General features: G+C 72.1%; 108 protein-coding genes and 1 pseudogene (1 of these 109 cut by a window edge). 49 read left to right on the top strand and 60 right to left on the bottom strand.

Annotated features, from left to right (window positions below; all coding sequences use genetic code 11):
- Positions 1-1367, bottom strand: a 1367-nt coding sequence (locus ACFQW6_RS12425; protein WP_378545340.1) for a BTAD domain-containing putative transcriptional regulator, incomplete at its 3' end; no start/stop codon positions are given.
- Between the two features lie 262 nt (positions 1368-1629).
- On the opposite strand from ACFQW6_RS12425, the gene ACFQW6_RS12430 reads away from it, so the two are divergent.
- The 5 genes from ACFQW6_RS12430 to ACFQW6_RS12450 all read left to right on the top strand — a co-directional run bounded on the left by ACFQW6_RS12430 (position 1630) and on the right by ACFQW6_RS12450 (position 5866).
- A complete protein-coding gene (locus tag ACFQW6_RS12430) occupies positions 1630-1824 on the top strand; it encodes a hypothetical protein (protein ID WP_378545343.1) in 195 nt (64 codons plus the stop codon).
- 89 nt (positions 1825-1913) lie between these two features.
- On the top strand, positions 1914-2129 hold the full coding sequence (locus tag ACFQW6_RS12435) for a hypothetical protein (RefSeq protein ID WP_378545347.1): 216 nt from the start codon (positions 1914-1916) through the stop codon (positions 2127-2129).
- Between the two features lie 90 nt (positions 2130-2219).
- On the top strand, positions 2220-4499 hold the full coding sequence (locus ACFQW6_RS12440; RefSeq protein ID WP_378545350.1) for a MinD/ParA family protein: 2280 nt from the start codon (positions 2220-2222) through the stop codon (positions 4497-4499).
- Positions 4496-5191, top strand: coding sequence for a hypothetical protein (locus ACFQW6_RS12445; protein ID WP_378545352.1), 696 nt, complete (start codon positions 4496-4498; stop codon positions 5189-5191). The genes ACFQW6_RS12440 and ACFQW6_RS12445 overlap by 4 nt, the downstream gene beginning before the upstream one ends.
- 195 nt (positions 5192-5386) lie before the next feature.
- The gene (locus tag ACFQW6_RS12450) at positions 5387-5866 is read left to right on the top strand and encodes a DUF4282 domain-containing protein (RefSeq protein ID WP_378545355.1); all 480 of its coding nucleotides are present in this window, start codon (positions 5387-5389) and stop codon (positions 5864-5866) included.
- A 125-nt stretch (positions 5867-5991) separates the two neighbouring features.
- Here ACFQW6_RS12450 and ACFQW6_RS12455 read toward each other — a convergent pair whose 3' ends face one another.
- The 4 genes from ACFQW6_RS12455 to ACFQW6_RS12470 all read right to left on the bottom strand — a co-directional run bounded on the left by ACFQW6_RS12455 (position 5992) and on the right by ACFQW6_RS12470 (position 11936).
- Positions 5992-7548, bottom strand: a complete 1557-nt coding sequence (locus ACFQW6_RS12455; RefSeq protein ID WP_378545357.1) for a hypothetical protein — start codon at positions 7546-7548, stop codon at positions 5992-5994.
- Positions 7532-8230, bottom strand: a complete 699-nt coding sequence (locus tag ACFQW6_RS12460; protein WP_378545360.1) for an ABC transporter ATP-binding protein — start codon at positions 8228-8230, stop codon at positions 7532-7534. Before ACFQW6_RS12460 ends, ACFQW6_RS12455 begins: the two co-directional genes overlap by 17 nt.
- Positions 8231-8321: 91 nt before the next feature.
- A complete protein-coding gene (locus tag ACFQW6_RS12465) occupies positions 8322-10544 on the bottom strand; it encodes a 3-hydroxyacyl-CoA dehydrogenase NAD-binding domain-containing protein (RefSeq protein WP_378545363.1) in 2223 nt (740 codons plus the stop codon).
- Positions 10545-10724: 180 nt separating this feature from the next.
- A complete protein-coding gene (locus tag ACFQW6_RS12470; RefSeq protein ID WP_378545366.1) occupies positions 10725-11936 on the bottom strand; it encodes an acetyl-CoA C-acetyltransferase in 1212 nt (403 codons plus the stop codon).
- A 106-nt stretch (positions 11937-12042) separates the two neighbouring features.
- Between ACFQW6_RS12470 and ACFQW6_RS12475 the strand changes: the two genes are divergently transcribed.
- Genes ACFQW6_RS12475 through ACFQW6_RS12485 form a run of 3 tightly spaced genes read left to right on the top strand, consistent with a single transcriptional unit; the run spans position 12043 to position 14902 of the window.
- A complete protein-coding gene (locus ACFQW6_RS12475; RefSeq protein WP_378545369.1) occupies positions 12043-12642 on the top strand; it encodes a helix-turn-helix domain-containing protein in 600 nt (199 codons plus the stop codon).
- Positions 12639-13970, top strand: coding sequence for a cation:proton antiporter (locus ACFQW6_RS12480; RefSeq protein WP_378545371.1), 1332 nt, complete (start codon positions 12639-12641; stop codon positions 13968-13970). The genes ACFQW6_RS12475 and ACFQW6_RS12480 overlap by 4 nt, the downstream gene beginning before the upstream one ends.
- Positions 13971-14005: 35 nt before the next feature.
- Positions 14006-14902 (top strand): NAD(P)H-binding protein, encoded by an 897-nt coding sequence (locus ACFQW6_RS12485; protein WP_378545373.1) that lies wholly within the window; start codon positions 14006-14008, stop codon positions 14900-14902.
- Here the strand turns inward: ACFQW6_RS12485 and ACFQW6_RS12490 are convergent.
- From ACFQW6_RS12490 to ACFQW6_RS12505, 4 genes are all read right to left on the bottom strand, one after another.
- Entirely contained in the window at positions 14891-15577 is a 687-nt protein-coding gene (locus tag ACFQW6_RS12490; protein ID WP_378545375.1) for a CPBP family intramembrane glutamic endopeptidase, read from the bottom strand. The two genes, ACFQW6_RS12485 and ACFQW6_RS12490, sit on opposite strands and share 12 nt — an antisense overlap.
- Before the next feature lie 24 nt (positions 15578-15601).
- Positions 15602-16675 carry an LLM class flavin-dependent oxidoreductase gene (locus ACFQW6_RS12495; protein WP_378545377.1) on the bottom strand — a complete coding sequence of 358 codons (1074 nt, stop codon included), beginning with the start codon at positions 16673-16675 and terminating at the stop codon, positions 15602-15604.
- 228 nt (positions 16676-16903) lie between these two features.
- Positions 16904-18418, bottom strand: a complete 1515-nt coding sequence (locus tag ACFQW6_RS12500; RefSeq protein ID WP_378545379.1) for a DEAD/DEAH box helicase — start codon at positions 18416-18418, stop codon at positions 16904-16906.
- Positions 18419-18655: 237 nt separating this feature from the next.
- On the bottom strand, positions 18656-19096 hold the full coding sequence (locus tag ACFQW6_RS12505; RefSeq protein WP_378545382.1) for an ArsI/CadI family heavy metal resistance metalloenzyme: 441 nt from the start codon (positions 19094-19096) through the stop codon (positions 18656-18658).
- Positions 19097-19188: 92 nt separating this feature from the next.
- Here ACFQW6_RS12505 and ACFQW6_RS12510 point away from each other — a divergent pair, with 92 nt between their 5' ends.
- From ACFQW6_RS12510 to ACFQW6_RS12520, 3 genes are read left to right on the top strand one after another with little or no spacing between them, the layout of a single operon-like run.
- Positions 19189-19530 carry a metalloregulator ArsR/SmtB family transcription factor gene (locus ACFQW6_RS12510; RefSeq protein WP_378545385.1) on the top strand — a complete coding sequence of 114 codons (342 nt, stop codon included), beginning with the start codon at positions 19189-19191 and terminating at the stop codon, positions 19528-19530.
- Complete coding sequence (gene arsB, locus ACFQW6_RS12515) at positions 19527-20606, top strand: ACR3 family arsenite efflux transporter (protein ID WP_378545388.1); 1080 nt, start codon at positions 19527-19529, stop codon at positions 20604-20606. The genes ACFQW6_RS12510 and arsB overlap by 4 nt, the downstream gene beginning before the upstream one ends.
- Positions 20603-21010: an arsenate reductase ArsC gene (locus tag ACFQW6_RS12520; RefSeq protein WP_378545391.1), complete on the top strand. Its 408-nt coding sequence runs from the start codon at positions 20603-20605 to the stop codon at positions 21008-21010. Before arsB ends, ACFQW6_RS12520 begins: the two co-directional genes overlap by 4 nt.
- A 3-nt stretch (positions 21011-21013) precedes the next feature.
- Here ACFQW6_RS12520 and ACFQW6_RS12525 read toward each other — a convergent pair whose 3' ends face one another.
- From ACFQW6_RS12525 to ACFQW6_RS12565, 9 genes are all read right to left on the bottom strand, one after another.
- Positions 21014-22048 (bottom strand): LacI family DNA-binding transcriptional regulator, encoded by a 1035-nt coding sequence (locus tag ACFQW6_RS12525; RefSeq protein WP_378545394.1) that lies wholly within the window; start codon positions 22046-22048, stop codon positions 21014-21016.
- Between the two features lie 10 nt (positions 22049-22058).
- The gene (locus tag ACFQW6_RS12530) at positions 22059-23531 is read right to left on the bottom strand and encodes a GH1 family beta-glucosidase (protein WP_378545397.1); all 1473 of its coding nucleotides are present in this window, start codon (positions 23529-23531) and stop codon (positions 22059-22061) included.
- Complete coding sequence (locus ACFQW6_RS12535) at positions 23528-24346, bottom strand: carbohydrate ABC transporter permease (protein ID WP_378545400.1); 819 nt, start codon at positions 24344-24346, stop codon at positions 23528-23530. The genes ACFQW6_RS12530 and ACFQW6_RS12535 overlap by 4 nt, the downstream gene beginning before the upstream one ends.
- Positions 24343-25362, bottom strand: a complete 1020-nt coding sequence (locus ACFQW6_RS12540) for a carbohydrate ABC transporter permease (RefSeq protein WP_378545403.1) — start codon at positions 25360-25362, stop codon at positions 24343-24345. The genes ACFQW6_RS12535 and ACFQW6_RS12540 overlap by 4 nt, the downstream gene beginning before the upstream one ends.
- Before the next feature lie 19 nt (positions 25363-25381).
- The gene (locus ACFQW6_RS12545; protein WP_378545406.1) at positions 25382-26662 is read right to left on the bottom strand and encodes an extracellular solute-binding protein; all 1281 of its coding nucleotides are present in this window, start codon (positions 26660-26662) and stop codon (positions 25382-25384) included.
- Positions 26663-26841: 179 nt separating this feature from the next.
- Positions 26842-28290 (bottom strand): flavin-containing monooxygenase, encoded by a 1449-nt coding sequence (locus ACFQW6_RS12550; protein ID WP_378545408.1) that lies wholly within the window; start codon positions 28288-28290, stop codon positions 26842-26844.
- A 55-nt stretch (positions 28291-28345) separates the two neighbouring features.
- A complete protein-coding gene (locus ACFQW6_RS12555) occupies positions 28346-29080 on the bottom strand; it encodes a glutamine amidotransferase (protein ID WP_378545411.1) in 735 nt (244 codons plus the stop codon).
- Positions 29077-30234 (bottom strand): CaiB/BaiF CoA transferase family protein, encoded by a 1158-nt coding sequence (locus ACFQW6_RS12560; protein WP_378545414.1) that lies wholly within the window; start codon positions 30232-30234, stop codon positions 29077-29079. Before ACFQW6_RS12560 ends, ACFQW6_RS12555 begins: the two co-directional genes overlap by 4 nt.
- A gap of 103 nt (positions 30235-30337) precedes the next feature.
- Positions 30338-31324 (bottom strand): hypothetical protein, encoded by a 987-nt coding sequence (locus ACFQW6_RS12565; RefSeq protein ID WP_378545416.1) that lies wholly within the window; start codon positions 31322-31324, stop codon positions 30338-30340.
- Between the two features lie 151 nt (positions 31325-31475).
- On the opposite strand from ACFQW6_RS12565, the gene ACFQW6_RS12570 reads away from it, so the two are divergent.
- The 6 genes from ACFQW6_RS12570 (at position 31476) to ACFQW6_RS12595 (ending at position 37780) form a co-directional block, all read left to right on the top strand.
- A complete protein-coding gene (locus ACFQW6_RS12570; RefSeq protein ID WP_378545418.1) occupies positions 31476-32012 on the top strand; it encodes a PadR family transcriptional regulator in 537 nt (178 codons plus the stop codon).
- A gap of 1 nt (position 32013) precedes the next feature.
- On the top strand, positions 32014-34026 hold the full coding sequence (locus ACFQW6_RS12575; protein ID WP_378545421.1) for an NADPH-dependent 2,4-dienoyl-CoA reductase: 2013 nt from the start codon (positions 32014-32016) through the stop codon (positions 34024-34026).
- Positions 34027-34117: 91 nt separating this feature from the next.
- Positions 34118-35815: a long-chain-fatty-acid--CoA ligase gene (locus ACFQW6_RS12580; protein ID WP_378545424.1), complete on the top strand. Its 1698-nt coding sequence runs from the start codon at positions 34118-34120 to the stop codon at positions 35813-35815.
- Positions 35816-35852: 37 nt separating this feature from the next.
- On the top strand, positions 35853-36617 hold the full coding sequence (gene ddaH / locus ACFQW6_RS12585) for a dimethylargininase (RefSeq protein ID WP_378545427.1): 765 nt from the start codon (positions 35853-35855) through the stop codon (positions 36615-36617).
- Between the two features lie 94 nt (positions 36618-36711).
- Positions 36712-37233, top strand: coding sequence for a nucleotidyltransferase domain-containing protein (locus ACFQW6_RS12590; RefSeq protein WP_378545430.1), 522 nt, complete (start codon positions 36712-36714; stop codon positions 37231-37233).
- A gap of 55 nt (positions 37234-37288) precedes the next feature.
- A complete protein-coding gene (locus ACFQW6_RS12595) occupies positions 37289-37780 on the top strand; it encodes a DUF1360 domain-containing protein (RefSeq protein ID WP_378545433.1) in 492 nt (163 codons plus the stop codon).
- Positions 37781-38004: 224 nt separating this feature from the next.
- Here the strand turns inward: ACFQW6_RS12595 and ACFQW6_RS12600 are convergent, their stop codons facing one another.
- From ACFQW6_RS12600 to ACFQW6_RS12610, 3 genes are read right to left on the bottom strand one after another with little or no spacing between them, the layout of a single operon-like run.
- Positions 38005-38490: an SRPBCC domain-containing protein gene (locus ACFQW6_RS12600; RefSeq protein WP_378545436.1), complete on the bottom strand. Its 486-nt coding sequence runs from the start codon at positions 38488-38490 to the stop codon at positions 38005-38007.
- Entirely contained in the window at positions 38487-38867 is a 381-nt protein-coding gene (locus ACFQW6_RS12605) for an ArsR/SmtB family transcription factor (RefSeq protein WP_378545439.1), read from the bottom strand. The genes ACFQW6_RS12600 and ACFQW6_RS12605 overlap by 4 nt, the downstream gene beginning before the upstream one ends.
- Positions 38864-39322, bottom strand: coding sequence for an SRPBCC domain-containing protein (locus tag ACFQW6_RS12610; protein WP_378545442.1), 459 nt, complete (start codon positions 39320-39322; stop codon positions 38864-38866). Before ACFQW6_RS12610 ends, ACFQW6_RS12605 begins: the two co-directional genes overlap by 4 nt.
- 124 nt (positions 39323-39446) lie before the next feature.
- Between ACFQW6_RS12610 and ACFQW6_RS12615 the strand changes: the two genes are divergently transcribed.
- A complete protein-coding gene (locus tag ACFQW6_RS12615; RefSeq protein WP_378545445.1) occupies positions 39447-40247 on the top strand; it encodes an alpha/beta fold hydrolase in 801 nt (266 codons plus the stop codon).
- Positions 40248-40249: 2 nt separating this feature from the next.
- Here ACFQW6_RS12615 and ACFQW6_RS12620 read toward each other — a convergent pair whose 3' ends face one another.
- The 7 genes and pseudogenes from ACFQW6_RS12620 to ACFQW6_RS12650 form a co-directional block, all read right to left on the bottom strand.
- The gene (locus ACFQW6_RS12620; RefSeq protein ID WP_378545448.1) at positions 40250-41179 is read right to left on the bottom strand and encodes an NADP-dependent oxidoreductase; all 930 of its coding nucleotides are present in this window, start codon (positions 41177-41179) and stop codon (positions 40250-40252) included.
- Between the two features lie 48 nt (positions 41180-41227).
- Positions 41228-42226, bottom strand: a complete 999-nt coding sequence (locus tag ACFQW6_RS12625) for a beta-ketoacyl-ACP synthase III (protein ID WP_378545451.1) — start codon at positions 42224-42226, stop codon at positions 41228-41230.
- A 31-nt stretch (positions 42227-42257) separates the two neighbouring features.
- The gene (locus tag ACFQW6_RS12630) at positions 42258-42392 is read right to left on the bottom strand and encodes a hypothetical protein (RefSeq protein ID WP_378545454.1); all 135 of its coding nucleotides are present in this window, start codon (positions 42390-42392) and stop codon (positions 42258-42260) included.
- Positions 42393-42486: 94 nt separating this feature from the next.
- Positions 42487-42621, bottom strand: coding sequence for a DUF1810 family protein (locus ACFQW6_RS12635; RefSeq protein WP_378547546.1), 135 nt, complete (start codon positions 42619-42621; stop codon positions 42487-42489).
- 7 nt (positions 42622-42628) lie between these two features.
- A pseudogene (locus tag ACFQW6_RS12640) lies at positions 42629-42853 on the bottom strand (DUF1810 family protein); the annotation flags it as partial.
- An 18-nt stretch (positions 42854-42871) separates the two neighbouring features.
- Positions 42872-43525 carry a hypothetical protein gene (locus tag ACFQW6_RS12645; RefSeq protein WP_378545457.1) on the bottom strand — a complete coding sequence of 218 codons (654 nt, stop codon included), beginning with the start codon at positions 43523-43525 and terminating at the stop codon, positions 42872-42874.
- Between the two features lie 127 nt (positions 43526-43652).
- Positions 43653-43790 (bottom strand): hypothetical protein, encoded by a 138-nt coding sequence (locus ACFQW6_RS12650; RefSeq protein WP_191193652.1) that lies wholly within the window; start codon positions 43788-43790, stop codon positions 43653-43655.
- Positions 43791-43907: 117 nt separating this feature from the next.
- On the opposite strand from ACFQW6_RS12650, the gene ACFQW6_RS12655 reads away from it, so the two are divergent.
- Genes ACFQW6_RS12655 through ACFQW6_RS12665 form a run of 3 tightly spaced genes read left to right on the top strand, consistent with a single transcriptional unit; the run spans position 43908 to position 46571 of the window.
- Positions 43908-44633, top strand: a complete 726-nt coding sequence (locus ACFQW6_RS12655; protein ID WP_378545460.1) for a hypothetical protein — start codon at positions 43908-43910, stop codon at positions 44631-44633.
- A gap of 35 nt (positions 44634-44668) precedes the next feature.
- Positions 44669-45394: a hypothetical protein gene (locus ACFQW6_RS12660; protein ID WP_378545463.1), complete on the top strand. Its 726-nt coding sequence runs from the start codon at positions 44669-44671 to the stop codon at positions 45392-45394.
- Between the two features lie 46 nt (positions 45395-45440).
- Complete coding sequence (locus ACFQW6_RS12665; protein ID WP_378547549.1) at positions 45441-46571, top strand: nucleotide sugar dehydrogenase; 1131 nt, start codon at positions 45441-45443, stop codon at positions 46569-46571.
- A gap of 222 nt (positions 46572-46793) precedes the next feature.
- On the opposite strand, the gene ACFQW6_RS12670 is transcribed toward ACFQW6_RS12665, so the two are convergent.
- From ACFQW6_RS12670 to ACFQW6_RS12695, 6 genes are all read right to left on the bottom strand, one after another.
- Entirely contained in the window at positions 46794-48365 is a 1572-nt protein-coding gene (locus ACFQW6_RS12670) for a glycosyltransferase (protein ID WP_378545466.1), read from the bottom strand.
- A gap of 3 nt (positions 48366-48368) precedes the next feature.
- Positions 48369-50159 (bottom strand): hypothetical protein, encoded by a 1791-nt coding sequence (locus ACFQW6_RS12675; RefSeq protein WP_378545468.1) that lies wholly within the window; start codon positions 50157-50159, stop codon positions 48369-48371.
- Complete coding sequence (locus ACFQW6_RS12680) at positions 50156-51121, bottom strand: hypothetical protein (RefSeq protein WP_378545471.1); 966 nt, start codon at positions 51119-51121, stop codon at positions 50156-50158. The genes ACFQW6_RS12675 and ACFQW6_RS12680 overlap by 4 nt, the downstream gene beginning before the upstream one ends.
- On the bottom strand, positions 51121-52194 hold the full coding sequence (locus tag ACFQW6_RS12685; RefSeq protein WP_378545474.1) for a sulfotransferase family protein: 1074 nt from the start codon (positions 52192-52194) through the stop codon (positions 51121-51123). The genes ACFQW6_RS12680 and ACFQW6_RS12685 overlap by 1 nt, the downstream gene beginning before the upstream one ends.
- A gap of 79 nt (positions 52195-52273) precedes the next feature.
- The gene (locus tag ACFQW6_RS12690) at positions 52274-52795 is read right to left on the bottom strand and encodes a hypothetical protein (RefSeq protein WP_378545476.1); all 522 of its coding nucleotides are present in this window, start codon (positions 52793-52795) and stop codon (positions 52274-52276) included.
- 93 nt (positions 52796-52888) lie between these two features.
- Entirely contained in the window at positions 52889-54253 is a 1365-nt protein-coding gene (locus ACFQW6_RS12695; RefSeq protein ID WP_378545479.1) for a GH1 family beta-glucosidase, read from the bottom strand.
- Between the two features lie 18 nt (positions 54254-54271).
- Here ACFQW6_RS12695 and ACFQW6_RS12700 point away from each other — a divergent pair, with 18 nt between their 5' ends.
- Positions 54272-54964, top strand: coding sequence for a pirin family protein (locus tag ACFQW6_RS12700; protein ID WP_378545482.1), 693 nt, complete (start codon positions 54272-54274; stop codon positions 54962-54964).
- 301 nt (positions 54965-55265) lie between these two features.
- Here ACFQW6_RS12700 and ACFQW6_RS12705 read toward each other — a convergent pair whose 3' ends face one another.
- Positions 55266-56849: an FAD-binding oxidoreductase gene (locus tag ACFQW6_RS12705; RefSeq protein ID WP_378545485.1), complete on the bottom strand. Its 1584-nt coding sequence runs from the start codon at positions 56847-56849 to the stop codon at positions 55266-55268.
- A 17-nt stretch (positions 56850-56866) separates the two neighbouring features.
- Between ACFQW6_RS12705 and ACFQW6_RS12710 the strand changes: the two genes are divergently transcribed.
- Together ACFQW6_RS12710 and ACFQW6_RS12715 are read left to right on the top strand one after the other, a co-directional pair.
- Complete coding sequence (locus ACFQW6_RS12710; RefSeq protein WP_378545488.1) at positions 56867-57469, top strand: TetR/AcrR family transcriptional regulator; 603 nt, start codon at positions 56867-56869, stop codon at positions 57467-57469.
- Positions 57469-59016, top strand: a complete 1548-nt coding sequence (locus ACFQW6_RS12715) for a glycerol-3-phosphate dehydrogenase/oxidase (protein WP_378545491.1) — start codon at positions 57469-57471, stop codon at positions 59014-59016. The genes ACFQW6_RS12710 and ACFQW6_RS12715 overlap by 1 nt, the downstream gene beginning before the upstream one ends.
- A 405-nt stretch (positions 59017-59421) precedes the next feature.
- Here the strand turns inward: ACFQW6_RS12715 and glmS are convergent, their stop codons facing one another.
- Positions 59422-61245, bottom strand: coding sequence for a glutamine--fructose-6-phosphate transaminase (isomerizing) (glmS, locus tag ACFQW6_RS12720; protein WP_378545494.1), 1824 nt, complete (start codon positions 61243-61245; stop codon positions 59422-59424).
- Positions 61246-61257: 12 nt separating this feature from the next.
- Positions 61258-61518 carry a hypothetical protein gene (locus tag ACFQW6_RS12725; RefSeq protein WP_378545497.1) on the bottom strand — a complete coding sequence of 87 codons (261 nt, stop codon included), beginning with the start codon at positions 61516-61518 and terminating at the stop codon, positions 61258-61260.
- 541 nt (positions 61519-62059) lie between these two features.
- Here ACFQW6_RS12725 and ACFQW6_RS12730 point away from each other — a divergent pair.
- Positions 62060-62629 carry a YceI family protein gene (locus tag ACFQW6_RS12730; RefSeq protein ID WP_378545500.1) on the top strand — a complete coding sequence of 190 codons (570 nt, stop codon included), beginning with the start codon at positions 62060-62062 and terminating at the stop codon, positions 62627-62629.
- A gap of 199 nt (positions 62630-62828) precedes the next feature.
- On the opposite strand, the gene ACFQW6_RS12735 is transcribed toward ACFQW6_RS12730, so the two are convergent.
- Positions 62829-64568, bottom strand: coding sequence for a DEAD/DEAH box helicase (locus ACFQW6_RS12735; RefSeq protein ID WP_378545503.1), 1740 nt, complete (start codon positions 64566-64568; stop codon positions 62829-62831).
- 93 nt (positions 64569-64661) lie between these two features.
- Between ACFQW6_RS12735 and ACFQW6_RS12740 the strand changes: the two genes are divergently transcribed.
- From ACFQW6_RS12740 to ACFQW6_RS12765, 6 genes are all read left to right on the top strand, one after another.
- Entirely contained in the window at positions 64662-65579 is a 918-nt protein-coding gene (locus ACFQW6_RS12740; RefSeq protein WP_378545506.1) for a GNAT family N-acetyltransferase, read from the top strand.
- Between the two features lie 179 nt (positions 65580-65758).
- Positions 65759-66610 (top strand): response regulator transcription factor, encoded by an 852-nt coding sequence (locus ACFQW6_RS12745; RefSeq protein ID WP_378545509.1) that lies wholly within the window; start codon positions 65759-65761, stop codon positions 66608-66610.
- A 193-nt stretch (positions 66611-66803) separates the two neighbouring features.
- A complete protein-coding gene (locus tag ACFQW6_RS12750; protein ID WP_378545512.1) occupies positions 66804-67556 on the top strand; it encodes a response regulator transcription factor in 753 nt (250 codons plus the stop codon).
- Between the two features lie 119 nt (positions 67557-67675).
- Complete coding sequence (locus ACFQW6_RS12755; RefSeq protein WP_378545515.1) at positions 67676-68326, top strand: DNA-binding response regulator; 651 nt, start codon at positions 67676-67678, stop codon at positions 68324-68326.
- A 154-nt stretch (positions 68327-68480) separates the two neighbouring features.
- Positions 68481-69977 carry an SDR family NAD(P)-dependent oxidoreductase gene (locus ACFQW6_RS12760; protein ID WP_378545518.1) on the top strand — a complete coding sequence of 499 codons (1497 nt, stop codon included), beginning with the start codon at positions 68481-68483 and terminating at the stop codon, positions 69975-69977.
- A 51-nt stretch (positions 69978-70028) separates the two neighbouring features.
- Positions 70029-70679, top strand: a complete 651-nt coding sequence (locus tag ACFQW6_RS12765) for a hypothetical protein (protein ID WP_378545521.1) — start codon at positions 70029-70031, stop codon at positions 70677-70679.
- Here ACFQW6_RS12765 and ACFQW6_RS12770 read toward each other — a convergent pair.
- From ACFQW6_RS12770 to ACFQW6_RS12815, 10 genes are all read right to left on the bottom strand, one after another.
- Entirely contained in the window at positions 70676-71890 is a 1215-nt protein-coding gene (locus ACFQW6_RS12770; RefSeq protein WP_378545524.1) for a VWA domain-containing protein, read from the bottom strand. The genes ACFQW6_RS12765 and ACFQW6_RS12770 overlap by 4 nt on opposite strands.
- Entirely contained in the window at positions 71874-74186 is a 2313-nt protein-coding gene (locus tag ACFQW6_RS12775) for a DUF5682 family protein (protein WP_378545527.1), read from the bottom strand. Before ACFQW6_RS12775 ends, ACFQW6_RS12770 begins: the two co-directional genes overlap by 17 nt.
- Positions 74187-74196: 10 nt before the next feature.
- On the bottom strand, positions 74197-75294 hold the full coding sequence (locus tag ACFQW6_RS12780; protein ID WP_378545530.1) for an AAA family ATPase: 1098 nt from the start codon (positions 75292-75294) through the stop codon (positions 74197-74199).
- A complete protein-coding gene (locus tag ACFQW6_RS12785) occupies positions 75291-76781 on the bottom strand; it encodes a DUF5691 domain-containing protein (protein ID WP_378545533.1) in 1491 nt (496 codons plus the stop codon). The genes ACFQW6_RS12780 and ACFQW6_RS12785 overlap by 4 nt, the downstream gene beginning before the upstream one ends.
- Positions 76778-78076, bottom strand: a complete 1299-nt coding sequence (locus tag ACFQW6_RS12790; RefSeq protein ID WP_378545536.1) for an SWIM zinc finger family protein — start codon at positions 78074-78076, stop codon at positions 76778-76780. Before ACFQW6_RS12790 ends, ACFQW6_RS12785 begins: the two co-directional genes overlap by 4 nt.
- Positions 78077-78272: 196 nt before the next feature.
- A complete protein-coding gene (locus ACFQW6_RS12795; RefSeq protein ID WP_378545539.1) occupies positions 78273-78695 on the bottom strand; it encodes a VOC family protein in 423 nt (140 codons plus the stop codon).
- 140 nt (positions 78696-78835) lie between these two features.
- On the bottom strand, positions 78836-79180 hold the full coding sequence (locus tag ACFQW6_RS12800) for a PRC-barrel domain-containing protein (RefSeq protein WP_378545542.1): 345 nt from the start codon (positions 79178-79180) through the stop codon (positions 78836-78838).
- Positions 79181-79324: 144 nt separating this feature from the next.
- Positions 79325-81394, bottom strand: coding sequence for a catalase (locus ACFQW6_RS12805; protein ID WP_378545545.1), 2070 nt, complete (start codon positions 81392-81394; stop codon positions 79325-79327).
- A gap of 135 nt (positions 81395-81529) precedes the next feature.
- On the bottom strand, positions 81530-82192 hold the full coding sequence (locus ACFQW6_RS12810; protein ID WP_378545548.1) for an FMN reductase: 663 nt from the start codon (positions 82190-82192) through the stop codon (positions 81530-81532).
- Between the two features lie 76 nt (positions 82193-82268).
- The gene (locus ACFQW6_RS12815; RefSeq protein ID WP_378545551.1) at positions 82269-83435 is read right to left on the bottom strand and encodes an LLM class flavin-dependent oxidoreductase; all 1167 of its coding nucleotides are present in this window, start codon (positions 83433-83435) and stop codon (positions 82269-82271) included.
- 165 nt (positions 83436-83600) lie between these two features.
- Between ACFQW6_RS12815 and ACFQW6_RS12820 the strand changes: the two genes are divergently transcribed.
- Together ACFQW6_RS12820 and ACFQW6_RS12825 are read left to right on the top strand one after the other, a co-directional pair.
- On the top strand, positions 83601-83987 hold the full coding sequence (locus tag ACFQW6_RS12820; RefSeq protein WP_378545554.1) for a tetratricopeptide repeat protein: 387 nt from the start codon (positions 83601-83603) through the stop codon (positions 83985-83987).
- Between the two features lie 134 nt (positions 83988-84121).
- Positions 84122-84940 carry a glycerophosphodiester phosphodiesterase family protein gene (locus ACFQW6_RS12825; protein WP_378545557.1) on the top strand — a complete coding sequence of 273 codons (819 nt, stop codon included), beginning with the start codon at positions 84122-84124 and terminating at the stop codon, positions 84938-84940.
- Between the two features lie 9 nt (positions 84941-84949).
- On the opposite strand, the gene ACFQW6_RS12830 is transcribed toward ACFQW6_RS12825, so the two are convergent.
- A complete protein-coding gene (locus ACFQW6_RS12830) occupies positions 84950-85576 on the bottom strand; it encodes a LuxR C-terminal-related transcriptional regulator (RefSeq protein WP_378545560.1) in 627 nt (208 codons plus the stop codon).
- Positions 85577-85764: 188 nt separating this feature from the next.
- Here ACFQW6_RS12830 and ACFQW6_RS12835 point away from each other — a divergent pair, with 188 nt between their 5' ends.
- The 7 genes from ACFQW6_RS12835 to ACFQW6_RS12865 all read left to right on the top strand — a co-directional run bounded on the left by ACFQW6_RS12835 (position 85765) and on the right by ACFQW6_RS12865 (position 92775).
- The gene (locus tag ACFQW6_RS12835) at positions 85765-86067 is read left to right on the top strand and encodes a metal-sensitive transcriptional regulator (protein ID WP_378545563.1); all 303 of its coding nucleotides are present in this window, start codon (positions 85765-85767) and stop codon (positions 86065-86067) included.
- A 42-nt stretch (positions 86068-86109) separates the two neighbouring features.
- Complete coding sequence (locus ACFQW6_RS12840; RefSeq protein WP_378545566.1) at positions 86110-86316, top strand: heavy-metal-associated domain-containing protein; 207 nt, start codon at positions 86110-86112, stop codon at positions 86314-86316.
- A gap of 31 nt (positions 86317-86347) precedes the next feature.
- Positions 86348-87301, top strand: coding sequence for a hypothetical protein (locus ACFQW6_RS12845; RefSeq protein WP_378545569.1), 954 nt, complete (start codon positions 86348-86350; stop codon positions 87299-87301).
- Complete coding sequence (locus tag ACFQW6_RS12850) at positions 87291-89576, top strand: heavy metal translocating P-type ATPase (protein ID WP_378545572.1); 2286 nt, start codon at positions 87291-87293, stop codon at positions 89574-89576. Before ACFQW6_RS12845 ends, ACFQW6_RS12850 begins: the two co-directional genes overlap by 11 nt.
- Positions 89577-89775: 199 nt before the next feature.
- Positions 89776-90768, top strand: a complete 993-nt coding sequence (locus tag ACFQW6_RS12855) for a tripartite tricarboxylate transporter substrate-binding protein (protein WP_378545575.1) — start codon at positions 89776-89778, stop codon at positions 90766-90768.
- A complete protein-coding gene (locus ACFQW6_RS12860; protein ID WP_378545578.1) occupies positions 90765-91274 on the top strand; it encodes a tripartite tricarboxylate transporter TctB family protein in 510 nt (169 codons plus the stop codon). The genes ACFQW6_RS12855 and ACFQW6_RS12860 overlap by 4 nt, the downstream gene beginning before the upstream one ends.
- A gap of 1 nt (position 91275) precedes the next feature.
- On the top strand, positions 91276-92775 hold the full coding sequence (locus ACFQW6_RS12865) for a tripartite tricarboxylate transporter permease (RefSeq protein WP_378545581.1): 1500 nt from the start codon (positions 91276-91278) through the stop codon (positions 92773-92775).
- Between the two features lie 69 nt (positions 92776-92844).
- Here the strand turns inward: ACFQW6_RS12865 and ACFQW6_RS12870 are convergent, their stop codons facing one another.
- The 3 genes from ACFQW6_RS12870 to ACFQW6_RS12880 are packed head-to-tail and all read right to left on the bottom strand — an operon-like array spanning position 92845 to position 96637.
- Complete coding sequence (locus ACFQW6_RS12870) at positions 92845-93540, bottom strand: response regulator (protein WP_378545584.1); 696 nt, start codon at positions 93538-93540, stop codon at positions 92845-92847.
- Positions 93537-95174 (bottom strand): ATP-binding protein, encoded by a 1638-nt coding sequence (locus ACFQW6_RS12875; protein ID WP_378545587.1) that lies wholly within the window; start codon positions 95172-95174, stop codon positions 93537-93539. The genes ACFQW6_RS12870 and ACFQW6_RS12875 overlap by 4 nt, the downstream gene beginning before the upstream one ends.
- 50 nt (positions 95175-95224) lie before the next feature.
- Entirely contained in the window at positions 95225-96637 is a 1413-nt protein-coding gene (locus tag ACFQW6_RS12880; protein WP_378545590.1) for an alpha/beta hydrolase family protein, read from the bottom strand.
- A 104-nt stretch (positions 96638-96741) separates the two neighbouring features.
- Between ACFQW6_RS12880 and ACFQW6_RS12885 the strand changes: the two genes are divergently transcribed.
- Positions 96742-97449 carry an EcsC family protein gene (locus ACFQW6_RS12885; protein WP_378545593.1) on the top strand — a complete coding sequence of 236 codons (708 nt, stop codon included), beginning with the start codon at positions 96742-96744 and terminating at the stop codon, positions 97447-97449.
- Here the strand turns inward: ACFQW6_RS12885 and ACFQW6_RS12890 are convergent.
- From ACFQW6_RS12890 to ACFQW6_RS12900, 3 genes are read right to left on the bottom strand one after another with little or no spacing between them, the layout of a single operon-like run.
- Positions 97370-98536: a glycosyltransferase 87 family protein gene (locus ACFQW6_RS12890; protein WP_378545596.1), complete on the bottom strand. Its 1167-nt coding sequence runs from the start codon at positions 98534-98536 to the stop codon at positions 97370-97372. The two genes, ACFQW6_RS12885 and ACFQW6_RS12890, sit on opposite strands and share 80 nt — an antisense overlap.
- Before the next feature lie 9 nt (positions 98537-98545).
- On the bottom strand, positions 98546-99343 hold the full coding sequence (locus tag ACFQW6_RS12895) for a polyphosphate polymerase domain-containing protein (RefSeq protein ID WP_378545599.1): 798 nt from the start codon (positions 99341-99343) through the stop codon (positions 98546-98548).
- Entirely contained in the window at positions 99340-99939 is a 600-nt protein-coding gene (locus tag ACFQW6_RS12900; RefSeq protein ID WP_378545602.1) for a DUF4956 domain-containing protein, read from the bottom strand. Before ACFQW6_RS12900 ends, ACFQW6_RS12895 begins: the two co-directional genes overlap by 4 nt.
- Before the next feature lie 164 nt (positions 99940-100103).
- Between ACFQW6_RS12900 and ACFQW6_RS12905 the strand changes: the two genes are divergently transcribed.
- The 3 genes from ACFQW6_RS12905 to ACFQW6_RS12915 all read left to right on the top strand — a co-directional run bounded on the left by ACFQW6_RS12905 (position 100104) and on the right by ACFQW6_RS12915 (position 102189).
- The gene (locus ACFQW6_RS12905) at positions 100104-100463 is read left to right on the top strand and encodes a hypothetical protein (protein ID WP_378545605.1); all 360 of its coding nucleotides are present in this window, start codon (positions 100104-100106) and stop codon (positions 100461-100463) included.
- Positions 100460-100864 (top strand): hypothetical protein, encoded by a 405-nt coding sequence (locus tag ACFQW6_RS12910; RefSeq protein WP_378545608.1) that lies wholly within the window; start codon positions 100460-100462, stop codon positions 100862-100864. Before ACFQW6_RS12905 ends, ACFQW6_RS12910 begins: the two co-directional genes overlap by 4 nt.
- Before the next feature lie 65 nt (positions 100865-100929).
- The gene (locus ACFQW6_RS12915) at positions 100930-102189 is read left to right on the top strand and encodes a sulfatase (protein ID WP_378545611.1); all 1260 of its coding nucleotides are present in this window, start codon (positions 100930-100932) and stop codon (positions 102187-102189) included.
- Positions 102190-102201: 12 nt separating this feature from the next.
- On the opposite strand, the gene serA is transcribed toward ACFQW6_RS12915, so the two are convergent.
- Together serA and ACFQW6_RS12925 are read right to left on the bottom strand one after the other, a co-directional pair.
- Positions 102202-103395 carry a phosphoglycerate dehydrogenase gene (gene serA, locus ACFQW6_RS12920; RefSeq protein WP_378545614.1) on the bottom strand — a complete coding sequence of 398 codons (1194 nt, stop codon included), beginning with the start codon at positions 103393-103395 and terminating at the stop codon, positions 102202-102204.
- 60 nt (positions 103396-103455) lie between these two features.
- Positions 103456-103923 (bottom strand): hypothetical protein, encoded by a 468-nt coding sequence (locus tag ACFQW6_RS12925; protein WP_378545617.1) that lies wholly within the window; start codon positions 103921-103923, stop codon positions 103456-103458.
- Between the two features lie 91 nt (positions 103924-104014).
- Here ACFQW6_RS12925 and ACFQW6_RS12930 point away from each other — a divergent pair, with 91 nt between their 5' ends.
- Complete coding sequence (locus tag ACFQW6_RS12930) at positions 104015-104329, top strand: hypothetical protein (RefSeq protein WP_378545620.1); 315 nt, start codon at positions 104015-104017, stop codon at positions 104327-104329.
- A 26-nt stretch (positions 104330-104355) separates the two neighbouring features.
- Here the strand turns inward: ACFQW6_RS12930 and ACFQW6_RS12935 are convergent, their stop codons facing one another.
- Both ACFQW6_RS12935 and ACFQW6_RS12940 read right to left on the bottom strand, forming a co-directional pair.
- On the bottom strand, positions 104356-104613 hold the full coding sequence (locus ACFQW6_RS12935) for a hypothetical protein (RefSeq protein WP_378545623.1): 258 nt from the start codon (positions 104611-104613) through the stop codon (positions 104356-104358).
- A 246-nt stretch (positions 104614-104859) separates the two neighbouring features.
- Entirely contained in the window at positions 104860-105225 is a 366-nt protein-coding gene (locus ACFQW6_RS12940) for a PH domain-containing protein (protein ID WP_378545626.1), read from the bottom strand.
- Between the two features lie 520 nt (positions 105226-105745).
- Here ACFQW6_RS12940 and ACFQW6_RS12945 point away from each other — a divergent pair.
- The 3 genes from ACFQW6_RS12945 (at position 105746) to ACFQW6_RS12955 (ending at position 109152) form a co-directional block, all read left to right on the top strand.
- Complete coding sequence (locus tag ACFQW6_RS12945) at positions 105746-106297, top strand: SigE family RNA polymerase sigma factor (protein WP_378545629.1); 552 nt, start codon at positions 105746-105748, stop codon at positions 106295-106297.
- Positions 106294-107493 carry a hypothetical protein gene (locus ACFQW6_RS12950; RefSeq protein ID WP_378545632.1) on the top strand — a complete coding sequence of 400 codons (1200 nt, stop codon included), beginning with the start codon at positions 106294-106296 and terminating at the stop codon, positions 107491-107493. Before ACFQW6_RS12945 ends, ACFQW6_RS12950 begins: the two co-directional genes overlap by 4 nt.
- Positions 107494-107721: 228 nt before the next feature.
- Complete coding sequence (locus tag ACFQW6_RS12955) at positions 107722-109152, top strand: trypsin-like peptidase domain-containing protein (RefSeq protein WP_378545635.1); 1431 nt, start codon at positions 107722-107724, stop codon at positions 109150-109152.
- 307 nt (positions 109153-109459) lie between these two features.
- Here the strand turns inward: ACFQW6_RS12955 and ACFQW6_RS12960 are convergent, their stop codons facing one another.
- Entirely contained in the window at positions 109460-110482 is a 1023-nt protein-coding gene (locus ACFQW6_RS12960; protein ID WP_378545638.1) for a M14 family zinc carboxypeptidase, read from the bottom strand.
- Positions 110483-111399: 917 nt separating this feature from the next.
- Between ACFQW6_RS12960 and ACFQW6_RS12965 the strand changes: the two genes are divergently transcribed.
- On the top strand, positions 111400-112104 hold the beginning of the coding sequence (locus tag ACFQW6_RS12965) for an ATP-binding protein (protein WP_378545641.1). Its footprint extends 2175 nt past the window's final position; the window shows 705 of its 2880 coding nt (coding positions 1-705); its start codon is at positions 111400-111402; the stop codon falls past the right edge of the window.

Raw genomic sequence — 112104 nt, forward strand, 5'->3', positions numbered from 1 at the left:
CTCGGCTCACCTGCCGCGGCGAGCGCGGGAGCCTCGACGTCGGCGACGCGGACCTGGCCGGCGACGGGCGCGGCCGTGGGCGAGGTCGCGGACCACTCGTAGGTGCCGCCGTCGAGCCCGGCGAGGACGAGCCGGTTGCCGTCGCGGCTGCGGACGACGACGCTGCGTACGACGCTGTTGCCGGACGGTCCGGCGACCTCGAACCGGACCCGGGCCGGGCGCTGGGTGGCGCGGACGACGAAGGCCGCCGCTCCGTCGACGGCGGCGACCGGACGCACCAGGACCTCGCGGGCGGCCGGAGCCCGGCCGTCCCCGCCCGACTCGGCGGGCGATCCGGTCGGCTGGTCAGCGGTACCACCCGCAGGAGCCGGGGCGGGCTGCTTGCGGTCAGGGCCAAGGTTGGCGATCGACAGCGACGCTGCCAGGACGAGTGCCGCCCCCACCGCGACCCGGGAGGCGGTCGCCCGCCAGGACGATCCGGCCGGCCCCGTGGGGGACAGGGAGATCGGTGGGGGCGGTGGTCCGGGGGGTGGGGCGCGCCGCGGGGCGGGCACGGCCACGGGAGGAGCGGGCCGCGCCACTGATCCCGGGACCGCGACCGGGACGGCGACGGGGGCGGGGACGCGGACGGTGGTCGGGACCCGCGCAGCGACCGTGACAGCGACCGGCGCGGCCTCGACGAGCCTCACCAGCGCGGGCGACGGCACCACCCCGAGCTCGGTGTGGACGACCTCGCGGTAGCGCTCGAGCTCGCGCACGGCTCCGGCCCGGTCGTCACGTCCGAGGAGCGCGCGGATGACCAGCGCGCTCGCCGACTCCCGCAGCGGCTCGCGGCGGGCCACGGCTCGCGCGGCGTCCTCCGCGAGCCCGGTGTCGCCCTGCTCGAGCGCCCGAACGGCGAGGCGCTCGAGTGCGTCGACCCGCTGGCGCCTGAGGTCGTCGCGGTGCTCCTCGACCCACGCGTCGTACCAGCCGGGGAGCAGCTCCTCCCCCTCCAGCGTGACGAGCAGCGACCGCTCGGCCACCGGCTCGGTCACGGCCGCCCGGAGGGCGTCGACGTCGACCACCACGTCGGCGGCGAGCCCGATGCTGGTGCGGTCGGCGGCGAGCAGCCCGTCGCAGCGCTGGTGGGTCTGTGCCACCGCCCGTCGGAGGCTGGCCAGCGCACGTGCGTCGGTGCTGTCCGGCCACAGCGTGCCGGCGACCTGCGCGCGGGCTCGCGTGCCGCTGAGCGCGAGCAGCGCGCACAGGCGCTGCTCGCGGCCGCCGAGCGCGACGATGTCGCCGTCCACGACGAGCTGCCACTCGCCGAGGAGGCTCAGGCCACGGCTAGTGGCGACTCTGGTGGCGCGACTGGTCTCCCGCATGGTCGATCACCGAGACATCCCTCCCCAGCACCGCGCCTCGCGTCTGAGGCGCGGTCATCCCGTGCGGGCAGCCTGACGCGCTTCCACCCCTACGGGCGAGCGGCCGACGCGGATCTCCCCACGATTGGGGTCGACGTCTGGACCGGTCACGGTCCAGGACCCGGCTGGTCCTCGGTGGTACGGCGCGGTCACGCAGGAGTCACGCGAGGTCGTGTCCGATGTCCCCGCCAGACCAACCGCACCCAGAGGGGAGGTGAACATCATGCGGGAACTGTCATTCGCCGAGCTCGACACCGAGCGCACGGAGCTTCTTCCGACCCGGGAGACGCTGACCTTCGGCAACACCAACTTCGCCAACCTCGTGGCGAACAACTCGTCCATGGCTCTCAACGCCGCGACCTTCTACTCCTCCGCGAACAGCGGAGCGTGGCAGGCGATCACGGTCTACCAGGGCTGACGACCGCGCGTGGCCTCCCTGCGGAGGGGGAGGCCACGCGAGGGTCATGGTCCTCCGTTCCCGACCAGCACGAGAGGAGGTGAACCGGCATGGTCCGACCCGAGCTCGCCATGGCCGACCTCGATGCCGAGACGGCCACGCCGCTGCCCCGACGGGAGACGTTGAGCTGCCAGTTCGCGTGCGTGAACGTCACCAACGTCGTGGGCGTCAACCTCGCCCTCGCCGTCAACGCGGCCACGATCGGTTCCCAGGCCAATGCACTGGCGTTGCAGTACCTCGCCTCGGTGCAGATGCACATGCCGTGAGACCCGGCGGCGGGTGCGTTGGCTCTGGCGCACCCGCCGCTGTCACCCGATCCACATCCGGAGCACAGAGCAGACAGAGCACCCAGAGCGATGAACCTGACGACCGCAGACCACCGGACGACCACGCCACCACCCGCCACCGGGCAGCGGTGGCGGCAGGCGCGCGGCCTGGAGTTCCTGGGCCCCGTCCAGGGATCCGGCCTCAAGGACCCGACCTTCCTGGTGCGGCGGGTGGACGACCAGGTGGTGCAGCTGTCCGAGCTGCTCCACCTGGTGGTGCGCGCCGTCGAGCCACCCCGCCCGGCCGAGCAGGTGGCCGACGACGTGAGCGCGGCGTACGGCCGGACGTTGAGCGTCGACGGCCTGGCCCACCTGGTCACCACCCGGCTCGAGCCGCTCGGGCTGGTGGTCCCCGACGAGTCGCCCGAACCGACGCGTTCGGTGCGGGCACGGCCGCTCCTGGTGCTGACCGCCAAGGGCACGCTGGTGCCGGCCCGGATCGTCGACAAGCTGGCCCGCGTCCTGGTCCCGGTCTTCTGGCCGCCGCTGGTGGCGCTCGTGCTCGCCGCGCTCGTCGTCGCGGACGTCGTCCTCGTGATGCGGGGCGACTTCTGGGCCGCCATCGGGGAGCTCTTCGCCACCCCGACGATCGCCCTGCTGATCTACGGCATGCTCACGGCCGCGGCCATCGTCCACGAGCTCGGGCACGCGGCCGCCTGCCGCTACGGCGGTGCGACCCCGGGCGAGATCGGCTTCGGGCTGTACCTCGTCTTCCCCGCCTTCTACACCGACGTGACCGACTCCTACCGCCTCGGCCGGGTCGGCCGGGTGCGCACCGACCTCGGCGGGCTGCACTTCAACGCACTCACGGTGCTGGTGCTCGCGGCGGCGTACGTCGCGACCGGCAGCGGCGTGCTCCTCCTGACCGCGCTGGTCCTGCAGTTCCAGATGCTCCAGCAGCTCATCCCGGTCGTCCGCTTCGACGGCTACTACGTGCTCTCCGACCTCGCCGGCGTGCCCGACCTGTTCGCCCGCGTCGGTCCGGTGCTGCGGAGCCTGCGTCCGGGGCACCCCACCGACCCGCGGGTGACCGAGCTGCGTCCGCGCTCCCGCCGCTTCGTGACCGGCTGGGTGGTCGTCGTCGTCCCGCTGCTGATCGGCGCGTTCGCCTGGGCGATCTGGTACCTGCCGGAGTTCCTCGAACGTGGCCGCGACGGAGTCCGGTTGCAGCAGCTGGTCTTCGACCTTGCCTGGGAGCGACGCGACTGGGCGGCGATGGCGCTGGCGGTCGTGTCGATCGCCCTGCTGCTGCTGCCGATCCTGGGCGTCGTGCTGGCGCTGTGGCGGGTCGCGGTGAGCCTGGTCCTGCTGGTGCGGAGCAGGCTCGCGGCGCGCCCGCAGGAGACGTACGAGCCGAGCGTCGCGCCCGACCCGCCCCGGGTCGTCTCCGCCGCCGACTTCACCGACGAGGTGATGTACGCCGCTCCGGCGCCGGTCCCGACGCAGGGCTGGCGCGGCGCGGTCTACCGCGGCAGCGGCCACGTGCTCAACCCCGGGCCGAGCCTCCCGGAGCAGCGCCGCCGCGAGCTCGAGTGCCGGCTGCGCACGCCGATCGACGGCTCCCGCCGGGTGGTGGTGATGAGCCGCAAGGGCGGCGTCGGGAAGACCACGATCACGCTCGCCCTGGGCAGCACCTTCGCGCTGCTGCGCGGCGACCGCGTGATCGCCGTGGACGCCAACCCCGACGCGGGCAACCTCGCCCACCGGGTGGCGCCGCCGCACGACCGCACCGTGACCGACGTGCTGCGCGACCTCGACCGGATCACGACGTACGCCGCGCTGCGGCGCTACACCTCGCAAGGCCTCCAGTCACGGCTCGAGGTGCTCGCCTCCGACGACGACCCCGGCATCGGGATGGCACTGGCGCGCGACGACTACCACCGGCTGATCGGGCTGCTCGACCGCTTCTACAACCTGATCCTGCTCGACACCGGCACCGGCATCCTCGACAGCGCCAACCAGGGCCTGCTGACCGAGGCCGACCAGGTCGTGCTGGTGGTGCGGGCCGGGCTGGACGGCGGGCGGGCCGGGGCGCTGACGCTGGACTGGATGGACCAGCACGGGTTCGACGACCTCGTCGCCCGGACGGTCGTGGTGGTCAACGCGGAGAGGCGCGGGAGCGAGCCGCCCGAGCCGATGAGACGGCACTTCGAGAAGAGGTGCGCCCGCGTCGTCACCGTCCCGTGGGACGACGCCCTCGAGCCCGGCGCGCTGACCGACATGTCCGCGCTGCACCGTCGTACGCGCGACGCGCTGGTCGACATCGCGGCCGCGGTCGCGGACAACTTCGTCGTCGAGGACCAGGCATGACCGCGCGCGCCGTGCTCGCCCACGCAGTCGTGGCGACGCTGCTGCTGGCCGGCGCCGCCGAGGCGACCGCGCGGGGGCCGGTCGACGAGCGCCGCCACCTCGACCTCGTCGCCAGCGCCCAGCCGAGCGACCAGCGCCGCGACGACCGCGACGTCGTCGTCGACGAGGTCGTGGTCCGCGAGGGCGACCTGAAGGCCGATGTGATGGCGACCACCGTGACCACCTGCCATGGCTGCCGCGGGGAGAGCGCGGTGCTGCAGGTGATCTACGTGCCCGGCCCCGCCGCGGCGCGCTTCGACAACGTCGCGTCGGCCTGGACCCAGGACTGCTGGGACTGCCGGGCGACGGCGCTCGCGGTGCAGGTCATCGTGATCGGGCCGGGCACCCGGGCGCGGCCGACCAACCGCGCGCTGTCCGTCGGCGCCTCGTGCGCCACCTGCGTCACCGCGACGGCGGCGTTCCAGGTCGTCGCGCAGGTCGACGCGGTGGGGCCACTTCCCGACCCGGCCCTCGCCGAGATCACGGGGTGGTTCGAGGCGCAGGCGGCCGCCCTCCGCGACGCGGTCGTGGCCCCGCCGGCACCACGTCGCGCGGAGCGGGCGGCGACCCGCTCGCTCGGCGACCTCCGCCGGGTCGTCGTACGCGCCCTCGACGGCCGCACCCGGTCCGCCCGGGTGTCCGTCACCCGCTGACCCGCTGCCCTCCCCCGCCCTGCCCTGCCTCAACCGGCCTCACCGGGGGACCAGGGGCAGCCGCGAGCGGGCGGTGAGCCCGACGACCGCCGCGGTCAGCAGCGGCAGGCGATCACGATCGTCACCCTTCCTGGCGTTTGACCGCCGCGCTTCGGGGCAGGAAGCCACCGCACCCCACCCAGCCCAGGAGGATCCATGTCGCAACCCGACCCGCAGAACCCGTACGGCGACCAGCCCACCGTCCCCTACGGCCAGACGCCCTCCTCGCCACCCAGCGGGTCCTACGGCGGGAGCTCCTACCCCGGCGGAGGCTCCTACGGCGGCGGCTCCTACGGCGGCGGGGGTGGGCCGTACGGCGGCGGCGGGCCGCCCGTGGGGCAGCCGAGCACGAAGGGGTTCTTCGGCGCCCTGTTCGACATGAGCTTCACGACGTTCGTGACGCCCATGATCATCAAGGTCGTCTACATCATCGGCCTGATCGCGATCGGGCTCGGCACGCTGTTCTTCGCCGTCAGCGGCTTCTTCGGCGACAACCCGGGCGTCGGCATCGTCACGCTGATCGTCAGTCCCCTCGGCGGGCTGCTCTACCTGTGCTTCTTCCGCATGATGTGCGAGTTCTACGTCGCGATCACGCGGATGAGCGAGGACATCAACCGGCGGCTCCCGCAGTCCTGAGGCCGCTCATCCGCGACTTGTAGGGGAAGTCCGTCACCTGGAGGCCGTTGCAACGGCCTCCAGGAGTCGGTTTCCCCGCTCGAGCGGGGAAACCGACCAGAGACAGACCAGACCCAGGCCAGACCTCACACGGCGGCGACGGTGAGCACGACCCGTGCGCGCTCGTCCCCGTCCAGCCAGCGACGGCGGGCGCGGAGGAGGCGACGGGTCGACCAGGCGAGGAAGGGCACGGCCGCCACGGCGGGCGCCCAGGCCCACGGCAGCGCGGCGAGGGCGGTGAAGAGCATCGCGGTCAGCGTGGTGATGAGCGAGAGGCGCCCGGCGTAGCCGGCCATCGCGGCGTGCGGCGCGGGCGTCGCGCGGGGCGAGGACAGGTCGGCGGAGTACGGCGACCGGACCGACCAGGTCATCACGATCGCCAGCACCTGCACGAGGACGACCAGCCAGCACGACGCGACGGCGACGCCGGTCACGAGCGGCGGCAGGCCGTTGCGCAGCAGCGCGAGCACGACGGTCACCCCCGACACGGCCGCCATGCACTCGGCGACCACGAGGGCGCGTACGTCGAACACGTCGGCCGAGGACACCGGAAGGGTCTCGCGCCAGATCATGCCCTTGCCGTCCAGGCACCAGGCGTTGACACCGAAGAGCAGCGCTGCGCCGCTCGCGGTCAGGCCGGGGAGCAGCAGCACGGTCCCCCACTCGAGTCCGGCGACGAGCGCGACGAGACCGGGGCCGATCCCGAGGACCATCAGCCCGCGGCGCATGCCGACCGATCGCCACACCGACCCGCGGTCGAGACGGCGCAGGAGGGCGCGGTCGGCGGAGCCCCAGCGCGGCTCGGGCACGGGGCGCGCCTCGTGCACACCCGACTGCACCCGCAGCTCCTCGCGCGGCGGCAGCCCGAGCGCCCAGGACGCGGGAACGCCCCCCACGGCGACGGCAAGAACGGCGACAGCGACCAGACCGAGGGCCGCAAGGGGCCAGCGGTCGTCCTGCATGGCCTCGGCGAGCCACGTCGTCGGCAGCGCCTCGACGACCGGTCGCAGTCGCCCGGTCAGGTGCAGGGCGACGACGACGAGCGCGAGCGCGATGCCCGCGACCCGAACGGTGAGCACGCCGTGCGGGGTCCGTCGTACGCCCTCGACCGTCCAGCCGACGACCTGGCCCAGCGCGGTCGCCGCGAGCACCCACGTCACGACCACCACCTGGGCGCCCAGACGTGCGGCACCGGGCGTGACGAGCGCGACGACGGCCAGCAGTCCCCAGACCTGGATGATCCAGGCGAGGTTGAGCGGGGCGAGGGCGAGGGCACCCAGGTGCTCCGTGCGCGGGCTGAGCGGGTGGATGGAGGCCTCGCTGCGCGAGAGCAGCTCGCGGCCTCCCCCCGAGCTCGTCGACGACACGACGGACAGCAGCAGCGTTCCCGCCATGGCCGCACCGATGTTGCCGCGCAGGGCGTCGACGAGGGTGTCGAGCACGTCGCCCAACGCCCCGCCGGCATCGACGTCGGCGGGACCGACGGCGAAGAGGACCGTCAGCAGCAGCACCCCGCCGGCCCCGAGGAACGCAGCACCGCGACGGCGTACGGTCCGGGCGCGGAACGCGACGAGGTGACCGGCGTCGCGCAGCGCGTCCCCCCAGCCGCCGCTCGCGCGTGCGGGCTCAGTCGAGGAGGGCACGGTAGGCCTCGCCGGTGAGGTCGCCGGCCTGCATGGCGGCGACGCGGTTGCCGCCACGCAGCACGACCGCCTCGCCGCAGGCCTCGAGCGCGAGGTCGCGCAGGTGGGTGGAGAGCAGGACGCAGGCGCCGCGGGCGCGGGCGTCGGCGACGACCTCCAGGGTCGCCTCGACGCCGAGCGGGTCGACGCCGTCGAAGGGCTCGTCGAGCAGCAGCACGTCCGGCTCGTGGAGGGCCGCGAGCACCACACTGAGGCGGCGGCTCATGCCGTGGCTGAAGCCACCGACCACCCGGTGTGCGACGTCGCCGAGCTCGAAGCGCTCGAGGAGGTCGCGTCCGCGCTCCTCCCAGTCGTCCATCCGCCGCAGGCGCGCGCTGAGCTGCAGGTGCTCCCACGGCGTGGCCCGCGGGACCAGGCCGCCGACGTCGGGGCAGTAGCCGACGGCGCGCTTGACGCCGAGGGCGTCGGTGGCGGCGTCGTGGCCGGCGACGGTGACCACACCGGAGGTGGGCGGCACCACCGCGGCGAGCACCTTCATGGTCGTCGACTTGCCGGCGCCGTTGCGCCCGAGGAGGGCCGTGGCGCGGCCGCTGTCGGCGGTCAGGTCGACGCCGGAGACGGCCTCGACGTCGCCGAAACGGACGTGCAGGTCGCGGACGACGACGACGGGGGTCTGGCTCACCGCACGATTCTCGCCGAGTCGGCGCATCCTCGCCCCGGAAACGCGTCGAGTCGGCGCATCCTGATCAGGCTGCGCCGACTCGACCTCCGGGTCAGGCGGGGAAGGTCTCGCCCTTCGCCGCGAGGTCGCGGAGGTACGCCGTCGGCCGGAAGCGCTCGCCGTACGCCTCGGCGAGCTCGTCGGCACGGTCGAGGAAGGCCTGCAGGCCCACCGGGCCGGCACCGTGGCCGGTCTCGTCGAGCGCCTGCCAGCCGGTCATGAACTGCGCCGCTCCACCGGTGAGCGCCGGGAAGCCGATGCCCATGATCGAGCCGATGTTGGCCGCGGCGGCCGAGGTGATCACACCCTCCTCGAAGCACTTCGCCGTCTCGAGCGCCTCGATGAACAGCATCCGGTCGCGCACGTCGCGGATCGGCGGCTGCTGCTCCGCGACCGGGAAGTGCTCGGCGAGCCCGGGCCACAGCGTCGTACGACGTCCGTCGCCGTCGTAGTCGTAGAAGCCCGCGCCCTTGAGCCGCGAGGGCCGGCCGAGGCCGATCATCGTCTCGACGACCGCGGTCGACGGGTCGGCGGCGACGTCCCTGCCTGCCGCCTTCCAGGCCGCCTCGTTGGCGACGCGGATCTTCTTCATCAGCTCCATGTTCAGCTCGTCGCTGATCTGCAGCGGCCCGACCGGGAAGCCGGCCGACGTCGCGGCGCGCTCCAGCGAGACCGGGTGGACGCCCTCGGCGAGCATCGCCAGGCCCTCGTTGATCTGGGTGCCGATGACGCGCGAGGTGTAGAAGCCGCGCGAGTCGTTGACGACGATCGGCGTCTTGCGGATCTGCTGCACGACGTCGTACGCCTTCGCCAGCGCGGCGTCGGAGGTCTCCTTGCCGCGGATGATCTCGACCAGCGGCATCTTGTCGACCGGGCTGAAGAAGTGCAGCCCGATGAAGTCCGCCGGGCGGTCGACACCCGTCGCGAGCTCGGTGATCGGCAGCGTCGAGGTGTTGGAGCACAGCAGCGCGTCGTCGTCGACGTACGGCGCCACCTCGGCGAAGACCTTCGCCTTGAGGGACGGGTCCTCGAAGACGGCCTCGATGACGAGGTCGCAGCCGGCCAGGTCGGCCGCGTCACCGGTGGGCGTGATGCGGCCGAGGAGCTCGTCAGCCTTGTCCTGCGTGATCTTCCCGCGCTCGACGCCCTTGGCGTTGAGCTTGGCGGTGTAGGCCTTGCCCTTCTCGGCCGCCTCGAGCGAGACGTCCTTGAGGACGACCTGCATGCCGGCGCGGGCGCAGGAGTAGGCGATGCCGGCGCCCATCATCCCGGCGCCGAGGACCGCCACCTTCGTCGCCTGCCAGCGCTCGATGCCCTGCGGACGCAGCGAGCCGGAGTTGATCGCCTGGAGGTCGAAGAAGAAGGCCTGGATCATGTTCTTGGCCTGCTGGCTGACGACCAGGTTGGTGAAGTAGCGGCTCTCGATGCGCGACGCGGTGTCGAAGTCCACCTGTGCGCCCTCGACCGCGGCGCTCATGATGGCGCGCGGCGCGGGGTAGACGGCGCCCTTGGTCTGCTTGCGGAGCAGGGCCGGGAAGGCCGGCAGGAACTGGGCGAGTGCGGGCGTCCTCGGGGTGCCGCCGGGCATCTTGTAGCCCGCGCGGTCCCAGGGGTTCTTCGCCGCGTCCTCGTCGTCGCGGTGCTCGACGATCCACGCCTTCGCGGCAGGGACGAGCTCCTCGCGGGTCGGCACGACGGCGTCGACGAGGCCCTTGGCCAGCGCGCCCTGCGGGTCGAACTGGGTGCCCGGCATGAGGACGTCCATCAGCGCGGACTGGAGCCCGAGCATGCGTACGACGCGGGTGACGCCGCCGCCGCCGGGGAGCAGGCCGAGCGTGGCCTCGGGCAGCCCGATCTTCACCGAGCGGTCGTCGACGGCGATCCGGCGGTTGGCCGCCAGCGCGATCTCGAGGCCGCCGCCCAGCGCGGCGCCGTTGATGGCGGCCACGACGGGACGGGGGAAGGTCTCGAGGCGGCGGAGGCTGGCCTTGACGGCCTCGCCCATCGCGAAGATCTCCTCGGCGTCGTCGGGCGTCGCCGTCATCATGCTCTTCAGGTCGCCGCCGGCGAAGAAGGTCTTCTTGGCGCTGGTCAGCACGACGCCGGAGACGTCGTCCTGCTCGTCGTGCAGCCGCTGGACGGCGGCCTCCATCGATGACTGGTAGAGCTCGTTCATCGTGTTGGCGCTGGCCGTCGGGTCGTCGAGCGTCAGGGTGACGATGCCGTCGCTGTCGCGGTCGTAGCGGACGGCGGTCTGGGTGCTGGTGTCGGTCATGTTCTCTCGCTGGTCGAGTAGGGCCGAGGAACGAGGTCCGTATCGAGACCTGGCACTCGGTAGGGGTTGCTTGTCAGTGGATCGGGTCTCGATACAGCGCCATCACGGCTTCGTCCCTCAGCCGTGGGCGCCACTCGACCACCGATGACGGTGTCGGAGCTGGTTTCGGCGCTGCGCGCCTCACACCATCTCCACCACGGTCGCGATCCCCATGCCGCCGCCGACGCAGAGCGTGGCGAGGCCGCGCTTCTGGTCCCGCCGGGCGAGCTCGTCGACGAGGGTGCCGAGGATCATCGCGCCGGTGGCGCCGAGCGGGTGGCCCATGGCGATGGCGCCGCCGTTGACGTTGGTGACGTCGTGGCTGATGCCCATGTCGCGCATGAAGCGCATCGCGACGGCGGCGAAGGCCTCGTTGATCTCCCACAGGTCGATGTCCTCGACCTCGAGGCCGGCGCGGGCGAGCGCCTTGCGCGCGGCGGGGGCGGGGCCGGTGAGCATGATCGTCGGGTCGGCGCCCGAGACGGCGGTCGAGATGATCCGCGCCCGCGGCGTCAGGCCCAGCGACGTACCGACCTCCTCGGTGCCGATCGCCATCACGGCCGCGCCGTCGACGATGCCCGACGAGTTGCCGGCGTGGTGGACGTGGTCGATCGCGGGGATCCAGTGGTACTTCTCGAGCGCCACGTCGTCGAAGCCCGCGTCGCGACCGATCTGGGCGAACGACGGCTTGAGCCCGGCGAGGCCCTCGACGGACGTGTCGGGACGGACGGTCTCGTCGCGGTCGAGGACGGTCACGCCGCTGAGGTCCTTGACCGGGATGACGGCGCCGTCGAAGTAGCCGTTGGCCCACGCCTTGGCGGCGCGGTGGTGCGACTCGGCGGCGTAGGCGTCGACGTCCTCCCGGTTCCAGCCCTCGATCGTCGCGATCAGGTCGGCGCCGATGCCCTGCGGCACGAAGCCGGTCTGGAGGGCGGTGGCCGGGTCCATCGCCCAGGCGCCGCCGTCGCTGCCCATCGGCACGCGGCTCATCGACTCGACGCCGCCGGCGATGACGAGGTCCTCGAACCCCGAGCGCACGCGCTGGGCGGCCTGGTTGACCGCCTCGAGGCCCGAGGCGCAGAAGCGGTTGAGCTGCACGCCGGCGACGGTCTCGGGGTAGCCGGCCTTGAGTGCAGCGGTCTTGGCGATGTCGCCGCCCTGGTCACCGATGGGGGTCACGACGCCGAGCACGACGTCGTCGACGCGGGCCGGGTCGAGCGTGGGGTTGCGGGTCTTGAGCTCGTCGAGGAGTCCGACGACCAGGTCCACCGGCTTCACCTCGTGCAGCGAGCCGACGGCCTTGCCGCGGCCGCGAGGTGTGCGGATGTGGTCGTAGACGAATGCTTCTGCCATGTGGCTGATTGTGACACCATTACTGTCACAGTCCAACAGGTGTGGCGCGCGTCACCCACCCGACGGGGTCTCCAGCGGGAGGGGCTGCTGAGGAGAGGATGGTCCGGTGGAGACCGAGCTGCATCCCGGGCACGACGACGAGCTGCTGACCCTGGACGAGCTGACCGAGCGCACCGGCGTCAGCGCACGCAACGTGCGGTTCTACGCCTCGCGCGGCCTGGTCCCCTCCCCCGTACGACGCGGCCGCTCCGGCTACTACGGGCCCGACCACGTCGCCCGCCTCGAGCTGGTCCGCGAGCTGCAGGGCCACGGCTTCACGCTGTCGGCGATCGAGAAGTACGTCGAGCAGATCCCCGACACCGCCACGCCGTCCGACATCGCCCGCCACCTCTCCCTGCTCGCGCCCGTCACCGGCGACCGCGACGTCGACGTGCCGGGCGGCCTGTCGGGCATGGGCATCTCCCCCGATGCCGCGCAGGCGGTCGCGGAGGTCTACGCCGAGCACGGCCGCCAGGTCGCCGAGGAGCTCTCCGAGATCGTGCGCACCAAGGTGTGGCCGCAGTTCCGCGAGGCGGGCTACACCGCCGAGCAGCTGCGCGAGTTCATCCACCGCCTCAAGCCGCTGACGATCGCCGGCCTCGTCACCGCCTACGAGCAGGCGATCGACGACAGCCAGGCGGCGTACGACGGCAGGCGCGCGCGATGACAGGGGGTGCGGTCTACTTCCTGCTCGGGGGGTCGCTCCTGCTCGCCATCGTGCTGCCCCACGCCACGCGCCGGATCGCCCTCTCCCCGCCGATGGTGCTGGTGGGCGTCGGCATGGCCTTCGGCCTGTTGCCGATGGTCGACGAGATGAGCCTCGATCCGCAGGACCACCGCGACCTCGTCACGCACGTCACCGAGTTCACGGTGCTGGTCTCGCTCATGGGCGTCGGCCTGGCCATCGACCGGGTGCTCGAGGCGAGGTCGTGGACGTCCTGGCGGACCTGGTCACCGGTGTGGCGGCTGCTGCTCATCACCATGCCGCTCACGATCGCCGGCACCATGCTGCTCGGGTGGTGGGTGGCCGGCCTGGCGCCGGCCGTCGCCCTGCTCCTCGGCGCCACGCTCGCGCCGACCGACCCCGTGCTGGCCTCGGACGTCCAGGTGGGCGAGCCGCTCACCGAGGACGTCGACCGGCCCGAGGGCGAGGACCCGACCGAGGCGCCCGACGAGGACGACGACATCCGCTTCGCGCTCACCGCGGAGGCCGGGATGAACGACGGGCTCGCCTTTCCGTTCGTGCACCTCGCCCTCCTGCTGCTGGCGGGTGGGTTCGGGCTCGCCGACGCGGTCGAGTGGGTGGGCTGGTACGTCGTCGGCAAGATCGTCATCGGCGTCGCGGTCGGCGTCGTCGTCGGCTGGCTCCTCGGCCGCCAGGCCTTCCACGCGCGGGCCGACACCCTGCGCCTGGCCGAGGTCGGTGAGCCCCTGCTCGCGCTGGCCGCACTGCTGGCGTCGTACGGCGCCGCGGAGCTGTTGGGCGGCTACGGCTTCCTCGCGGTCTTCGTGTGCGCGATCCGGCTGCGCGACTCCGAGCGCAACCACTCCTACCACCGGGCGATGCACGGTCTCGTCGAGCGCCTCGAGCGGCTGATGACGCTGCTGGTGCTGCTCGTCCTGGGCATGGCGATGACGCAGGGCCTGCTCGAGCACCTGGACTGGCGCGGCGTCGCCGTCGCCCTGGCGCTCGTGCTGGTGGTGCGCCCCGTCACCGGCTACCTCGCGCTGGCGCTACGGGCCCGCGACGGTGAGAAGGACGGCGGGCTCGACCGCGGCGAGATGGTCGCGGTCGCCTTCTTCGGCGTCCGTGGCGTCGGCTCGCTCTACTACCTGGCCTACGCGACGAGCCACGAGCACGTCCCCGACGAGCCGTGGCTCTGGTCGACGGTCGCCTTCACCGTCATCGTCTCGGTGCTCCTGCACGGGATCACCGCGACCCCGGCCATGGCGCGCATCGACGCGCGCCGGGGCCGCACCCCCGCGCAGGTCTGAGGCATCGATGCGGGCGCGGCTGGCAGAGTAGGGACATGTCGACCGTCCTCGTCACCGGCGCCACCGGCTTCATCGGCCGCCGCCTCGTCCCCGCCCTGCTCGACGCCGGGCACGACGTCCGGGCGATGACGCGGCGCCCGGAGTCGTACGACGGTCCGGGCGAGCCGGTCGGTGCGGACGTCTCCGACCCCGCGTCGCTCGAGGCCGCACTGGCCGGGGCCGACGTCGCGGTCTATCTCGTCCACTCCCTCGACGACCCGGACTTCGAGCGCAAGGACGCGCAGGCCGCGCGCAACTTCAGCGCCGCAGCAGCCGCTGCCGGGGTGAGGCAGATCGTCTACATGGGCGGTCTCGGCGACGACGACGAGGACCTCTCCGCCCACCTGCGCTCACGACGCGAGGTCGAGCACCTCCTCGGCCAGGACGGCGTACCGGTGACGGTGCTGCGCGCCGCGATCGTGGTCGGGCACGGCGGCATCTCGTGGGAGATCACGCGGCAGCTGGTGAAGAACCTCCCGGCGATGGTCGTGCCCAAGTGGGTCCACACCCGCACCCAGCCGATCGCGCTCGACGACGTCGTCCGCTACATCGTCGGCGTCGTCGACGAGGAGCAGGCGATGGGGCGGGTCTTCGAGATCGGCGGCACCGAGCAGCTGACCTACCTCGAGATGATGCGGGTGGCCGCCGAGTCGATGAACGGCCGCACCATCCCGATCGTCACGGTCCCGGTGCTGACGCCGCGCCTGTCGTCGTACTGGCTGGCGCTCGTCACGGACGTCGACGCCACGACCGGGCGCAACCTCATCGACTCGATGTCGCACGAGGTGGTCGTCAAGGACACCTCGATCCGCGACGTCGTGCCCGGAGAGCCGCTGTCCTACCGCGAGTCCGTACGTCGCGCACTGGCCGAGCGCGAGACCTCAGAAAAGTAGCGGCAGCAGGAACAGCATCGACAGCGACCACGTGATGTGGGTCAGGATCGGGGCGAGGATGCCACCGCTGGCCCGCCGCTCGAGGCCGCAGACCGTGCCGAGCAGGATCGCGGCGAAGGCGAGCATCACGTTGCCGGTCGCGAGCGTGGCCACGACGTAGGCGATCGTCGTCCAGAGCACCGGGTGGCGCGGGATCGCGGCGTACATCGCGCCGCGGAAGAACAGCTCCTCCGCGATGCCGTTGACGAAGGTGATCGCGGCGAGCAGGACCAGCGAGCCCTGGTCGGCGTACTCCAGCACGCTGCGCACGTAGTCCGCCAGCGGCTCGATCTCGCGTACGACGAGCGCGCCGAGGACGAAGACCCCGACCATCAGCAGGCCGAGCATGATCGGCGCCAGGATCGGCCGGATGAACACCTCGCCCTCGCCGGCGATGCGACCGAGGTGGAGGCGGCCGGACAGGAAGGCACCGGCCGCCCAGACGCCGGCCAGCACGACGGCCGCGACGTAGAAGAGGTTGCCGCCCGGCTCGAGCCGCAGCGACCAGCCGAGGACACCCGCGCCGACGAGGACGACGACCGCCGCGACCACCTGGCGTCGACGGAAGGCCGTGGGGGTGTCTCGTTGGTCGCGCGGGACGACGTCCCACAGCGATCGCTGGATCCAGGAGCGCATGCGAGTCAGCCTAGGAGGGCGCCTCTAGGAGCCCGCTCCCGCCCGCAGGAGCTCGCGGACCCGCGGGATGACTTCCTCGCCGTAGAGGCGCACGGACTCCATCCTCTGGTCGTGCGGGAGCGAGCCGACGGAGTACTTCAGCTGGAAGCGGCTCAGGCCCAGGGTGCGTGCCGCCCACGCGATCTTCTGCGCGACCGTCTCCGGGGATCCGACGAACAGCGCGCCCTCCCGCGAGGCCGCCTGCTCGAACTGGATGCGGGAGTACGGCGGCCAGCCGCGTTCGCGTCCGATGCGGGTGTAGAGCTCGGCCTGGTTCGGGTAGAGCTGCTCGCGGGCCTCCTCGTCGGTGGCCGCCACGTGGCCCGGGGAGTGCATGCCGATCGGGAGCTCGGGCAGCTCCAGCCGGCCGAGCGCCTCACGGTAGAGGTCGGCGAGCTGGACGAAGCCCGCCGGCGAGCCGCCGATGACGGCCAGCATCAGCGGCATGCCGTACTGCGCGGCACGCACCACCGACTGCGGGGTGCCTCCGACGCCGATCCAGGCGGGCAGGCGGCCCGCGGCCGTCGTCGGGTAGACCCGCTGGTCCACCAGCGGCGGGCGGACGGTGCCCTCCCACGACACGGGACCCTCGTCCTGGAGCGCGGCGAAGAGGTCGAGCTTCTCGGCGAACAGCCGGTCGTAGTCGGACAGCTCCAGCCCGAAGAGGCCGAACGACTCGACGAACGACCCGCGGCCCAGCTGCACCTCCGCGCGACCGCTGCTCACCGCGTCGAGGGTGGCGAAGCGCTGGTAGACCCGGATCGGGTCGTCGGAGGACAGCACGGTGACGCCGGTGCCGAGCCGGATCCGCTCGGTCTGCCCGGCGATCGCCGCGAGCACGACGTCGGGCGCCGAGATGGCGTAGTCGGGGCGGTGGTGCTCGCCCAGTCCGACGTAGTCCACGCCGACGCGGTCCGCGAGCACCGCCTCCGCAACCGTCTGCCGCAGCGTCTCGGCGTGGTTCGCCGGCGCGCCGTCGAGCGGTGCGTCGCCGAACGTGTCGAGGCCCAGCGTGGGGTGCTCACGCGTGCCGAGCACGGAGAAGTCGAAGTCAGGCATCGGTCCCGCCCTCCTGGTTGGTTGAAGGATGAACCAGCGTGGGCCGCGCGGCATTCCGTGACGGCGTCGCCCGACTCGCCGACGGTGCCGGTGGAGGCCGCGCAACGACGTACTGGCCCGTGAGTCTCCCAGAGACTCACGGGCCAGTACGGGTGCTTCAGGGCCGGGCGCGCGACACGCCCGGGATGCACGTTGAGTCTCTCGCAGACTCAGTGGCGAGTACGCCGGTCAGCGACCGCGGCTGAACGACGCGGCGCTGTGGCCGCCGCTGCGGGACTGGCCGCCCTGGCCGCCGCCCTGGCCGCCGCCCTGACCGCCGCGACGACGACGGTTGCCGCCGCCGCCCTGACCGCCGGAGCCGCCCTGCTGACCGCCACCCTGGCCGCCGCCGGAGCGACGACGCTGGCCGCCGCCGGTGGGCGACCCGCTGGGGGTCTCGCTGGTGTAGCTGGTCGGGTTGCCGCGGCGCGACTGCCCGTTGGTCTGGCCCTGGCTGCGAGCCCGCTTGCGCTGGGCGTTGGCGCCGGTCGAACGACCGCCGCCGCCCGAGGTGGGCACGTCGATGACGAGGCCGCCGGGGGTGCTGCGCTCACCCGGGGCGAGCTGGACGAGCATGGGGTGACCGGGGCCGTGGACCTTGGTGGTCGTCGGCTTGATCCCGGCCAGGCGGGTCAGGTCGCGCACGTCGCGCACCTGCTCGTCGGTCATCAGCGTGATGACCGTGCCTTCGGCGCCGGCGCGGGCCGTACGACCGGAGCGGTGGAGGTAGGCCTTGTGCTCGACCGGCGGGTCGGCGTGGACGACGAGCGAGACGTCGTCGACGTGGATGCCGCGCGCCGCGATGTCTGTCGCGACCAGGGTGGTGGCGCTGCCGGAGTGGAACGCCTCCATGTTCCGGGTGCGGGCGTTCTGCGACAGGTTGCCGTGCAGGTCGACCGTGGGCACGCCGCTCTTGTTGAGCTGGCGGGCCAGCGCCTTCGCGCCGTGCTTGGTGCGGGTGAAGACCACCGTGCGTCCGGGCGCGCTGGTCAGGTCGACCAGCACGGGCACCCGCTGCTCGCGGCTGAGGTGCAGCACGTGGTGGTGCATCGTGGCGACCGGCGACTGCGCCGAGTCGGCCTCGTGGGTCATCGGCTTGTCGAGGTAGCGCTTGACCAGCACGTCGATCGCCTTGTCGAGGGTGGCGGAGAACAGCATCCGCTGGCCCTGCCGGGGCGTCTTGTCCATGATCCGGCGCACGCCGGGCAGGAAGCCGAGGTCGGCCATGTGGTCGGCCTCGTCGAGGATGGTGACCTCGACGGCGGAGAGGTCCGCGTAGCCCTGGCCCATCAGGTCCTCGAGGCGACCGGGGCAGGCGATGACGATGTCGACGCCCTTCTTCAGCGCGGTGACCTGCGGGTTCTGGCCGACGCCGCCGAAGACGGTGCGCGTCGTCAGGCCGGCGGCCTTGGCAAGAGGAGCGAGGGAGGCCTCGATCTGGCCGACGAGCTCGCGCGTCGGGGCGAGGATCAGGGCGCGCGGCTTGCGCGGCATGGCCGGGAGCTTGCTCGCGTCGAGGCGGGCGACCAGCGGGAGGAGGAAGGCGTACGTCTTGCCGGAGCCGGTGCGGCCACGGCCGAGGACGTCGCGGCCGGCGAGGCTGTCGGGCAGCGTCGCGGCCTGGATAGGAGTGGGAGTGGTGATGCCCTGCTGCTCCAGGATCTGGGCAAGCGAAGCGGGCACGCCGAGTTCGGCGAAGGTCATGTGAGTTGCTTTCGGTAGGCGTCTCGCCACCGTGAGCCGCTGTATCTGCTGCGGCGTACGTGCCTCAAGTGCTGAGGAAGGGTGTCGCATTTCCAGCGACGACCTGCGCCCGGGGCAAGACCGGCCGGGCGACTGTGGGCACAACGCTAGCGGTACGGGAGGTGTTCCCGTGAATTGCGTGACGTGTGAGCCCCGACTCAGCCTGCCTCGGGCGCAGGTCGCGACACCTTCCTCGGGTCAGGCACAGCAGGGCTGGGCATCCCCGGTCAGCTGCTTGCGCGACTCCTCGACCACCACGTCGGCCGGGTCGGCCAGGTCGTCGGTGATCGCGTAGACCTCCCAGCGCTCGCCGTCCGGCGTGCCCTGCACCCAGAACTTGTCCTGCTTGGCGTAGCAGCAGGTGGTGTCGCGCTCCTCCGTCGTCGCGAGGCCCGCCGCGGCGAGGCGGGTCAGCTCGGTGTCGACGGTGTCGACGTCCTCCACCTCGACGCCGAGGTGGTTGACGCTGCCGCCGTGGCCGGGGTTCTCGATGAGGACCAGCTTGAGCGGCGGCTGCGCCACGGCGAAGTTGGCGTAGCCGGGGCGGACCTTGTGGGGCTCGGCGCCGAAGAGCGTGGAGTAGAAGGCGATCGACGTCTCGAGGTCGTCGACGTTGAGGGCGAGCTGCAGGCGGGACATGGTGGTGCTCCGTTCATATTGATGGTTGTCGATGTGTTGAGATTGCACTACACATCGATGTCTGTCAATATCGACCTGTGTCGAAGTCTGAGTTGACCCTCACTCCCGTCGAGACGGTCGCGTGCTGCTCGCCCCTGGTCCGGGCGCCGCTGTCAGCCGACCGCGCCGAGCGCGTGGCGCCGCTGATGAAGGCGCTCGCCGACCCGGTCCGGCTCCGGCTGGTCTCCATCGTGGCGGCGAGCGACGGAGGCGAGGCCTGCGTCTGCGACCTCAACGACGCCTTCGACCTGTCGCAGCCGACCATCAGCCACCACCTCAAGGTGCTGCACGAGGCCGGGCTGCTCGACCGCACCAAGCGCGGCGTCTGGGTCTACTACGCCGTCCGTCGCGAGGTGCTGGCGGACCTCGCCACCCTCATCGGCGGCAGCGCATGAGCGAAGGGGCCGCGGCAGGACTCTCCACCCTCGACCGCTTCCTGCCGCTGTGGATCGGTCTCGCCATGGCCGCCGGGCTCGTCCTCGGTCGAGCGGTCCCGGCTCTGGACGACGTGCTCTCCGCCGTGGAGGTCGACGGGATCTCGCTGCCGATCGCGGTCGGCCTCCTGGTGATGATGTACCCCGTCCTGGCCAAGGTGCGCTACGACCGCCTCGACACGGTCACCGCCGACCGCCGCATGCTCGTCGCGTCGCTCTCCCTCAACTGGGTGCTGGGACCCGCGCTGATGTTCGCGCTGGCCTGGCTGATGCTTCCCGACCTCCCCGCCTACCGCACCGGGCTGATCATCGTCGGCCTCGCCCGCTGCATCGCGATGGTCATCATCTGGAACGACCTCGCGTGCGGCGACCGCGAGGCCGCCGCCGTTCTGGTGGCCCTCAACTCGGTGTTCCAGGTGATCGCCTTCGCCGGCCTGGGCTGGTTCTACCTCGAGGCCCTGCCGGTCTGGCTCGGGCTGGAGGGCGCCGCGCTCGACGTGTCGGCCTGGCAGATCGCGAGGTCGGTGCTGGTGTTCCTCGGGGTGCCGCTGCTGCTCGGCTGGCTCTCGCGCACCTACGGCGAGCGCCTCCGCGGCCGCGAGTGGTACGAGTCGACCTTCCTCCCGCGCGTGAGCCCGTGGGCGCTGGTCGGCCTGCTCTTCACGATCGTCGTGCTCTTCGCCCTCCAGGGCGAGCAGGTCACCAGCCGACCGCTCGACGTCGCACGCATCGCCCTTCCGCTGCTGGTCTACTTCGCGGTCATGTGGGGCGGCGGCTTCCTGCTCGGCAACGCGCTCGGGATGACGTACGAGCGCACCACGACCCTCGCCTTCACCGCGGCGGGCAACAACTTCGAGCTGGCGATCGCGGTCGCCATCGCGACCTTCGGCGTGACTTCCGGACAGGCGCTCGCCGGCGTCGTCGGACCCCTGATCGAGGTGCCGGTGCTGGTGGCCCTCGTCTACGTCAGCCTCGCCCTGCGCAAGCGCTTCCCCGACCCAGCGCCCGCCCGGTCCATCCACGAGAGGGTTCGATGACCACCCCCACGCCAAGCGCCACCGTGCTCTTCGTCTGCGTCCACAACGCCGGCCGCTCGCAGATGGCCGCAGGCTGGTTGAGGCACCTCGCGGGCGACCGGGTCGAGGTGCTCTCGGCCGGCTCGGCGCCGGCCGGGACGGTCAACCCGGTCGCCGTGGCGGCCATGGCCGAGGTCGGCATCGACATCGCCGCCCAGCAGCCGAAGCTCCTCAGCGACACGGCCGTGCGGGCCTCCGACGTCGTCATCACGATGGGCTGCGGCGACGCCTGCCCGTTCCACCCGGGCAAGCGCTACGAGGACTGGCAGCTCGACGACCCGGCCGGGCAGGGCATCGAGGCGGTCCGGCCGATCCGTGACGAGATCCGGCGACGGGTGGAGGAGCTCCTCGAGTCCCTCGCCTGACCCTCAGGCGCTGGCCCGTCGGATGAGGGTCGGCGGGATGATCACCCGCATCGGGCGGCTGGAGCCGGGCTCGTCGACGCGCTCGAGCAGCAGCCGGGTCGCCCGCTCGGCCATCTCGTCGACCGGCTGCCGGACCGTGGTCAGGGCCGGGGAGGTGCGCTCGGCGACGCCGAGGTCGTCGAAGCCCACGACCGCGATGTCGTCGGGCACCCGGCGACCGAGCTCGGCGAGCACCTTCAGCGCGCCGGCGGCCATCAGGTCGGAGGCGACCACGAGGCCGTCGATGTCGGGGTGGCGCTCCATGAGCGCCCGGGCCGCGGCCTCGCCGCTGGCCTCGGTGAAGTCGCCGTGCTCGACCGCGTCGGCGGCCAGCCCGGCCGTTGACATCGCCTGCCGCCAGCCGGCGATCCGGTCCTCGGAGGCCGTCATGTCGGCGGGCCCGGCGATGGTGCCGATCCGCGTGCAGCCGCGGGCGACGAGTGCCTCGGTCGCCTCGCGCTCGCCCGCCACGTTGTCGACGTCGACGTACGCCACCCGGTCACCGCCGGTCCAGGGACGCCCGCCGAAGACGCAGGGCAGACCGATGTCGGCGAGGTGCTCGGCGAGCCGGTCGTCGCGGTGGTGGGAGACGACCAGGGCGCCGTCGACGTGGCGGTTGGTGAGGTAGCGCAGCGTCCGCGCCGTCGACGCGCCCGGACGGGCGAGCAGCAGCACGAGCTGGATGTCGCGCTCGCCCAACACCCGCGTCACGCCGCGCAGCGTGCCGGCGAAGAACGGGTCGGAGAAGACGCGGTCGTCCGGCTCGGGGACGACGACGGCGATGGAGTCCGTACGTCGCGTGACCAGGCTGCGCGCCGCCGGGTTGGGGACGTAGCCCAGCGTGCGCACCGCCGTGTCGACGGCCGACTGGGCCCGCGCGCTGACGCGCTGGCCGCCGTTGATCGCACGCGACGCCGTGGCGCGAGAGACGCCCGCGACCCGGGCCACCTCGTCGAGGGTCGGCTGACCCGCGCTCACAGGGCTGCGCGAGGTGGTCACCCGCGCCACGCTAGTCGTCCACGGCTGGGGGCGCGGGCAGGCTCCCGGTGCGGGCGAGCTCGGCGTACCAGTGGGCGCTCGACTTCGGGGTACGACGCTGCGTCGCGTAGTCGACGTGGACGAGCCCGAAGCGCTTGGCGTAGCCGAAGGCCCACTCGAAGTTGTCGTAGAACGACCACTGGAAGAACCCGCGGACGTCGACGCCCTCCTCGATCGCCCGGTGCACCGCACGCAGGTAGGAGTCGAGGAACGCGATCCGGTCGGGGTCGTGCACCCGTCCGTGCTCGTCGAGCCGGTCGTCGAAGGCCGCACCGGTCTCGGTGAGGTAGATCGGCAGGTGCGGGTAGTCGTCGTGGAGGCGCCGGAGCAGCCAGTGGAGGCCCTCGGGCTGGATCTCCCACCCCATGGCGGTCAGCGGCAGCCCGCGGCTGGGGAAGGTGACGTGCTCGGAGCCGGGGAACGGCGAGAGCGCGACCCGGTCGGGGTGGTCGGCGCCGATGCCGACGACGTCCGTGCGCGGGTGACCCGAGACCTCGTTGCCGTGGTAGTAGTTCACGCCCAGCACGTCGATCGGCGTCGAGATGATCTCGAGGTCGCCGTCGCGCACCACGTCGAGCCAGGGCCGGTCCTGCCACGTCCGGTCGGCGGTGTCCTCGAGCACGTCGGCGGGGTAGGCGCCGCGGAAGATCGGGTCGAGGAAGAACCGGTTGTGCATCCCGTCGATGCGGCGGGCGGCGTCGACGTCGACCGGGTCGGTGGGGTCGCTCGGATCGGGCACCGTCAGGTTGAGGCTCAGCCCGAGCCGGTCGGCGCCGCGGCTGCGCAGCTCCTGCGTGGCGAGGCCGTGCGCGAGCATCAGGTGGTGACCGGCGACGAGACCGGCAGCCCCCTCCTGACGGCCCGGCGCGTGGTGGCCCGCGGAGTAGCCGAGGAAGGCCGAGCACCACGGCTCGTTGAGCGTGGTCCACGTCGGCACGCGGTCGCCGAGCGCCTCGTGCACCGAGACGGCGTACTCCACGAACCGGTGGACGGTGTCGCGGTTGGTCCAGCCGCCGGCGTCCTCGAGCACCTGCGGCAGGTCCCAGTGGTAGAGCGTCAGCCACGGCGCGATCCCGTGGGAGAGCAGCTCGTCGACGAGCCGGTCGTAGAACGCGAGGCCGGCCGCGTTGACCGGCCCCGCGTCCGGCCGCACCCGCGGCCACGCCACCGAGAAGCGGTACGACGTGGCACCGAGGTCGGCGAGGAGTTCCACATCGGCTGGCATCCGGTGGTAGTGGTCGCAGGCGACCTCTCCGGTGTCCCCGCCCAGGATCGCTCCGGGGACCCGCGAGAAGGTGTCCCAGATCGAGGGGGTGCGCCCGTCCTCGGTGACGGCGCCCTCGATCTGGTAGGAGGCGGTCGCCATGCCCCACACGAAGTCGTGCGCGAAGTGCGCTCGCGGCGACGACTCGACGGTGGAGGCGGGCGTGGTGTGGGTGGTCATCCCTTGACGGCTCCTTGCATGATGCCGGACACGAGCTGGCGGCCGGCGAGGACGAACAGGACGAGGAGCGGGATGGTGGCCAGCGTGGTACCGGCCAGGACGAGGCTGTAGTCCTTGAAGAACCCGCTCTGGAGCTGGTTGAGCGCCACCTGGATGGTGGGGTTGCTGTTCGGCAGGGCGATGAGCGGCCAGAAGAAGTCCGTCCACACCTGCATGAAGGTGAAGAGCCAGAGGATGGCGGCTGCAGGTCGGGCGGCGGGCGCGGCGACGTGCCAGAAGATGCGGATCTGGGAGCACCCGTCCATGCGGGCGGCCTCGACCAGCTCGTCCGGCACCGCGTCGACCAGGTACTGGCGCATGAAGAAGACGCCGAAGGCGGTGACCAGCCACGGGATGATCACCGACGTGATGCTGCCGGTCCAGCCGAACTCCGACATCAGGATGAACATGGGTACGACGCCGAGCTGGGTGGGGACCGCCATGGTGGCGATCACGAAGACCAGGAGGGGACCCCGACCACGGAAGCGCAGCTTGGCGAAGGCGTAGCCCGCCAAGGTGCAGAAGAACACCACCGAGCAGGCCGTCACCGTGGACACCATCAGGCTGTTGCCGATGGCCTTCCAGAAGGGGATCGTCGTCATCGCGCGCTCGGCGTTGGACCAGAAGTGACCGCCCGGCAGCAGCGGCGGGACGCCCTGTGCGGCGATCTCCTTCGTGTGCGAGCCGAGCAGGAACGACCAGTAGAGCGGAGCGGCTGAGCCGACCAGGAAGGCGGTCAGCAGGCCGTAGACGAGGAACCCCGGACGGCGCGTCATCGGTCTCCTCCCAGGGCTCCGATCCTGCGGATGAGCAGGAAGTTGGCGATGCCGAAGGCGCAGATCACGACGAAGAGCAGCCAAGCCGTGGCCGAGGCCCGTCCCAGGTCGCGCAGCTGCCAGCCGAAGTCGTAGATCAGCATGGTGATGGTGCCGAACTGGCGGTCGCTGCCGCCGTTGCGTGCGTTGGTCTCGTCGAAGAGCCGGGGCTCGGCGAAGATCTGGAGGCCGCCGATCGTGGAGGTGATGACGACGAAGATCATCGTCGGGCGGATCATCGGCAGCGTGATGCTGACGAACTGCCGCACCCGGCCGGCGCCGTCCATCGCCGCCGACTCGTAGAGCTCGCGCGGCACCGCCTGCATGGCTGCGAGCAGGATGAGAGCGTTGTAGCCGGTCCAGCGCCAGTTCACCATGGTCGCGACGGCGACGTGGCTGGCGAACCGCTCGGTGTGCCAGCCGACGGGGTCGATGCCGACGTGCCCGAGCAGCTCGTTGATCAGGCCGTAGCGGTCGCCGTACAGGCTGCCGAAGATGATCGCGATGGCCACGGGGGACACGACGAACGGCAGCAGGATGCTCATCCGCCAGAACGTGCGGCCGCGGAGCTGGTTGTCCAGCAGCGCCGCCAGCACCACGGCGATGACGATCTGCGGCACGGAGGAGAGCAGGAAGATGCTGATCGTGTTGACCAGCTGCTTGGTGAAGTAGGGGTTGCCGAGGACCTCGCGGAAGTTGTCGAGACCGACGAACTCTCCCTTGCCGCCGATCAGGCTCCACTCGTGCACCGACACCCACGCCGTGTAGGCGAGCGGGAACATGCCGACGACCAGGAACAGCAGGAAGAAGGGCGAGATGTAGAGGTACGGCGAGAGCCGGACGTCGAGCCGGGTCAGTCGCTGGCGCCACTCGGGCCGGGGCGTTCGTCCGGTGGGCCCGGACGCGGCGGAGGAGCCCTCCCGGGTCGGGGACACCGTCTGGGTGCCCCCGCCCCGGGAGGTGGTGGAGTTGCTCACGAGGAGTCCGTCGGTCCGATCAGCCGAGCGCTTCGACGTCGGTCACGAACTGGTCCCACGACTCGGCAGCGTCCTGGGATCCGTCGTCGACGCGAAGGACCGCAGCCTGGAAGGCCTGGAGGATGTCGGAGTACTTCGGGCCCTTGTAGGGCTGCACCGTCACCGCCTGGGCGCGCTCCGCGAGGATCTGACCGGTGGGCGCGTCGTTGAAGAAGGCGTTCGTCGCGCTGGTCACCTTGTCCGACTCCAGGGCGTCGACCTGGCTGGGGAAGGTGCCCTTGGCTGCGAACGCCTTGACCTGCTGCTCCGGCGCGGTCAGCCAGGCAGCGACCTCCTTCGCCTCCTCGACGTTCTCGCCCTGGGACGGGACGGTGAGGAACGAGCCGCCCCAGTTGCCGCCGCCGCCGGGGAAGACGTTGGCGATGTCCCAGCCCTCGACACCCTCGGCGTTGCCCTCGACGACGCCGAGCATCCAGCCGGGGCACGCCATGGTGGCGAAGCCGTCGTTCTGGAAGGACGCGGTCCAGTCGTCGCTCCACTGCGGGAGCTTGGTGGACAGGCCCTTCTCGATGTTGCCGGTGACGTCGGCCCAGACGGACTTGAGCTCGTCGTTCTCCACCTCGACGGTGTTGTCGTCGGTCTCGAAGGGGTTCGCGACCTGGTTGAGCATGGCCTGCGCGAGCCCGCCCGAGGAGTCGTACCACGCGGTGTCGGGGACCTTCTTGAGGAACTCCTCGCCGAGCGCGAAGTAGTCGTCCCAGGTGCCCATGAGCCTCGCGACCTCCTCGCGGTCGGTGGGGAGGCCGGCCTTCTTGAAGAGGTCGGCGCGGTAGCAGATGCCCTCCGGGCCGATGTCGGTGGCGTAGCCGATCATCTGGCCGTCGGCATTGAGGGTCTTCTCCTCGACCCACGGCAGCCAGCGGCCTTCGAGCTCGTCGTCGGTGAGGTCCTCGAAGGCACCCTCCTCGGCGAGGATCGCGGGCATCGCGTCACCCTCGATCGCCTCGATGTCCGAGAGGCCCGAGCCGGCTGCGAGCTTCGTGTAGAGGTTGGCCTTCGCGTCGTCCCACGTGCCGACCTTCACCTGCTCGATCTTGATGTCGTCGTTGGCGGCGTTCCACTCGTCGATGAGCCCCTCGTAGCCGAACTCGTTGAACGTCGCCACGGTGACCGTGGTGACGCCGTCTGCGGTCGTCCCGTCGTCGTCACCGCCGCCGCACGCGGCCGCGGTCGTCGCGAGGGTGAGCGCCATCAACGCGCTCGAGGCGAGCCTGAATCGCCGGGTCCTGGATGTCTGCACCACTGCACTCCTGCCGTCCTGGGTCGCCGGGCTCTCTGCCCGGCCGGAAGGTGGACGTGAGCGGTGTGAGAGCGCTTCCACTTCCGTCCGGCTGCCACTATGACGCCGGTCACACATCCCTGTCAACGGTCGCGGGGCAGCGCGACCCACAAATGTGGGAGCGCTTCCACCGAACGCGCTCAGGTCCAGCGCAGGACGCCGTCGTCGAGGCGCGCCCTCCGGATCGTCCGGGCGTCGTGGAGGTAGCTCTGCTTGAGCGACCACGGGGCCCGCGTGCCCTGCCGGGGAAGGGTGTGGACCACGCGCTGCACGTAGCCGGCGTCGAAGTCCATCAGCGGCACCTCCTCGACGTCCGGGTCGCGCACCGGGACGACCGACCGGGTGCCGGTCGACCGCAGCCGCTCGAGCAGCCGGACGACGTACTCCGCGACGAGGTCGGCCTTGAGCGTCCAGGAGGCGTTGGTGTAGCCGATGGTGAAGGCGAAGTTGGGCACGCCCGAGAGCATCATCGCGCGGTAGGCCATCGTGCGGCTGGGCTCGACCACCTCACCGTCGACGCTCAGCTCGGCGCCGCCGAACACCTGGAGGTTGAGGCCGGTCGCGGTGACGACGACGTCAGCCTCGATCCGCTCCCCCGACTCCAGCTCGAGGCCGGTCTCGGTGAAGGTGGCGATGCGGCCGGTGACCACGTCGGCCCGCCCGTCACTGATGGCGCGGAACAGGTCGCCGTCCGGCACCAGGCACATCCGCTGATCCCACGGGTCGTAGCTCGGGTTGAAGTGGGTGTCGACGGCGTAGCCGGGCGGGAGCTGGGCGACGTTGGTCCTGCGGACGAGGCGGCGCACGAGGTCCGGGCGCCGCCGGCTCGCGCGGTAGAGCGCGGACTGCAGCGCGATGTTCTTCCACCGCGTCGCGACGAACGACCGCTCCTCGCCGACGAGGCGCGTCAGCCGACCCTTCACCGCGTCCTTGGCCGGCACCGAGAGGACGTACGTCGGTGAGCGCTGCAGCATCGTGACGTGCGCGGCGCCGTCCCGGGCGAGGGCGGGCACGAGCGTCACGGCGGTGGCGCCCGAGCCGATGACGACGATGCGCTTTCCCGTGGGGCCGAGGTCGTCGGGCCAGTGCTGGGGGTGGACGACCCGGCCGCCGAAGCGCTCCTGGCCCTCGAAGTGCGGTGTGTAGCCCGCGTCGTAGTCGTAGTAGCCGCTGCACGCCCACAGGAAGTCGGCGGTCATCGTCCGCCGCTCCCCGCCGACCTCGGACGTCACCGTCCAGCGCGCGGTGCTCGAGTCCCAGTCGGCCCCGACGACACGGTGGCCGTGGCGGACGTGACGGTCCACGCCGTACTCGCGCGCCGTGTCGCGGAGGTAGCCGAGGATCGAGGCGCCGTCGGCGAGAGCGGTGTCGCCGCGCCACGGCCGGAACCGGTAGCCGAGCGTGTGCATGTCGGAGTCGGAGCGCACGCCCGGGTAGCGGAACAGGTCCCACGTCCCGCCGCTGACCTCGCGCCGCTCCAGGACGGCGTACGACGTCGTGGGCAGGTCCTTGGCGAGGTGGGCCGCCGCGCCGATGCCCGACAGGCCGGCCCCGATGATCAGCACGTCGACGTGCTCGACAGTCGTCACGCGACGAGCCTAGGTCAGCACCCGGGGAAATCGTAACCGCGAGTTACACACCGGCTCAGGTGCGCGCGTACAGCTCCACGAACCGCGCCAGCAGTCGCACCGGCTCGGTCACCATCGCCTCGCGGGCGGCGGCCTTGAGGTGCTCCTGCTCGTGCGGCTCGTAGTAGCCGTGGGCGCTGTAGGCGTCGATGCGGTCGCAGATCGCGACGGCATCGAGCTCGGGGTGGAACTGGGTGGCGTAGACGTTGCGGCCGATCCGGAAGGCGTGGACCGGGCAGGTGTCGGTCGAGGCGAGCAGCACCGCGCCGTCGGGCAGCCGTGCGACCGCCTCCTTGTGACCGAGGTACGCCGTGAACTCCCCGGGCAGCGTCCCGAAGAGCGGGTCGTCGCGGCCCGCGTCGGTCAGCCGGACGGGCAGCGCGCCGATGGGCTCGCCGAACGTCCGGTCGACGACCCCTCCGGGCAGGGTGCCGAGCACCCCGATGCCGTAGCAGGCACCCAGGAACGGGACGTCCGCGGCGACCACCCGTTCGGCGAGGGCGCGGAGCTCGGCCTCGGCCCAGCGCTGGGCCGGCGACTTCGCGTTCTCGTGGTCGGACATGTTGTAGGGCCCGCCGCCGAGGATGATCCCGGACCAGTCGTCGAGGTCGACCTCCCCGAGCGGGCCTGCCTCGAGGCGGACGCGCACCAGCTCGTCGGGTCGCAGGCCGCAGCCGGCGAGCACGGCGTCGTACTCCTGCTGGGCGACGTCGTCCTCCGCGCGGGTGCCGAGGAAGAGGAACGGCCTCACGGTGCCGACGCCTGCGCCGCCGCCCCGCCGGCGATCAGGCCGTCGACGTCGGCGATGCCCCAGGCGGTGAGCGCCTCGCGGGTGTGCTCCCCGGGCAGCGCGGGCGCGCTGCTGATGGTGGACGCGGTCCGCGAGAAGCGGGGCGCGGGCGCCGGCTGGGTGACGCCGGCGTGGTCGACGAAGGTGCCGCGCGCGGCGAGGTGCGGATGGGCGGGCGCCTCGGCCAGGGGTACGACGGGCGCGACGCAGGCGTCCGTGCCGTCGAAGACCTCGGCCCACTCGGCCTGCGTCCGCTCCTTGAACCGCCTGATCAGGGCGCCGCGGATGGTGGCGTGGTTCGCCGGGTCGTCGCGGTCGGGCAGCTCGACACCGATGCGCTCGACGAGCGCGGCCCAGAACTGCGGCTCGAGCGCCCCGACGCTCACGTGGCGGCCGTCGGCGGTCTCGTAGACGTCGTACCAGGGCGTGCCGCCGTCGAGCAGCCCCGAGCGGCGCATGCCGGTGTCGAGGCCGAGGGCGGCGAAGGTCGAGGCCATCGCGTTGAGGTGGGCGGTGCCGTCGACGATCGCGGCGTCGACGACCTGGCCGCGGCCGCTCGTGCGGGCCTCGAGGAGCGCGGCGAGGATGCCGATGACGAGGTAGGTCGAGCCGCCGCCGAAGTCTCCGAGCAGGTTGCTCGGGAAGTGCGGCCGGTCGCGGTCCTGGCCGAGGCCGTGGAGCGCGCCCGTGATCCCGATGTAGTTCATGTCGTGGCCCGCGGCCTGGCTCCACGGCCCGTCCTGGCCCCAGCCCGTCATCCGGCCGATGACCAGCCGCTGGTTGCGGGCGTGGCAGGCCTCCGGCCCGAGGCCGAGCCGCTCCATCGCACCCGGCCGCATGCCCTCGACGAGCACGTCGGCGCGCTCGACGAGGTCGAGCACGACCCCGATCGCCTCCGGGCGCTTGAGGTCGAGGGCGACGCTCGGCCGGCCGCGGTTGAGCACGTCGGCCCGCCCGCTGGCGAACATCCCGCCGCCCGGCCGGTCGATGCGCACCACGTCGGCGCCGAGGTCGGCCAGCAGCATGCACGCGTGCGGCCCTGGACCGATGCCGGCCACCTCGACCACCCGGACGCCCCGCAGCGGCCCGGTCCCCTGCCCCAGCTCGTACGTCATGCGCCGATCATGACACCGCCGCTGTCAGGGTCGCGACGGTCGTCTCGCGGCCCGTGACCACAAGCTCGAGGTTCGCTCGTGCCATGTACGAGCGAACTTCGAGCTAGCCACCTGTGACCGAGCATTTGGACGAGCACGGCGTCGGCTCACCCTGCCATCCGCCGACCTGCAGGAGTCGAGCGACGGCGGCAGCCGCCCGGCAGGGCCGGTCGTAGACCTGCCCCCATCCCAGGCGCACCGTCCGAACGCCGCCGACGGCCGTTGCCAGGTCGCGGTCGAGGTCTCGGTCGCGGTCTGTCAGCGCACTGTGGTCGAACCGGCCGTCGAGCTCCACGTCGAGGTCGTACGCCGGGTACGCGGCGTCGCGGTACACACGAGCGCCGCCGACCCGGTCGGCCCGCTGTCGGTCGGCGCGGGGCAGGCCGTGAGCCCGCTCGACCCGGCGGAGGTAGCCGTGCTCGAGGACCGAGGCCGTGCCGCCCGCCACGTCGGCCAGGACCCGCAGCAGCCAGGCCCGTCGCGGGAACCGGCTCCGGGCCGCGAGCGCGGCGGACAGCCGCTCGGCGGTGGTGCAGCGACTCCGCACGGCCGCGGCACAGCACTCGATCATGTCCCACTCACGCGAGAGAGAGGCGACCACGTCGAGGACCGCCTCCTCGTAGCGGACGCGCGGAGGCGACGTGTTGGCACGCACCCGGGGTGCCAGACCAGCCATCCGGCGTACGGACACTCCAGGCTTGCTGCGCACCGTACGGTCGACGTCGACCGCCACCTCGATCGGCGCCGACTCGTCGAAGTCCCGCAGACCGGGGCCGTTCTCGGCGCGCAACGCCGACCGCCCGGCGAGGGCCGCCGGCCAGCACGAGAGCACCGCCACCCACGCGCGCTGCTGCCAGGTCTGCGGCCCGTTGTGGACCACGTACACGCCGGGAAGCGCGACGAACAGCTCCCGCCGTCGCAGCAGGCGCTCGATGTCGTGCGGTCGGCAGCCCGCTGACACGAGCTGGTCCCGGGAGACGACCCCGTCCTGGGCGGCGAGGTGGGCAGCCACGGTCGAGCCGTACGGCGAGGCGCGCGGCTCGGCGGTCATCTGTCCACCGTCGGGGAGCAACCCCGGCGGCGCCACCCGCGGCCCCTCATCTGTGGACAGCCACTAGGTCGAAGTTTGCTGGCAACTGCGACGAGTGATCTTCGACCTAGGCCCTTGCAACTCGTTGCATAGGTCGGGCACCATGGCCCGCATGGCCCTCGAGCACGCCCTCCTCGTCGCGCTCAGCGAGCGCCCGGCGAGCGGGCTCGAGCTGACCCGGCGGTTCGAGAAGTCGCTGGGGTTCTTCTGGCACGCCACCCACCAGCAGATCTACCGCGTCCTGGCGCGGATGGAGGCCGACGGCTGGGTGGGCGTCGAGGTCGTCGAGCAGGAGGGCCGGCCCGACAAGAAGGTCCACACACCGTCGACCGAGGGGCGGCGGGTGCTGGCCGAGTGGCTCGCCACGCCGATGCCGATGGAGACGTTCCGCAGCGAGCTGGCGGTCAAGCTGCGCGGGGCGTCGTACGGCGACCGCGCCGCGCTGACCGCCAACCTCCTGGCCGCCCGTGCCGACCACGCGACGCGGCTCGCGCACTACGAGGAGCTCGAGCGCGAGCAGTTCCCCGACCCGGCCGGCCTCGACGGCGCCGCGCTCGACCAGTGGCTGGTGCTGCGCGGCGGCATCCGGCTCGAACGCTTCTGGATCGACTGGATCACCGACTACCTGCACGCCCACGCGAAGGACTGAGATGACGCACCCCCGCTATCCCCACCTGCTCGAGCCGATCACCCTCGGCACCGGGCCGGACGCGCTGACGCTCCGCAACCGCGTCGTCATGGGCTCGATGCACACCGGGCTGGAGGACCATCCGTGGGACATCGACAAGCTCGCGGCGTTCTTCGAGGAGCGGGCGCGCGGGGGCGTCGGCCTGATCATCACCGGCGGCTACGCGCCGACCAAGCGCGGCTGGCTCAAGCCGTTCGCGTCCGAGATGACCAACCGCCTCCACGCGAAGCGGCACGAGCGGATCACCGGCGCCGTCCACGACGCGGGCGGCGCGATCGCGCTGCAGGTGCTGCACGCCGGTCGCTACGGCTACCACCCGCTGTCGCAGAGCGCGTCGGACAAGAAGTCGCCGATCACGCCGTTCAAGCCGAGCGCCATGTCGAGCAAGGAGGTCGACCACACCGCGACCGCCTTCGCGAAGAGCGTCGCGCTCGCCCGGAAGGCCGGCTACGACGCGGTCGAGATCATGGGCTCCGAGGGCTACCTCATCAACCAGTTCCTCGCCGCGCGCACCAACGACCGCGACGACCAGTGGGGCGGCTCGGCCGCGCGCCGCATGCACTTCGCCGTCGAGGTCGTACGCCGTTCGCGCGAGCTGGTCGGCCCGGACTTCCCGATCGTGTACCGGATCTCCCTGATCGACCTCGTCGAGGGCGGGCAGACCTGGGAGGAGACCGCCGAGCTCGCGCTGCACCTGCAGGCTGCCGGCGTCACCGTCTTCAACACCGGCATCGGCTGGCACGAGGCACGGGTGCCGACGATCATCACGCAGGTGCCGCGCGGCGCCTGGCGCTCCCACACCGCGCGCCTCAAGGAGGTCGTCGACGTCCCGGTCTGCGCGTCCAACCGGATCAACACCCCCGAGCTGGCCGAGGACATCCTGGCCGCCGGCGAGGCCGACCTCGTCTCGATGGCGCGGCCGTTGCTCGCCGACCCGGCCTTCGTCGCCAAGGCGATGGACGAGCGCGCCGACGAGATCAACACCTGCATCGCCTGCAACCAGGCCTGCCTGGACCACGTCTTCAGCAACGAGCGCGCCTCCTGCCTCGTCAACCCGCGCGCGTGCCACGAGACCGAGCTGGTGCTGATGCCCACGCTCCGCAAGCAGACCGTCGCGGTGGTCGGCGCCGGCCCGGCCGGCCTGGCCGCCGCCACCTCGGCGGCGGAGCGCGGCTTCGCGGTGACCCTCTTCGAGCGGGCGCCCGAGCTCGGCGGCCAGTTCCGCCTCGCGATGGCGGTTCCCGGCAAGGAGGACTTCGCCGACACCCTGCGCTACTTCACCCGTCGCCTGGAGGTCCTCGGCGTCGACGTACGCCTCTCGACGGCCGCGACCGCCGACGACCTCGCCGGCTTCGACCAGGTGGTCGTCGCGACCGGCGTCACCCCGCGCCTGCCGGAGATCCCCGGCATCGACCACCCGAGCGTGGCGTCGTACGCCGACGTGCTGAGCGGCGCGGTGGTCCCGGGCAAGCGGGTCGCGGTGATCGGCGCCGGCGGCATCGGCGTCGACGTGAGCGTCTTCCTCACCCACGAGGAGGAGGACCTCGACGACTGGATGGCCCACTGGGGCGTCGGCGACCCGGCCCTCCACGAGGGCGGCCTGACCGAGGCCAAGCCGCGCACGCCCGCGCGCGAGGTGACGCTCGTGCAGCGGAAGACCACGCCGATCGGCATCGGGCTCGGCAAGACGTCCGGCTGGGCGCACCGCGCGGTGCTCAAGCAGTCGCGGGTGACCCTGGTCAGCGGGGCGACGTACGACCGCATCGACGACGAGGGCCTCCACGTCACGGTCGACGGCGCCACCCGCGTGATCGAGGCCGACACCATCGTCGTGTGCGCCGGTCAGGACTCCGTGCGCGACCTCTACGACGGCCTCGGGCGCGAGGCGCACCTCATCGGAGGCGCCGACGTGGCCGCGGAGCTCGACGCCAAGCGCGCGATCAAGCAGGGCACGGAGGTCGTCGCCGGGCTGTGAGCCGGGCCCGCGGACCGGCCGCGGCCGCACCCGGTCCGAGCGATACGTTGGGAGCGTCGCGGCTCCCCGCGACCCTCCATGACGGATGGACGTGAGGAACACCGTGCCGGCTCAGCAGCCCCCGTGGGCAGACTCCTACGCGCCGGGCGTGCCCCTGCACCTCGACTACGGCGACACCACGGTGCTCGACCTGTGGGAGAGCGCGGTGCGGCAGCATTCCCACCGCCCGGCGCTGGACTTCCTCGGGCGCGTGTCGACGTACGCCGAGGTCGACGAGGAGGTACGCCGCGTGGCCGGCGGCCTGCACGCGCTCGGCGTACGCCCCGGCGACAACGTCGCGCTGGTGATGCCCAACTGTCCGCAGAACGTCATCGCCTTCTTCGCGGTGCTGCGCCTCGGTGCCGCCGTCGTCGAGCACAACCCGCTCTACACCGCCGCTGAGCTGCGGCGCCCGTTCGTCGACCACGGCGCCCGGGTCGCGATCGTGTGGGACAAGGTCGTCCCAGTCGTCGAGGAGCTCGTCGCCGGCTCGGCCCTCGAGCACCTGGTCGCGGTCGACATGACCACCCGGCTCCCGTGGAGCAAGCGGCTCGCGCTGCGCCTGCCGATCGCCAAGGCGCGCACTGCGCGGGAGCAGCTGACGTCGCCGGCGCCCCAGGTGATGCAGTGGGCCGACCTGGCCTCCGCCGCGCCGCTGGACGACTCGCACCCCCGACCGCACCGGGACGACGTCGCGCTCCTGCTCTACACCTCCGGCACGACCGGCGTGCCGAAGGGCGTACCCCTGCTGCACCGCAACCTCGTCGCCAACGTGCTGCAGGGGCGCGCCTGGGTGCCGGGGCTGGAGGAGGGCGAGGAGTCCTTCCTCGTGGCGCTGCCGTTGTTCCACGCCTACGGCGTGACGGTGAGCGTGCTGCTCGGCGTCGCCCTCGCCGCCAAGCTGGTGCTGCTGCCCAAGCCCGAGATCGGCCTGATCATGGACGCGGTCGCCCGCGACGTGCCGAGCTTCGTGCCGGCGGTGCCACCGCTCTACCAGCGCATCGTCGACGAGGCGGAGCGCCGCAACGTCTCGATCAGGGGCATCCGCTACGGCCTGTCGGGGGCGATGCCCCTTCCCGCTGCGCTGGTCGAGCGGTGGGAGGCCGTCACGGGCGGCCTGCTCGTGGAGGGCTACGGCCTCACCGAGACGTCACCGGTGATCGTCGGCAACCCGATGACCGGCGCGCGTCGCCCGGGAGCGATCGGGGTGCCGTTCCCCGACGTGGAGATCCGGGTCGCGGACCCGGACGACCTCGACCGCGAGGTGCCCCAGGGCGAGCGGGGCGAGCTGCTGGTGCGGGGCCCGCAGGTCTTCGCGGGGTACCGCGGCCTGCCCGACGAGACGGCGGCCGCGTTCCACGACGGGTGGTTCCGCACGGGCGACGTGGTGACCATGTCGCCCGACGGGTTCCTGACGGTCGTGGACCGGATCAAGGAGGTCATCATCACCGGCGGCTTCAACGTCTACCCCTCGGAGGTGGAGGCCGTGCTCCGCACGCACGCCGAGGTGGTGGACGTGGCGGTCGTCGGCCTCCCGCACGAGGACGGCGGCGAGGAGGTCGTCGCTGCCGTCGTGCTCGTGGAGGGCGTACCGGTGCAGCCGGACGAGCTGCGCGCGCACACGCGGCAGGACCTGACGCCCTACAAGGTGCCGCGCCGGGTGGTGTTCGTCGAGGAGCTGCCGACCAACCCGATGGGCAAGGTCCTGCGGCGCGAGGTCGTGGCCCGGCTGCGGGACCCGAACGCCTGACGTCCCCTCTCCCCCACGGGGCTGGGAGGATCTGCGGGTGACCCGTCGCGCCCTCGTCCGCCGCCCCAGCCCCCGCCTCGCCGAGGGCCTGCTGACCCACCTCGACCGCGTCCCGGTCGACGTCGACCTCGCGCAGCGCCAGTGGGAGGCGTACGTCGCCGCGCTGCAGGCCGAGGGCTGGGAGACGATCGAGGTCCCGCCGGCACCGGACTGCCCCGACTCGGTCTTCGTGGAGGACACGGTGGTGATGTACGGCGACCTGGCCGTCCTCACCCGTCCGGGCGCCGACGAGCGCAAGGCCGAGGTCGCCGGCACCGAGCGGACGCTGCGCGACCTGGGCCACCGGATCGCGCGCATCGAGTCGCCCGGCACCCTCGACGGCGGCGACGTCCTCAAGCACGACGGCACGGTGTGGGTCGGTCTCGGCGGGCGCACCAACCAGGCCGGCATCGACCAGCTCGCCGCGCACCTCGCACCGCTCGGCGCCACCGTGGTCGCCGTCCCCCTGACCAAGGCGCTGCACCTCAAGTCGGCGGTCACCGCCCTGCCCGACGGCACCGTCGTCGGGTGGGAGGAGGTCGTCGACGACCCGTCCGTGTGGGGCTCGTTCCTCGCCGTCCCGGAGGAGCCGGGCTCGCACGTCGTGCTGCTCGACGAGGCGACCGTGCTGATGTCGTCCGCGGCGCCCCGCACGCGCGCACTGTACGAGAAGCGCGGGCTGCGGGTGGTCGCCGTCGACGTCACCGAGTACGAGAAGCTCGAGGGCTGCGTCACGTGCCTGTCCGTGCGCCTGCGCGGCTGACGATCTTCCGGTCCGGACCGGCCCGGGCCTTGTCAGCAACCATCGGCGGGGAGGACTCTGGCCGAAGGGCTTGGACAGAGGGAGCGGGACGCGGATGGGCGAGCCGTCGCTGGAGCTGACGCCGCAGACGGCCGCGCTCGCCGGCGCCGCCGACGCCCTGCAGTCAGCCGGCCTGGAGCACTGGTTCTTCGGCGGCTGGGCCGTGGACCTGTGGGTCGGTCGCCTCACCCGCGCGCACGACGACATCGACGTCCTCGTCCGGCGCGCCGACGAGGCCGGCGTCGATGCCGCGCTCACGGCGGCAGGCTGGGTCCACACGCCCCGTGACGACGACCTGGTCGGCACGGAGTACGCCGGGGACGGGTACGCCCTGCAGCTGACGTTCGTCGAGACCGACGGCGCGGGCCGGGTCGTCGTACCGGTGCCGGGACACCCGATCGTGGTCTCCGACGGGCCGCTGGACCACGCCCGCCGCCCGCTCGGGCACCTCCACGTCCGCGTGCTCACCCTGGAGAAGATGCTCGAGGGAAAGGGCGTCGCGCGGCCCGACGAAGCGGGCGGTGCGAAGGACCGGGCGGACCTCGCCGCGCTCCGGGCCGTCGTCGCGACGATGTGAGCCGGAACGCTCGCTGACCTCTCATCCCGGCGGGAAGCGCGGGGTACCGGGCGCCATGACGCACCTCCTCGACGCCACGACCTACGACCCGGACGACGAGGTCAACCTCGGCGGCTACGCCGACAGCATGGCGGTCTACGTCGCCAGCGTGACCGGCCTGCTCGCCCTGGGGCGCGCGACCGGCCGACAGCTTCCCGAGCACTACTCGCTCCGGGACCTCACCCTGGGCGGGATCGCGACCCACAAGCTCACCCGGCTGCTGAGCCGGGCATCGGTGACCAGCCCGCTCCGGGCCCCGTTCACCCAGTTCGAGGAGGCGGCCGGGTCCGGCGAGCACGTGGAGAAGCCCCGCGACGGACACGGTGTGCGCCACACCGTGGGCGAGCTGCTGACCTGCCCGTTCTGCCTCGGGGTCTGGGTGGGCACGGCGTACGTCGCCGGGATGGCGTTCGCTCCCCGACCCACCCGCGCCGCCGCGGCGGTGCTGACCGTCGTCGGCGCCTCGGACGCCCTGCAGCACGGCTACTCCCGGCTGCGCGGCGACTGACCGCCTGTGCGAGCGCCCGGCACCGGCGGGCCGGGTCGGAGACCCGGCCGCCGGGCAACCCCTGCCGATGTGGTCGGACCACTGTTCACGGATCACGGTCGCCGCGCAGGTCGGGCCTGCGGAGCCCGTCCGACCCAGGGGTGAGGCGAGGCCTCGAGGCTAGCCCGCGACCGTGCCGGCGCGCACCCGAGTTGCGTGGCGCGGATCCACGTTCCTCGGCGCCCCTACTGCGCAGTCCCTGCGTGCTGGCCGACGGCCGCCAGGTCCTCCTCACGGGTACGCATCGTGCCGCGGCCCGTCAGGATCCGCTGGCGAAGGCTGTCGGTGATGTAGTGCCGCCAGGCGTCGTGGCAGACGTCGAAGCACTCGTCGCCCGCCGCTAGGCCCTCGTGCGTGAAGGTCACCCGCGTCCGGCCGTCGTCGGCGGCGATGTCGAAGCGGCCCGTCGTCCCGATCCACTCGCCCTTGTCGGCGATGAATCCGAGGTGCCCGTCGGTGAACTCCCACACCACGCGCTCGCCGGGGACGAGCTCGGCGGTGCGTTGCTTGGAGAAGTGGAGGTCCGGCACCAGGTAGAACCAGTCGCCTCCCAGCCGGTCGGTGGCGCCGACGATGTTGGTGGCGCCCCACCAGGAGCGGACGTCGATGATGGCCTCGTAGGCCTCCTGCGGCGTCGCGTCCACGGTGAAGGTGTGAGTCAGGTCGTTCATGGTCGATCCTTTCGTGATCGGGCGGCGGATCCGCGCTCGTCCTGCAGCGCCTCGGCGAGGCGCTTGATCCGTCGGAGCCGTCCGTCCCATGCCGTGCTGACGGCGTCGAGCTGCGCCAGCGCGCGGGCGAGCTGCTCCTCGTCGATCCGGTAGTGCCGCTCGCGGCCGGCCGTCTGCCCGTGCACGAGACCGGCCCTGTCGAGGACGGCCAGGTGCTTGGCGACCGCCTGTCGGGTGACCGGGAGCCGCTCGCTCAACGACGTCGACGTGGCCGAGCCCGCTGCGAGCAGCAGGTCGATCAGCTGCCGCCGGGTGGGGTCGCCGATCGCCGACCACAGCACGTCGTCGACCGGTCCTGTCATGGCCGGTCGTGTCATGGCCGGGCTTCCAGGGCCGCGGCGTGCCTGACCAGGCGCGGCAGGAAGTAGTCCCACCCGTGGACGTGGTCCTCGTACGTCGCCTGCGACACGGCGGCACTCCAGCCCCTCTCGCGGAAGCCGGTCTCCCGGAAACGCACCAGCGTGCCCGTGCCGTGAGGGACGAGCTCGAAGGTGACGAGCAGCGAGTTGCCCTCAACCGCCTCCTCCCCCGCCGGGTGGGTCCACCGGAAGGAGAAGCGGGTGGGCGGCTGCACCTCCACGACGGTGAACGCCTCGACCTTCCCCCCGTCGGCGTCGGCGAACAGGATCTCGCCCTCCGACCCGACGACGGTCTCGTAGCGCGCGTCGTCGGACCACCACTGCTCCACGTGGGTCGGGTCGCTCACCACCTCGAAGACGACCGCGGGGGGCGCCTCGACGTAGAGCTCCCGCTCGATGGTTCCCAGCTCCATGACGTCCTCCCGCAACCCTTGGTTGCTCGTTACGGTACGCCGATCGCCGCCGTCGTGCAACCATCAGTTGCGCGCCAGGTGCCCCGCGCTCGCTCCCACCACCCGTCGACGTACAGTCCCCGGCATGCCGTCCCGCACCTGGCCCGCCGGCGCCGCCGTCCTCTCCGCCACCGGCCTCTGGTCCCGTGCCGCGACCCACGACGACGCGCGTGACCTCGCCCGCCCCGACGGCCCGCCGACGCCCTGGACGATGCTCGGCGAGCTCGCGGCGCCACTCGACGCGGCCCGCCTGGTCGCGGCCCTCCCCCGGCTGGCCGCGGCGCCCCGCGGCGACGGCCACCTCGTGGTCGACATCCCCGGCTGGAAGGCCCCCGAGCTCACGGGCGCGCCCTTGCGCGCCTACCTCACCCGGCTCGGGTACGACGCGCGCGGCTGGGGCTTCGGCACCAACACCGGCGACCCGCGCCGCGACGTCGAGCGGCTGTCGGCCCGCGTGCTCGAGCTCGTCGAGGAGAAGGGCCAGCCGGCCTCGCTGGTCGGGTGGAGCCTCGGGGGCGTCATCGCGCGGGAGGTGGCGCGACGCCACCCGGACGCCGTACGACGCGTCATCACCTACGGCACGCCGGTGGCCGGCGGCGCCCGCCACACGAGCGTCGCCCGCTCCTCGAACGCCGGGGCCGACGCGCACGCCGACCGCGTCGCCCGCCGGCTCGACGCCTCCTCCCCGATCCGCGTGCCGCTCACGGTGCTCTTCTCCCGCCGCGACGGCGTGGTCGCGTGGCAGGCGTGCATCGACCGCGCGACGCCGTCGGCCGAGCACGTCGAGGTGTCGTCGACGCACCTCGGGATGGGGTTCGACCCGGACGTGTGGACCCTCGTGGCGGACCGCCTCGCGCGTCCGTCGGACGGCGCAGCTCCCGCCTAGCCTCAGGGCACGAGCACGAGCTTCCCACCGGGGTGCTGGCCCATCAGCACCTCGGTGGCGGTGAGCGCGTCGGCCAGCGGGAACGAGCGGGCCAGGGGCACGACGAGCTCGCCGGCTCCCGCCCGCCGCACCAGGTCGGCCCGCACGGACGCGCGGAAGTGACGGCTGGCGGGGCGCGCACCGGCGATCGCCAGGAAGCCTTCGTCGCGTGCCCGATCCGCTGCCGCGATCGTGACGATGCGACCGCGGTCGGTCACCAGGGACAGCGACACCGCGACCGCTTCGTCCGTGCCCACGCAGTCGAGGGCCGCGGCGACGCCCTGCGGCGCGGCGGCGCGCACGCGCTCCGCGAGCCCGTCCCCGTAGGCGACCGGCTCACCGCCGAAGCGGCGTACGACGTCGTGGTTGGAGGGGCTGGCCGTGCCGACCACCCGTGCGCCGATCCACGCGGCCTGCTGGAGCACGCTGACGCCCACGGCACCGGACGCACCGTGCACCAGGATCGTGTCGCCTCGGGCGACGCCGACCACGTGCAGCATCTCGGCGGCGGTCGTGCCGGCGAGCAGCAGGTTGGCGGCCTCGCCGAAGGACAACGACGGCGGCTTCGCGAAGACGTCCTGTGCCGGCACGGTGACCTCGGTCGCCCAGCCGCCTCTGATGCGGAAGGCGAGGACGTCGTCACCCACCGCCACCGGACCCGAGCCGATCCCGGTCCCCGGTCCGATCGCGGAGACGACCCCGGCGACCTCGTACCCGATCGCCCGCGGGAAGTCGCCGGCGCCGGTGGCCACGTGCTTGGCGTCCGCGGGGTTCATCCCCGCAGCGCGGACGGCGATCGTGACCTCTCCCGCCCGTGGGGCCGGGACGTCGTGCTCCTCGAACGCGAAGACGTCGAGGCCGCCGGGACGGGTCGCGATCCAACGATGTGCCATCGCCCGAACCTAGCCGGGACGCCGAGACGCGGAGCCCCGGACCGGGGCCTACACCTGGGCGAGCGGCGGGACGGTGACGACCTGGCCGGCGTAGCTCAGTCCGGCTCCGAACGCGATCAGGAGCGCGGTGTCGCCGGCCGACGCCTCGCCCTTGCGGAGCATCGCCTCCATGGCGAGCGGCACCGACGCGGCCGAGGTGTTGCCCGAGTCGACCACGTCGGTGGCGATGGCGACGGAGTCGGGGAGCTGGATGTTCTTGGCGAGGGTCTGGGTGATCCGCAGGTTGGCCTGGTGCGGGATGAAGGCGTCGAGGTCCTCGACCGAGACGCCGGCCAGGTCGAGCGCCTCGTGCGCGACCTTCGCCATCGCGAACGGCGCCCAGCGGAAGACCGCGGTGCCCTCCATCTGGACCACCGGGTGGTCGGCGTGGCCGCCGAGGCAGCTCGGCGTCTGGGTGATGACGTGGGCCTGCGAGCCGTCGGAGCCCCAGGCCGTGGGACCGATCCCGGCGGTCTCGGACGGACCCACCACGACCGCACCCGCGCCGTCGGCGAAGATGAACGCGGTGCCCCGGTCGGTCGGGTCCATGAAGCGGCTCAGCTGCTCGACGCCGATGACGAGCACGTGGCTCTCGGCGCCCGCGCGCACCATCGACGCGGCCAGGTTGAGCGCGTGGCAGAAGCCCGCGCACCCGGCGGAGATGTCGAACGCCGCCGCCGTGATGCCGAGCGCGGAGGCGACCTGGGGAGCCGAGGCGGGGGTGTGCTCGGGGTGGGTCGAGGTCGCGACGATCACGCAACCGACCTGGTCCGCGCCCACGCCGGCGGCCTGCAGCGCCTTCTCGGCCGCCGAGATCGACATGCCGATGAGGGTCTCGTCCTCGGCGGCGAAGCGCCGGGTCCGGATCCCCGACCGGGTCTGGATCCACTCGTCGGAGGAGTCCAGGACCTCGCAGACCTCGTCGTTGGTCACGACCCGGGCAGGTCGGTGCACGCCGAGGCCCAGCATCGCGGCGTGGGTGAGGTCGGTCGACTGCTGGATGGTCATGGGGCGAGCATAGGCAGGACTGCGGCGACCGTTACCGGTCGCCGGCCGGCTGGGTCTCGGGGATGGGCGAGTCGGGCACCTCGCCCGGGTCGATCGGGTCGAGGCCCGGGTCGCCGGAGGGCACGATCTCGGGGTCGGACTCGGGCTCGGCTGGTGTGGTGGTCATCCCCCAGTCCTACGCCGAGCGAGCGGACGTGGCAACGTCCACCCACCCCGAGTGATGGGACGGGCCGGGGCAGGCCCACCCCGCGGGCGACGACTCAGCCGAGCAGCTCGATCGTCCGCTCGTCGGGCGCCCCGTCGAAGAAGCGGTCCAGCACGTCAGTGAAGACCGCCTCTTCGGGGTAGGCCCGGGCGAAGAGCGTCATCGACGAGCGGAGCTTGACCGCGTCGATCGATCCACCCGAGGACCTGCTCGGCGCTCGTGCGCGGGAAGCCGAGGAGCGCGCGACAGCACTCCAGCAGCCGCGGACCGAGCACGGCGTGGCCGAGGTAGGCGCGCGCGTCGTGAAGACCGGCAAGCGCGTAGTGCTGCGCGGTGGGCTGCGGCCCAGGCCCGCCACCTGCGACCAGTGTCGCGTGACCCCGCCCCTGACAGGGACGGGGTCGCGCGTGGTGCTGGGTCAGTTCTGGGTCAGCTCCAGGTCAGCGCAGGACGCCGCACAGGGCGGGGTCGGTCGCCTCGGCCGGCAGGCTCGGGTCGAGCTCGCTGGCGCCGGCGCCGGCGAAGTCGTACGCGCCGTTGCCGTTGTGGTCGACACCGTGGATCACGATGACGCCCTTGCCGCTCTTGATCGCCCGCAGCACGGCCCCGGGTGCGAAGTTGACGACGCGCTCGTACTTCTCGAAGCCCTTCGGCGTGGTCGGGAAGCGGTCGACGGCGAGGCCGCTCTTCGGGCTCATGTCGCCAGTCGTCGTGAGGGACTTGAGGATCGGGCCATAGTCCGGCACGCCCTCGGCCACGTTGAGGCGCAGGTCGTTGTTGGCGTCGTCGAAGACGTTGGGGCACTCGTTGCGCGCCTCAGCACCGAAGTGCAGGTGCTGGGCGTGCGGGAGGTTCTTGGCGAGACCGCGGGCGTTGATGCGCACGTCCGCCTTGCGGCCCTTGAACTCGGCGTGCACGTGACCCGACGCACCGGAGTCGTTCAGGGCGTCGAGGTCGGCCTGGAGGTGCACCCGACTCGGAGCGGCCGCAGGCTTCTCGGACTCGGTGGCGCTGCTGGCCTGGATGCCGGCCACTGCTGCCGTGCCGGCGAGGAGCATGCCGCCGAGGCCGGCGTAGAGCTTGCGATGCTGCATGGGAACTCCTGGTGATCGAACGTCGGCCGTTGTCCCGGCCCTCGTGCTCCGTTCGTCACCGGTCGCTCCGCGGATTGGTCGGACCGACGCGCGCCACGCCAACGGTCGGCGAGGTGAGGTCCCCGGCTCAGTAGCGCTTGCCGCCGCGGCGCTCCTGCACCTTCTGCACGGCCTGCTTGATCTTGGCCTGGTTGTGAGGCTTGCGCGCTTCGTCGTAGACCTTCTTGGCGATGCCGAAGGCCGCGATCTTCTTTGCCATACCCATGTCCGGACCGTACCCAGCGGCGGCAAGGCGATTCGTCGCAATCCGTGACCCGCCTCACTCCGAACCACCGGGGAGCCGCCGGTCCCGGCGGACATGCCGACGAAGGGTCCCAGACCGATGCGCCTCCCCTCTCTCCGCCGCCCCTCACCCTCCATGGCCGTCTCCGTGATGGCGCTGGTCGTCGCGTCCACCGGGACGTCGTACGCGACGGGGCTGATCGGCTCCGACGACATCCGCAACAACGCGGTCCAGTCCAAGGACATCAAGGACCGCACCATCAAGGGTCGTGACATCAGGAACGACGTCATCGGGTCGAACAAGGTCCGCAACGGCTCGCTGAAGGCGCGGGACTTCACGGAGGGTCAGCTCCCCGCGGGTGCGCAGGGTCCGGCCGGCGTCGGGCGGTGGGCGCTCGTGGACGCGACCGGCGCCATCGTGGCGCAGTCCGGCGGCTTCACCGTGACCGCCGCCTACCCGACCCTCGCCGCGGCGGGCGCCGACACCACCGGGCTTCGTGCCAACGGCAACGTCTACATCGACGCCGGCGAGAACCTCACCAACAACGGCGTGCTGGCCGTCGTCGCCCTGCAGAACACCGTGGACCAGAACGGCGACGCCGTCACCAACGGCCGCGCCACGGCCGCGGACGCCAACCCGGAGTTCGCCGGCGAGATCTCGGCCGCGATGTGCCAGCCCGGCGTGGTCAACTGCGCGCCCCCCGGCACCGCCAACACCAACCACCTGGTGGTCAGCCCGCGCAACAGCGACGGCACCGTCACCGCCGACGGCACGCGCAAGAGGTTCTACGTCGTCGTGACCGGGGACTCCTCCGAACGCGGCTGACCCGCCCGCCCGGGCAGGCGCGGTAGACATGCCTCATGCGCCTGCTCGAGCACCTCTGGGTCCTCGCAGCCGACCTGGTGCGGGCCGCCGTCGCCCGGCGGCCCCACCAGGTCTTCGCGCCTGCTGAGCTCACCGCCACCCGTCGCGACCTCCACCGCGACCTCCACGCCGGCCTGATCCAGCCCGACCGCACCACGTGCGGCTCGGCCTGCCTCGTCGTGGCGCGGATGCTGGGCGACCGCGACTACGCCCGGTGGCTGGAGACCGGCGAGGTCGCCGGCCGCACGCGCGACCCGCGACCGCGTCGTCGCCGTTTCGCCGACGAGGTCCTCGCCACGCACGTGCGCACCAACCGCTGGTACGGCGCCTCCGGCGCCAGGCAGGTCGCGTGGCCGCGGGCCCTCGGCACGGCTCCCTGGGCGCTCGCCCACGAGCTCACCGTCACCGGCGGGACGTCCGCCCCGGGCACCCGCCACCACGTGCTCGTCATCTCGCCGCGGCGCCGAGGTGAGGCGTACGACGACGTGGTGGGCGCCGTCGGCCGGGGTCACGCCGTGCCGCTCTACGTCGGCAACCGGACGCTGCCGCGCCACGTCGTCCTGGTCGTCGGAGGTGACGACGCCGCGCTGACGGCGTACGACCCCGCGAGCGGAGGGCCCGTGACGATCACGCGCGACGCCTTCGACCGCGGCGCCCTGCGCGTCGCGGGCTGGTCGGAGCCGTGGTTCGCCGTCGTGCCTGTCGGACGTACGGCAGACTGACCGCGTGACCACGAAGATCTCCGTCGCGGGCCTCGGCTACGTCGGCCTGTCCATGGCCGTGCTGCTCGCCCGGCACAACACCGTCGTCGGCCTCGACCTCGACGCCCCGCGGATCGACAAGCTGCGCCGCGGCGAGAGCCCGATCCACGACGACGACATCTCGCGCTTCCTGGCCGAGGAGGAGCTGGACCTCAGCTTCACGACCGACGCGGAGGAGGCCCACACGGGCGCCGACTTCGTGATCATCGCGACGCCGACCAACTACGACCCGGTCACCAACTACTTCGACACCAGCTCGATCGAGGGCGTCATGCGCGACGTGCACCGCATCGAGCCCGGCGCCACGATGGTCGTGAAGTCGACCGTGCCTGTGGGCTACATCGACGACGTGCGCGAGCGCCTGGGGATCCCGGACGTGATCTTCTCCCCCGAGTTCCTGCGCGAGGGGCGCGCGCTGCACGACAACCTCCACCCGGCGCGGATCGTCGTGGGCGAGGACTCCGCGCGGGCGCGCGCCTTCGCCGAGCTGCTCGTCAAGGGCGCCGACGCCGACGACGTCCCCGTGCTCTTCACCGAGCCCACCGAGGCCGAGGCGATCAAGCTCTTCGCCAACACCTACCTCGCGATGCGGGTCGCCTACTTCAACGAGCTCGACTCCTTCGCCCTCTCCCGCGGCCTCGACAGCCGGCAGATCATCGACGGCGTCGGCCTCGACCCGCGGATCGGCACCCACTACAACAACCCGTCCTTCGGCTACGGCGGCTACTGCCTGCCCAAGGACACCAAGCAGCTGCTGGCCAACTACTCCGACGTCCCGCAGACCCTCATCTCCGCCATCGTCGAGGCCAACACGACGCGCAAGGACTTCATCGCCTTCGACATCCTCGACCGCGCTCCGGAGGTCGTGGGCATCCACCGGCTGATCATGAAGGCCGGGTCGGACAACTTCCGCGAGTCGTCGGTGCAGGGGATCATGAAGCGGCTCAAGGGCAAGGGCGTCGAGGTCGTCGTCTACGAGCCCGAGCTCGACGTCGACTCGTGGTTCGGGTCCGAGGTCACCGCCGACCTCGCCGCCTTCAAGGAGCGCTCCGACGTCATCGTCGCCAACCGGATGGTCGACGAGCTCCGTGACGTGGCCGACAAGGTCTACACGCGCGACCTCTTCGGCGGTGACTGATTGCGCCTCGCTCCGCTCCGGCGCGTGTCCGCCCGTCCCAGCTGAACTGACCTCAACTCAATCCGGGCTACCGACGGGGGGAGCCGTCCGCGTCGCGGCGGCGCCTGCAGGAGGAGGGCTGCGTCCGGGGGAGCGAAGCGGAGGAGGGCGCAGCAACGACGACGAAGGCGCTGCCTCGAGCGACGCGGACACGCGCCGAAGCGAAGCGGAGGCGCAAATAAGTCACCTACGCCGACCGAAGAGCCCGCGGCGGTGCTCCTCCTCGACCGGGGCGACGGCGGGCCCGGGGGCGTCGATCGAGCGTCCGGCGGCCTTGTCGAGGGACTTGCGCAGGCGCTTCTCCGACTTGTCGGGGTCCATCGGCGGGCGGGCGCCGAGGACGAAGCGCTCGACCACGCGGTCGGCGACCGGGACCCAGCCGACCGACGTCGCGGGATAGGTCTTCACGCCGAACGACTCGTCGAGCAGCGCCTCCCGGTCGTCGTCGGGGCCGGCGAGGCGGTCGACGCGGGCCAGCGCCGAGGTGCGCTCGAGCCGCGCGGCCGCGCCCGAGTCGTACGACAGCACGCGGGCGCCGTGGTGGGTGCGCTCGAGGTCGTCGAGGAGTGCCGCCACGGCAGCCGGCTGCGGGGCGAGCGAGACGTCGGGGAGGGTGAGCACGAACTCCGCGTCGGAGCGTGACGGCGCCTCCTCGACCAGCCGCACCCGCGGCTCGTGGAGGAAGGACCGGTGTACCAGGCGGGTCTCCAGCACGGGGTCCTCGACCGGCTGGACGCGGTCGTCGTGGACGCTCGACCACGGGCCGACGACGCTCACCCGGAGGTCGGGGACGTCGCCGTCGAGCAGCGAGTCGACGAGGTGGATCGTCTCGTCGGCGGGACCTGCCTCGAGGACGACCTCGAGGTAGGGCACCTGGTAGGCGCGCCCGTGGCGGTTGCGCTTGGGGCGCATCGTCGGCACGAGGTCGGCGAGGTAGGGGTCGTTGAACCGGTTGACCTGCTCGGCGCGGCGCAGCACCTGCGACCGGCCGAGGTGCCAGCTGCGCGCCTCGCGGTCGACGACGAAGACGCCACCGGCCTGGGCGAGCGAGTGGCCGAGGTGCATGTCCTCGCCGAGGCGCAGGGTGCGGTCGAAGCCGTCGGAGTCGAGGTAGAGCGCCTTGGTGACCGAGCCGGTCATGCCGATGTGGAAGCGCTGGGCGCGCGGCCCGGCCTCGCGGAGGTCGTGGGTCTTGGCCCAGTAGTCCTCGACCCACTGGTGCGGCTCGTGCTCCTGGCCCGGGAAGAGCTCGCCCGCCTCGCCGGCGGCCACGCGGTCGCGGACGACAGCGGGGTCGAGCTCCAGCAGGGAGGCCGGGTCGACGAAGAGCTTGTGCCCGCCCGGGACGGCGTAGTCCACGAGGTGGTGCCAGCGCGCGTGGGCCTCGACCTCCTCGCGGTGGGCGAGCATGTCGGCGTCGTACCAGTGCAGGACGTCGCCGTCGGCCGCCAGCGCGCCGAGGTGGCACGCGTTGGCGCGCCCCCAGCCCTCCTCGACGCGGATCAGCCGCGTGCTGTCGGGGCGCACCTCGGGCAGCTCCTGCGGCGGCGAGCTCTGGTCGTCGACGACGAGCACCTCGAGCAGGTGCGAGGGGTAGGACTGTCCGGCGAGCGCCGCGAGGACGTAGGGCAGCGTGCGCTGGTAGTTGAACGTCGGCACGACGACCGTCACCGACAGCGTCGGCTCCCACCCACCGAGGATCGGCGGGGTGAGGGTCCCCCAGTCGTTGTGGCGCACCACCGGCTGCCGTGCCATGTCCTACCTCCCCCCGTCAGGCCGGTCGAGCGGGTCGACCTCGAGCGCGAGGCTCGGCTGGAAGCCCTCCCACTCGGAGGCCACGATGTCAGGTCGGCGGAACTCCTCGTCGTCACGCTGCCAGGTGTGTCCCGCCCCGGTGCGCCGCAGGACGTAGCCGAGGCCATGGGTGCGGTAGATGCGGCCGCCTGACGCCTCGACCCCGGCGAGCAGCTGGGCGTCGACGAACTTCCGCACGCGGCGGAAGTCGCCGAGCGAGCGGAGCAGCCCGCGCTCGAGCAGGAGCGTGCCGCCGGCGACGAAGCGGGCGAAGAGCTCCGAGGGGTGGTTGCGCCGGACGGTGAGGTCGTCGCGGTCGTCGTTGGCGTGGAGGTAGACGAACTCCGACGGCATCCCGACCACGTCGGCGCCGGAGAACCGGCGGGCCATCAGCAGGTCGTGGACGGCGTCGGGTGAGTACCAGTCGTCGTCGTCGACCTTGAGCAGGACCTCGCTCGACGCGGCCCGCACCGCGGCGGTGAGGACGTCGCCGAAGAACGTCGACCCGTCGAAGGTCAGCACCTGGTGTGGACGGTCGCCGAGCGCACGGCGTACGGCGTCGCGGTCGGGCTCGAAGCCGTGCGCAGCCAGCACCAGCTCGACCTCCGCGCCCCGCTGCCGGGCCACCTGCCGCAGCGCGAAGTCGAGCATCTCGGGCCGCTTGGTCGACAGCAGCGCGCTGACCGCCGGGAGCCCGACGTGGCGCACGCCGGCGCGCGAGGCGAGCGCCGAGCGCCAGGCCAGGGTGGAGTGGTGGTCGAAGGCGGCGCGACGCACGGCGAGGCTGTGCTCCTCGCGGCGCAGCGGGTCGTCGAGGTCCACCGTCGCGTCGAGCGCGGCAGCCAGCGGCGGGGCGACGTCGAGCACGCCCTCGGTGACCACCGGCACCCCGGAGATCGCCAGTGCCAGCAGGTCGGCGGTGCTGGTGTCGGCCGGCAGGCGCACGCCCTGGAAGGCGCGCGCCGCGGCGACGACGTCCTCGGTGACCGGCCCGCGACCCGGACCGGCGACCAGCCGGGCGAGGTCGACGACGGGGTGGTCCCAGTCCTTGCGGAAGCCGATCGGGTTGAAGACCAGCTCGTCGACGGGTTCGGGGCCGGGGTCGGTGACGACGGTCGGCGCGCGGTCGATGACGTGGTGCTGCGCGACGCTCTGCTGGGAGGAGGCACCGCGGCGGGCGACGACGACGTCGGGGGGCACGTCGCGCTCGGCGTCGCCGGCCCCCGAGACGTCGGGCAGCAGCACCGCGCGGGCGTCGAGACCGGGTGCGGCGGGGCGGCCGGCGTACGACACGATGAGGCCACCGTGGGTGGTGTCACCGGGGCCGGCGGCCTGGCGGGCCATCTCCATCACGACCAGCTGCGCGCGGGCACCGGAGGCGAACCGGGCGACGGTGAGCACGCCGCGGTCGTCGGCCTCGCGGGCGGCGAGGTGGACGAGTCGCGGCCACTCCGGGCGCGGCACGAGCACCCACGGCGTGGGGGCGTCGGTGAGCCAGCAGGCGACGGCCTTGCACTGGCCGAGGAGGGGTACGGCGCTGGCCATCCGCCGCAGCCGGGCGCGGTCGGCGGCGACGACGAGCACCGAGCCCCAGCCCTTGCGGGGGCCGTCGAGCGCGGACAGCGGCACGATGGTCGGCTCGATGCCGGGCAGGTCCTCGATGCCGTGCAGCGCGTCGAGCGCGAGGCTGTCCGAGTCGTCGACCAGGACTAGCGTGGGGGCGGGCAGCCGGAGGTCGTGGAGGGGGTGCGTCACGGTCGTACGCGCTCCTTGAGGTCTGGGCTGGGGTCTCGGTGCTTGAGCGTGGCAGGAAGCGAGTGCTGCACGAGGGGGCGGGGCTGGCGCCAGAGCCAGTCGCGGCTGACGTGGTCGATGATGTGGACGCCCTCGGGGGCGGTGACCTTCACCAGCCCGCCGAGCGCCTCGGGGTCTCCTTTGCGGATGGCCTCGTCGACCTCGAACTCCCGCAGCTTGCGGTAGAGCCGGGTGTTGGTGAAGTCGACGCCGTCGCGCCGCCAGTGGGCGTACTCGTCGGCGTCGAGCCACTTCACCTCGAGGACCAGGCCCTGCTGGAGCACGATGCGCTCGACGCCCGGTGGGAACTCCCGGAGCTCCCAGTCGAAGGCCTTCACGAAGGTGAAGTCCGGCCCCATGGGGTAGATCCACGGCTCGAGGAACCGCAGCGACAGGTCGAGCCAGCCGGTCGACTCGTCGACGACGGTCAGCGGGTGACGCGGCATCGCGACGATCGCGCGGGTGGACTGGAGCTGCCACGAGAGGTCGCGCAGGATGCCGGTGCCCTCCGGGGTCAGCACCATGTCGCCGTCCCACTTCATCGAGTACGTCGTGCGGACGTGGGAGAAGCACCAGTTGTAGAAGTGGGCCAGCGAGTGGACGCTCGTCGCGGGTGTCGCGAGGTGCTCACCGCCGGCGCGCGAGACGCGGTGGGGGTAGTCGAGGACGGTCAGCCGGTCGGCGGCGCCGCACTCCGCGGCGACCGCGCGGGCGACGTCGGCCGTGCCGTCGTCCGAGCCGTTGTCGACGAGGAGCACGTGCTGGACCGCTGCGAAGATCGGCGGCAGCACCCACGGCAGGTTGCGCGCCTCGTTGCGGACCCGGAAGACGCACGTCAGCCCGGGGACCAGCGGTTCGCCGGACGTCCAGGGCCACGTGACGTCGTACGCCGGGTCCCCCTCGAGGGAGGCGATGTCGGGCATCAGTCCCGATCCTGCTGGGACGCGCGCTCCCGGCCGATCGCCTTGCGCAGCTTCTGCCGGGCCGCCGGCGGGACCATCGCCCGGACGGCGTGGGGCACGCGGTCGGCGCCGCTGCGGTGCTCGCCCGTCGCAGACGCCTCGCGCCGGGCCTCCGCGGCGGCCGCGCGCCGCTGGGCGACGACGGTCGAGTGCGCGAACGCCTCGGCCTCGGCGTACTGCTCGGCGTAGGCGGCCCGCAGCTGGTCGCACCGCTCCTGGTGGGCGGTCGAGTCGTCGCGGGCGATCGCGTCGAGCGCCTGCCAGGTCTCGTCGGCGAGCTCCCGAAGCCGCGTGGGGACGCCGATGTCGTCCCACGTCATCGTCACCCGTCGCAGCGACGGGTCGATGAACCGGTGCACCTCCGCGATGTCGACGGCCATCGCGGTCTTCACCGCAGCGAGGTCGAAGGCCTCCCCGAGGGCGAACACCGGCTGCGTCCAGTCCTCCAGCAGGTCGCCGTAGTGGACGAACGCCCGCTGCTGGCCGCGCGTGGCGCGCTCGGTGTGGAGCATCATGTTGATCCAGGCGGCGGTGCGGGTGACGGCGCCCTGGTCGGAGCCGGCGCCCATCCGGCCGTAGTAGATCTGCTTGGAGCCAACGACCTCGGTGACCGGCCGCAGCATCGTGACGTACGACGACGTGGCGCCGCAGCGGTCGGCGGCCGCCCGCCACAGGCCGAGGAACCAGGCCCCGCGCGGGTCCTTGATGACCAGCTCCTCGCCGACCGCGAGCTGCTCCTCGAGCCAGTCGGCCACCCGCGCGCGGGTGGCGTGGTCGCCGCTGGTGGTGCCGGTGTCGAGCCAGGCGCGGGGCCGGGCGTCGGAGACCTGCACGTTGCTGCGGGCGAGCAGCTCGGTGTGGAGGTCGACCACCCAGCGGGGCTCGCCGAACCCCTTGGGGTTGGTCGCGTCGGCGACCACCTCCGGCTGGGGCACGTGCAGGCCCAGGGTGCGCAGGGTGCCGGCCATCGTGCTGGTGCCGCTGCGGCCCGAGCCGACGACGAACACGACGCGGCGGCTGGTGGGCTCGGTCATGATCGGAGCCTATCGGGGGCGCCGGGCACCGATCAGCGCTCGGGGGTGGCCCACTCCTGCTGAGGCGGGGAAACCCGCGTCAGACGGGCGATTCGTGCTTCGTGGCCCTCGACCTCACCCGGAACCAGCCGGCGACCATCGCGAGCAGGGCGACCATCCCGAGGGCCCACCCGAGCGTCGATCCCCACGCCCGCTCGTCCGTCGTACGCCACTCGCCGTCCTGCTGGTAGACGGTGACGGTGTCGCCCTTTTCGGCCTCTCCGAGGCGGCGCAGCTGGTAGAGCGCGGAGGCCTCCTCGCCGTCCTCGAGACGGAAGTGGATCGAGGCGTACTCCGGGGACCCGTCGCCCGGCCGGCTCCGCCCGAGCTCCTCGAAACCGAGCACCGACGCCTCCTGCGCCTGCGAGCCCGCGGGCGCCTGCCGGCTGTCCCAGAACTCGAAGAGCCGCCACCCGCAGACCAGCACCATGAGGACCAGCAGCACGAGGGCCACCCACGTCATGCCGTAGCTGTCCTCCGCCGATCCGGCGGACAGTCCCTCGTCACGCATCCCCGTCGGGTCGGGGACAGGTCGGTCCGGGACGGGTCGCTCGTCGGCCATGCCGGAAGTGTGCCAAATGGCAACCCCGTTGGTTGAGGAGGTCGCGCAGCGACCGTCACGAAACCTGGCCAGCCGTCCGATCGGGTCGTGCCGTCACAGGTGCTGGGGCTGGGCCTTGATCAGGTCGGCGTACCAGTGGAACGACTTCTTGCGCGTCCGCTCGAGGGTGTCGTAGTCGACGTGCACGAGGCCGAAGCGCTGGGAGTAGCCCTCGGCCCACTCGAAGTTGTCCATCAGCGACCAGCAGTAGTAGCCGCGGACGTCGACGCCGCGCTGGATGGCCTCCGAGACGGCGTTCACGTGGGCGCGGAGGTAGTCGATGCGCGCCTGGTCGTCGACGACGCCGTCCGCGTCGGGGCCGACGTTGTAGCTGCAGCCGGACTCGGTGATGACGATCGGCGGCAGCGCGGCACGGAAGCGGGCGCGGAACATGACCAGCCACTCGCGCAGGGCGTCGGGCACGATCGGCCAGCCGAAGTCGGTGGTCGGGTAGCCGACGACCTCACGCAGGTCGAAGGGGATCTCGGCGTCCTCGTCGGCCGCGGCGACCTTCATCGGGTTGTAGTAGTTGACGCCGTAGAAGTCGAGCGGCTGGCGGATCGTGGCGAGGTCGCCGTCGGACATGACGTCCTCGAAGAGCGGCATCAGGTCGACCGGGTAGCGGCCGAGCAGCATCGGCTCGAGGAACGTGCCGTTCCACAGGGCGTCGAAGATCTTGCTCATCCCGACGTCGGCGTCGTCGTCGCTGGCGGGCCAGATCGGGGCGTGGTTGTTGGCGCACCCGACCGACGTGGCCCCTGCCTTGCGCAGCTCGATGGCCGCGCGGCCGTGGGCCAGGAGCAGGTGGTGGGCGGCGGGCAGGCAGTCGAACAGCATCGCCTTGCCGGGGGCGTGCGTGCCGAGCCCGTAGCCGAGGATCGAGGCGACGTTGGGCTCGTTGACCGGGATCCAGTGCGCGACGCGATCGGCGAACCGCTCGCCCACGATCGCGGCGTACTCGGCGAAGCAGTCCACCGTGTCGCGGTTGAGCCAGCCGCCGTCGTCCTCCAGCGCCTGCGGGAGGTCCCAGTGGTAGAGCGTGACCATCGGCTCCTGGCCGTTGGCGAGCAGGGTGTCGATGAGCCGGTCGTAGAACGCCAGGCCCTTCTCGTTGGCCGGTCCGCGGCCGGTCGGCTGGATGCGGGGCCAGGCGATCGAGAAGCGGTAGCCGCTCGTGCCCAGCTCCTTCATCAGCGCGACGTCCTCGTCGACGCGGTGGTAGTGGTCGCAGGCGACCTCTCCGGTGGCGCCGCCGGCGACGCGCCCCGGCTCCGCGGCGAAGGTGTCCCAGATGCTCGGGCCCCGGCCGTCCTCGGCCACCGCGCCCTCGATCTGGTAGCTCGCGGTGCTCGTGCCGAAGCTGAAGCCCGGAGGGAGCGAGGGGAAGTCGTGCGGGACGACTGCATGCGGGGGTGCCACATCCGCGAAGATATCGGCATGAGCATGGCCCTGTACGCCGGTTCGGACAGGTCGTCGGAGACTGTCAAGGGGCGCTTGACAAGCCATTCCTTCTCCTTCGGGCCCCACTACGACCCGACGAACCTCGGGTTCGGACCGCTCGTGTGCCACAACGACGACCTGCTCGATCCGTCGGTGTCGACGGTCGCGGGCTACCCCGAGCACCCGCACACCGAGCTCGAGATCGTGACCTGGGTGCTCGAGGGGGCACTCGTGCACACCGACTCGTCGGGTCACCGGCACGTCGTCGAGGCCGGACGCGCCCAGGTGCTCTCCGCCGGCACCGGCGTCCGCCACAGCGAGATCGCCGACGCCCGGTCGGGGCGCTGCCGGTTCGTCCAGGCCTGGCTCACCCCGTCGGCGCCGGGGACCGTGCCGTCGTACGTCCTGGGCGAGGCGCCCCCTCCGTCGTCGGAGCTGGTGGTCGTGGCCGGCGGCGACGGCCTGCGGGTGGGCACGACCGGCGCCCGGCTCCTCGTGGCGCGCCTGGCCGCGGGCGAGTCGGTGGCGCTCCCCGACGACCCGCGCCAGCACGTCTTCGCCGCGACCGGGGCGGCCAGGCTCGACGGTCTCGACCTGCACCGCGGCGACGCCGTACGCCTCACCGACGAGCCCGGTCACGTCGTCACGGCGACCGCGGACACCGACCTCCTGGTGTGGAGCTTTGCTTGATTTGCGCCTCCGCTTCGCTGCGGCGCGTGTCCGCGGCGCTTCGAGGCAGCGCCTTCGTCGTCGTTGCCGCACCCTCCTCCGCTTCGCTCCCCCGGCTGCAGCCCTCCTCCTGCAGGCGCCGCCGCGCCGCGACGGCCTCCCGTCCCGGCTGAACTGACGTCAACTCAATCCGCGGACGACCGGCGGGGTCATCCGAACACGCGCCCATACCCCCCGATCCGTATGACGTAGCCCCGGACTCACCCCCGAGCGTCATACCGACCCCGACCAGTAGGTGACCGTTCGTATGACGCTGCGGGCGCTAGGGGATGAGCACGCCCGGGTTGAGGATCCCCGCCGGGTCGAGCTCGGCCTTGACCGCGCGGAGGACGCGCACCCCGACGTCCCCGATCTCCCGGGCGAACCACGGCTTGTGGTCGGTGCCGATCGCGTGGTGGTGGGTGATCGTCGCGCCAGCCGCGATGATCGCGTCACTGGCCACGGCCTTGGCCGCCTGCCACTGGGCGATCGGGTCGTCGCCCTGCCGCGCGGCGACGGTGAAGTAGAGCGAGCAGCCGGTCTCGTAGACGTGGGAGACGTGGCACAGCACCAGCGATCCCTCGCCGAGCGACGCGGTGAGCGCGGCCTTGACGTCGGCGTACAGCCGCTGGCGGTTCGACCAGAAGGTCGCGGTCTCGAGCGTCTCGACGAGCACGCCGTGGTCGAGGAGCGCGTCACGGAGGTAGGGACCGTCGAAGCGGCCGTCGGCCCACTTCTCCCCCGGATCGGTGCCGAGCGCGGTCCCGCCGAGACCTTGGAGGACGACGGCGACCGCGGCGCGCCGGGTCGCGACCTGCTCCCCGGTGCCTTCATGGCCGATGACCATCAGGCAGCCGGGGTCCTCGGCCCCACCGATGGACGAGGGGTCGGCGAGGTTGATCGCCGTCTCGGACTCGTCCGACAGCCGCAGCACCGTCGGCATCAGACCGGCCTGCGCCAAGGTGCGCATCGCGTCGGAGCCGGCGTCGAAGGACGGCCACCGCCAGCCCTCGTACGACGTCACGGCGGGCGCGCGCCGCACGCGCACCGTGACGGAGGTGATCACGCCGAAGGCGCCCTCCGAGCCCAGCAGCAGCTGGCGGAGGTCGGGTCCGGCGGCGTTGGCCGGCGCGGAGCCGAGGCGCAGCGTCCCGGTCGGCGTGGCGGCGGTGAGGCCCACCACCATCGCGTCGAAGCGTCCGTAGCCGGCGCTGGACTGCCCGCTCGACCGCGTGGCCGCGAAGCCGCCGATCGACGCGTGCCGGAAGGACTGCGGGTAGTGACCGAGCGTCAGCCCGTGCTCGGCGAGGAGGGCCTCGGCCTCCGGACCGCGCAGCCCGGGCTCGAGGGTCGCGGTCATCGAGACCTCGTCGACGGCGAGCAGCCGCTTCATCCGCACCAGGTCGAGGCTGACCAGGCCCGCGAACCCGTCGCGACGCGCGGCGAGGCCGCCGGTGACCGAGGTGCCTCCACCGAAGGGGACGACCGCCACCCGGTGCTCGACCGCCCACGCCAGGACGGCCTCCACGTCATCGTGCCCGTCGGGTCGCACGACGGCGTCGGGTGCGTCGTCGAGGTCTCCGGCGCGGGCGCGCAGCAGGTCCGGGGTGGACTTGCCGCGCGTGCGGAGGGTCCGCGTCACGTCGTCGGTCAGCACGTGCTCGGCGCCGACGACCGCGCGGAGGTCGTCGAGCAGCGCCTCGTCCAGCGCGGACGGCGGGGGCGTGGCGCCGGCGACCGGCGGACGGTCCTGCAGCCCGAAGGCGAGCTCGACGAGCCCGAGCGCGGAGTCGGGCAGGACGGTGGCGGCCGCGGGGTCGCCCCAGCGCTGCGGGTGCATCTCGGTGGGGGTCGACTGGGTCGGCATGCGTTACAGTGTGACACATGACGTCACTTCGTCACACCACGAGCGCGGCCGCCGACCCGCGTCTGGACGGATACCTCGACGCCGCGCGCGCCTGCATCCTCGACGTCGGCTGGCGGCGTACGACGCTGACGGAGGTAGCGAAGCGGGCCAGCGTCTCGCGGATGACGATCTACCGCGCGTGGCCCGACATGGGTTCGCTGCTCGGCGACCTGATGACCCGCGAGTGGGTCGGCATCGCCGCCGCGACGCAGGGCGCCGCCGCCGACACGACGACCCCCGACGGCATCGCCGAGGCCGCCCTCGCGACCGTCCGGGCGCTGCGCGACAACGAGCTCTTCGTCCGGATCGTCGAGCTCGACCCCGACCTGATGCTGCCCTACCTGCTCCACCGTCGCGGGCGCTCGCAGGAGGCGCTCGTCGAGATCCTCGCGGCCGAGATCGCCAGCGGCCAGGCCCACGGCGCCATCCGGTCCGGCGACCCGGTGCTGATGGCGCGGTCGCTGACCCTCGCGGGCCACGGGTTCGTCTTCTCGGCGTTGACCATGACCGACGACCGGGTCGGGCTGGACGACCTGGACGCGGAGTACGCCCGCGCCGTCGCCCGCGCCCTGGAGCCCTGATGCCCCCGGCCCGCCGCATCGTCCCGGGACTCGCCGGCGTCCCCGACGAGGTGGACGTCGTGGTGGTCGGCCTCGGCATCACCGGCGCGGGTGTCGCCCTCGACGCCGTCACCCGCGGCCTGACGGTGCTCGCGGTCGACGCGCACGACCTGGCATTCGGCACGTCGCGCTGGTCGTCCAAGCTCGTGCACGGTGGCCTGCGCTACCTCGCGCAGGGACAGCTCGCCATCGCCCGCGAGAGCGCCGTGGAGCGCGGCATCCTCATGGAGGTCACCGCCCCCCACCTGGTCCGCCCGCTGCCGATGCTGACCCCGGTCAACGACGCGATGCCGCGCAGCCGGACGGCCTTCACGTGGGGCGGGCTGCAGGCGGGCGACGCGCTGCGGCGCAGCGCCCGCACCACCACCCGGACGCTTCCGCGCCCGCGCCGCCTCAACTCCACCGAGGCGCTCGGCCTCGCCCCCGCCCTGCGCGCCGACACGCTGCGCGGCGGGCTGCTCGCGTGGGACGGGCAGCTCGAGGACGACGCCCGCCTCGTCGTCACGGTGGCCCGGACCGCTGCGTCGTACGGCGCCCACGTGCGCACCCGTGCCCGCGTCACCTCCGCGACCGGCGCCGGTGTCACGATGCGCGACGAGCTCACCGGGACGACGTACGACGTCCGCGCGAGGGCGGTCGTCAACGCGACCGGCGTCTGGGCCGGCGGCCTCGACGAGCAGGTGCGGCTGCGACCGAGTCGCGGCACCCACCTCGTCCTGCGCGGGTCGGCGCTGCCGCACACCCGCGTCGCGGTGATGGTGCCGATCCCGGACACGACGTCGCGCTTCGCGATGGTGCTGCCGCAGCCCGACGGCACGATCTACGTCGGCCTCACCGACGAGCCCGTGACCGGACCGGTGCCCGACGTGCCCGCGGCCAGCGAGGCCGAGATCGACTTCCTGCTCGGGGTCGTGGCCACCGCCTTCACCACTCCGCCGACGAGGCGCGAGGTCGTCGGCGCCTTCGCCGGCCTGCGGCCGCTGCTCGAGGTCGCCGGCACGGACGCGACGTCCGACCTATCGCGCCGCCACGCCATCCTCACGTCCACCACCGGCGTGACGACCGTGGTGGGCGGCAAGCTGACGACCTACCGGCGGATGGCGCAGGACACCCTCGACGCACTCGTCGCCGCAGGGCGCCTGGACGCGGACCCGTGCCGCACGGCGTCACTCCCCCTGCTCGGTGCCGCCGCACCGGACGACCTGCGCCGGACGACGGCGCCCGCCCGGCTCGTACGACGCTTCGGCACCGACGCCGAGCTCGTGCTCGCCACCGCCCGCGAGGTCACCGGCCTGGCCGACGGCGAGCTGCTCGCGCCCGTGTCGGAGGACGTCCCGGCGACGCTCGCCGAGCTGGTCTTCGCCGTCACCCACGAGGGCGCGCACGACATCGCCGACCTGCTCGACCGGCGTACCCGCGTGGGCCTCGTCGCCGCCGACCGCACCGCCGCCGAGCCGCTCGCGCGACGGGCGCTGGAGCTCGCCGGAAGCGCCGCCGACGCCACGTGATGCAGCCGACAGCAAAATACGTCGGCACTTCCATCGATCCACGGACAGGACGTGGGCCCGGTGGGAAGGTTCTCCCGGCGCGCCCCTTGCCGACCCCATGCGGCAAGGGGCGGCCAGTCCATTTCTGATGGGCTCGCTCCGCTTCGCCGTGTCCGCGCGCTCGTGACCGGCTCGTTCGTCGCCGCGACGCGGACAGCACCACCGACCGATGACTTCCGGCCCGAGGCGTGGCACGGCTGCCGCCGGCCCGTGACTGGTGCTTCGTCGCGGCGCGCCCGGGAGTGCAGGAGGAGGGTCGCGGCCGGAGGAGCGCAGCGGGGGAGGTCGCGACAACGACGACGAACGAGCGGGTCACGAGCGCCGCGACACGCGCCGAAGCGAAGCGGAGGCGCCAGACAACACCGCTTACTCCACGGTGACGGACTTCGCGAGGTTGCGCGGCTTGTCGATGTCGTGACCGAGGTGCTGGGCCGCGTGGTAGGCGAGCAGCTGGAGCGGGACGTTGAGCAGGATCGGGTCGAGCTCGGGCTCGTTGCGGGGCACGACGATCCGGCGGGCGTTCACCTCGCCGAGGTCGACCCCCTCGTGGGTGATGACGACCAGCGGACCCTTGCGCGCCTCGATCTCGTGCAGCGCACCGACGTTGCGCTCGGCCAGCTCGTCGTGCGGCACCAGCGCGACGGTCGGCACCTCCGGGTCGATGAGGGCGAGCGGACCGTGCTTGAGCTCGGAGGTCTGGTAGGCCTCGGCGTGGCGGTAGCTGATCTCCTTGAACTTCTGCGCGCCCTCGCGGGCCACCGGGAAGCCGCGCACGCGACCGATGAAGAACAGGCTGCGCGCCTCGGCGAGGTCCTTCGCGACCTCGACCAGCTCCGCCTCGCCGGCCAGGACCTCCTCGATCTGTCCGGGCAGCCGCTCGAGGCCGGCGACCAGGCGCTTGCCGTCGGCGATCGACAGGTCGCGCACCCGACCCAGCTGGAGGGCGAGCAGCGCGAAGGCGAGGAACATGTTGGTCAGCGCCTTGGTGCTGGCGACGGCGACCTCGGGACCGGCGTGCAGGTAGATCCCGCCGTCGCACTCGCGGGCGATCGCCGACCCGACCACGTTGACCAGGCCGACGCAGCGGCCACCCTTGCGGCGTACCTCCTGCACCGCCAGCAGGGTGTCGATGGTCTCGCCGGACTGGCTCACGGCGACGTAGAGGGTGTCCGGCTCGATGACCGGGTCGCGGTAGCGGAACTCGCTGGCGGCCTCCGCGTCCGCGGGGATGCGGGCCAGCTCCTCGATGAGAGCGGCGCCCATCTGGCCGACGTAGTAGGCCGAGCCGCAGCCGAGGATCTTCACGCGACGCACGGCCCGCAGCTGGCGGGCGTCCATGTCGAGCCCGCCGAGGTGGGCGGTGCCGAAGCGCTCGTCGAGGCGACCGCGCAGCACGGCCTGCGCCGTGGTCGGCTGCTCGAGGATCTCCTTCCGCATGAACGACTCGTGCTCGCCCGCCTCGTACGCCGACGCGTCGACGTCGACCTCGGCCGCCGTCTTGCCGGTGGCGACGAGGTCGCTGTGGCGCATCGTGCTGAACCCGGCCGCGGTGACGGTGGCCATCTCGCCGTCGTCGAGGACCGCCACCGTGGTCGTGTGCCGCACGATCGCGGCCAGGTCGGAGGCGACGTACATCTCCTTGTCGCCCACGCCCACCACCAGGGGGCTGCCGTTGCGGGCCACGACGATGCGGTCCGGGAAGTCGGCGTGGAGCACTGCGAGGCCGTAGGTCCCGACCACCGCGCCCAGCGCGTCCCGGACCTTGCCCTCGAGGGTGTCGGCGTCGCTGCGCGCGACGAGGTGGGCGAGCACCTCGGTGTCGGTGTCGCTGGCGAGCGCGGTGCCCGCGTCAGCCAGCTCGGCGCGGAGCGCGGCGGAGTTGTCGATGATCCCGTTGTGCACGACCGCCACCCGGCCGGCCTCGTCGGTGTGGGGGTGGGCGTTGGCGTCGGTCGCCGGCCCGTGCGTCGCCCAGCGGGTGTGACCGATCCCGGTGGCGCCGGCGAACCGCTTCGGCAGCGCGTCACCGAGGTCGCGCACCCTCCCGGCCTGCTTGGCCACCCGGATCCCCCGGTTGCCGAGGACGGCGACCCCCGCCGAGTCGTAGCCGCGGTGCTCGAGCCGGGTCAGCCCCTCGAGGACGACCGGAGCCGCCTCCTGGCGGCCGATGTAGCCGACGATTCCACACATGTCGTTTGCGTCCTATCCGTAGATGATGCGTCGCAGCTGCCGCTCGGAGAGCTCCGGTGCGGCCACGACTCGCTGGGCGAGCTCCTCGGCGATCTGCGCGAAGATCTCGGGGTTCTTGGCGCCGTACGTCTTGAGGCTCGCGTGGCGAGCCCGGACGTAGTCCTCCACCGACTGGGCGTGGAAGGAGATGACGTCCTCGACGACCCGGGCGGCCTCGCCGGGCGTCAACGACGTGGTGGCGACGACATGGGCGACGAGGACGGGGTCCGGCACCGGACGATCATCCGCCTCGGCCACCCGGATGACAACTTCCTGCCCGAATTCGGGCAAGAACGCGATACAGCGATGCCGGATGGCGCATCTGGGCACTTCCCACGAGTCACAAGTGGGGCGCTGACGTGCCGTGCACTCGCGTGCTGTTGCTCGAGTGGGGGACGTACGCCCCCGTCGAGCGGAAGAGTGGTGTGCCAGTGGGGATGTGTTAGCCTAGGTGAACACAAGGTGAACGGGAGGTGTCACATGAGCAAGCAGTCGATGACCACGAGGCCGGTCTGCGCCTGGGTCGCCGTCACGGACGCGTCGGGCCGCAGCCACATGGAGGCACGCTGGTCGACCGTCGAGACGGTCGCCATGCACGCCGCCTGATCGGCGCCCGAGCCCAGCTCGCACGCACGAGCCACGCCCACCGGGCGTGGCTCGTCGTCATTTCCACGCCCGACGGAAACTCATTCCGGCCCTCGGGAATGAACTGACGGGCCTCCCCGTTATGGTGGTTGAAAGTTCTACCAACCATCGCCTTCCTCGAGGAGCACCCATGACCACCGGTTTCGACGCCCCCACCACCGCCATCGACGACCTCACCGGCGACTACACCATCGACACCAGCCACAGCCGCCTCGGCTTCGTCGCCCGTCACGCCATGGTGACCAAGGTCCGCGGCCAGTTCGGCACCTTCGAGGGCACCGCCCGCATCGACGAGGCGAACCCGACGGCCTCGAAGGTCGACCTCACCATCCAGGTCGCCTCCGTCGACACCGGCAGCGCCGACCGCGACGGCCACCTCACGTCCGGCGACTTCTTCGACGCCGAGACGTACCCCACGATCACCTTCACCTCCACCGACGTGAAGCGCGACGGCTCCGACTGGGCCGTCACCGGCGACCTGACCATCAAGGACGTCACGAAGCCCGTCACCATCGAGTTCGAGCACACCGGCTCGGCCCGTGACCCCTTCGGCAACCTGCGCGTCGGGTTCGAGGGCGAGACCACCATCAACCGCAAGGACTGGGGCCTCACCTGGAACGCCGCGCTCGAGACCGGCGGCGTCCTCGTCTCCGAGAAGATCAAGCTCGAGTTCGACGTCTCGGCCATCCGCAACGCCTGACCCACACGCTGACCGGGCACTTCGTGCCCGTCGTGCAGGTCGACCGGGCGCTTCGTGCCCGTCACATGACGACGCCCCCTCCCTCGATCGAGGGAGGGGGCGTTGTCGTCTGCATCGGACGGGCACGAAGTGCACGGTCAGCGTTGCGGACGGGCACGAAGTGCCCGGTCACCACCCGGGACGGGCACGAAGTGCCCGGTCAGCGGGGGTTCTTGCCCTTGTAGCCGCCGGCCTTGCGTGGCCCGCCACTGTGTCCGCCGCCGGTGCGACCGCGGAACGGGCCGTTGTCGGGCTTGATCTCGATGAGCTTGCCGGAGATCCGCGTGCTGGCGAGGCGGTCGAGCGTGCCGGCCGGGAGGTCGGCGGGGAGCTCGACGACGGAGAAGTCCGGCTTGATGGAGATGTAGCCGAAGTCCCCGCGCGACAGCCCGCCCTCGTTGGCCAGGGCGCCGACGATCTGCCGCGGCTCGACCTTGTGGCGCTTGCCCACCTCGATGCGGTACGCCGCCATCGGCTGGCCGCTGCGCGACTCGCGCGGACCGCGGTCGGCCTTGCCGGCGTGGCTCGAGCGCTCCTCGAAGGAGCGGGTGCGCGGCTCGGGCTCCGGCTCGAGCAGCAGCGGCTGCTCGCCGTGCATCACGGCGGCGAGGGCGGCGGCGACGTCGACCTCGGAGACGTCGTGCTCGCTGACGTAGTGCGAGACCACGTCGCGGAAGAAGTCGATCCGCTCCGGCTGGGTCAGCGCCTGGGTGATCTGGTCGTCGAAGCGCGTCAGGCGGGTGGCGTTGACGTCGTCGACGGTCGGCAGCTGCATCTGTGTCAGCGGCTGGCGCGTGGCCTTCTCGATCGAGCGCAGCAGGTGCCGCTCGCGCGGGGTGACGAAGGCGATCGAGTCGCCGCTGCGCCCCGCGCGGCCGGTGCGACCGATGCGGTGGACGTAGGACTCGGTGTCGGTCGGGATGTCGTAGTTGACGACGTGGCTGATGCGCTCGACGTCGAGGCCGCGGGCGGCGACGTCGGTCGCGACGAGAATGTCGAGCTTGCCGGCCTTGAGCTGGTTGATGGTGCGTTCGCGCTGCACCTGGGCGACGTCACCGTTGATCGCCATCGCGGAGTAGCCGCGGGCGCGGAGCTTCTCGGCGAGGGTCTCGGTCTCGTTCTTGGTGCGGACGAAGACGATCATCCCCTCGAAGTTCTCGACCTCGAGGATGCGGGTGAGGGCGTCGACCTTCTGCGGGTAGGACACGATCAGGTAGCGCTGGGTGATGGAGGAGACCGTCGAGGTCTTGCTCTTGACCGTGATCTCGACCGGGTCCTCGAGGTACTTCTTGGAGATGCGGCGGATCTGCGCCGGCATGGTGGCCGAGAACAGCGCGACGTGCTTGGTGTCGGGGGTGTCCGCGAGGATCGTCTCGACGTCCTCGGCGAAGCCCATCTTCAGCATCTCGTCGGCCTCGTCGAGGACGAGGAAGCGCAGCTCGCTCAGGTCGAGCGTGCCCTTCTCGAGGTGGTCCATGATGCGGCCCGGCGTGCCGACGACGACGTGGACGCCACGCCGCAGCGCGGACAGCTGCACGCCGTAGCCCTGGCCGCCGTAGATCGGCAGGACGCGCACGCCCTTCATGTGGGCGGCGTACTTCTCGAAGGCCTCCGAGACCTGGAGCGCGAGCTCACGGGTCGGGGCGAGGACGAGGGCCTGAGGCGTCTTCTGCGAGAAGTCGAGCTGCGACAGGATCGGCAGGGCGAACGCGGCCGTCTTGCCGGTGCCGGTCTGGGCGAGGCCGACGACGTGGCGGCCCTCGAGGAGCGGCGGGATGGTGAGGGCCTGGATCTGCGAGGGGGTCTCGTAGCCGACGTCCGCCAACGCCTTGAGGACCTCCGGCGCGAGGCCGAGGTCGGAGAAGGTCTGCTCGGGTGCTACGGGCTGGTCGTCACTCACCCTCCAACGGTAGGGCCTCACGCCTGAACACGACATTCCCCGAGGCCCGATAAGGGCGCGACAAGGCCCCACGTGAGCAAGCACACTCTCCCCGTGCGAGATGCGATGCCAGACCTGCCCGAGGGGCTCACGACGCGGCCGCTGCAGAAGGCCGACGCCCACGACGTCTTCGTGCTGATGGCCGCCCAGCAGCAGGAGGACATCGGCCAGGTCGCGATCGAGGAGGCCGACATCGTCAGCGACTGGGCCAAGCCCAGCCACGACCTCGGCGCCCGCTCGATCGGCGTGTGGGACGGCGACACCCTGGTGGCGTACGCCGAGCTGATGGGCGCCGACCGCGCCGACACCTCCGTCCTGCCGAGCCACCGGGGTCGCGGCATCGGCACCTGGCTGGCCCACTGGCTCCTCGACCTCGGCCGCAGCGTCGGCTCGTCGGTCGTCGGGATGCCGGTCCCGCAGGGCTCGCCGGGTGACCGGCTGCTGGAGGCGCTCGGCTTCCGGGTCCGGTGGACGAGCTGGGTGCTCAAGCTGCCCGAGGGCGCCACCATCCCCGAGCGCACGCTGCCGGAGGGCTACGCCGTCCGCACCGCCGAGCCCGACGAGCTGCGGGCGGCCCACGACGTCCTGGAGGACGCCTTCCTCGAGTGGTCGGTGCGCGACCGGGAGACGTTCGAGGACTTCGCAGCCGCCACGAGCGGCCGACCCGGGTTCGAGCCGTGGAACCTGCGCGTCGCCCTCGACCCGGACGGCGCCGTCGTCGGGGTCTCGCTGGTCCTCGTGTCGGACGACGGGGCGACGGCGTACGTCGACCGGCTCGCCGTGCGGCGCGACGAGCGCAACCGCGGGATCGCCCAGGCACTGCTGGTCGACTCCTTCGCCCGAGGACGCGAGCACGGCACCCGCACCTCCGAGCTGAGCACGGACTCCCGCACCGGAGCACTCCCGATGTACGAGCGCGTCGGCATGGTGGTGGACCACGTGTGGGTCAACCGCGCGATGGACCTGGCCTGACCACGGGAATGGCATGTCGGCACGGTCCGTCACCGCAGAATCCGTCAAAAAATGTGCCGGTCTAGACAGTCCGTTCATCCCTCAGACCTCTGCTAGTTCTGCGCCGTCGATGGCATTAGCATCGAGCGACACCGTCCGGGCGGTGTCACGGCGAGGGCGTGGGGCCCTTGCCTACGCATATGTGGGGGTTGAACGTGCAAGAACTACATGCATTGGTCGTCGAGGACGATCCGGACATCTCGTCAGCGCTGGTGGAGACTCTCGAGGGGGCGGGTTTCCGCGTCACCTCGGCGCTCGACGGACGCCAGGCGGTGAGCGCGGCGGCAGCCGATCCGCCCGACCTGGTGACGCTCGACCTGACGCTGCCGCACATGGACGGCATCGAGGTGTGTCGCCGCATCCGCGAGACCAGCGACTGCTACATCGTGATCGTGTCGGCGCGCTCCGACGAGGTGGACAAGCTGATCGGCCTCGAGGTCGGGGCGGACGACTTCGTCCTCAAGCCGTTCTCCCCGCGCGAGCTGCGCGCCCGGGTGGCCGCGCTGTTCCGCCGGCCGCGGACCGGGACGGTCGCCGAGGAGCCGGTGAACGGCCGCAGCCCGCAGGTGCCGAGCCCGGCGCAGCCGGTGGACGAGCCGTCCACGATCTCCGCCGGAGCGGGCCTGGTGATCAACTCCGCGCGGCGCGAGGTGCAGATCGACGGCTCGATCGTGGAGCTGACCCGCATCGAGTACGACGTCCTCGAGTACCTCGCGACGCACCTGTCGCGGGTGTGCACCCGTGAGGAGATGGTGCTGGCGATCTGGAGCAGCGCGCTGACCCACGACCACCACCTCGTCGACGTCCACGTGGCCAACCTGCGCGGCAAGCTGCGGCGTCACTCCGACGCCACCTGGATCCACACCATCCGCGGGATCGGCTACCGGATGGACCGCGAGGGGGACGAGCAGCAGGAACGCCGCGCCGGCGGCGGCCCCTACCTCGTCGCCCGGATCGACTCGGAGGACTGGGCCCGCGGCCTGGACTTCTGACGGGACATCTGTCGGGACCATCCCCGCCGGGAGACCTGCCGACCCCTCCTTGGGGGGTGCTGCACCCTGATCGACCACGCTTCCCGCCCGCTGCCGCCTAGCATCGGCCGCGGGCGGGGAGCACCGACCGCGCCCGCCCGGTTTGAGGCCGGGTGCGGCAGGGTAGGTGAATGATCAACTGGGGGGCAGACGCATGATGAACGCACGGACAGCCGTGGTCGTCGAGGACGACCACGATGTCGGCGACGCCATCTCCAAGCTCCTCGACCAGGCCGGCTTCGACGTCACCGTGGCGAGGACCGGGTCCGAGGCGCTGACGCTCGTGGCCGAGGGCAGTCCCGACCTGGTCACGCTCGACCTCACCCTGCCCGACATCGACGGCGTGGAGGTCTGCCGCCAGATCCGCACGATCACCGACTGCTACGTGATCGTCGTCAGCGGCCGCGCGGCCGAGGTCGACCGGCTCGTCGGGCTCGAGGTCGGCGCCGACGACTACCTCGTCAAGCCGTTCTCGATGCGCGAGCTGCAGGCGCGGGTCGCTGCCCTCTTCCGCCGTCCGCGCAGCAGCGACCCCGCCCCGGAGGCGACCGCAGCGCCGCTGGTGGTCCACCCGGCGCCCGAGGCGGACCCGACCAGCTCCGAGGGTTGCAGCGACCTCACCCTCAACCGCGGCGCGCGGGAGGTGCGGGTCTCCGGCCGCGAGATCGACCTGACCCGCACCGAGTTCGACCTCCTGGCGCACCTCGTCGGCAACCCCGGCGTGGTGGTCCCCCGCGAGGAGCTCATGCGCGCGGTGTGGGCCGGCGACTTCGTCCCCGACAGCACCCACGTCGTCGACGTCCACCTCGCCAACCTGCGTCGCAAGCTGCGCGGGGCCGCCTCGGGCAACCAGTGGATCCGAACGATCCGCGGCGTCGGCTTCCGCTTCGACCCCTGCTGTCCCTGACGCCACCCTGACCGCACGACCGCCGTAGGGGTGGGATCGCCGAGAAGCCCTGACCGCAGGTTCCCCTCGACTCTCCCGTCCGGGGGTCCAACGGCGGCAAACAGCAGTACCTTGACCCCATGGTGATTCGAGTCGCGCTGGTCAACGACGACGAGGTCGTCGTCCGTGGCCTCGACGCGATGATGCGCAGCTACGGCCACCGCGTCGAGGTGGTCGAGCTGGTGGCAGGCAAGCCCGTCGCCCAGCCGGTGGACGTCGCCCTCTACGACACGTTCGGGATGGGGCAGGGCAACGGTTCCGCCGTACGCCACCTCGTCGACAGCACGCAGGTGCGCGCGGTCGCGGTCTACACGTGGAACTTCCAGCCCTGGCTCACCCGCGACACCCTCAGCCAGGGCGTGCGCGGCTACCTCTCGAAGAGCCTGCCGGCCGCCCGCCTCGTCGACGCCCTCTCCGCCATCTCCTCTGGGCAGCTCGTGGTCTCGCCGTCGCGGGGACGTTCGCCGCTCGTCGGCGGCGACTGGCCCGGGCGCGAGGAGGGTCTCACCGCGCGCGAGGCCGAGGTGCTGTCGCTGATCACGATGGGCCTGAGCAACCAGGAGATCGCCGAGCGCACCCTGCTGTCGCTCAACTCGATCAAGTCCTACATCCGCTCGGCCTACCGCAAGATCGACGTCGACTCGCGCTCGCGGGCGGTGCTCTGGGGCGTCGAGCACGGGATGCGCGCCGACCGCGTGCGCATCAACGGCTCGCCGGCCCGCGAGGGCTGACCCGAGCGTCGGCCCGTTGGTCGGAATCCCCGCTCGAGCGGGGAATCTGACACTCGGAGGGGGTTGCAACGGCCTCCAAGTGTCAGACTCGCCCACCAAGTCGCGGGTGACCGTCCTTTGTGGCGTCAGCGATCGGGCGCCGTACCCTGCTCCGGTGACCGAGCAGCATCCCGAGATCGACCCCGCCGACCTCCAGGCGACGCTCCGGGTGCTCGCCTCGCTCCACCACCTGCCCGGGGACCACCCCGACCACGTGAAGGTCAAGCGCGCGGCGTCGCACATGTACAAGTCGATCAAGGCCGAGCGCAAGCTCGCCAAGCGCGCCGCCGAGCTGGCCCACGACCGCGAGGTCATCGAGCGGACGGCGACCGGGTCGCCGATGCGCATCGACGACGAGACCGCGGGCATCCCGCTGGTCTCCACCGCGGCCGGGGCGTTCGCAGGCGAGCTCCTCGTCCCCCGCGGCTGCTACATCTGCAAGCAGGACTTCACGCTGGTCGACGCGTTCTACCACTGGCTCTGCCCCTCGTGCGCGGCGATGAGCCACACCAAGCGCGACCAGCGCACCGACCTCACGGGCAAGCGGGCGCTGCTCACCGGCGGGCGCGCGAAGATCGGCATGTACATCGCGCTCCGGCTGCTCCGCGACGGCGCCCACACCACCATCACCACCCGCTTCCCCAAGGACGCGGTGCGCCGCTTCAGCTCGCTGCCCGACAGCGACGAGTGGATCCACCGGCTCAAGGTGGTCGGCATCGACCTGCGCGACCCCACGCAGGTCATCTCCCTCGCCGACGACGTCGCAGCGGCCGGCCAGCTCGACATCCTCATCAACAACGCGTGCCAGACCGTACGACGCTCGCCGGGCGCGTACGCCCCGCTGGTCGAGGCCGAGTCGCTGCCGCTGCCGGAGGACTCGGTCCCGGAGCTGGTGACGTTCGACCACATCTCCGAGGCCCACCCAGCCGCGATCGCCGGCGCCCTCGCGCCGACCCCGGTCGCCCACCACGAGGGTGAGTCGGCGGAGCACGCGATGGCCGTCCACAACGCCGCGACCCTCACCGCGCTCGCGCTCAAGGCCGGGCACGCCTCCCTCGACGCGCACCTTGCGGGCACCGCCGTCGACGCCGGCGGGCTGCTGCCCGACGTGCAGACCAACAACTCGTGGACCCAGACCGTCGGCGAGGTCGACCCGCTGGAGCTGCTCGAGGTGCAGCTGTGCAACTCGATCGCGCCGTTCCTGCTGGTCTCCCGGCTGCGCCCGGCCCTTGCGGCCGCCGCATCGGCAGCGACCTCGCGCCGGGCGTACGTCGTCAACGTCTCCGCCATGGAGGGCCAGTTCTCGCGCCGCTACAAGGGCGCCGGGCACCCGCACACCAACATGGCCAAGGCCGCGCTGAACATGATGACCCGTACGTCGTCGGGCGAGATGTTCGAGACCGACGGGATCCTGATGACCGCCGTCGACACCGGCTGGATCACCGACGAGCGCCCGCACCACGAGAAGCTGCGGATCGCGGCCGAGGGCTGGCACGCCCCGCTCGACCTCGTGGACGGCGCCGCCCGCGTCTACGACCCGATCGTGCTCGGGGAGGCCGGCACCGACCTGTTCGGCTGCTTCGTCAAGGACTACCAGCCGTCCCCCTGGTGACCTGACCTCCGCCCGCCGCGTCCACGGCCGCGTGCTGGTTGACTCGGCGCCATGAGCCGCCTCGAGACTGCTGAAGAGTTCCACGCCCGGGTCGCCGCCGCGACCGACGCCGAGGGACGCCTGCCCGTGGCCATCGAGGAGATGCCCGGGTGGGGCATCTTCCCGTTCGAGCTCGACGGGCTGCGGATCAAGCCGCTCGAGCCGCTGCAGGACGTCGAGCCGCCCCGCGAGGGCGAGGACCCGGCCGACTGCTCCTGCCGGCAGCCGATGACCCCCGAGCGTGCGGCGCAGGTGGCGTGGCGCAACGAGCGCTGGCTGCTCGTCGCCCTCGACATGAAGCTGCCCGTCTCCCTCATCCTGCGGCCGGTCGAGCACTTCGACATCGCCGACCTGCCCGACGACATGGCCGCCGAGATGGGCCTGTTGATGGTGCGGATCACCGCCGCGGTCGAGGAGCTGCCCAGCGTCGGTCGCTGCCACATCGGCCGCTACGGCGACGGCGGCGCCCACGCCCACCCCTTCTTCTTCGGACGCCCGGCCCGGATGGGCCAGCTGCGCGGGTCCTGCCTGCTCGACTGGGAGGAGAACCTCCCCGAGGTGCCCGAGGACGTACGCCGCGCCAACGCCGGCCACGTCGGGCGCCGGCTCGTCGACCGGCTCGGCGGCGAGGGCCCGGCCTGGGAGGTCCGGAGCGCCGTCTAGGTCGGACGCGTCGTCTCGTGGGTGGTGACCACGTCGTTGGCCGCCGCCCACTCCCCGATGTCGCGCTTCTCGATCGCGGCCGCCATCAGGTCGGGGAAGAGGTCGGGTGTGCACGCGAAGGACGGCACGCCGATCTCGGCGAGGGCCGCGGCGTGGTCGGCGTCGAAGGACGGCTGGCCGGAGTCGCTCAGCGCGAGCAGGGCGATCATGGTTGCGCCCGAGCCGACCACGGCGCTGGCCCGGCTGATCATCTCCTCGGCGATCCCGCCCTCGTAGAGGTCGCTGATGAGGACCAGCACCGTGTCGTCGGGCTGGGTGATCCGGCCCTGGCAGTAGGCCAGCGCGCGGTTGATGTCGGTGCCGCCGCCGAGCTGGACGCCGAACAGCACGTCGACCGGGTCGTCGATCTCGTCGCTGAGGTCGACCACCTCGGTGTCGAAGACCACGAGCCGCGTGCTCACCGACCTGATCGACGCGAGCACGGCACCGAAGACGGAGCTGTAGACGATCGACTCCGCCATCGACCCCGACTGGTCGATGCAGAGGATGATCTCGCGCTCGACCTGGGTGGAGCGGCGGGCGTAGCCGACCAGTCGCTCCGGCACGACCGTGCGGTGCTCGGGGAGGTAGTGCTTGAGGTTCGCGGCGACCGTGCGACGCCAGTCGACGTCGCGCATCCGCGGGCGCCGGGTCCGCGCGGACCGGTCCAGCGCACCGGTCACGGCCTGGACGGTGCGCTGCCGCAGCCGCTCCTCCAGCTCGTCGGTGACCTGGCGGACGACCGCCCGGGCCGTCTCGCGGGAGTGCTCGGGGATCACCCGGCCCAGCCCGATCAGCGTGCTGACCAGGCCGACATCGGGCTGGACGGCGCGCATCATCTCGGGCTCGAGCAGCATCTGCCGCAGCCCGAGCCGCTCCATCGCGTCGCCCTGCATCACCTGGACGACCGAGGACGGGAAGTAGGTGCGGATGTCGCCGAGCCAGCGCGCCACCCGGGGCGAGGACCCGCCGAGGCCGGCCTTGCGCTCACCGTCGTACAGCGCGGAGAGGGCGTCGTCCCGCCGCCCGTCGGCCTCGCCGAGGGCGACCGCCTCGCCGCCCGGCCCGGTGAGGCCGTCGGCCTCCTCCCCGCCGAGGATCAGCCGCCACCTCGTCAACCGGTCGCGAGGCGCCTGCCCCGTCGGATCGGTGCCGTCAGGCTGCTCCGTCATGCGCCACCACCTTCCAGCCGACGAGCCTGGCCACGGTGTGCAGGGCCGGTCGGGCCTGCTCGAGGTCGATGCCGCTGTCCACCAGCGCCGCGACGGCGCCGGGCCGTCCGAGCCGGGAGAGCTGCTCACCGATGGTGCGGCGCTCGGCGGCACCGAAGTCGGCGAACGTCCGACGCACGAGCGGCAGCAGGTCCTCGAACTCCACCTCGTCGAGCTCGCTCACCCACGTGTCGACCAGCCCGAGCAGGGTGGCGTCGTGGACGAGCAGCACCGCGTCGCCCGCGAGGAAGCCCGAGAGCCACGCAGCCGCCTGGGGTGCGGAGGCAGCGAGGGAGAGTCGGCGGCCCATCCGGTGGGCGGTGGTGTCGGCGTCGATCCGGCCGGCGTCGAGCAGGATGCGGGTGGCCCGGCCCGCGACGCCGCCGGCGACGTGGTCGGGCGCGGACACCGCCTCGAGCGCCTCCGTCCACACGGGGTCGAGCTCCTGGTCGGCGAGCAGGGAGAGACCCCGCTGCGCGCCAGCGATCGCGGTCACCATCTCGGCGGCCGCCTCGTCGTCGAGGCTCGCGCAGGCCATCGGGAGGCCGACGCAGGCGCGGACGACCGTGGCGGCCAGCACGGTGCGCACCCGCGCGGTGTCGGCACCGCGTACGTCGCCGTAGCGGCAGGTGCGGGCGAGGGGCTCGACCGTGGCGAGCAGCGCGGGTACGTCGTGCTGGACCGCGGCCCGTGCGTCGAGGGCGTCGAGGACCGCCTCGATGCCCTCGGGCAGGTCAGCGGTGAGGCAGGTGCTGACCAGCGCGGCGAGCTCGGCGAGGTCGGCGGACCGCGCGGCCCGGTCGGCGGCCCGGGCCGCCGCGGCGGCGGCGATCGTGGTGCCCCAGATGCCCGCCTCGACGAGGTCGACGGCCAGCTCGGGTCGCCACTCCAGCGTCCAGCTCTCCTTGAACGTCCCGGTCGTGCGACCGGTGTCGGCGACCTCGCCCCACGGCACACCGAGCAGCTCGAGGCGGTGCAGGAGGACCGACCGGGCGAGCTGGCTCTCGCGACGCAGGTCGAGGTCGACCTGCTGGACGGCCGCCGTGGGCTTGAGCCGCAGCGACCGCTGCTGGCGGGTGAGGTCGGCGGCGAGCGGGACGACCGGCGCCGACTCCGGCACGGATCCGAGCGCCTCGCCCACCACGAGGCGCCGGTGGACGAGGTCGAGCGGCAGCCGGGACCCCTCGCACAGCACCGTCTCGGCGGCGTCGTCGAGCTCGCTCAGCCCGACGGACGGCCGGCCGCGGACGGTGGCCAGGGTCTCGGCGAGGCGGGCGGCCTCCACCACGGATGCGGTCGAGGCGTCGAGCCGTTCCTCGCGCAGGGTGCGGGCGACCCGGACCAGCCAGGACGTGGCGAGGTCGCGTGGGTCGGGGTCGGGACGGCTCAGGTGGTCGAAGAGGTGCTGGTACCACCCCGGCGCGCTGACGCCGGCGCCGTAGCCGGAGGCGTAGCTGAGCCGGGCCGCGGTCCAGGGCGTCCAAGCGGCCGCCACCTTGGTGCGGGGCAGCCTGGTGATGAGGTCGGCGTCCCGGCTGGCCGGAGGGAAGTCGGCGGGCACGAGCGCCGGCGCGTGCCAGGCCCCGCACACCACCGCGATCCGGGCCTCGGGGGCCGCCTTGATCTCGGCCCGCAGCACCCTGCGCATCCACTGCTCGCGGCGGGCGTTGCTGCGCACCTCCGGATCGTCGTGGGCGCGGGTGTCGGCGGACCGGACCGCGGCCATCGCCTCCCTGATCGCGGCGAAGCGCTCGGCCGGCGATCCGTGCCGCTGCTCGACGGCGTCCTCCCACCATCGCTCGGCGTCGTCGTACCCGGCCGTCGCGGCGAGCGTGCCGATCGGGTCGAGGCGCTCAGAGGGGACCGGCGGCTCCTCGACGGGCTCGGCCTCCTCGTCGCGGTCCTCGGCCGGCTCGGGCGCGGCCGCCACCTCCTGCGCCAGCGCGAAGGCGTGGGTCGCCGGGAGGTCGAGGAACCGCACCGGTGCGCCGTGCGCCAGCGCCCAGCGTGCCGCGACCCACTCCGGCGAGAAGTGGGCGAGCGGGTAGAACGTCGCCTGCCGGGGCTCCTCGACGGCGTACACCAGCCCGGCAACGGGCGGCACCATGTCGACCTCGCCCAGCAGGTCGACGATCGCGTCGAGCTCCGGGCAGCCCTCGATCAGGACGAGGTCGGGCGGCTGCTCCTCGAGCGCAGCACGCACGGCCCGGGCCGAGCCGGGGCCGTGGTGGCGTACGCCGTAGACGTCGACGGGCATGGGCGCCTGCTCAGCCCAGGTCGCGGCAGGCGCGGTAGAGGTCGCTCCACTCGCGGCGGTTGCGCATGACCGTCTCGAGGTACTCCTGCCACACGAGCCGGTCCTGCACGGGGTCCTTCACGACGGCGCCGATGAGGCCGCCGGCGACGTCCTCGGCCCGCACCGTGCCGTCGCCGAAGTGTGCCGCCAGCGCGAGCCCGTTGGTCATCACCGAGATCGCCTCGGCGGTGGACAGCGTCGCGCTGGGCGACTTGATGGTCGTGCGCTGGTCGGCGGTGACGCCGCTGCGGAGCTCGCGCATGACGGTGACGACGCGGTGGATCTCCGACAGCGACGCCAGGTCGGCCGGGAGCTCGAGCGACGCACCGAGCGCGGCCACCCGGGTCCGGACGATCTCGACCTCCTGCTCGAGGGAGTCCGGCAGGGGCAGCACGACGGTGTTGAAGCGGCGGCGCAGCGCGGAGGACAGGTCGTTCACCCCCTTGTCGCGGTTGTTGGCGGTGGCGATGAGGTTGAAGCCGGGCCTGGCCTGGACCTCCTCGTCGAGCTCGGGCACCGGCAGCGTCTTCTCCGAGAGGATGCTGATGAGCGAGTCCTGCACGTCGGACGGGATGCGGGTGAGCTCCTCCACGCGTGCGATCGCACCGGTCTCCATCGCGCGCATCACCGGGCCGGGCACCAGGGCCTCCCGGGAGGGGCCCTCGGCGAGCAGGCGGGCGTAGTTCCAGCCGTAGCGCAGCGCCTCCTCCTGGGTGCCGGCCGTGCCCTGCACGACCAGGGTCGAGCGGCCACTGATCGCGGCGGCGAGGTGCTCGCCGAGCCACGACTTGGCGGTGCCGGGCACGCCGAGCAGGAGCAGCGCCCGATCGGTGGCCAGCGAGGAGATCGCCACCTCGATCAGCCGGCGCTGGCCGACGTACTTCGGCGTGATCGCGGTGCCGTCGGGCAGCTCACCACCGAGGACGTACGTCGCCACCGCCCAGGGCGAGAGGTGCCACGAGGGCGGCCGCGGCCGGTCGTCGACCGCCGCCAGGGCCGCCAGCTCGTCGGCATGGGCGTCCTCGGCGTGCCGGCGGAGCACGTCGGGCGTGGGCTGCGTGGTGGTCATCTGAAGGCCTCCGTCAGGGACGTGCGGAACGCGTGGAGCTGCAGGGTCTCGGTCAGGGCGCGGCGCAGGTGGGCAGCGTCCTCGGGCAGGCGGGAGAGGGCGGCGTTGATCTCGGGCGCCAGCGCGGCGCCCAGTGCCACCGGCAGGAGCGGAGCGGCGGCGTAGCCGAGCGACCGGTCGGCCTTCTCGCCCTGGATCCGCTCCAGCACGGCGCGACCCAGGTCGTCGGGCCAGGGTCGCGGCGCCTCGGTCAACAGCTGGCGCAGGTCGCGCCCGCCGGTGCGCTGGCTCACCCAGTCGGTCAGCAGCCTGGCCCGTCGATCCTCGGGGAGCAGCCACAGCAGCCGGTGGTCGGGGATGCCGTGGTCGACGCACGCGACGGCCCACTCGGTGTCGCGGCGGTCCAGGACGGCCTCGGTGAGCCAGGCCAGCACGTCGGCGTCGCGCACCATCTTGAGGGTGGCGGTCGGGCCGCGACCGGTGATGTCCGTCCACGTGGAGAGCGGCGCTCCCCGCACGACCTGGGACAGCCAGACGGTGGGCGGGGGGTGGACCCCCTTGGCGGGTGCGGTCAGGCCGTCGCGCACCGCCGCCTCGTCGGGGGCGTCGGGCACCTCGACCTCGAGGTGGCGCACGAGCGTCCCCCGCACCCGCACCAGCCGTCGGAGCCGCTCCGCCATCCGAGCGGCGCGCGCGCTCCCGGGCAGGCGGTCGAGCATCGCGGCGGCCGCCTCGCGGACGGACTTGGCCCGGTCGTCGAGCGCCCGCTCGAGCAGCGGCTCGTCGGCCGCTGAGAGGCCCGGGCCGAGAGCACGGACGGCGTCGGCCCGCACCTTGGCCGACACCGTCGACCACTGCGCCTCGAGCAGCTCGCGGGCGGCAGCCGGATCGGCCCGCCGACCGAGGGCGAACGCCGTCACGGCCTCCGCGCTCGACATCGTCGGCCACGCCTCGAGCCAGTCGACCTCGACCGCGACCCGCGACTCGTCCGGGTCGTTGAGGAGGTCCGACCACGCCTCGTTGAGGTTGACGAGCCAGCACCCGCGCTCGCCGAGCTGGTCGCCGAGGGCCGTGGCCACGCGGCGGCGGCCGGCGGCGAAGCCGAGCAGGACGGGCAGCAGGTACCACGGCACGCGCTGGCCTGCCGCCTCGGCGAGCCGGAGCCACTCCACGACCAGCTCGTCGCGCGCCTGCCGCGAGACCGGGGACTGGGTGAGCAGCAGGGAGAGCAGCTGGGTGGCGCGGTCGGTCGTCGGCGGGCGCACCTCCGCGGGGGCGGCCAGCACCACGTCGCTGGCCGGCGGCAGCGGCGCACCGGCCCGGGTGAGGGCGTCGGCGACCGCGGCGCTGGCGAGCAGACGGTGCTCCGCGGACGCGTCGCTCGCGTCGAGGGCGAGGACGTCCGGAGCGGGTGGTGGCTCGCGCCGGGCGCTGCCCACGAGGGCGGCGGTGGCCACGTCGGTCAGCCACTGGTCGACCGTGCTCACAGGCCCATCACCCCGTCGTCCAGCCACACCGCGAGCGGGCGGAACGTGCCTGACTCGACCTCTCCGAACACGTCCACGGGCTCCCCGCCGCTGACCGCGAGCAGGGTCCAGACGGGCGACCCGTCCGCCACCGGCAACGACCCGGTGCCGTCGCTGACCCGCCACCGCTCACCGTCCGGCACGACCCGCACGTCGGCGAGCGGCGCGGGGTGACGCTCGCCCCACGGCGTCCGGCCGAGGCGTCGCGCGGCGGCGGCGTGCACCTCGGCCAGGCTGGTGCGGCCCGGCAGCGCGGTGACCGGAACGGCACCCGTGGGCGGGTCCCGGAAGAGCGCCCGGCGCGGTGCGGCGCCGGGGTAGCGGGCGACGTCGACGTCGAGCCGGGCGCCGCTGAGCTGGGGGACGGCGAGGGCCTGGCCGTAGCCGGCGAAGTCGAGGACGGCGACCACCTCGCCCTCGTCGTGGGCCAGCCACGTGCGCTGCTGCTGGAGCCTCCCGTCGTCGGTGCGGACGGCTCCGAGGACCGTCCACGGCCCGGGTCGCACGTCGTTGTCGCGCACCTCCTCACTCGACTGGGCCCACCCCACGGCGACGCGGACCTCTGCCAGGTCGACGTCGTCGAGGTGCTCGCGTGCCTGCCACGCGCTCGTGATGGTCCACCAGCGCCCGACCTCCGAGAGGAGGTACGCCGCCCACTCGCGGCGGGCGTGCACCTGCGACCCCGCCTCGCGGACCCGCTCCGCCAGCGCGGGCAGCTGCGCGTCGACGAGGCGGGCGGCTGCGGTGTCCCAGTAGGAGTAGGGCTGGGTGCGGGCGGCCGCGAGACCGCCGCGGACGAGGTCGGCGAGCCAGAGCCGGAAGTCCTCGACGCCGGCGTCCATCCGGCCCAGCCGCTGCTCGAGGCGCTTGGCCCGGGCCGCAGGGTCAGGGGCGCTGTCGGTGGCGGCGCGGGAGGGTCCGGCCGCGCGCTCGGCGCGCTGGGTGGCCCACTCCTCGGCGAACGCCGCGACTTGGCCGGACTCGTCGATCACGCCCTCGGCCCAGAGCATCAGCAGGGCGAGGGCGTGCTTGCAGGGGAACTTCCGGCTCGGGCACGCGCACCGGTAGGCGGGACCGACGAGGTCGACGCTCACCTGGTAGGGCGTCTTGCCGCTGCCCTGGCACTGGCCCCACACGAGCACCTCGCTGCAGCCGGTCTCGCGCCACGGCCCGGGGACGGCTAGCTTGCGCGCGGCCGCCAACGAGGCCGCGTCAGGCGCGACCTCGCTCACCTGGCTGGCGGTCCATCGGGTCATGGCGCGGCCATCAAACCACCCGACGCCGACACGGACGGGCGAATCGAGGGGCCGGGTAGGGCCGCGGCCTGACCGGCGGTCAGCGGGTGCGCGCCACGTCCCAGAGCCGACGGCACTCGCGGACGTCCTGGCCGTGGACGGCGACGAGCTCGGGCGGGAGCCCCTCGGGGTGCGCGGCGACGAGGTCGGGCACGCGTCAGGACGCGGCGTCGCCGGCGATGTTGAACAGCCAGCTGATGCCGTAGCGGTCCTTGAAGGACCCGAAGACGTCACCCCAGGGCTGCTTGTCGAGCGGCGTGGTGACGGCCTGGGCACCCTCGCTGAGCTCGTCGAACCAGCGCCTCATCCTCTCGTCGTCGTCTCCGGCGATGCTGACCGAGACGTTGTCGCCGAAGGTGACCTGCACGAACTCGGGCGGCGCGTCGGCGCCCATCAGCGTGAACCCGTCGGGCGTCTCGAGCTGGCCGTGCATCACCTGCTCGGCGAGGGGTCCTTCGGTGCCCATGTCACCGAAGGTCATGATGGACGGCTCCCCGCCGAGCACGGAGGCGTAGAACTCCAGCGCCTCACGGGCCTTGCCGTCGGGGAAGTTGAGGTACGGGTTGAGCAGGACGGGCATCGCGCTCGCCTCCTGGTGGGGGATCTGGGTGCACCACCCAACCTAGTGACGCCGCGCGGGCCGGGGAAGACGCGCGACGGGGCACGCGACGCCCCGGACGAGCGTGTCGTCCGGGGCGTCGGCGCGGGGGTGCGCTGGGGTCAGCGGCTGGAGTACGGCGTGTAGTAGTCCGTGTGACGACCGCGGGAGTCGTCGTTCCAGTCGTCCTTGTCGTAGTCGGGGGCGGACTTGATCTGGTCCTTGCTGAGGTTGACCATCACGGTCTTGCCCTCGTGGTCGATGCCGGTGACGGCGCCGGCCGGGACGAGCCGCTTCTTGCCGAAGATCCAGAAGCCGGTGTCCACGACCAGCCACTGTCCACTGGCTTCGTTGCTGGCCTCGTCGATCTTGCCGATCGACCCGTCGGTCGCCTCGACGTCGTAGCCGATGAGGTCCTTGTCCTGGCTCCACGTGGTGTCGCGGTAGCTCCACACTGTGTCACTCATGGTTCCCTCCCAGGTGGTGGGTCTCGGTTGTGCCGAACACTCGACGTAACCACCCGTCCCGGCCGCCCAGCACACCCGAGGGGCGGTGTCACAGCCGGTTACCGCCCCAGGGGTGGGTCCACGTGGGCACGCCGATCGCGTCCGTCAGTCCTGGACGGGTCGTTCCCAGTGGCGCAGCGCCGCACACAGCTCGAGGAAGTCGGTCACCGAGGCGGCCGTGAGCTCCGGGCAGCCGTCGTCCGGCGTCACGCCCGCAGCATCGAGGAGCGCCTGCGCGTCGGGCGACCACCCGAGGAACTTCTGGTGGGCGAACGCGTCGTCGACGAAGTCGCGGGCCGTCTTGCGCGCCGCGAGCTGCTGCGCGCCGTCGGCGGAGGGCACGACCGCCACCGCGTCGAACAGCACCGACGGCGCACCGACGACCGCGTGGTCGGGGACCAGCTTCCGCCCGCCCTTGAGCTTCAGCGGGCCGGCGGCAGGAGCGACGTACTCGACGAGGGCGCCGGCCGCCGTGAACGCGTCCTCGAGCGCCTTGACCAGCGCGCCGTCGGACCCGGCGGTCACGAGCACGCCCAGCTTGCGGCCGGCGAACGAGTCCGGGCCGTTGAGCAGGATGCTGAGCGCGGCCGACTCGGGCAGGTCGGTACGCGGCTCGACGGCCGCCGGGTTCGCCTCCGGCAGCGGCATGCCCAGCTCGTCGGCGACTCCCTTCGCGAGGTCCTCGTGGACGTTGCGCAGGTTGCCGAGCATGCGGGTGCGGATGGCCGGCAGCTCGCACTTGCCGAGCTCGAAGGCGTACGCCGCGACGATGTGCCGCTGCTCGACGTCGGTCTGGCTGATCCAGAACTGGCGCGCCTGGCTGTAGTGGTCGGCGAAGGTCTCCGAGCGGACGCGACGCACCTGCCCGCCCTCCTCGCGCGGCACGGTGGTGAAGCCGTTGTCGACGTCGGCGCGCGGGCCCCGGTCGTCGCCGCCGAGGGAGTTGGGCTCGTAGTTGGCGCGCCCCTCCTGACGCGACATCTGCATGTGGCCGTCGCGCTGGAAGTGCGCGACCGGGCAGCGCGGCGCGTTGATCGGGATCTGCGTGAAGTTGGGGCTGCCGAGCCGCTTGAGCTGGGTGTCGAGGTAGGAGAAGTTGCGGCCCTGGAGCAGCGGGTCGTCACTGAAGTCGATGCCCGGCACGACGTTCTGCGTGCAGAAGGCGACCTGCTCGGTCTCCGCGAAGACGTTGCTGGCCACCCGGTCCAGGGTCAGCCGCGCGATGGTGCGCACCGGCACCTGCTCCTCCGGGATGATCTTGGTCGCGTCGAGGACGTCGAACTCGAACTCCTCGGCGAACGCCTCGTCGAAGACCTGCACGCCGAGGTCCCACTGGGGGAAGTCGCCGGCCTCGATCGCGGCGTAGAGGTCGCGCCGGTGGAAGTCTGGGTCGGCGCCGTTGATCTTGACCGCCTCGTTCCACACCACCGACTGCAGGCCCTGCCGCGGCTTCCAGTGGAACTTCACGAACGTCGACTCGCCGGCGGCGTTGACGAAGCGGAAGGTGTGGACGCCGAAGCCCTCCATGAAGCGGAACGAGCGCGGGATGGCCCGGTCCGACATCTGCCACAGGGTCATGTGGGTCGACTCCGGCATCAGGGAGATGAAGTCCCAGAAGGTGTCGTGGGCGCTCTGTGCCTGCGGCCAGCCGCGGTCCTGCTCCTCCTTGACCGCGTGGACGAGGTCGGGGAACTTCATCGCGTCCTGGATGAAGAAGACCGGGATGTTGTTGCCGACGATGTCCCAGTTGCCCTCGTCGGTGTAGAGCTTCACCGCGAAGCCGCGCACGTCGCGGGCGAGGTCGAAGGACCCGAGGTTGCCGGCGACGGTGGAGAAGCGGACGAACGCCTCCGTGCGCTTGCCCTTCCGTGCGAACGGCGCCGCCCGAGTCAGGTCGGTGACCGGGTCGAGGCACTCGAGGTAGCCGTGCGCGCCGTAGCCGCGGGCGTGGACGACCCGCTCCGGGATCCGCTCGTGGTCGAAGTGGAAGATCTTCTCCCGCATCGCGAAGTCCTCGAGCAGGGTCGGTCCCCGCTCACCGGCCCGCAGCGAGTTCTGGTCGTCGCCCATCGGGACGCCCTGGGCGGTGGTCATCACCTGGCCCCTGGTCGGCGCCTGGTGGAGCTCGCCGCCCTCGCCGGTCCGGTCCTGCGACGTGGTCGTCCTGCGTGCCATGGGCACGTCCTTCCGAGAGGTCATGCGGGAGTCCGAGGAGGTCGTCCTCGACGCTAGGCGCGTGCCTCGGCAGCCCGGCTCACCCCGAGGGACCCGTGGGCCGCGGACCCGACGCCTCCAGGATCCCGCCCGGTCTCACTCGGTGCCGGCGTGTCCCCGGAGCAGGTCGCCGAACGGCGTCACGTCGGCCGCGACCTGCGTGCCGGACGTACGCCGCGGGCGCGCCGCGAGGTCGGGCGCGAACCCGCCGACGCCGTAGCCGCCCTGGCTGAGCACCAGCGCGGCGAGCTCGGCCGCGGCGCGGGTGATCCGGTCGGAGAGGCCGTGGCTGCCGAAGTCCTCGGTCGCGGCGAAGATGCCGGTGGGTACGACGACCGCGCGGAGGTAGGCGAACAGCGGCCGCAGCGCGTGGTCGAGGACCAGCGAGTGCCGGGCACTGCCGGCGGCCGCGGCGATCAGCACCGGCGTACCGGCCAGCGAGTCCTTGTCGAGGGCGTCGAAGAACATCTTGAACAGCCCGCTGTAGCTGCCGTTGAAGACCGGCGTGACCACGATCAGCCCGTCGGCCGCGGCGACCTGCTCGCGCAGCTCGGTCAGCCGCGGCGTCGGGATGCCACCGGTGACCATGAAGGTGGCCAGCTCGCCGGCCACCTCGCGCAGCTCGATGAACTCGGTCTCCGCGGACTCGCCGCGGGCGGTGACCTGCGTGGTCGTCGCCTCGGCGAGCTGGTCGGCCAGGAGCCGGGTGGACGACGGGACGGTCAGCCCCGCCGTCACCACGACGATGCGATTGCTCATGCGCGTACTCGCTTCGCTCCGTGCGCGCACGAGGCACAAGGGGCACTGTGTTGAATCATTCGCTCGCTCCGCTCGCTCATGCCTGCGCCTCGACCGACACGGCCTCGGCCTGCTGGGCGAGCTCCTCCGCGCGGGCCCGGGCGGGCTCGACGAGGTGGTGCGGGGCGTCGGGGCCGGCCGCCACGAGGGACGCGTGGGTGGGTGGGTCGCTGGGCACGTGGGCCGGGCGACGGCGCTCGAACTCCGTGCGCAGCACCGGCACGACCTCGGTCCCGAGCATCTCGATCTGCTCGAGCACCAGCGAGGTGGGCAGGCCGGCGTGGTCCATGAGGAACAGCTGCCGCTGGTAGTCGCCCACGTAGTCGGCGAAGCCGAGGGTGCGCTCGATGACCTGCTCGGGGGTGCCGACGGTCAGCGGCGTCATCTCGGTGAAGTCCTCCATCGACGGCCCGTGGCCGTAGACCGGGGCGTTGTCGAAGTAGGGCCGGAAGACGCGCTTGGCCTCGGCCTCGGTGGAGGCCATGAAGGCCTGGCCGCCCAGACCGACGTAGGCCTGATCGGCGGCGCCGTGGCCGTAGTGCTCGAAGCGGCGGCGGTAGAGCTTCACCATCTGCTCGGTGTGCTCCTTGTTCCAGAAGATGTGGTTGTGGAAGAAGCCGTCACCGTAGTAGGCCGCCTGCTCGGCGATCTCGGTGCTGCGGATCGACCCGTGCCACACGAAGGGCGGCGTGCCGTCGAGCGGCGCGGGCGTCGAGGTGTAGCCCTGCAGCGGCGTGCGGAACTGGCCCTGCCAGTTGACGACCGGCTCGCGCCAGAGCTTGCGCAGCAGGTGGTAGTTCTCGACCGCGAGCTTGATGCCGTCGCGGATGTCCTTGCCGAACCACGGGTAGACCGGGCCGGTGTTGCCGCGGCCCATCATCAGGTCGACGCGACCGCCGGACAGGTGCTGCAGGAACGCGTAGTCCTCGGCGATCTTCACCGGGTCGTTGGTGGTGATCAGCGTCGTGCTCGTGGAGAGCAGCAGCTTCTGGGTCTGCGCGGCGATGAAGCCGAGGTGGGTGGTCGGGGACGACACGACGAACGGCGGGTTGTGGTGCTCGCCCGTCGCGAAGACGTCGAGGCCCACCTCCTCGGCCTTGAGGGCGTACTGCGTCATCGCCGAGATGCGCTCGGCCTCGGACGGGGTACGTCCGTCGGTCGGGTCCGTCGTGACGTCACCGACGCTGAAGATGCCGAACTGCATGGGGTCCTCCTGCGATTGGTTGAAGTTTGTACCACCTCCAACGGGACTGCCTCGCCCAGTATTCCGCGTCGGCGCCGCGCCCGTGGAATGCCTCCCACGTCCGGGACGTTGGGCGAGGCACCATCGATGTCATGCGCTGACATCTGGCACGCGAGAGGAGCGACGATGACCGACTTCACGCCCTTCGAGGACCTGCTGCGCGGACACGCGGGGCTGCTCGAGGACACCACCCACGACCGCTGGCTGCGTGCCCAGGCGCTCTTCGAGGAGCGCGCCTACCGCGAGGCGGCGGTCCTGCTGGCCGAGCTGCTCGACGACCCCGGTGACGTGCGGCACGAGCTCACCGACGTACGCCTGCTGCTGGCGCGCTCGCTGTTCCACTCGGCCCAGCTCGACGGCACCATCCGGGTCGCGACCGAGCTGCTCGAGCACGACCCCAACGAGCCCTACGCCCACCTCCTGGTCGGCCGCGCCCTGCAGCGCAAGGGCCTCAAGGACGAGGCACAGCCGCACCTGCGCCTGGCCGAGCTGCTCGGCGGCTACCGCACCTGATCCCACCCACGGAGTGAGCGCCCGGGGGACGTCGTACGACGTCCTCCGGGCGCGGGTGCGAAGCCTCGGTGAACACTCGCCCGCACGCGGCCTCCCGGCGCGACAGGGTCCACGGACCGGCACATGCTGGGCGCGTGACCAGCTACGGCGACCACACCGGACCGCTCGCCATCGCCCACCGCGGCGGCATGGGGCTCGCCCCCGAGAACACGCTCGCCGCCTTCGGGCGGGCCACCGCGCTGGGCCTGACCCATCTCGAGACCGACGTCCGCACCACCCGCGACGGCCACGTCGTGTGCTTCCACGACCCCACGCTCCGCCGGGTCACCGCTCATCCGGGACGCGTCGCCGACCTGGACCTGGCCGACCTGCGCCGGCTGCGCGTCGGGGGCACCGACCGGATCCCGACGCTGGTCGAGGCCATGGCGTCCTTCCCGGCCGCGAGGTTCGCGATCGACCTCAAGGACGAGGCGTCGATCGGGGCGATGGCACGGCTGCTGCGGGCCAACCCCGGGTGGGCGGAACGGGTCCTCGTGGCGGGGGCGTGGTCCCGCTGGCTGGACCGTCTCCGCGACGAGGCGCCCGGCGTGACGACGGCGCTCGGCTGGCGCTCGCTCACCACGCTCATCGCCTGCTCGCGCGGCGGCGTACGCCCTCCAGGACTGCGGGCCGACGTCCTCGCGGGCGGCGCGTTCGCGCACGTGCCGATCCGGCTCGGACGGCTCCCCGTGCACTCCGAGCGGGTGATCCGGCGCGCCCACGAGCTCGGCATCCGGGTGGTCGTGTGGACGGTCGACGACCCGGCCACGATGCGGGCGCTGCTCGACATGGGCGTCGACGGCGTCATCACGGACCGCCCCGACCTGCTGCGGGAGGTGCTGATCAGCCGCGGCGAGTGGCCGAGCGCGTCAGGCGTACGTCCCGCGGCCCCGGCGCCGGCGAACGCCGGGTAGCCGAAGGGGTCAGACGCGCTCGAAGGCCTCCGCCGCCAGACCGTGCGAGACGGCCCAGAGCACCGCCTGGCTGCGGCTCTGGACGCCGGTCTTGCGGTAGGCGCTGCGGATGTAGGACTTCACGGAGTTGAGCGAGATCTGCATCTGTCGCGCGATGTCGTCGTTGCTCTTGCCGGTGGCGATGTGGGCGAGGGTCTCGCGCTCCCGGGCGGTGAGGAAGTCGATCTGGGTGGTCGAGCGCAGGTCCTTGGTCGGCAGCACCGGCAGGAGCGGGGCGACGACGGTCTCGCCGAGGTGGATCGCTCGCAGGGCGCGACCGAGCTGCTGGGCGTTGAGGCTCTTGGCCAGGTAGCCGGTGACACCGTTGCCGAGCGGCTCGTGGGCCAGGCCGGGCTGGTGGTTCCAGGTGTAGACCGCGACCCGGCGGATGTGCGGGTCGCTGACCGCCCGCTGCAGCGTGGTGTCCCCCCGCGCCGTCCCGAACGTCTCGACCAGCGCGATGTCGATGGGCAGGCGCGAGCGGTCCTTGATCGTCCCGAGCTCGAAGCCGCCGAGCGTCTTCAGCATGCTGTCGAGGCCACGCCTCACGAGCTCGTCGCCGCCCAGCAGCGCGACACGGATGTCCATGCTCATCATCTGGTCGTCCTAGGGATCGTCTCGGAGAGACGGAACATCCATCTCCCGACGACCCCCCGACCGTCACCGGCGACAGTAGCCCGGAGGGGTGCGACTCATGCGCACGGGTGGTGCCAGCACGACCATTTACACCCTCTCGGGTGGGCCTCGGCTTGATCCGGATACCCCCTAGGGGTATCTTTGCACCCATGAGCGATCAGCACGGCCACCTCGAGGGCAACGACGAAGCCGTCCAGGCGCACCTCAAGCGCCTCCGCCGGATCGAGGGGCAGGTCCGCGGCATCCAGCGGATGGTCGAGGAGGAGAAGTACTGCATCGACATCCTCACCCAGGTGTCCGCGGCGACGAAGGCCCTCCAGGCGCTCGCGCTCTCGCTGCTCGACGACCACATGGCCCACTGCCTCGTCGACGCCGCACGCCAGGGCGGCGAGGAGCAGGAGCTGAAGCTCAAGGAGGCCTCCGAGGCCATCGCCCGCCTCGTGAAGTCCTGACCCCCTTCCCCCGTTCCCTCTTTCCGTTCCCAGGAGCACCCCATGAGCGAGACCACCACCTACACCGTCACCGGCATGACCTGCGGCCACTGCGCCGCATCGGTCACCGAGGAGATCTCCGAGATCGCGGGCGTCGAGGACGTCGACGTCGTCGTCGAGACCGGCGCCGTCACCGTCACCAGCGCGACCCCCCTCGACGCGTCGGCCGTCCGCGCCGCCGTCGAGGAGGCCGGCTACGCGGTCGTCTGACAAGCCGTTCCACCAGGAGAGGAGCCCGACCATGAGCACGCCGCTGCGTGTCCTCGCGTTCGTGTCGGCCCTGGCCGTCGCGTTCGTCCTGGCGTGGGGCGGCGGACGGCTCGTCGGCCCGGTCGACACCCAGCCCGTCGCGCACGAGGGCGCCGCGACCCACGGAGGCGATGGCGGCGACGAGAGCGGGTCGCACGACGACCACTCCTCCGCCGTCGCGGAGGCGACCGGGCTCACGGCCCGCGCCGACGGCTTCGCCCTCGCGCTCGCCGACCGTACGCCGGCCGCCGGGCGCACCCGCCTCGACTTCCAGGTCTTCACCTCCAGCGGGCGTCCCCTGCTCGACTACACGCGCGAGCACGAGAAGGACCTGCACCTCATCGTCGTACGCCGTGACCTGACCGGCTTCCAGCACGTGCACCCACGCCTCGACCGCAGCACCGGCACCTGGTCGGTGGACGTGCGGCTCACGCCTGGTGTCTGGCGCGTGGTCGCCGACCTCGTGCCCGCGGGCTGGGAGGGCATCACCCTGGCCGACGACGTGTCGGTCGCCGGCGACTTCACGCCCGCGGCCCTGCCCGCCGACGACCGGGTCGCGACGGTCGGGACCGACGCCGGCACCTACACCGTCACGCTGGAGGGCGACACCGCGCCGGGGGCGTCGACCGTCCTGACGACGCGCGTCGAGCTCGACGGCGAGCCGGTCACCGACCTCGAGCCCTACCTCGGCGCCTACGGCCACCTCGTCGCCATGCGTGCCGGCGACCTGGGTTACCTCCACGTCCACCCGGAGGAGGGGCCGCCCGGTCCGGGCGTCGACTTCGCGACGGCGTTCCCCGAGCCGGCGACGTACCGCCTGTTCCTGGACTTCCAGCACCGCGGCCAGGTGCACACGGCGGCGTTCACCGTCGCGTCGGGCGGAGCGCCGTCGAGCGACGCCGCCGACGGCTCCGACCACGCCGAGGGAGGCGACCATGACCACTGAGGTCCAGCCCCTGGGCGACGTCGAGCTGGCGATCACCGGCATGACGTGCGCGTCGTGCGCCAACCGCATCGAGCGCAAGCTCAACAAGCTCGACGGCGTCTCGGCCACCGTCAACTACGCCACCGAGAAGGCGAAGGTCTCCTTCCCCGCCACCGTCTCCACCGACGACCTGCTGCGGACCGTCGAGGCCGCGGGCTACGCCGCCGCGCTGCCGACGCCGCCCGACGAGGTCGCCGCCGCCGAGCCGGAACGCGACCCGCTGCTGCAGCGGCTGCTCGTGAGCACCGCCCTCAGCATCCCGGTCGTCGCGATGGCGATGGTCCCGGCCTGGCAGTTCACCTACTGGCAGTGGGCCTCGCTCGCCCTGGCCGCCCCCGTCGTGGTGTGGGGCGCGTGGCCCTTCCACCGCGCGGCGTGGACCAACCTGCGCCACGGCGCGACGACGATGGACACGCTCGTGTCGGTCGGCGTCCTGGCGGCGTTCGGCTGGTCGCTGTGGGCGCTGTTCCTCGGCACCGCCGGCGAGCCCGGGATGACCCACCCGTTCCGGATCTCGATCGACCGCACCGACGGCGCGGCCAACATCTACCTCGAGGCCGCGGCCGGGGTGACGACGTTCCTCCTCGCCGGACGCTGGCTGGAGCACCGCTCCAAGCGGCGTGCGGGCGCGGCGCTCCGGGCACTGCTCGAGCTCGGCGTCCGCGACGTGGCGGTGCTGCGCGACGGGCACGAGACCCGGATCCCCGTCGACCAGCTCGCGGTGGGCGACCTGTTCGTCGTACGCCCCGGTGAGAAGGTCGCCACCGACGGCGAGGTCGTCGAGGGCAGCTCGGCGGTCGACGCCTCGATGCTCACCGGCGAGTCGGTGCCGGTGGAGGTCAAGCCCGGCGACGCCGTCGTGGGCGCCACCGTCAACGCGGGCGGCCGGCTCGTCGTCCGCGCCACCCGCGTCGGCGCCGACACGCAGCTCGCGCAGATGGCCCGACTGGTCGAGGACGCGCAGAACGGCAAGGCCGAGGTGCAGCGCCTCGCCGACCGCGTGTCCGGCGTCTTCGTGCCGATCGTCATCGGCCTGTCCGTCGCGACCCTGGGCTTCTGGCTCGGCGCCGGGGCGGGCGCCACGGCGGCCTTCACCGCCGCGGTCGCCGTCCTGATCATCGCCTGCCCCTGCGCCCTCGGCCTGGCGACGCCGACGGCGCTGATGGTCGGCACCGGCCGCGGCGCCCAGCTCGGCATCCTCATCAAGGGCCCCGAGGTCCTCGAGTCGACCCGGCGCGTGGACACGATCGTTCTCGACAAGACCGGCACCGTGACCACCGGCGAGATGACCGTCCACGACGTGGTGGTCGCCGAGGGCGAGTCCGTCGACGACGTACGACGCCTCGCAGCCGCGCTCGAGTCGGCGTCCGAGCACCCGATCGGCCGCGCGATCGCCGCCGCCGGCGTGTCGGCCGGGGTGTCCGAGGACGCCGCGCACGTGACCGAGCCCGGGAACCGTCCGCCACGTCCCCAGCTGCCGGTCGTCGAGGACTTCGCGAACCGCGAGGGCCTGGGCGTCCAGGGCGTCGTCGAGGGTCACGCGGTCGTCGTCGGCCGGCCGAGCCTGCTGGCCGACTGGGCGCAGCACCTCCCGCCGTCGCTGGACGCCGCCGTCCAGCGCGCGCAGGCCGAGGGCCGCACGGCCGTCGCCGTCGGCTGGGACGGGCGGGCGAGGGGCGTCATCGTCGTCGGGGACACCGTGAAGCCGACGTCCGCGCGGGCCGTCGCCGCGCTGCGCGACCTCGGCCTGACCCCGATCCTGCTCACCGGCGACAACGAGGCCGCCGCCCGCCAGGTCGCCGAGCAGGTCGGCATCGGGACGGTCGTGGCCGACGTGCTCCCCGCGGACAAGGTCGCCGAGGTGCAGCGGCTCCAGGCGGCCGGCAAGGTCGTCGCGATGGTGGGCGACGGGGTGAACGACGCCGCCGCCCTCGCGCAGGCCGACCTCGGGCTGTCGATGGGCACCGGCACCGACGTGGCCATCGAGGCCGGCGACCTGACCCTCGTGCGCGGCGACCTGCTCGTCGCCGTCGACGCCATCCGGCTCTCGCGCCGCACGCTGGGCACGATCAAGGGCAACCTCTTCTGGGCCTTCGCCTACAACGTCGCCGCGCTCCCCCTCGCCGCCGCCGGCCTCCTCAACCCGATGCTCGCCGGCGCCGCGATGGCGTTCTCCAGCGTGTTCGTCGTGACCAACAGCCTCCGGCTGCGGGGGTTCCGCTCCTCCGTCGCCTGAGGTCGCTGGTCGAGGACGGTGCCCTCACCCCGCTGGTCGAGGAAGGCGCGCTGGCGCCTGTCACGAGACCCGGTCTCGTGACGGGACTTCGTCCCTCCTCGACCAACGGCGGGCCGTGAACACAAGGTGCACAACGGTGACCCGGGGCCCGCGGGTGGAGAGTGTGACGGAGGACACACCCCCCGACGAAGGAGCTCCCATGCACCGGCGCACCCCCCTGGCCACCCTCGCCTGCCTGTCGCTGTTGACGCTCGCCGCGTGCGGCGGCGGCGAGGCCGACCCGGCGGACTACCCCGACGACGACATCACCTTCGTGGTGCCGTTCGCAGCCGGCGGACCGACCGACACCGTCACCCGCCTCATCGCCGAGCCGATGGCCGAGGAGCTCGGCGGAGAGATCGTCGTCCAGAACGTCGAGGGCGCCGGTGGCACCGTCGCGGCCGGCCAGGTCGCCGACGCCGACCCCGACGGCTACGAGGTGCTGATCCACCACATCGGCATGTCGACGGCCCCCGCCCTCTACCCCGACCTGGCGTACGACCCGCTGGAGGACTTCAAGACCGTCGGCCTGGTCACCGACGTCCCGATGACGATCGTCGCCCGCAGCGACTTCGAGCCCGAGACGCTCGAGGAGCTCGGGACCTACGTCGAGGAGAACGCCGACACGGTCACCCTCGCCAACGCCGGAGTCGGCGCGGCCTCGCAGCTCTGCGGCCTCCTCATCGAGCAGCAGCTCGGCGTGGACCTCACCGAGGTGCCCTACGACGGCACCGGACCTGCGCTGACCGACCTCGTCGGTGGCCAGGTCGACTTCATGTGCGACCAGACCACCAACACCGTCGCGCAGATCCAGTCCGGTGACATCAAGGCGTACGCCGTCACCAACCCGGAACCGATCGAGGCGCTGCCGGACCTGCCGACGACCGCCGAGGCGGGCTGGCCCGAGGTCGAGGTCGGCGTGTGGCACGGCCTCTACGTCCCGGCCGAGACGCCCGACGAGATCGTCGAGAAGCTGACCGCGGCTCTCGAGGTGGCACTGAAGGACCAGGACGTCATCGACAAGATGGCCGACCTCGGCACCACCCCCGTCCCGACCGAGGACGTGACCCCGGACGCCCACACGGCCAAGCTGGAGGAGCAGATCGACCTGTGGACGCCGATCATCGAGGAGTCCGGAGTCACCGGCGGATGAGCACCGACTCCTCCCTCGCGGACGGCGCCGGGCACCGCCCGGCGCCGTTCCGGCCGGACCTCCTGGCGGGAAGCACGTTCATCCTGTTCGGCCTCGCGTTCGCGATCGGGGGCTCGCGGTACGACGTCGGATCGGCGTTGCGGATGGGCTCGGGCTACGTCCCGCTGGCGCTCGGGGGCATGCTGGTCGTCCTGGGGCTGCTCGTCCTCGTGATGGCGTTCCGCGGCGGCGACCCGGTGATCCGCGACGTCGTACGACCGCCCGTCCCGTGGCGTCGCGGTGGCCTGCTTGTCGCGGCGATCCTGTTCTTCGGGTTCTTCGTGCCGGGCCTCGGTCTCGGTCCGACGCTGTTCGTGACGACCTTCATCGCCGCGATGGCCGGGCACGGCACCAGTCCCCTCAAGGCCGCCCTGACCTCAGCGGGCATCACCGCTCTGTGCCTCGTCGTCTTCGTCGCGCTGCTGCAGCTCCGGCTACCGGTGCTCGGCGAGTGGCTGGGGGGCTGACGTGGACGGCATCCTCCTCGGCCTCGAGACGGCGCTCCAGCCCTCCAACATCCTCATCTGCCTGCTCGGGGTCACCCTCGGCACAGCGGTGGGCGTGCTGCCCGGCATCGGGCCGACCGCGACCGTGGCGCTGCTGCTCCCGATCACCTTCGAGTTCGACGCGGTCGCCTCGCTGATCATGCTCGCCGGCATCTACTACGGCGCGCAGTACGGCGGCTCGACGACGGCCATCCTGCTCAACCTGCCGGGCGAGTCGTCCTCGGTGGTGACGGCCCTCGACGGCCACCAGATGGCCCGGCAGGGGCGGGCCGGGCCAGCCCTTGCGACGGCGGCCCTCGGATCGTTCTTCGCCGGGACCGTGGGCACGATCGTCCTCGCCGCCTTCGCCCCACCGCTGGCGGAGCTGGCGCTGCAGTTCGGGCCGGCTGACTACTTCGCGATCGTCGTCCTCGGCCTCATCGCGAGCGTCGCACTCGCCAGCGGCTCGACGGTCAAGGCGCTCGCGATGATCGTCCTCGGCCTGCTGCTCGGCACGATCGGGCAGGACCAGTTCACCGGCGTCCCGCGCTTCACCTTCGGGGTCCGCGAGCTCTACGGCGGCCTGGACTTCGTGTCGCTCGCGGTCGGGCTGTTCGGCGTGGCGGAGATCATCCGCAACCTCGAGTCGCGGCAGTCCGCCGCGATCGTGACGAAGAAGGTCGAGGGGCTCTGGCTGAGCAAGGACGACTTCCGGCGCATCCGCAACCCGGTCCTGCGGGGCACGGCGCTGGGATCGGTGCTCGGGGTGCTGCCCGGCGGCGGGCACGTGCTGGCCAGCTTCACGTCGTACTCGGTGGAGAAGAACCTGTCGAAGGACCCGAAGAAGTTCGGCACCGGCGTCATCGAGGGTGTCGCGGCGCCGGAGTCGGCGAACAACGCAGCGGCGCAGACGTCGTTCATCCCGCTGCTGTCGCTCGGGCTGCCGGCGCACCCGGTCATGGCGCTGCTCGTCGGCGCCTTCATCATCCAGGGCATCACCCCAGGGCCCAACGTCATCAACGACGAGCCCGAGCTGGTATGGGGCCTGATCGCCTCGATGTGGGTGGGCAACCTGCTGCTGGTCATGCTCAACCTGCCGCTCATCGGCGTCTGGGTGAAGATGCTGTCGGTCCCCTACGAGGTGATGTTCCCGGCGATCATCGCGTTCGCCTCGATCGGCTGCTACTCCCTCGGGCTCAACTCGTGGGACGTCTTCGCCATCGCGGGGGCCGGTGTCGTGGGCTACTTCCTCATCCGGTGGGGCTGTGAGGCCGCGCCGCTGCTGCTCGCCTTCGTGCTCGGGCCGCTGCTGGAGGAGAACCTCCGCCGCGCGATGATCATCAGCCGGGGCGACCCGACGGTCTTCATGACCCGGCCGATCTCCGCGTCGCTGCTGATCCTCGCCGCGCTGATCATCGTGGTCGCGGTGCTGCCGTCCGTACGCCGCAAGCGCGAGGTCGTCTTCCAGGGCGAGGACGACTGAGCCGGCCTCCGAGCGGTGAGTGAGACAGGTTCTGGTCGCCAGGAACATGTCTCACTCACCGCTCGTGCGTCACTGGCTGGAGGAAGAGTGCTGCCAGCGGTACTCGACCTCCGGCCGCCCGCTGCCCCCGTAGCGGAGCGACCGGGCGGCGACCCCGATGTCGGCGAGGTGCTCGAGGTAGCGCCGGGCGGTGACGCGCGAGCTCTCCAGCTTCTCCGCGAGCTCGCGCGCGGACAGCACGCCGGGCGGTGTGCGGAGGTGGTCCATCGCCTCGTGCAGCCGCTCCGCGGTGAGCCCCTTGGGGAGGGCGCCGTCGGAGGTGGCGACGCGCAGCGAGCCGAGCATGCGGTCGACCTCGTCCTGCATCACCTGCTCGGGGGCGTCGCCGAGCTGCCGGCGGTAGTCGGCGTACTGCTCGAGCTTGGCTCGGAACATCGGGAACGTGAACGGCTTGAGCAGGTAGAGCACGACGCCGTGGGCGACGGCGCGGCGCACCATCTCGGCGTCGCGTGCCGACGTGACCGCGATGACGTCGCACATCGTGCCGCCGGCGCGCAGGTTGCGGAGCAGGCCGAGCCCGTGGCCGTCGGGGAGGTACATGTCGAGCAGCACCAGGTCGACCTCGCGGTCGCCGAGCATGCGGGCGGCCTCGGTCGCGGAGTGCGCGACGCCGACGACGTCGAAGCCCGCGACGCGTCGGGTGTACTCCGCGTGCGCCTCCGCGACGAGCGGCTCGTCCTCGACGACCAGCACCCGGACGCTCACGAGGGCACCGCCGCGGTCTCCGGCTCGGGCTCACGACCGAGCACGACGACCATCTCGGCGCCGCCGAGCTCGGACCGGCCGACCCGCACCCCGCCGTCGAGGCGCCGGGCGACCTGCGAGACGAGGGCGAGCCCCACGCCGTGCGCGTCTCCGGCGTCGGCCTTCGTGGTCCAGCCGCGCTCGAGGGCGTGGGCGGCCTCCTCCGGGGTGAGCCCGGGTCCGCTGTCGCCGACGACGAGCCGCGTGTGGTCGGGCGAACCCTCGAGGTGCACGACGATGCGGCGATCGGCGGTGCCGGCGACGGCATCGATCGCGTTGTCGACGAGGTTGCCGAGGACGGTGACGAGGTCGCGCGGCGAGCCGACGGCGACCGACGACGCCGGCAGCTCGCCGGTGACGGTGAGCGAGATGCCGCGCTCGGCGGCCTCCGCGGACTTGCCGAGCAGCAGCGCCGCGACGACCGGGTCGCCCACTGCCCCGACGACGCGGTCGGTCAGCATCTGCGCGACCTTCAGCTCGTCGGTGACGAAGTCGATGGCCTCCTCGGTGCGGCCGATCTCGATGAGGGAGACCACGGTGTGCAGCCGGTTGGCGGCCTCGTGGGTCTGTGCGCGCAGCGACTCGGTCAGGCCACGGACGGTGTCGAGTTCGCCGGTGACGGCCTGCAGCTCGGTGTGGTCGCGCAGGGTGACCACCGCGCCGACCTCCCTGCCGTCCCAGAAGGCGGCGCTGGAGCTGGCGACCAGGACGTGCTCGCCGGTCACGTAGACCTCGTCGGCACCGCGCTCGCCGGACGCCGCCTCGACGAGCGCCGGCGGCAGGCCGAGGTCGTCGAGCGAGCGGCCGACCACGTCGTCGGGCAGGCTGAGCAGCCGGCGCGCCTCGTCGTTGACGAGCTGGACCCGGCCGTCGAGGTCGATGAGCAGCAGTCCCTCGCGGACGGCGTGCAGGACCGCGCTGTAGTACTCGTACATCCGCGTGATCTCGCGCTCGCCCATGCCGTGGGTCTGGCGTCGTAGCCGTCGCGCGATCAGCCAGGCCCCGACAATCCCGACGATCAGGACGACTGCCGCGGCGACGACGATGTCGGTGAACTCGTCGACGAGCAGGTCGTCGAGCTGGGTCAGCGTGATCCCGACCGCGACCAGCGCCACCACGGGCGAGCCGTTGTTGGTGTCGGAGGCCGAGCTCGGCCCGAAGACCGGCACGATGGCCCGGATCGACGGGCCCAGCGTGCCGACGTACTCCTCGGTGTAGACCTCGCCGCCGGGTGCCCCACCGAGGTTGCCGATGAAGGCCTTGCCGAGCTGCTCCTCGTTGGGGTGCGACCAGCGGGTGCGGTCGCGGTCCATCACGACGACGAAGTCGACGCCCGTGTCGACCCGCACCGCCTCGGCGTACGGCTGGAGCAGCGCGGTCGGTTCGCTGGTCGCCATCGCCTCGCGGACGACCGGCGAGCGCGCCACCGCCCTCGCGACGGACACCGCCTCGTCCCGGGCGCTGGCCCGGATGTCGTTGCGGGCGTCGTACGTCGCGAGGGCGAGCGCCGTGACGACCAGGACCAGCACCACGATGAGCTGCAGGACCAGCACCTGGCGCGCCACGGACTGCTCGTGGCGAGGTCGCGTCAGCACCGGCTCATCGTAGGTCCGGTCGTGACGCCCCTCACAGGGTCAGACACGGGTCACGGCTCGATCCCGATGCCCGGGGTCCGCGACCAGGCCCGCTCCTGCGCGGCGCTCATCGTCGGCCACCGGTGGCCGCCCGGGCGCGCCTCGACGCGGCTGTCGTACGACGCCGGCTCGAAGGTCGGGTCGAGGAAGCAGCCGCTCCCGTACGTCGTGTCGAAGTTCAGGCAGGAGGCCGCGACGCCGGCGGGCGTCGGCTCCACGCCCGTGTCGACCCACGTGTCCAGCGCGGCGAGCACGGCGGCGTACCCGCTGTTGCTCAGCGAGCTGTGCTCGGACTCGCGGCTGAAGACCTGCACCAACGTGTCGTCGGTGCCGGCGCCCTTGCGGGTCGCGCGGTAGGCCGACTCGTGCTCGACGAAGGCGGTCGGGTCGTCGATGGCGTGCAGGGTCACGGTCGGGACGGTCACGGCCCCGGTGAGGTCGCTGTCCCAGGTGAGGTCCCGCCGGGCGTCCGGGTCGGCCGCGAACCGCTCGACGCCCTGGTTGAGCGCCTCGTCGTCGTGGCTTCCGGAGTAGCGCACGCCGACGTTGCTGAACGGGTTCCGGCCCTCGAGCCGGTGGTGGACGATGTCGCGGAAGGTGAAGGTGGCGAAGCGCAGGTGCGACTCCAAGGTGCGCTCGGGCACCTTCGTGACGGCGAGGATGTCGTCGAGGTTGCGCTGCTGAAGCGCACTCCGGTCGGCCGGGGCGGACTGGAAGCCGGTGCACTCCTGCAGGCGCGAGCGGAGACCGGCCGACGTCATCGTCGAGTCCTCCCGCAGCCCCATCCAGAGCGGGTACTGCGGCTCGGTCGGGCGCGGGTGGTTGCCGCAGTAGTACTGGTAGACGACGCGCAGGTCGACGCGGTAGTCGTAGCCGCGGGAGGCGCCGGCCAGCACGCCGTTGGTGAGCAGCACGCCGTCGTACGACGTCGGGTGCACCTCGACGAGCTTGGCGGCGACGTCACCGCCCCACGACTGGCCGTGGGCGAGCGTCGTGCCGGGCACGCCGAACGTCTCCTCGAAGACCTGGCGGGCGCTCTCGGTGTCGGCGACGGCCATCCGGGTGCCGTAGCCGCCGCGGCGGTAGGCCGAGCCGATCCAGGCGTAGCCCTCGCGGGCCATCACCGCCCAGCGGTCGAGGTCCTCGACGCTGCGGGCGGGGTCGGACGCGTCACCGAGGTCGGGTCCGCCGTGGGCGTGGACGACGAGGTCGCCGTTCCAGTCGTGCGGGACGGCGATGGCGTAGTAGGCGCCGTTGTCGTCCTGGCCGGTCCAGCAGTCGGCGACGTCGGCGACGCCGGCCGGGCAGGCCGACGGCGTCGGGCCGGTTCCGGCGGATGCGGTGACGGGGGCGAGCAGGGCGCCGGCCAGCACGGCGGAGCCGACCGCGGTGGCGGCGCGGGCGAGGGGAGAGCGGTGGGGCATGACGAGCCTCCGGGATGGGGGGACGGACGACCGAGTGCGTCCGGTCCCCCGACGCTAGGAGGGTGTGACGTCCGTCTCACCGTTGTGTTCGTAGTGTTTGCCGCATGGGACTCAAGGACCTCGTCACCCGCGGCCGCTCCGAGGCAGCCACCACCACGTCCGCGCTCGACGCCTCGGGTCACCCGCACCACGACCCCGGCGCCGTCGACCGGATGATCACCATGCTCCTCGACGTCGGCCTCGACGGACGAGGCCCGCTCGACCCGGTCCGCGAGGTCGCCGACGAGGCGCTGCGGAAGGCCGGCGGCGACCGGGAGAAGGCGATCGCCGCGCTGGCCAGGCGCACCACGCTCACCGGCGGCATCGGCGGCTTCGTCACCGGTGTCGGCGGCTGGGTCACGATGCCGATCGCGCTGCCGGTCAACGTCGCGGAGTTCTACCTCCAGGCGGTCCGGATGGTCGGCGCCGTCGCGGTGCTGCGCGGCTACGACGTCGACGACCCGCGGGTGCGGAGCATGATCCTGCTGGTGCTCGTCGGCGCGGATGCCGACGAGGTGCTCAAGAGGGCCGGGATGTCGACCATGAGCAGCCGGGCGACGACGTTCGCCCTCGGGGGCCTGCCGCCCGCGGCGCTGATGATGATCAACAAGGCGGTCGGCTTCCGGCTCATGCGCGGGGTCAGCGAGAAGACGCTCGCCGGCTTCGGCCGCGGCATCCCCCTGGCCGGCGGGCTCATCGGCGGCGGGCTCGACGGCTACATGATGAAGAAGATCGCTGACCACGCGATGAAGGAGCTCCCGACCGCGCCGTGACGGCCAGCCACGCCACGACGCCGAGCGCGGCGAGGACGTAGGCGTTGCCGGGGAGGTGCTCCCACCAGCGCCAGTCGTGCTCCCTGCCCTCCCCCCACGGCAGCCACAGCATCGGCCGGGCGACGAACACCGCCGTCCAGAGCAGTGCCGCGACCCGGCTGCGCTGCCACAGCGCCAGCGCCATCGGCAGGGCCCAGACCCAGTGGTGCGACCAGGACACCGGCGAGGCGAGCAGCATCGCCAGCGCGGCGAGGCAGGCCGCGAGGGCACGATCGCCACGGCGCCACCACTCCCTCGCCACGAGCAGGACGCCTGCCGCGAGCGGGACGGCGACCGCCAGCCAGAGGACCGTCGGCAGTGGTGGTTCGAGCACCCGGGTCAGCGCGCCGGACACCGACTGGTTGTGGTCGAGTGCCGGCGGACCGACGCGGCCGGGGTCGAGCAGCCCGTCCGTCCAGTACGACGCGGCGCCGGGGAAGGCGACCAGCCCGACGATGACCGTGGCCGCGAACGCTGCCGCGGCGCGGGCCGCGGCGGCCCGCTGTCCGACCACCACGAGGAGCACCACGAACACGAGCGGCGTGAGCTTCACCCCGGCCGCGATGCCGATGAGCACCCCCGACCATCGCCGCTCCGGGCGCAGCACGTCGACGAGCACGAGGAGCATCAGGATCGCGTTGACCTGCCCGAAGACGTAGTTCTGCCACACGGGCTCGAGCGCGAGCGCGGCGAGCGACGCCGCGAGCACCCACGGCCACGGGACGGGCCGACCCGACGCACGTCCGGTGAGGACGACGGCCGCTGCCAGGCAGCCCGCCGACAGACCGGTCCACAGCCCGGCCGCCGCCCAGCCGGGCAACACGGCGACCGGCACCATCAGGAGCGCCGCGAAGGGCGGGTAGGTCAGCGGGTACCCGGTGACCGGGTCGTCGTACCGGTAGGCCGGCCACTGGTCGAGCACCGACCGACCGGCGTACCGGTAGACGTGCAGGTCAGGGAACCCGCCGACCAGCGCGCCCACGGTCGCCGCGACGACGACGACCGCCGCGACGGAGGCCACGAGCTGTCTCCCGGGCGGCGACGCCACCGCCTCAGGCTATCGGCCGCCATGCCCCGCCGGGCTTGAGGCGAGGGCCCCTTCGCGGAGGGTCAGGTGGCCGGCGAGGTGGCGGCTGGTGACGCGGTGCCAGCGGTTGCCGGGGAGGTCGGGGGTGAGCAGCGCCAGCCCGGTGCCGTACTTGGAGATCCGGACCGGCCGGTGGCCGAGCTCCCACAGGCGCCGGTCCAGCGGGCCGGGGCGCGGGGTGCCCGACTTGGTCTCGACGACCAGCACGTCGCCGACCTCGGCGGTGCCATGGCCCGACGCCCAGCGCAGGTCGCGGTCGATCGTGGCGCGGCCGGCGCCGCCGGGGAGGAGGAGCGTCGTACGCCGGTAGCTGGTGTGCAGCGTCGCGACGAGCCCGGACGGGTCGACGTCGTGGACGCGCGCGGCACCGAGCCGTTCCCGGACCCACGCGTGGGCGTGGCCGGAGACGTCCGGCGCGTCGTGCGGCAGCCGCTCCTTGACGGTCGCGCCGCGCAGGCCGCGCGTCTTCACCTCCAGCCACCGCTCGCCGGTGTCGGCGTAGACGCGGCTGCGGACCTTCCAGCGGCGCCGGCGGCGGGTCGCCGCGCCGGTCCAGCTGTCGAGGTCGATGGTGTCGAGGTACGTCGACTCGTAGCGCGAGCTGCGGCGGCCGTCGAGCTCGAGCACCCGGAGGCCAGGGATGCCGGTGACCACGGCGTCGAGCTCGCCCGCCGGGACGACGTACTTGCGGTCGGTGCGGGTCAGCAGCTGCGCGACGTCGTTGAGCTCGTCGAGGGAGACGGTCGCGAGGCGGTCGACGGCGGTCATCGCGCGACCGCCGCGACCTCGTGGCGCTCGGCCGCGGGGAGGGCCGGGCGGGGCGCGGCGGCGTAGTGCACCTCGACGGTCGTGGTGTCGTCGACGAGGTCCACGCGGATCGGCGTCACCCGCGTGACGCGCGCGTCGAGGAGCATCTCGAGGCGGGCGAGGAGGTCGCGCTCGTCGGTGACCGCGCTGTCCAGCACGACGACCTGCCGCAGCCCGGTGGCGTGCAGCAGACGGCTGTCGGCGACGGCGAGCACGAGCACCAGGCCGACCATGAGCACGGCCGAAAGAGCCACGTCGCCGGTCCCGAGGCCGCCGAGCAGGCCGATGGCGAGCGCGGCGAAGTAGTAGGCGATCTCGTGCTGGCCGAGCTCGTCGGAGCGCAGCCGGATGATGGAGAGCACGCCGAACAGCCCCAGGCCGAGGCCGACCGTCGCGGCGCTGCTCGCCAGCACGATGGTCACCGCCAGCACGCCGACGTTGACCGCGACGAACGCGGTGACCAGGTCGGCGCGGCGGTGGCGCGGGTAGTAGACGGCGAGGGCGAGCACCAGCACGGCGACGACGTCGACGGCGGCGAGGAGGTAGGTGGGGTTCATCGAGATCCTTCGTCCAGCGGTTCGGGTGCCCCGAGGTTGTCCGGCCCACCTGTCGACGGGCTGCCCCGATCCTGTGACCCGTCTGTGAGGTGCTTCACCGCTGGTCGAGGAAGGCGCGCCGCGCCTGTCACCAGACCCGGGCCCCTCTGGGAGGATCACGACTCGTGGACGGACCCCTGCCCCTGGTGCTGCTCGTGGCCTCGCTGCTCTTCACGGCGGTGGTGCTGGTGTACGTCGCCCTCGACCGCACGCCCGACTGGGGACTGCTCGGCTTCGCCGCCGTGGTCGAGGTGCTCACGCTCGTCCTGCTCGTCGTCGCCGCGGTCCAGGTCGGCGGCGAGGACCTGTCCGGGGGCCGGCTCGTCACGCTGTTCGGCTACCTGGTCGCCGGGCTCGTGCTGCTGCCGATCGGCTTCGCCTGGTCGCTGGCCGAGCGCAGCCGCGGCGCCACGGCCGTGCTGATGATCGCCGGCCTGGCGCAGGCCTTCGTCGTCGTCCGCGTCATGCAGGTGTGGCCGTCGTGAGCCGCGCCGCCGCCTCCACCTCGTCGGGCCTCGGCCGCGCCCTCGTCGCGGTGTACGGCGTCTTCGCCCTCGCCGCGACCGCCCGCTCGCTCGTGCAGCTGGCCACCAAGGCCGGCGAGGCACCGCTGGCGTACGCCCTCTCGGCCCTCGCCGCGCTGGTGTACGTCGCCGCCACCTTCGGCCTCGCCGAGGTCGGCCCCGCTCCCCGCCGGCTGGCCTGGGCGGCCGTCGGCTTCGAGCTCGTCGGCGTGCTCACCGTCGGCACCCTGACCGTGCTCGACCCGGAGCTGTTCCCGGACGCCACCGTGTGGTCGGACTACGGGGCCGGCTACGGGTGGCTGCCGCTGGTGCTGCCGTTCGTCGGGATCGCGTGGCTCTGGCACACGCGGGCGCGCGACTGAGGTGACGACGCTGCGCCCTACCCACGGAGGTAGGCGGGCGTACCGGCGTGCGTAGGGTGGGGCGCGTGACCGACAACGTCCTGTGGATCATCACGGACGACCAGATGCGCTCGACGCTGCGGTCGATGGACCGCACGTGGCGACGGCTGGTCCGCAAGGGCGTGCACTTCCGCCGCGGCTACAGCGCGATGCCGTTGTGCGGGCCGGCGCGCGCCTCGATCCTGACGAGCCGCTACCCCCACAACCATGGGTGCGACAGCAACATGACGCATCCGCCGTTCGTGGCCCAGGGGCACGACCGGGACACGGTCGCGACCAGGATCAAGGCAGCCGGCTACGACACCGGCTACTTCGGGAAGTACATGAACGGGCTCGCCCAGCAACCGACGTACGTCGCCCCGGGCTGGGACCGCTGGGTCGCGTTGCTCGACGGCATGATCGACGACCCCCGGGTCAACGTCGACGGCACCGTCCGGCAGGTCGCCTCCCAGCGCGACTTCGACCGGTTCGCCGCGAAGCGGCTGCGCCGCTTCATCCGTCGCCACCAGGACACTGGACCGTGGTTCGCGGTGTTCGCGCCGACGGCGCCCCACGGCCCCGCCACGCCGAGCCCGGAGCACGCCGACGACTTCGACGACGTCTCGTGGGACCCGCCGGCGTCCAACGAGGCCGACATGAGCGACAAGCCCTCGTGGTTGCAGGACCTGCCGCCCCAGGACCGTCGGCGGATGCGGAAGATCTACGAGGGCAAGCTGGAGGAGCTCCAGGACGTCGACGACCAGGTCGCGAGCGTGCTGGACGTCCTGCGGGGCACCGGCCAGCTCCGGCGGACGTGGATCTTCTTCGTCTCCGACAACGGCTACCTCCTCGGCGAGCACCGGCTCCTGCACAAGTCGCAGCCGTACGAGGAGGCCACGGGCATCCCGTTCGCCGTCCGCGGCCCCGGCGTCGAGCCGCGCTCCGTCGATGCGCTGGTCTCCCAGGTCGACCTGATGCCCACCACGCTCGACGTGGCCGGGCTCGACCCCGACGCCGGGCGCGACCTCGACGGCCGCTCGATGCTCGAGCCGCTGCGGTCCGGCGACTGGTCCGCCTGGCGCCGCCGCCTGCTGGTCGAGAACACGAACCTCGACTGGGCGATGATCCGTGAGGGCTCTCGTGCCTACGTCGAGCACCACGGCACCAGCGAGTGGGAGCTCTACGACCTCGCGAGCGACCCCCACCAGCTCTCGAGCCTGCGTGACACCGACGTCACCGACCTGTCCAGGACGACCGGCGAGCTGTTCAGGTCGCGGGGCCTCGCGCTGCGTGCGCTCGAGGGGTAGGTGCGAGGGGCGTCACCAGGTGCGCACCCACACGCAGTGCTCCGAGCGCCGCAGCTCCTCGATGGCCGCGGCGGACAGGGGCTCCGACGCGTCGGTGACCACATAGCCGAGGTGGTCCCTGGTCGACAGGTGCTGGCCGACCACGTTGTCGCCCGCGTCGGCGAACACCGCGTTCAGGTTGGCGAGGACACCGGGGACGTTGTGGTGGAGGAGGCCCAGCCGGTGCTCACCGTCCAGCGTGGGCGTGAGGACCTGCGGGAGGTTGACCGACAGCGCCGTGCTGCCCTGGAGGGCGAACCCGGCGAGCTTCTCCGCGACGAACCGGCCGATCTCCTCCTGTGCCTCCTGGGTCGATCCACCGACGTGCGGCGTCAGGATGACGTTGTCGAGGCCACGCAGCACGGACTCGAACTCATCTCCCTGGGCCTTCGGCTCGACCGGGAACACGTCGACCGCAGCACCCGCGATGTGCCCGGACAGGACGTGGGCGCGAAGCGAGTCGTAGTCCACCACCATGCCGCGCGAGGCGTTGATGAACAGGGCGCGTGGCTTCATGGCCGCGAACTCGGCGGCACCGAAGAGGCCCGCGTTCCCCGGCCGGCCGTCGACGTGGAGGCTGACGACGTCGGCGGTCTCGAGCAGCTCGGCGAGCGACGCCATCCGGCGGGCGTTGCCGTGGGCGGGACGGTCCGCCTTGTCGTAGAAGACCACCCGCATCCCGAGCGCCTCGGCGACGTTCGACAGCTGGGTGCCGATGTTGCCGTAACCGACGATCCCGAGCGTCCGTCCGCGCACCTCGTGGCTCCCCCGGGCTGACTTGTCCCACACCCCGTCGTGCATCCGCTGGGTCTTCTCCGGCAGCCTCCGGGCCAGCGCGATGATCCCGCCGATCACCAGCTCGACCACGCTGCGCGTGTTGGAGTACGGCGCGTTGAACACCCCGACGCCCCGCTCGGCGGCCGCGACCAGGTCGACCTGGTTCGTGCCGATGCAGAAGCAGCCGATCGCCTCGAGGTCGGGCGCCTCCTTGAGGACCCGCTCGCTCACCGTCGTGTTGGACCGGATCCCCAGCAGCTGGACGCCGTCGAGCGACTCTGCCAGCTCGTCCTCACGCAGGGCGCCCGCGCGCAGCTCCACCTCGTAGCCGCGGGACCGCAGGACGTCCACGGCCGTCGGATGGATGTTCTCCAGGACCAAAGCCTTCATGGCGCCACGGTATGGCAGCGCGGACGGGCGACCGGTGTCGGTCCAGCACGGGGACGCCGGTCAGGTCTCGCCCCCGATGTCGAACTCGTACGCCTCGTAGACGAGGTCGGAGCCCCGCTGGCGGTGCCGGACGAGCCTGCCCAGGAGCGCCGTACCCAGGTCGCGGACCCTGTCGACGTCAGGGATGACTTCTACCGGCCCGACCCGGGCCAGGAGGCTGTCGAGCTGACCGCGGATCAGCACGTGCTCGTGGGTGAGGGTGGCGACGGCCCCGGACAACCGTGGCGAGGCCGCGAGGATCTCGCGGTGCAGCCCGTCGGGCGCCTCCGTGAGGTCGACGTGCTGCCGAAGATCGCCGGCGAGCTCCACCGCGGCGACGTGGACACGTTGGGCCCAGCGATCTCGGTCGCCGACGGCCGGTCCGGCCAACGCGCCCTCCAGCGCGCTCATCGACTCGCGCAGCTCCGCGCGATGGCGCCGCAGCTCCTCCAGGAGATCTGCGTCTGACGTTGTCGCGCTCGGTTCCATCGACCCCTCCGTCCCCGGACCGCGTGACCTACCAGTGTCGCGCGTTCCGGGTCCCTTGGCGATGCCGTCCTCGAGCCCGCACAATCGACGGATGGTCTTGATCGAGGCCGCCCTCGTGATCGGCGTGCTGGGACTGCTCATCTACTGGGTGACGTCGGTCCTGCTGCGCTCCATGAACCAGGGCCCTCAGGTCTCGCCTGCGGGCACCTGGCGCGTCGCGCACCACGACGCCAACGGGGTGACACGCGTGGTGCTCCAGAAGGTCCGCGAGGGGGACACGCGGGTGATCGACGAGCACATGATCGCGTCGGTCCGTGCGGACGATCCCGAGTACGACGCCAAGTTCCTCGCCGCGATGAACGCCGCGCGCCAGCGCCAGGCTCTCTTCGAGGCCGAGGACGGTTGAGATCCGGGACGCGCGGGGCAGGTTGCTCAGTCCCGGGCGTCGCGTCGCTGCTGGAGACGGGCGCGGGCCTCGGGCAGGTATTGCAGGCACGGCGCCTCGGCGTCGGGGTGCTTGGACGTGAGGTGGAGGATCCACCGATCCATCGCGGCCATGTAGCCGTTGTCCTCGCCCGGCCGGCGAGTGCTCCATGCGCGGGTGCCGGTGCCCGGTCGCGGGACCTCACACTGCGTGCACGAGATCGTGTAGGCGAAGGAGTCGTCGGGGCTCACGTCGATGCGGACCACGGCCAGCGCTCCTGCCTCGTCGCTGGCCTTCCTCTGTCGGGCGGAACGGCTGGCGGGCACAGGGACCTCGGTTCGTGCTCGGAGATGGCTGTCCCAGCCTAGGCACCGACCGAGGTGTGCGAGCTGCCGGGCAGCGGGGATGGCGCCGCTGTTGCGGAAGTAGATGCCGCCGCGTGTCACGTGGCTGAGTCGTCGAGGCGGAGCCGTCGCGCTATTGGGCCGGCCGTGAGATTCCGTCCGGACTGCTTACAGGACGTGATCGCCGATGATCTGGCCGAGGATCTTGATGTCCACCGATCCCGCGAACTCAAGCCGGACCTTGCCGAGTCCGCTGAACCACATCTCAAGTTCGCAGTCCCGGTCGAACCTGCCGGCGGTTTCTACCGACCATGCTTGGATCTTGGAGTAGGGCAGCGAGGAGTAGTCGGTCTTCTTGCCAGTGAGCCCCTGGACGTTGACTGCGATGATGCGCTTGCTTGTGAAGTGAACCGAGTCCCGCGCGCCCTTGAAGCTGCGGTACACCTCTTCGCCTTGAACGAGCATGTTCATGACATCCTCGCCCGCTTGCGACGGGCTCAGCTTGACGATGGTGCTGTTCGCGAAGTCGATCATCGGTTCCATCTCTGGTTGTCGGCAGCGGTGCAGGTCGGCTCAGCCTAAGTCGGCTCCGGAGTCGCGTCCGCCCATTGAGGTGACGCCTTGATGATGGCGCTCAGCGATTGACCGTGCGCATGTGAGCACGCAGCGGCCGAGAAGGCGGCCGCGATCGCCCGCCGGGTGGCGCGTGCAGCCAGTGGTTCCTGGGCAATGCGCAACCAACCGACTCCAAGCGCTGCAGCACGCCAAGATGTAGCCAAACCTCGCCACAATCCAGCAGATCCGTAGAAGCCGAAGGTGGACCGACAGGCGGCGGAGGGCCGCACTTGGAGGTGACGCTGGCTGCGGCTTGTGGCGTCTCGTTCGACTGACGCACCCAGTCCTGGCCTGGTCGAGTGGCTGGTCCGTATCACTATGGACACGTCATCCGCCCGGACGGATCCTGAGGGATGGTGAGGGGGCTTTCAACCTCACCGTGCGCTTAACGCGTTCTTACTGTGTGACATCGGCACCGCCGGCGTCGGCGGGAGGCGAAATGGAGTCAGCGGACAAGCGCAGCGGCGACGTTTCCTACAGCGATTTCGTGCAGGACCAGTGGTCGTCCCTCTACCGGACCGCATACCTGCTGACCGGCGACCATCAGCGTGCCGAGGACGTTGCGCAGACGGCTTTGATGAAGGTGTACCTCGCTTGGCCGCGCGTAGGTTCGATGATCCATCCGGCCGCATACGCGCGCAAGGTGATGATCAATGAGCTGACCTCGTGGTGGCGCAGGAGGTCCAACACCGAGTCGCCCACTCTGACGCTGGTGGAGGCAACGCAACCGGCATTCGACGACACGGTGGTCCTCGCCAGTGCCATCTGGGCGGAGGTCCTCGCGCTGGCGCCACGCCAGCGCGCGGTGGTGGTGCTCCGCTACTACGAGGACCGGTCAGAGGCGGAGATCGCGGAACTCCTGGGCATCAGCGCGGGATCGGTGAAGACCCATGCACATCACGCGATGGCCAAGTTGCGTTCGCGTCTGGATCCCTCTCTCGTCGCAGCCTTCGACGATCACAGCTACGACGTCAACGGAGGCACCAGATGAACGTCGAGAACCTGCTCAGCCGGTCCGCGCAGCACGTCGCATCCCAGGTGGCGCCGCCGCCGGTGCCGGACCCGGTCAGCCTCGGAGGGCAGGCGGTGTCGCGGCGCCGCCGTCGGCGTCTCGCTGCCGCGGCCGTTGCGTCGGCGGCGGTCACGGCCGCGGCTGCGGTGCTTGTATGGGCGCCAGCGGAGCAGCGTGCCAGCGAACCCGTCGACGATCCGCCGCTCGAACCCCTCGGCGACGTTGCAGCGTGGGTGGATCAGACCGGCGATGTGCATATCGGTGAGCGCGTGCTGGACCTCCCGAACCCTCCTGAGCGCCAGTACGCCGCGCAACAGGCGGACGTGTGGGCTCGGAAGTTCGCGTTGACCGAGACTGGGGTGGTGTGGCGCGACGTGTCGTTGCCATGGCCGGGCAGCTTCAGGGGCCCCGTGCTGCACCCGGACTCAGCACCATCCGCGCTGTACTGGCAGGGACTCGGGCAACCGCCCGTCGAGCTGGGCGAGGACGAGGCCACCTTCTTCACGGCCGATCCCCTGGGCGACACCGTTGTATGGGTGACGGCCGAGCGGCAGATGGTCACCTATGACGTCGGCGAGCGTCGCGAGATCGACAGCAGGAAGCTGGAGGACGGCACCGAGCTCGCACGGCCGCCCGTCCTGTACGCGGACTATGAACAGGTCGTCTACCGGTCAGCTGGAGCCGTGTGGAGGCTCGACCTGGGCGAGGGGACCACGACCCGTGTCGGGGGGGAAGCCGGAGATGACGTCCTCGACTACACGCCCGAGATTTCTGTCGTCGCGGTCTCACCGGTGTCAGACGGTGGTGGAGCGCGCGCCCTCGGCCAGCTGGAGTTCCGGACCGCTACCCGCACGGTCCTGGCGGAGCCTGGCCGCCTCTTCCGGGAAGGACGGCTGAGCCCCGACGGGCGCTGGTTCGTGACGTCGACGGGCTACGAGTCGGGCCTTCGTACTGTCGTCCTCGACACCGCGACGGGGAAGCGGGTGCGTCTCGGCCTGCCCGATCGGGCGCGGGGGCCCTACCCCGACCCGTGGGGCTGGGCCGGCCACGACGTCCTGATCATCGAGCTTCGGGCACGAGACGGCGATGAGGGAGGGTACTTGTGGGCATGCCGACCCTTCGGTGGCTCATGCGAACCATTGCCCGACCCGGCGGCCGGCGCCTATCCGTGGTGATGGGAGCAAGGTCAGCAGGGCCGGCAAAGCACCGAGCGTCGTTAGGCGTACCGCCCATCGTGGAAGTGCCGTTGTGCCTTTCCCCCAGATGGACCATGACTGTGCGAGTGACGCGATGTTGCCATGCGTTATGCGCGTCAAGCCCTCTGTCGACCATGGCCCATGACCAGGGCTCTTCGTTCGGCTGTCAGCGGCAGGGAATTGACGTTCGGCGCTGACCAGGCTCGCGTGACGATCGGGTCCGCCGACATCGCGGACATTCAGGTTCCCGACGATCGCGTCGAGCCGGTGCACGTCGTGGTCACCCTTGAGGGAGAGGAGTACGTCGCCCAACGCCTGGGCGGTCCCCGCACCATGTACGTCGGGGGGCGCAGCAAGAAGACGGTCCCCATTTCGTCTGTGACTGTGCTCCGGCTTGGAGGGCCGGACGGGGTGGAACTGGTTCTCCAACCGGTGCGCGTTGAGCAGCCCACGGAGCCTCCGTACGTGGCTGCACTTCTGAACCAGCAATCCACCATGACCAAGCGCCTCAGGCGACACATGCTGGGTCTTGTCGGGCTCCTTGTCTTGGTAGTGGGGGTCGGCTGGTTCTCAGGACCAATTGAGGACTTCTCACGCAACCGCCAACTGGAACCGGTGGAGCGCGCCACCGTGAGGCTCGTCGTTCCAGATGCTGACGGCAGCCCCCTATCGTGGGGATCAGGCACGATCATCGACGAGAGCGGTCTCATCCTCACAAATGCTCACGTTGCGGCACCAAGCGCTCCGGGGCTGCAGCTCCGCTACGGCCCGGAGTATCCGCGAACCGACCCGGACTACCTCGAGGTATGGGTTCTTGAGGAAGGGGCGGACGCGGCGGTGCCTGCATACAGGGCTACCCCCGTGGTCGCTGACGGCTGGCTCGACCTGGCCGTCGCCCGTATCGTCAGCGACATCGACGGCGAGCCAATCCCTGACGGCACCTCCTTTCCTACGGCGGACCTCGGCGGTCGCGACGGCCTGAATCGTGGCGACACAGTGCATGTGCTCGGCTACCCGGGGATCGCAGGGGGAAGCGCTCAACGGATATCTAGCGGATCCGTCGCCGCCTGGCAGGACGATGACCGGCTGCCGGGAAGCAGGGACGTCCTAGACACGACAGCGAACATCACGGGCGGCAACTCTGGAGGAGCTCTTATCGATCAGCAGGGCGACCTGGTTGCGGTCCCGATGTCCCGTCGCGATGACACTAGCGGCGCTCCGGTGAGTGCCGGGCTGGCGCGCCCTGTGACCTTCGCAGAACCGTTGATAGAGAGGGCTTTGGAGGGCCAGGCGCAAGGCTTCGCGTCTGAGTTCGTAAGACCCCCGACGGGGCGCGAGAGCGCCGACCTGGTCGGCTGGTCGGTGTGGCAACCGGACGGACAATGCGGGCTACCTAGCGCAACTCCACCGCTCGACGCGCAGCGCGTGTGCGCACACGTAGAGGCGATCAATATGTCGCACGGCCTTGATCTCCTGTTGGAGCTGCCTGAGATGGAGGGCGAGTACGCGACAACACGGATCGATGGTGAGAGACAGCGCGAGGCCGTGTTTGGGCTGGACCTAGCTGCGCCCCTTTACCGCGATCCTGTTGTGCTTCTCCATCTGGGCGGAGGACAGGAGCAACTGGAATTGGAGTAGGGGGCGGAAGGCATGGGCGGTCCGTGAGCCCACCCACCACCTCAAGTGCAGCGCGCGTTTGGAGCCCGGTCTTGAGTTCGAAGGAAGCGCTTGTGGGCGCGGACGACCGACCCTCACCTGCTGCTGCTGTCTGGCAACGGGCAACTGAACAGTAGGCGGCGGAGTGACGCGCTCCTCGGGGGAGCTGACTTCGTGACACCTCGAAGGTAGGACGGTCACGCCACCTGCGTGATGCGGGTGCGGACAATGCGGTGCGGCGACACCCTTGGCGCCGCACCGCATTGTCCGGGCTGCCATCAGGTCCGGTTCACTCCCCGCACGGGCCCTGGGTCGCGAACGGCAGGTCGGCGTAGCCCGAGACGTCGTACGACCCGAGCGAGCCGTTGGCGGCGGCGTTGAGCACTGCCATGGTCGGGATCGTGAAGAGCCGCTCGAGCTGGCCGTTGCTCTTCTGACCCACGGACCGGACCTCGTAGAAGATCGCGCCCTTGGTGGGCGTCTGGGTGACGGGCGTCTCGCCCGCGGGTGCGGTGCCGCCCATCAGCATCCGGCTCAGCGCGGCGTTGGTGATGTCGATGAGCGGATAGTGCGCGACGTTGGCGAGGCCGTACCTGTCGAGGGCGTCGACGCTCACCATCGCCATCTGGCGGTTCGTCAGCCACTGCTCTGCCGTCATCCGGGACGGGGCGATCGACCGGGCGCCGATCTGGAACTGGTTGAGGTCGTTCGTCCCGTTGACGACCGGCGCCTCGCCCATGTGGTGCAGATCGAGCGCCAGCTCGGGGGCAGTCTGGCGCCACAGCTTCCAGAACGCCACCGACTCGGGCTGGGCGAAGTTCTCCCAGTCCCGGTTGAGGTCGATGCGGGTGGGAGTCGTGCTCTGGCGGATGTTCGCCTCCGCGCCGTCCGGGTTGTACATCGGGATCACGATCACCGTGAGGCGCTCACGGATGAGCCGGGCGCGCGGGTCGCCGCTGGCCAGATGGTCGAGGATCTGCAGCACGGCCTCGGTGCTGTGCAGCTCGTTGCCGTGGATGCGGGCATGCAACCAGAACGTGGTCGGCCCGTCTCCCACCGTCGCGTAGAGCAGGTCGCGACCCTCACCGGACGTGCCGGCGGAGGCGACGCTTACCCGCCCCTTGCTGGTGCGCTCGATTCGGTCCAGCTCCTGCACAACGTCGGCGTAGCCCGCAACGCTCGAGAGGCTGGTGTTTTGGTCCGGCTGGATGCACGGCCCGCCGGGGTTGTGGGGCGGGTCCGCAGTAGCAGTGGTGACGGCTCCCAGGCTGGCGATCAGACCAGCTGCGGCTGCGACGAATGACTTCTTCACGCGACGACCTCCTTGTCGTGACAGCCGGCACCGTGGCACCGGCCACGTCCGGCTTCCCTCCCCGAGAGGTCGGTCCAGGACGCCGCATTCGACCCTAGGCCCGGGCGCTTCCGGTGGCAACGGATGTCCTGACGCTCCTAGGGGGGAGGTCGATGAAGGGACGTCAGAGTCAGTCGCAGTGCGCTCGCGGCACCTTCGTCGGCCGTCCGCCCAGCCGCCCCTGTCGAACCTGACCGGACAAGCAGACGCGCTCCGGGTCGACAACCCCGGGCCGCGGGCACTTGGCACACCGACCCACATGCACGGCGATATGACGCACTCGGACAACGTGCGAATTGCGGCGCCGGTGACCGCGCCGCCGGCGCTCGGTCGTCGAAACGGACACACCCATTGAGCGTCGTGCGCAGTCCATGTGCAGGTGTCATGTCAGCGGACGCGGTTCAGGCCGCGGGGGACTGTCTCACGGCATGAAGTCCGTGACCCGTGCACTGGTGGCGGGCCGCGTTCCGCTCTCGGAGTCGGATGTCAGCGCCCGTCCGGGCAGGTGGGTTGCAGCCCTCGGCGTCTTTCCAGTGCGACCGGACCATGAAACACGGCCGGTCCTGCGTTCCGTCGAACGCTCGTGCCGTGACGGGGGTGGTGGTGATAGTGACGACCGCAGCGGCGCCGACCATGGCCACAATGCGGCAAGGGGGGGGTATTCATGACGCTCTCCCTGGGCTTGTCCGCGGCGGGCGCCGGGGGTGTTGATCCCAGAGTTGCGCCGCCGGACCCCCGGTTGACGGCGTCTGACGCAACTCGACAGACGGGTCGTGGACAGGCGCCCCAAGGCGGAGCATCCTGAGTCAAGGACAACGACGGGAGGCCCCGTGGGGGCGCTGCCACGACCCGACCTAGAGCCTGGACCGCAGCGTGAGTTGAACGACGCGCTGCACGCGTTGCATCACCGGGCGGGTTGGCCGAGCCTGCGCAACTTGGCCAGCGACGCAGGCTGCAGCCACACCACGGTGTCGCACGTCTTCTCGTCGCCGAAGCCGACCCGTTGGGGAGTGATAGAGCTTCTCGTCGAAGCCATGGGCGGGGACACGGCGGAGTTCCACGATCTCTGGCTCTCGGCCAGTAGTTCCGGACCCTCAACTCTCGATAAAGGCGCGAGTGCCATCGCGGGCCGCAAGACCGAGTTGGCCTCTGTACGTCGTCACCTCGAGAGTGGCGCCGGCCTTCTGCTCGTGACCGGTGAGGCCGGGATAGGCAAGACGAAACTGGTGAGCACGGCGGTAGCCCTGGTTGCAACAGACGTATTCGTCGCAACCGGGTCCTGCCTGCCCCTGTCGTCTGACGCACCGCTGATGCCACCCGCGGACGCCCTGCGCTCGGTCTACGAGTCCGACGGGGGCCGGTGGCTGGGGGAGGCTCTTTCGAAGTGCCCGCCATACGTGCTCGACTCCTTGACGCTGCTGGTTCCCGAGCTCGCGCGTGAGGACGTGCCGGCGCTGCCCACACGCGACACCTGGGCCGGGCAACGTCTGTTCGCTGCCGTTGAGGCCACTTTGCGCGCTCTTGCGGCAGGTCGTCGACTCGGCCTGCTCATCGAGGACCTGCACTGGGCCGATACCGCCACT

Origin of the sequence: Nocardioides sp. GCM10028917, assembly GCF_042666175.1 — a bacterium.
GTDB lineage: Bacteria > Actinomycetota > Actinomycetes > Propionibacteriales > Nocardioidaceae > Nocardioides.

Bases quoted from the DNA above. Each gene is read 5' to 3' on its own strand.
- ACFQW6_RS12755 (WP_378545515.1), top strand. From the start codon at position 67,676: ATGGTGATTCGAGTCGCGCTGGTCAACGACGACGAGGTCGTCGTCCGT.
- ACFQW6_RS12575 (WP_378545421.1), top strand. From the start codon at position 32,014: ATGACGCACCCCCGCTATCCCCACCTGCTCGAGCCGATCACCCTCGGC.
- ACFQW6_RS12855 (WP_378545575.1), top strand. From the start codon at position 89,776: ATGCACCGGCGCACCCCCCTGGCCACCCTCGCCTGCCTGTCGCTGTTG.
- ACFQW6_RS12465 (WP_378545363.1), bottom strand. From the start codon at position 10,544: ATGACCGACACCAGCACCCAGACCGCCGTCCGCTACGACCGCGACAGC.
- ACFQW6_RS12565 (WP_378545416.1), bottom strand. From the start codon at position 31,324: ATGACCGCCGAGCCGCGCGCCTCGCCGTACGGCTCGACCGTGGCTGCC.
- ACFQW6_RS12810 (WP_378545548.1), bottom strand. From the start codon at position 82,192: ATGAGCAATCGCATCGTCGTGGTGACGGCGGGGCTGACCGTCCCGTCG.
- ACFQW6_RS12660 (WP_378545463.1), top strand. From the start codon at position 44,669: ATGCGCCTGCTCGAGCACCTCTGGGTCCTCGCAGCCGACCTGGTGCGG.
- ACFQW6_RS12685 (WP_378545474.1), bottom strand. From the start codon at position 52,194: ATGACCGAGCCCACCAGCCGCCGCGTCGTGTTCGTCGTCGGCTCGGGC.
- ACFQW6_RS12860 (WP_378545578.1), top strand. From the start codon at position 90,765: ATGAGCACCGACTCCTCCCTCGCGGACGGCGCCGGGCACCGCCCGGCG.
- ACFQW6_RS12670 (WP_378545466.1), bottom strand. From the start codon at position 48,365: ATGGCACGGCAGCCGGTGGTGCGCCACAACGACTGGGGGACCCTCACC.
- ACFQW6_RS12815 (WP_378545551.1), bottom strand. From the start codon at position 83,435: ATGCAGTTCGGCATCTTCAGCGTCGGTGACGTCACGACGGACCCGACC.
- ACFQW6_RS12500 (WP_378545379.1), bottom strand. From the start codon at position 18,418: ATGACCTTCGCCGAACTCGGCGTGCCCGCTTCGCTTGCCCAGATCCTG.
- ACFQW6_RS12470 (WP_378545366.1), bottom strand. From the start codon at position 11,936: ATGGCAGAAGCATTCGTCTACGACCACATCCGCACACCTCGCGGCCGC.
- ACFQW6_RS12835 (WP_378545563.1), top strand. From the start codon at position 85,765: ATGAGCGATCAGCACGGCCACCTCGAGGGCAACGACGAAGCCGTCCAG.
- ACFQW6_RS12650 (WP_191193652.1), bottom strand. From the start codon at position 43,790: ATGGGTATGGCAAAGAAGATCGCGGCCTTCGGCATCGCCAAGAAGGTC.
- ACFQW6_RS12925 (WP_378545617.1), bottom strand. From the start codon at position 103,923: ATGGAACCGAGCGCGACAACGTCAGACGCAGATCTCCTGGAGGAGCTG.
- arsB (WP_378545388.1), top strand. From the start codon at position 19,527: ATGAGCGAAGGGGCCGCGGCAGGACTCTCCACCCTCGACCGCTTCCTG.
- glmS (WP_378545494.1), bottom strand. From the start codon at position 61,245: ATGTGTGGAATCGTCGGCTACATCGGCCGCCAGGAGGCGGCTCCGGTC.
- ACFQW6_RS12605 (WP_378545439.1), bottom strand. From the start codon at position 38,867: ATGACACGACCGGCCATGACAGGACCGGTCGACGACGTGCTGTGGTCG.
- ACFQW6_RS12745 (WP_378545509.1), top strand. From the start codon at position 65,759: ATGTGGGGGTTGAACGTGCAAGAACTACATGCATTGGTCGTCGAGGAC.
- ACFQW6_RS12765 (WP_378545521.1), top strand. From the start codon at position 70,029: ATGAGCCGCCTCGAGACTGCTGAAGAGTTCCACGCCCGGGTCGCCGCC.
- serA (WP_378545614.1), bottom strand. From the start codon at position 103,395: ATGAAGGCTTTGGTCCTGGAGAACATCCATCCGACGGCCGTGGACGTC.
- ACFQW6_RS12690 (WP_378545476.1), bottom strand. From the start codon at position 52,795: ATGGCCGACGAGCGACCCGTCCCGGACCGACCTGTCCCCGACCCGACG.
- ACFQW6_RS12595 (WP_378545433.1), top strand. From the start codon at position 37,289: ATGACGCACCTCCTCGACGCCACGACCTACGACCCGGACGACGAGGTC.
- ACFQW6_RS12730 (WP_378545500.1), top strand. From the start codon at position 62,060: ATGACCACCGGTTTCGACGCCCCCACCACCGCCATCGACGACCTCACC.
- ACFQW6_RS12625 (WP_378545451.1), bottom strand. From the start codon at position 42,226: ATGACCATCCAGCAGTCGACCGACCTCACCCACGCCGCGATGCTGGGC.
- ACFQW6_RS12495 (WP_378545377.1), bottom strand. From the start codon at position 16,675: ATGCCTGACTTCGACTTCTCCGTGCTCGGCACGCGTGAGCACCCCACG.
- ACFQW6_RS12615 (WP_378545445.1), top strand. From the start codon at position 39,447: ATGCCGTCCCGCACCTGGCCCGCCGGCGCCGCCGTCCTCTCCGCCACC.
- ACFQW6_RS12845 (WP_378545569.1), top strand. From the start codon at position 86,348: ATGAGCACGCCGCTGCGTGTCCTCGCGTTCGTGTCGGCCCTGGCCGTC.
- ACFQW6_RS12715 (WP_378545491.1), top strand. From the start codon at position 57,469: ATGCCCCCGGCCCGCCGCATCGTCCCGGGACTCGCCGGCGTCCCCGAC.
- ACFQW6_RS12750 (WP_378545512.1), top strand. From the start codon at position 66,804: ATGATGAACGCACGGACAGCCGTGGTCGTCGAGGACGACCACGATGTC.
- ACFQW6_RS12655 (WP_378545460.1), top strand. From the start codon at position 43,908: ATGCGCCTCCCCTCTCTCCGCCGCCCCTCACCCTCCATGGCCGTCTCC.
- ACFQW6_RS12570 (WP_378545418.1), top strand. From the start codon at position 31,476: ATGGCCCTCGAGCACGCCCTCCTCGTCGCGCTCAGCGAGCGCCCGGCG.
- ACFQW6_RS12620 (WP_378545448.1), bottom strand. From the start codon at position 41,179: ATGGCACATCGTTGGATCGCGACCCGTCCCGGCGGCCTCGACGTCTTC.
- ACFQW6_RS12820 (WP_378545554.1), top strand. From the start codon at position 83,601: ATGACCGACTTCACGCCCTTCGAGGACCTGCTGCGCGGACACGCGGGG.
- ACFQW6_RS12880 (WP_378545590.1), bottom strand. From the start codon at position 96,637: ATGCCCCACCGCTCTCCCCTCGCCCGCGCCGCCACCGCGGTCGGCTCC.
- ACFQW6_RS12535 (WP_378545400.1), bottom strand. From the start codon at position 24,346: ATGACGCGCCGTCCGGGGTTCCTCGTCTACGGCCTGCTGACCGCCTTC.
- ACFQW6_RS12610 (WP_378545442.1), bottom strand. From the start codon at position 39,322: ATGGAGCTGGGAACCATCGAGCGGGAGCTCTACGTCGAGGCGCCCCCC.
- ACFQW6_RS12645 (WP_378545457.1), bottom strand. From the start codon at position 43,525: ATGCAGCATCGCAAGCTCTACGCCGGCCTCGGCGGCATGCTCCTCGCC.
- ACFQW6_RS12940 (WP_378545626.1), bottom strand. From the start codon at position 105,225: ATGATCGACTTCGCGAACAGCACCATCGTCAAGCTGAGCCCGTCGCAA.
- ACFQW6_RS12435 (WP_378545347.1), top strand. From the start codon at position 1,914: ATGGTCCGACCCGAGCTCGCCATGGCCGACCTCGATGCCGAGACGGCC.
- ACFQW6_RS12950 (WP_378545632.1), top strand. From the start codon at position 106,294: ATGAACGTCGAGAACCTGCTCAGCCGGTCCGCGCAGCACGTCGCATCC.
- ACFQW6_RS12795 (WP_378545539.1), bottom strand. From the start codon at position 78,695: ATGCCCGTCCTGCTCAACCCGTACCTCAACTTCCCCGACGGCAAGGCC.
- ACFQW6_RS12900 (WP_378545602.1), bottom strand. From the start codon at position 99,939: ATGAACCCCACCTACCTCCTCGCCGCCGTCGACGTCGTCGCCGTGCTG.
- ACFQW6_RS12530 (WP_378545397.1), bottom strand. From the start codon at position 23,531: ATGACCACCCACACCACGCCCGCCTCCACCGTCGAGTCGTCGCCGCGA.
- ACFQW6_RS12705 (WP_378545485.1), bottom strand. From the start codon at position 56,849: ATGCCGACCCAGTCGACCCCCACCGAGATGCACCCGCAGCGCTGGGGC.
- ACFQW6_RS12770 (WP_378545524.1), bottom strand. From the start codon at position 71,890: ATGACGGAGCAGCCTGACGGCACCGATCCGACGGGGCAGGCGCCTCGC.
- ACFQW6_RS12840 (WP_378545566.1), top strand. From the start codon at position 86,110: ATGAGCGAGACCACCACCTACACCGTCACCGGCATGACCTGCGGCCAC.
- ACFQW6_RS12520 (WP_378545391.1), top strand. From the start codon at position 20,603: ATGACCACCCCCACGCCAAGCGCCACCGTGCTCTTCGTCTGCGTCCAC.
- ACFQW6_RS12800 (WP_378545542.1), bottom strand. From the start codon at position 79,180: ATGAGTGACACAGTGTGGAGCTACCGCGACACCACGTGGAGCCAGGAC.
- ACFQW6_RS12485 (WP_378545373.1), top strand. From the start codon at position 14,006: ATGTCGACCGTCCTCGTCACCGGCGCCACCGGCTTCATCGGCCGCCGC.
- ACFQW6_RS12430 (WP_378545343.1), top strand. From the start codon at position 1,630: ATGCGGGAACTGTCATTCGCCGAGCTCGACACCGAGCGCACGGAGCTT.
- ACFQW6_RS12560 (WP_378545414.1), bottom strand. From the start codon at position 30,234: ATGACGTACGAGCTGGGGCAGGGGACCGGGCCGCTGCGGGGCGTCCGG.
- ACFQW6_RS12885 (WP_378545593.1), top strand. From the start codon at position 96,742: ATGGGACTCAAGGACCTCGTCACCCGCGGCCGCTCCGAGGCAGCCACC.
- ACFQW6_RS12895 (WP_378545599.1), bottom strand. From the start codon at position 99,343: ATGACCGCCGTCGACCGCCTCGCGACCGTCTCCCTCGACGAGCTCAAC.
- ACFQW6_RS12945 (WP_378545629.1), top strand. From the start codon at position 105,746: ATGGAGTCAGCGGACAAGCGCAGCGGCGACGTTTCCTACAGCGATTTC.
- ACFQW6_RS12440 (WP_378545350.1), top strand. From the start codon at position 2,220: ATGAACCTGACGACCGCAGACCACCGGACGACCACGCCACCACCCGCC.
- ACFQW6_RS12600 (WP_378545436.1), bottom strand. From the start codon at position 38,490: ATGAACGACCTGACTCACACCTTCACCGTGGACGCGACGCCGCAGGAG.
- ACFQW6_RS12790 (WP_378545536.1), bottom strand. From the start codon at position 78,076: ATGACCCGATGGACCGCCAGCCAGGTGAGCGAGGTCGCGCCTGACGCG.
- ACFQW6_RS12775 (WP_378545527.1), bottom strand. From the start codon at position 74,186: ATGCCCGTCGACGTCTACGGCGTACGCCACCACGGCCCCGGCTCGGCC.
- ACFQW6_RS12710 (WP_378545488.1), top strand. From the start codon at position 56,867: ATGACGTCACTTCGTCACACCACGAGCGCGGCCGCCGACCCGCGTCTG.
- ACFQW6_RS12445 (WP_378545352.1), top strand. From the start codon at position 4,496: ATGACCGCGCGCGCCGTGCTCGCCCACGCAGTCGTGGCGACGCTGCTG.
- ACFQW6_RS12830 (WP_378545560.1), bottom strand. From the start codon at position 85,576: ATGATGAGCATGGACATCCGTGTCGCGCTGCTGGGCGGCGACGAGCTC.
- ACFQW6_RS12780 (WP_378545530.1), bottom strand. From the start codon at position 75,294: ATGACCACCACGCAGCCCACGCCCGACGTGCTCCGCCGGCACGCCGAG.
- ACFQW6_RS12630 (WP_378545454.1), bottom strand. From the start codon at position 42,392: ATGACCACCACACCAGCCGAGCCCGAGTCCGACCCCGAGATCGTGCCC.
- ACFQW6_RS12450 (WP_378545355.1), top strand. From the start codon at position 5,387: ATGTCGCAACCCGACCCGCAGAACCCGTACGGCGACCAGCCCACCGTC.
- ACFQW6_RS12480 (WP_378545371.1), top strand. From the start codon at position 12,639: ATGACAGGGGGTGCGGTCTACTTCCTGCTCGGGGGGTCGCTCCTGCTC.
- ACFQW6_RS12930 (WP_378545620.1), top strand. From the start codon at position 104,015: ATGGTCTTGATCGAGGCCGCCCTCGTGATCGGCGTGCTGGGACTGCTC.
- ACFQW6_RS12680 (WP_378545471.1), bottom strand. From the start codon at position 51,121: ATGCCCGACATCGCCTCCCTCGAGGGGGACCCGGCGTACGACGTCACG.
- ACFQW6_RS12505 (WP_378545382.1), bottom strand. From the start codon at position 19,096: ATGTCCCGCCTGCAGCTCGCCCTCAACGTCGACGACCTCGAGACGTCG.
- ACFQW6_RS12700 (WP_378545482.1), top strand. From the start codon at position 54,272: ATGAGCATGGCCCTGTACGCCGGTTCGGACAGGTCGTCGGAGACTGTC.
- ACFQW6_RS12490 (WP_378545375.1), bottom strand. From the start codon at position 15,577: ATGCGCTCCTGGATCCAGCGATCGCTGTGGGACGTCGTCCCGCGCGAC.
- ACFQW6_RS12805 (WP_378545545.1), bottom strand. From the start codon at position 81,394: ATGGCACGCAGGACGACCACGTCGCAGGACCGGACCGGCGAGGGCGGC.
- ACFQW6_RS12850 (WP_378545572.1), top strand. From the start codon at position 87,291: ATGACCACTGAGGTCCAGCCCCTGGGCGACGTCGAGCTGGCGATCACC.
- ACFQW6_RS12590 (WP_378545430.1), top strand. From the start codon at position 36,712: ATGGGCGAGCCGTCGCTGGAGCTGACGCCGCAGACGGCCGCGCTCGCC.